Raw genomic sequence first — 114437 nt, 5'->3', positions numbered from 1 at the left:
ACGACGACGGCGACGAGCAGGGCCACCATGGGGGCGCCCACCACGTCGGCGATGCGCTGCGCCGCGTTGTGCGGGTCGTCCACGCCGATGTCGACGAGGGCCTTGGCGAGCATCAGCACGACCGGCAGCAGCACGGTCACGATCGTCGCGACGAAGCCGGGGCGGCGCTCCAGCTGCTCCGAGGGGCGCTCGGGAACCATGTGCTCGGGGGCGCGCACGTCCACCCAGCGGGCGGCGACCCGGCTGAACAGCGGGCCGGCGATGATCGCGGTGGGCACAGCGACGAGGACGCCGAGCGCCAGGGTGACGCCGAGGTTCGCGTGGATGGCGGAGATCGCGGCGAGCGGGCCGGGGTGCGGCGGCACGAAGCCGTGCATGGCCGAGAGGCCGGCCAGCGCCGGGATGCCGACGCGGACCAGCGAGAAGTTGCCGCGCTTGGCGACCAGCAGCACCACCGGGATCAGCAGGACGATGCCGACCTCGAAGAAGAGCGGCAGACCCACGAGTCCGGCGATGAGCACCATCGCCCACGGCATGGCCCGCCTGCTGGACTTGGCGAGGATGGTGTCGACGATCTGGTCGGCGCCGCCGGAGTCCGCGAGCAGCTTGCCGAGGACGGCTCCCAGCGCGATCAGCACGCCGGTGCTGGCGACGGTGTCGCCGATGCCCGAGGTGTAGCTGGTGATGACCTTGTCCAGCGGGGCGCCCGCGACGGCGCCCAGGACCAGGGACCCGATGGTCAGGGCCAGGAAGGCGTGCAGCTTGAACCTGGTGATGAGCAGGACGATGACGGCTATGCCGGCGAGCGCTGCTATGCCGAGCTGGGCGTGGCCGGCCGAGGTGATCGACGCGGCGGCGTCCGCTGCCGACATCTCGACGTTGAGATGGGTCACGGCGCTTCCCCTTGCGTGGTGGTGGGTTGACGGGGGGCGGGGGCCGGCGCGAGGGACCTCGGCCGGAGTGCGGGTACGACGGGCTCAGCCCTGCTGCTGCGGGGCGGGCCGTGCCGTCGGGGGTCTGCTACCTGTCGCGGAGCGCTTCGACGGCGCGCGCGGCGATCTCCTGCGGGGTGCCGGCGACGTCCACCTCGACGCCCGCCTCGTGGGGGCCGAGCGGTTCGAGGGTGGCGAACTGCGAGTCGAGGAGCGCGGTGGGCATGAAGTGGCCCTTGCGCTCGGCCATCCGGCCCTCGATGAGCTCACGGCTGCCGGTCAGGTGGAGGAAGAGGATGCCGGGGGCGGCCTTGCGCAGCCGGTCCCGGTAGTCGCGCTTGAGCGCCGAGCAGCTCACGACGCCGCCGTGGCCGGCACGCTCGTGGGCCCAGGCGCCGATGGCGTCCAGCCAGGGGGCGCGGTCGGCGTCGTCCAGCGGGGTGCCGGCGGACATCTTGGCGACGTTGGCGGGCGGGTGGAAGTCGTCACCCTCGGCGTAGGGCACGCCCAGCGCTTCCGCCACGAGGGGGCCGATCGTCGTCTTGCCGGTACCGGCGACACCCATCACGGCGATGACGTGGGCGTTACTCATCCCTGAGACCTCGCTGTCTCTCTACACGATCTCTGTTCCGGTCCACGCCGGCCCGGATTTCGCGTGGTCAGCGAGGTGCGAGTCCCACGGACAGTCGTTGGACTCTGCAACCCACTAGAGCCCATGGATACGACGTATTCAAGTCCGTGTGACATAAACGTCATACTTAATTGGGCCTCTGGGGACTGTTCGCGTACGGAACGTAGGCTTCTGTCATGCACGAGGACGTGGACGGACCAGCCGGCGCGACGACCGGGGAGCAGCCCGTGGGCTCCGCCGTCCGCGACGGGCACGACGGCCCGGGCACCGGCTCCGGCCCGGAACCGGCCGCCGGCGTCCCCCACCGGCCGGCCGCCTCACCCCTCGCCTTCGAGCAGGGCACCGGCGGCCACCACGCCCGGGTCCTGGAGGCACTGGGCACCGCCATCGCCGCCGGCGACCACCGGCCGGGCAGCGTGCTGCGCACCGACGAGCTGGAGGAGCGCTTCCAGGTCTCCCGCACGGTCATCCGCGAGGCCATAAGGGTGCTGGAGTCCATGCGGCTGGTGGTCTCGCGCCGCCGCGTGGGCGTCACGGTCTGCCCCACGCAGGAGTGGAACGTCTACGACCCCCGCGTCATCCGCTGGCGGCTGGCGGGGCGTGACCGGCCCCGGCAGCTCAGGTCGTTGACCGTGCTGCGATCCGCCGTGGAGCCCGTCGCCGCCCGGCTGGCCGCCCACCACGCCACCCCTGCCCAGTGCGCCGAACTGACCGAGCACGCCATGGGCATGGTGGCCACCTCCCGCGGCCAGCAGCTGGACGCCTACCTGGTCCACGACATGGCCTTCCACCGGGTGGTGCTGGCCGCCTCCGGCAACGAGATGTTCGCGCCGCTGGGCGACGTGGTGGCTGCCGTCCTCACCGGCCGCACCCACCACCACGTGATGTTCACCGACCCCGACCCGGCCGCCGTCACCCTCCACGTGCAGGTGGCCGAGGCGGTCCGCACCGGTGACGCCGACCGCGCCGAGAGCCTGACCCGGGAGATCACCCACGGGGCGATGGCGGAACTGGACGTGCTGGCGCCGTAGTCGGAGCCGGGCGGGGCCTCAGAACAGCGGCTGCTGCCCGGGGAACGGCGGCGCGTCCGGGTCGAACAGCGGCTCGGCGGGGGCGGTCACCGGCGCGATCTTGCGCGACCCCGGGCAGGAGACCAGCTCCAGCCGCATCCGCCGCCCGGGCGGGTCGTGCCGGGCGTACCGGCCGCCGACGACGGCGATCTCTCTCAGGCAGACGGGGCAGGCGCGGCGCAGTGAGGACATGAACCCAGTGTGACCCACCGGCAACCGAACATTCCCGGCACCGGCCACCCGCGCCCCGCGCCCCGCGCCCCGCGCCCCGGCGGACAGTGCCCGTTCGCCCCGCGCTCCCGGCGGACGGTGCCCGCCCGCTCCGGGGCCTAGAACGCGTCCGTCGGCACGTACGCGCCCCACACCTCGCGCAGCACGTTGCAGACCTCGCCGACGGTGGCCTTCGCGCGCAGCGCCTCGCGCATCGGGTACAGCACGTTGTCGGTGCCCTCCGCGGCCTTCTTCATCTCGGCGAGGGCCGCGTCGACGGCCGTCTGGTCGCGGTCCCGCCGCAGCGCCGCCAACCGCTGGGCCTGCTGCGCCTCGATGGCGGGGTCGACGCGGAGCGGCTCGTAGGGCTCCTCCTCGTCGAGCTGGTAGCGGTTGACGCCGACGACGACCCGTTCCCCGGAGTCGGTCTCCTGGGCGATCGTGTAGGCGTTCCGCTCGATCTCCTCCTTCTGGAAGCCCGCTTCGATGGCGGCGACCGCACCGCCGCGGTCCTCCACGCGCGCCATGAGGTCCCGGGCCGCCCGCTCCAGGTCGTCGGTCATGGACTCCACGACGTAGGAGCCGGCGAAGGGGTCGACGGTGGCGGTGACGTCCGTCTCGTAGGCGAGGACCTGCTGGGTGCGCAGCGCCAGCCGCGCCGACTTGTCGGTGGGCAGCGCGATGGCCTCGTCGAAGGAGTTGGTGTGCAGCGACTGGGTGCCGCCCAGCACCGCGGCCAGGCCCTGCACCGCGACCCGCACCAGGTTCACCTCGGGCTGCTGGGCGGTGAGCTGGACCCCGGCGGTCTGCGTGTGGAAGCGCAGCATCAGCGACTTGGGGTTGCGCGCCCCGAACTCCTCACGCATCACCCGGGCCCAGATGCGGCGGGCGGCACGGAACTTGGCGACCTCCTCCAGCAGGGTGGTGCGGGAGACGAAGAAGAAGGAGAGCCGGGGTGCGAAGTCGTCGACGTCCATGCCGGCGGCGATCGCGGTGCGCACGTACTCGATGCCGTCCGCCAGGGTGAAGGCGATCTCCTGCGCGGGCGAGGCTCCGGCCTCGGCCATGTGGTACCCGGAGATGGAGATGGTGTTCCACTTCGGGATCTCGGCACGGCAGTAGCGGAAGATGTCGGCGATCAGCCGCAGCGAGGGCTTGGGCGGGAAGATGTACGTGCCGCGGGCGATGTACTCCTTCAGGACGTCGTTCTGGATCGTGCCGGTCAGCTTCTCCGGGGCGACGCCCTGTTCCTCGGCGACGAGTTGGTAGAGCAGCAGCAGTATCGCGGCGGGCGCGTTGATCGTCATCGACGTCGAGACCTGGTCCAGCGGGATGCCGTCGAACAGGACGCGCATGTCGTCGATGGAGTCGATGGCCACGCCCACCTTGCCGACCTCGCCCGAGGCCAGGGGCGCGTCGGAGTCGTGGCCCATCTGGGTGGGCAGGTCGAAGGCGACGGACAGCCCGGCGGTGCCGTGCGCGATGAGCTGCCGGTAGCGGGCGTTGGACTCGGTGGCGGTGCCGAACCCGGCGTACTGGCGCATCGTCCAGGGCCGGCCGGTGTACATCGTCGGGTAGACGCCGCGGGTGTAGGGGAAGGCCCCGGGCTCCCCCAGCTGCTGGGAGGCGTCCCACTCCGCCAGGTCGGCCGGCCCGTACACCGGCTCGATGGGCAACCCTGACTCTGACTCTCTTGCCATGCGTCCACGCCTCCGCTGCGTCCACCGTCCGGGCCTGCGACGGGACGCCGTCTTGGCGATCGGGGCGTCTCGTCGCTCGCCACGGACTGTAGCCCCTGACGTGCCGACAGCGAACGGACCCGAGCTGGGAGGTTACTCACAACCGCCCGCACGCGAGGGACGGGAGGCGGGACGGCGGGCCGGGCGGGCCTCGGCCGGGGGAGGATGGGCGCGGGCGGAGCCGGGGGAACATGCCCCGCCCGCGCCGGACGCGCGGAGCCGCAGGTACGGGGGGAACCCCGGCTCACGCGCAGCCGATGACCAGTCGGCTTCACTCACTACTGCGCCGACGGCGCCCGATCCGTCACACCGCAGCTGGCAGAAGTGGCGTGACCCCCGTCACGTCCGGCGGCCGAACCGGCCTGAGCTGCGGGTTCGGGTGGCCGCGCGGGCGCCGTCCGACGGGCCCGCCGTCACTTCGCCCCGGCTGTGCGGCCCGCGCGCTCCCCCCGCAGCCAGCAGGCCGTCAGCGCGGCGGCCACGACGAGGATGCCGGCGCCCCACCCGAACGCGGCGGCGTAGCCCGCACTCAGCGCGGCGGGGTCGCTCGCCCCCGCGGACCGGGAGGCCGCCACGGTGGAGAGCACCGCCAGGCCCAGCGCACCGCCCAGGGTCCGGGAGGTGTTGACCAGACCGGAGACCAGGCCCGCGTCACCCGGGTCGGCCCCGGAGGTGGCCAGGGAGGCCAGCGGGGTGCCGCTGAGCCCGGCGCCGAGCATCATCAGGATGCCGGGCAGCATGATGGAGGTGACGTAGGCGCCGTGCGGCCCCATCGTCGACTGCCAGGCGAACCCGGCGGCGGCCACGAGGGTGCCGAGGACGGCGACGCTCTTGGCGCCGGCCCACCGCATCAGCCGGGGGGCCGTCTTCGCGCCGACCAGCACGCTCACCGAACTGGGTATCAGCGCCAGACCCGCACCCAACGGGGTGTACCCCAGGACGTTCTGGGCGTAGAGGGTCATGAAGTACCACATGGAGACCATGCCCGCCCCGCACACGAACATCGCCGCGTTGGCCGCGGCCACCGAGCGCACCGCGAGCACCCGCAGCGGCATCAGCGGCTCCTTCGAGCGGTGCTGGGCCAGCAGGAACAGGGCCAGCAGCAGGAGGCCGGCGGCGAGCGGCACCAGGGTGGCAGCCGAGGTCCAGCCGGTGGCCTCGGTCTGCACGATGCCGTAGGCGAGTACGGCCGCGGCAGCGGTCACGAGCACCGCACCCGGGACGTCCAGGCGGCGGTCGCGGGTGACGGCGGTCTCCCGGATCCAGCGGACCGCCGCCGCCGCGACCACCGCGCCCACCGGGACGTTGATCAGCAGCACCCACCGCCACGAGAGGCCGTCGGTGAGGACGCCGCCGACCAGCCCGCCGGCGGCACCCCCGCCGGCGCCGACCGCCGTCCAGGTCGCCACCGCCCGGGCCCGCGCCGCGCCCTCGGGCACCGCCGAGGTCAGCAGGGTGAGGGTGGAGGGCGCGAGGACCGCCGCCCCCAGCCCCTGCACCAGTCGGGCCACCAGCAACTGCCAGCCCTCCTGGGCGAGTCCGCCGCCCAGGGAGGCCAGGGTGAACAGCAGGACGCCGGTCACGAAGACCCGCTTCCGGCCGAAGACGTCCCCGGCCCGCCCTCCCAGCAGCATGAACCCGGCGAAGGCGATCGAGTAGGCGTTGACCACCCACTGCAGCCCGGAGGCGCTCAGCCCGAGGTCGGTGCGCATGGACGGCAGGGCCACGTTGACGACCGAGACGTCGAGGACGACCAGGAACTGGCCGGCGCAGGCCACCGCGACCACCAGCCACATCGGGGGTGCCGCCCGTCCGGTGGGGCTGCCCGGGTGGGTCGCGGTGGTACCGGAGTCGGAAGTGTCGGGAGCGTCCAGCATGAGCCGATGCTCTCAGCCGGCACCCCGGCGGCACATCGGGATTTCGGTCGGGTTCGGGCTCCGCCGGGGGTCCTACGCCGCATGATCGGGGGCCGTGGGGCGGCCGGCCGAGGGCAAACCCGTGGCGGTACTCCGGCTCAGCCGCTACCTTCCCTCCGCATGAGGGTGCTCTCGGTGAACGTGGGCAGGCCGCGGCCCAACCCGTGGAAGCAGCTCGCCACGACCGGAATCGACAAGGTCCCGGTGGCCGGGCCGGTCGCGGTGACGGCCCCCGGTCCCAAGGGCACCGGCGCGGTCGGTCTCGCCGGCGACCGGGCGTACGACGTCGCACACCACGGCGGCGCGGACCAGGCCGTGTACGCCTACGCCCGGGAGGACCTCGACCACTGGGAGACGGTACTGGGGCGCCCGCTGCCCGCCGGCCTCTTCGGGGAGAACCTCACGACGACCGGTGCCGACGTCAACGCGGCGCTGATCGGGGAGCGGTGGCGGATCGGGGCGACCCTGACCCTGGAGGTGTCCTGCCCCCGCATCCCCTGCCTCACCTTCCAGGGCCGACTGGAGCGGCCGGGCTGGATCAGGGAGTTCACCCGCGCGGTCCGGCCCGGACCGTACCTGCGGGTGGTCGAGCCGGGCGCGGTGCGGGCCGGCGACCGGATCGAGGTGGTCCACCGGCCCGACCACGAGGTGACGGTGGCCCTTGTGTTCCGGGCCCTCACCCTCCGTCCCGAGCTGCTGCCGCAGCTGCTGCCGGCCCAGGCGCTCCCCGAGGAGCTGAAGGAGACCCTGCTTCGGCGCACCGCCCCGGCCGAAGACGCGCGAGAGACCGCGCGGCGGGACACCGACCCAGGCCGGGAGGTCTGACGGACGGCGGGGCGGCAGAACGGCGGGCGACGGGACAAGGGCTCGAACGGCAGTTGCCGCCCGCCCGGGTGTGCCGACGGGCGGAGGAGGACCGGTCCCGGTGGGGGCGGCCGTGGCTCTCACCGCCCTCACGTCCGGCTGACCGGGTGAGGGGCCCGGCCGGGGCAGCTCACCGGCCGCCGGTGTCCCCACCCGCCGTACCGCCCGCACCGCGGCGACCCGTGCCGACCTGGCTCTTTCCGCTGCGGCTCGTCGTGGCGGTCGTCCCGGTCTGCCGCGGGTGCGCCCTCGCGTCGGTGCCGTGGCCGGGCCGGGCGACGGGGAAGGTCCGGCGGTCCGACCGGTCGGAGCGACCGCCGTCGGACGCACCGCTCCCGGCCGCGAGGTCGTCGCTGGCCCGGGCGTCGCCACCCGAGGTGCCCGGCGAGCCGTAGCCGTGGGTGTCGTCCGGCGCGTCGTGGTCCGGGCCGGCGGGGGACTTCGCGTCCTCGTCGTGGGTGCTGCCGCCGTCCTGGCGCCCCATGAGGCCCCCGCCGGACTGGTCCTGGCTCCGGCCCGCCAGGTACAGGCGGCAGAAGGTGCCGGCCTGCCGGGCGCCGCCCGCCCGCCGCTCCAGCGCCTTTTCGGCCTCGCCACGCTTCCCGGCCTGGTACGCACGGCACAGCGCGGTGAGGTGGGACAGGATGCCGGCCGAGGCGTGGCCGTCCCCGTCCTGGGCGCCGGGGGCCGGGGGGTGACTGCTCGTCCTCGGCCGCGTACTGGCCCGGGGCCCGTCACCGCCGTCGGACGGAGTCCGCTTCCCGGTGGTGGTGGGGTCCGGGTCGGCGGGCGAGCCGGTGCCGCCGGCGACGTTGGGGCCGCCACCGCTCTCGTCGGGCCCGGGTGAGGTGGCCGAGACGGCGGGCTGCGGGGCGTGCGGGTGCCCACCGGCGGGGAACGGCGTCGGCAGCGCTCCGACGGCCACGGCCACCGCGACCCCCGTCAGCGCGCACCCCGCCACCGCCACGGCCATACCGCGGCGCACGGCCCCCGGGAGAGCACCACCGCGGGCACGCACGCGACCGGCGGGGCGCTTCGTGCCACGCGTGCGCCCGGGCCGGCGCCCGGCCGCTCCGGCCGGGCCGAGTCCCACCACGCCGTGCGGCGCCTCGGGTTCCGCGGGGGCCGGCGCGGCATCGGCGTCGGGCGCCGGCTCGGTGACGCCCGACCCGCCCGCCGCGCCACCGGCGCCGGCACCGTCCGTGGTGCGTGCGGCACGGAAGGCGGCGACGGCGGCGTCCTCGCCGGGCAGCACCCGGTCGAGGGGCGCGTCGGCGGCCTCCCGGGCGACGGTGAGCAGCCGGACGAGAGGCGCCGGCACCTCCGGGGCCTCCCCCGAACCCGCCGGCACTCCGGCCTCCGCGGCCGGGCCACTCCCCGCAGCCGGGTCGGTGGCGGGAGCGGCCGGGGCGGCGGGGTCCTGGCCGGGGCCGCCCTGCGCGGGATCGACCTGCGCGGAGGCGCCGAACGCCGGGGTGGCCTCCCCTGTCTCCGTCCGGTCCGCCGGACTGTGCGCCGGGTCGCCGACCGGACGGGAGCGGCGGAACGCCTCCCCGAGCACCACGTCGAACCAGTCGTTCCGGTCGTCGGCCATCACATGCCCTTCTGCGTTCGTGCGGCCGTATCCGTCACACCTGGTACGCATGATCCTGCCGTGCCGGCCGGCCCACGACGCCGTTGCGCCGGGACCGTTCCCCTGTGCTCCGCCCCCTGCGCGGGGTCCGTCGTGGTCCTCGGCACAGACGCACCCTCCGCCCCGACCGTTGCGTCCTTCCCCGGCGCGGACGCGGTTCCTCCAGCCGTGGACGGGGTCCCTCCGGCCGCGGGCCCGGCCCCGCGAGACGTGGGCGCGGTGGCCGGGCCCACGGTTGCGGTCCCCGGGCCCGTGAAGGTGCTGCCCGGGTCGGTTGCTGCGGGTGTCTCGCCGTCCCCCACCCCGGCGCCCTGGTTTCCCGCACCGCTCCGGCCGCCCCCGTCCTCCCCGTCGCTTCTGCCACCCTCGGCGTCGTCCCCGCCGGCGTCGAGCATCCGGGCCAGGCGGCGCAGGCCCCGGTGGGCGGAGGTGCGGACCGCGCCGGGGCGTTTGCCCAGGACCTCGGCCGCACCCCTGGCGTCGAGCCCCACGATCACCCGCAGGGTCACCGCCTCCGCCTGGTCGGCCGGGAGACGGGCTATCAGGCGCATGGCCTCCCGGGTGCCCAGCGCCTCCATGGCCGCTCCGGCGGTGTCCGAGGGGGAGGGGCGGTCGGCCAGTTCGCTGTCGTCGCCGCCGACGGCGGGCCGGCGTCCCCGGGTCCGGATGTGGTCCAGCGACCGGTTCCGGGCTATGCGGGCGGCCCAGCCGCGGAAACGGTCCGCGTCGCCGGTGAAGCGGTCGAGGTCGCGGGCTATCTGGAGCCAGGCCTCGGAGGCCACGTCCTCGGCGTCCGCCTCACCGACCAACGTACGGACGTAGGCCAGGAGCCGGGGCTGCACCATCCGGTAGACGATCCGGAAGGCAGCCTCGTCGCCGTCCTGCGCAGCCTGCACGGCGGCGGTCAGCCGACTGTCGTCGGGCCGGGTGTCGTCCCCTCGCACGGGTCCATCCTGTCGCACGCGGAAGGCGGTCCGTCGCGTCCGCCCGGTACTTGGCTGTCTCTCTGCCTGGTCCGTGGCCAGTGGCGTCGTCGGGTCGGGGGTCGGAATGCTACGTGCCGTCAGCCTCCCGCACCGTTCGGTGCGGGAGTCACGGGCCTGGCCCACGGGTGCGACCGTCCGTGACTTCGCCGACCGTAACCCGCCCCGTGGACGGAGGCGCACCCGGGCGTCGGGGAGGGCGGCGGCGGTGCAGCCCGCGCAACGCTCCCTCACCCTCTGCGTCGCCCCGTGCCTGACGGTGACGTTTTCGCGGAGTCCGGCGCTGTAGGGGTTAGGAGACCTTCCCCCTCAGGCCGTCAGGCGGTCCGCGCGGGGCCGGCGACGGGTACCGCGAGGGACCGGGCCGCCGGCCGGCACCCGGGCCCGGTTGGGGAGCGCCGCGGTCCGGTTCCCCGCCGGCCGGTGCGCGGGAGGTCTCCCCGGGCCCGTGCGCGGGCCCCCGTGTACGACGGTCGGGGCCTCTCCTGTGGGGGGTGGCGGCCCCGGCCGTCTCTCCCCCTGCCCCGGCCCCTCCCTCGGACTGCCGACGGAGGTCTCACCAGTGCAGCGAGCCGCACGCCCGACACGGCAGGCGACACGACCGGATGCCGCGCCACGTCAGACAGGCAGGTCGTCGGGCAGCAACCGGAACGCCTTGTGCCGGCCCAAGGGGCGCACGGCCCGGAAATCGCGACGGTCGAGCGTGAGTACGGCATCGGTGTCGTACTCGGCGGCGAGGGCCACGTTCACCGCATCCGCGAGGTCCAGGTCCAGGTCGCGATATCGGGCCCGCAGCGACTGAGCGGCACCCAGATGGACTTCCGTGATCTCGGGCAGCGCGACACGGCCCCGACGCATCCAGTGACGGATGTCGTCGACCGCGCTGATCGCCGCCTCACGCCCGAGCTCACGCGTGGCGACGTGGTCGATCTCCGCGAGCAGCAGCGGGGACATCACCAGAAGCCCAGCGGCCATGATCGCCTCATTCGACGCCTGGTGCTCGGGATGAGCGGAGTCAAGCGCCGCAAGGAGCCCGGAGGTGTCCGCGATGACGATGATCACGCAGCGCTTCCGGACTCGCTCTCGCGGTGCACGGCGTCGGCGACGGTGTTCCGCACCTCGCTCCTGCCAGAAGTACGGCCTGTCCCCTTGAATGTACGAGAGAAGAGAGGTTCCTCCCAGACCCGGTTGGCCATGGCCGCCAGGTGGATGCCCTGGCGGATGATCTCAGCCTCGCTGATGCCGCGCCGCTGCGCAGCCTCCTTGATGATCGCGAGGTCCTCCGGATCGGCGTAGACGTTGGTGCGCTTCATGGACATGTACCAAAACTAGCGTATGTACCACATTGATGTATGCCCGGCCGTCTCCCCCTTCACCGCGAACGCGATCCCTCTCAGCACTCACCGCTCACCACCTGGCCGGCCGCCACGCCCGACCCGCTACGCGCTCCCGAGCCCCGCCTTGTCCACGACCTTCTGGAACTCGGTCCAGCTCAGCGACGGCTTGTGGGGGTTCCACAGTTTCTGCGCGGTGGCGGCGAGCGGTGTGCGGATGCCGTCGGCCACCTGCTGCGGGGTCTGGGCGTCAGGCTGGTCACCCCACACCCCGAAGCGCCCGCCGACCACCTTGGTCGGGCCGGTGTCGGCCCCCTTGACGGGCTTGGTGCCGCGGATGATGCCCGGGTACCAGCTCTCGTAGATGCGCTTGCCGGTGGGGTACTTGAACTTGTTGGGTTCCCCCAGCACGTAGTACAGGTACTCGTCGTTGGCGTTGACGACCTTCCGGCCTTCCTTCAGGTAGTCGGCGGGGTCACGTTCGCCGGGCTCCTTGCCCGTCCAGTAGACGACGCCGCGGTCCGCGTCCGCCTTCACCTGCCCGTCGGCGAAGAACCCGTCGTTCCACGCCGCCACGTCCGTCTTGCCCGCGGCGCGGACGGTCTTCTCCCGGGCGTTGAGCCAGGCGGCCACCAGGTCCTGGATGCTGCCCTTGTCGCCGTAGCGCTGCACCGCCTTCTTCTTCAGGTCGGCGTAGGTGGTGTCCGGCGTCTTGTTGCGCAGCGGCAGGAACTCGTCGCCGCCGAGGTGGAAGGACTTCCCCGGGAAGAGCTGCGCGTACTCCCGCAGCAACTGGTCCACCAGCTTCGCGGCGGCCGGGTCGGTGGGGTCCACCGTGCCCTCGGGCTTGCCGCCGCTGGAGCTGAGGAGCTGGAGCTCCGGGTGCTTGGCGATGACGGCGTTGAGGTGGCCGGGCGAGTCGATCTCCGGGACGACGTTGATGTGCCGGCTCGCGGCCAGCCGCAGCAGGGTGCGCACCTGCGCCTTGCTGAGGTGGTCCCTGGAGACGATCTCGGGGTGGGAGTCGCTCTCGATGCGCCAGCCCTGGTCGTCGCCGAAGTGCAGCTGGAGCTCGTTGAGCTTGAGGTCGCCCATCTCGCGGATGCGGTCGGCGATCCAGTCCGCGCTGTAGGGCTTGCGCGCGATGTCCAGGATGAGCCCGCGGCGGGCCCGGTCGGGACGGTCGTGGACGGTGCCCTCGGGCAGGCCGCCGCCGGTGCGCTCGGCCTGCACCAGGGTGCGGGTGCCGTAGAAGACGCCGGCCGGGGTGGCGGCGGTGATGGTGACCGCGGCGTCGGCGGTGCGCAGCGTGTACGCCTCGTCGGCCGTGGCGTGGGAGGGGTCACCGGTCGGGTCCGGCTCGTGACCGTCCCCGGTCAGCCGCAGCACCACGTCCCCGGTGCGGACCTTCTGCCCCTCCCCCCACACGACGTCGAGGCCGCCGAGGTCCTGGGCGAGCAGGCGGGCCTCGCCGGCCAGCGGCCCCTTCGCGCCCGAGGGGACCACGACCCGCGCCTTCGCGGTGCGGCGCCAGCCCTTCCCCTTCGCCGCGTCGAAGCTGCGGACGGCGGGGACGGTCCGTGGCGACCCGCTGACGGTCGCCCACGTGGGGTCGGGCGAGGGGCCCGCGCGCCCGGACCCGCCGTCGCCCCCGCACCCCGCCGTCACCAGTGCGGCAGCCACCACCGCTGCGCACGCCGTCGACTTCCTCATGTGCCCGACCTCCTGTTTCCGCCGAAGCTACGCCCCGCCGCCGCCGCTTCCGTCCACCCCGCGCGCCGCCCTCTCCCGTACGGGTGAAATTCGCGCATCCGTCGGACGCTCCCCGGAGGGTGTCGTTAGCGTGACGGAGCGACCTCCGCCGGGCGCGTAGTGGCCTCTCCTCCGCCGGCCGGCACGCAACCATCGGGGCCTCTTCCGCGTCCCGTTTACCGACCCCCTTCACGCCCCCTTCACGTCCCGTCACCTAAGCTCGCCTCAGGCAACCACTTCTTCTTCACGCGCTCCCCATCCCGCCGACACACCCGGGGCCCGGCCACCACCGACGCGCCCCGCCCCTCCCACCTCCACGAAGGCCCCGTGCCCCTCTCCTCCGCCCCGTCCCGCCCCGCCGCCCCCGAGGAGGCTCCGCTGTCCCGCAAGAACTCGGTCAGCCGACCGGCCTCCCTGTGCTCGGCGGGCCCGGTCATACCTGCACAGGCACGCGCCGGCGACTCCCGTCCGCCGACGCCGGCACCTCCCGCCCCGGCCACGGCCCTGGCCCACCGCGACCGGGCGCTGACCGCCTTCAACGGCGCCGAGCCGGCGGCCGCGGAGGCCTCCCTGCTGGCGTGCTGCGGCAGCCGGCGCTGGGCGAAGCGGCTGGCCGACCACCGGCCCTACCCGGACGTGCCGTCCCTGCTGGCCGCTGCGGACGAGGCCCTGTACGACCTCTCCCCGGCGGACGTCACGGAGGCCCTCACCCGCGAGACCTTCTCGCCCGACCTGCTGGTCCCGGTGGGGAGCCCCTCGGCGCGCGCGGCGCACACGGCCCTGCGGGCCGCCCACGACGCCTACGAGATCCGCTTCGAGCACGCCTTCGTGCTCTGCCTGGACGACTTCCACGCCGACGAGGTCCTGGACCAGACCCTTGCCGCCATCCGCCGCCGGCTGGGCCACGAGCGGGACGAGGAACGCGCCGTCTCGGCCGACGAGCTGCGGCGGCTCGCCCGGGGCCGGCTGCGGCGCCTGGTGACCACACCGCCCGCGGCCCGCTGACCGGCGGCGGGGCCGCGACGGGGCCCGTCGGGCGGTTCGGGTGTGCGGCGGCTGAATGCCTGTTTGATCACACCTAAGGGCCCCGTCGGCAGCGCACGGCAAGTCGTCGCTACGATGGCCGGGGCCGGTGGACCGTACCCGGCCGGGCCCGACCGACAGTGAAGCCGGCAGGCCCCAATCCCCGCTCCCGGAGGGTTTTTTCCGTGCCGGCTGGAACGCTGTACCGCGGCCGGGAAGGCATGTGGTCGTGGGTGGCTCATCGAGTCACCGGTGTCCTCATCTTCTTCTTCCTGTTCGTGCACGTCCTAGACACCGCACTCGTCCGCGTCTCCCCCGAGGCCTACGACGACGTCGTCTCGACGTACAAGACGCCCATCGTCAACGTCATGGAGTACGGCCTGGTGGCCGCCATCCTCTTCCACGCGCTCAACGGGTTGCGTGTCGTCGCCGTGGACTTCTGGTCCAAGGGCGCGCGCTACCAGAAGCAGATGCTGTGGACCGTGATGGCCATCTGGTTCGTCCTGATGGTCGGTGCCTTCTACCCCGTGTTGCAGCACACCCTGCGCACGCTGTTCGGGAGCTGATGAGCGATGTCGGCTGAGACCACCACCGCCACCTCCGACACCGGCGCCACGGCGTCGCTGTACGGCGTGGACAACCCCGCCCCCGTCATCGAGCCGCCGCGCGCCCGCAGCGCGAAGACGCCGCGCCCGACCCGGACCAACTTCGAGCTGTACGGCTGGCTGTTCATGCGGCTGTCCGGCATCGTCCTGGTCGTCCTGGTCCTGGGCCACCTGCTGATCCAGCTCGTGCTGGACGGCGGCGTCTCCAAGGTCGGCTTCGCCTTCGTCGCCGGCCGCTGGGCCAACCCGTTCTGGCAGATCTGGGACCTCGGCATGCTGTGGCTCGCGATGCTGCACGGCGCCAACGGTCTGCGCACGGTCATCAACGACTACGCGCAACGGGACAACACCCGCTTCTGGCTGAAGATGCTGCTGTACACGGCGACGGTCTTCACCGTCCTCCTGGGCACGCTGGTGATCTTCACCTTCGACCCGAACTTCCGCTAGGCACGGGGCTGAGGTAATCCACCCATGAAGATCCACAAGTACGACACCGTCATCGTCGGCGCCGGCGGAGCCGGTATGCGCGCCGCCATCGAGGCCACCAAGCGCAGCCGCACCGCGGTGCTCACCAAGCTCTACCCCACCCGCTCCCACACCGGCGCGGCCCAGGGCGGCATGGCCGCGGCCCTCGCCAACGTCGAGGAGGACAACTGGGAGTGGCACACCTTCGACACGATCAAGGGCGGCGACTACCTGGTCGACCAGGACGCCGCCGAGATCCTGGCGAAGGAGGCCATCGACTCGGTCCTCGACCTGGAGAAGATGGGCCTGCCCTTCAACCGCACGCCCGAGGGCAGGATCGACCAGCGCCGGTTCGGCGGCCACTCCCGCAACCACGGTGAGGCCCCCGTCCGCCGGTCCTGCTACGCCGCGGACCGCACCGGCCACATGATCCTCCAGACGCTGTACCAGAACTGCGTCAAGGAGGGCGTGGAGTTCTTCAACGAGTTCTACGTCCTGGACCAGATCGTGGTCGAGGAGGGCGGGGTCAAGAAGTCCGCCGGCGTCGTCGCCTACGAGCTGGCCACCGGCGAGATCCACATCTTCCACGCCAAGTCCGTGGTGTACGCCTCGGGCGGCAACGGCAAGTTCTTCAAGGTCACCTCCAACGCGCACACCCTCACCGGTGACGGCCAGGCGGCCTGCTTCCGGCGCGGCCTGCCGCTGGAGGACATGGAGTTCTTCCAGTTCCACCCGACCGGCATCTGGCGCATGGGCATCCTGCTCACCGAGGGCGCCCGCGGTGAGGGCGGCATCCTGCGCAACAAGGACGGCGAGCGCTTCATGGAGAAGTACGCGCCCGTCATGAAGGACCTCGCCTCCCGCGACGTGGTCTCGCGCTCGATCTACACCGAGATCCGCGAGGGCCGCGGCTGCGGCCCCGACGGTGACCACGTCTACCTAGACCTCACCCACCTGCCGCCGGAGCAGCTCGACGCCAAGCTGCCCGACATCACCGAGTTCGCCCGCACCTACCTGGGCATCGAGCCGTACACCGACCCGATCCCGATCCAGCCCACCGCGCACTACGCGATGGGCGGCATCCCCACCAACGTGCAGGGCGAGGTGCTGGCGGACAACACCACCGTCGTGCCGGGTCTGTACGCGGCCGGCGAGGTCGCCTGCGTCTCGGTGCACGGCGCCAACCGCCTGGGCACCAACTCGCTGCTGGACATCAACGTCTTCGGCCGCCGCTCCGGCATCGCCGCCGCCGAGTACGCGGACACCGCGGACTTCGTGGAGCTGCCCGAGGCCCCGGAGAAGTTCGTCGTCGAGCGCATCCAGATGCTGCGCGACGCGACCGGCAACGAGCGCGTGGCGGACATCCGCAACGAGCTGCAGGAGTGCATGGACGCCAACGTGATGGTGTTCCGCACCGAGCAGACGATCAAGACGGCGATCGAGAAGATCGGCGAGCTGCGCGAGCGGTACCAGAACATCTCCGTGCAGGACAAGGGCCGCCGCTTCAACACCGACCTGCTGGAGGCCATCGAGCTGGGCAACCTGCTGGAGCTGGCCGAGGTCATGGCGGTCTCCGCGCTGGCCCGCAAGGAGTCGCGCGGCGGCCACTACCGCGAGGACTACCCCAACCGCGACGACGTCAACTTCATGCGGCACACCATGGCGTACCGCGAGACGGGTGAGGACGGCCGCGAGTCGATCCGCCTCGACTACAAGCCGGTCGTGCAGACCCGCTACCAGCCGATGGAGCGTAAGTACTGATGAGCACCCCGACCATGGAGAAGCACTCCGCGCAGCTCGACGCCGCGGAGAACAGCGCTTCGCACACGATCACGGTCACCTTCCGCATCCGCCGGTTCAACCCCGAGGTCTCCGAGGAGGCCTCGTGGCAGGACTTCCAGATGGAGATCGACCCCAAGGAGCGGGTGCTCGACGGCCTCCACAAGATCAAGTGGGAGCTCGACGGCACGCTGACCTTCCGGCGGTCCTGCGCCCACGGTGTCTGCGGCTCGGACGCGATGCGCATCAACGGCCGCAACCGGCTGGCGTGCAAGACGCTGATCAAGGACATCAACCCGGCCAAGCCGATCACGATCGAGCCCATCAAGGGCATGGCGGTCCTCAAGGACCTCGTCGTGGACATGGAGCCGTTCTTCCAGGCCTACCGCGACGTGATGCCCTTCCTCATCACCAGCGGCAACGAGCCGACGCGCGAGCGCTACCAGTCCGCCGAGGACCGCGAGCGCTTCGACGACACCACCAAGTGCATCCTGTGCGCCGCGTGCACCTCCTCGTGCCCGGTGTTCTGGAACGACGGCCAGTACTTCGGCCCGGCGGCGATCGTCAACGCGCACCGCTTCATCTTCGACTCGCGTGACGAGGGCGGCGAGCAGCGCCTGGAGGTCCTGAACTCCAAGGACGGCGTGTGGCGCTGCCGCACGACCTTCAACTGCACCGACGCCTGCCCCCGCGGCATCGAGGTCACCAAGGCGATCCAGGAGGTCAAGCGGGCGCTGATCACCCGGCGCTTCTGACCTTCGGCGGCCCTCACCCGGCCGCGCCTCACAGGCCCCGTCCCTCCGGTACGTCCGGGGAGGCGGGGCCTCGGTGCGTCCGGGGGCCGCGGCGTGGCAGTCGCCCACCCGGACCCGCGTGGTGCCGTTGGTGTGCGCGGCGGAGTCCGGCGAGCTGGTGCCGCGCCGGACGGTGACGCCCGCAGGTCTGCCCGGCCGGCGGGGGCGGCCCTGCAGGCACGGCGGCTCACCGACCGGTCGCGGCGCGGGCGCGGCGCCAGGCGCCGTCGGCCAGCAGGCGCAGGCCGTTGAGGCCGACGATGACGGTGGAGCCTTCGTGGCCCGCGACCCCGAGCGGCAGGGGGAGGTGGCCGGCCAGGTCCCAGACGACCAGCCCGGCGACGAACACCGCGGCGACGACGAGGTTCTGCACGACCAAGCGGTGTGCTCGGCGGGAGAGGCGGACGACTGCGGGAACGGTGGCCAGTTCGTCGCGGACCACGACCGCGTCGGCAGTCTCCAGGGCAAGGTCGGACCCGGCGCGGCCCATGGCGATGCCGGTGTGGGCGGCGGCCAGCGCGGGGGCGTCGTTGACGCCGTCTCCGATCACGAGCACCTTCCGTCCGGCCTGCTCCATCTGCCGCACCGCGCTGACCTTGTCCTGCGGCAGCAGGCCGGCACGGACGTCGGTGATGCCGACCTCGGCGGCGAGTCGGGCCGCCGCGCGCGGGTTGTCACCGGTGACCAGGACCGGGGCGCTGCCCGTCAGCCCGCCCAGGGCCGTGACGGTGGCGGCAGCCTCCTCGCGCAGCCGGTCGGCGATGCCCAGCACCCCCACCGGGACGCCGTGCAGCGTCACCAGCACGGCGGTGCGGCCCTCTCCCTCCAGGCCCGCGGCAGCCGCGGCGGCCGGGTGGCCGGCGAGGTCGTCCAGGAGGCGGGCGGGGCTGCCGACCGCCACGGTGCGGCCCTCGACCCTGGCGCTCACCCCGGTTCCCGGCGTCGAGGCGAAGTCCTCGGCCGGCGGGATGTCGAGGTTGCGGGCCTTGGCCGCCTCCACGATCGCGTGGGCCAGTGGGTGCTCGCTGGGGTGCTCGGCGGCGGCCGCCAGTCCCAGCAGCTCGTCCTCGCTCAGGCCGGCGGCGGTCAGCGGGCGGATGTCGGTCACGCGCGGGGTGCCCTCGGTCAGGGTGCCGGTCTTGTCCATCGCCACCGCGTCGACCTGCCCCAGTCGCTCCGTCACCACGGCGGACTTCACCAGCACACCGTGCCGTCCGGCGTTGGCGATGGCGGACAGCAGCGGCGGCATGGTGGCCAGCACCACCGCGCACGGCGAGGCGACGATCATGAAGGTCATGGCGCGCAGCAGCGTGGGGTGCAGCGCGGCGCCGAACAGCAGCGGCAGCGCGAACAGAGCGATCGTCGCGGCGACCATGCCGATCGAGTACCGCTGTTCGATCTTCTCGACGAACAGCTGGGTGGGCGCCTTGGTCTCCGAGGCTTCCTCCACCATGGCCACGATTCGGGCGAGCACCGAGTCCGACGGGTCACGTTCCACCTTCACCCGCAGGGCGCCCCTGCCGTTCAGGGTGCCGGCGAAGACCTCGTCGCCCACCTGCCTGGCCACGGGGAGGGGCTCTCCGGTGATGGTCGCCTGGTCGACGTCGCTGGCGCCGTCCAGGACACGGCCGTCGGCGCCGATCCGTTCGCCGGGACGCACCAGGAGGGTGTCGCCCACGCCGAGCTGCTCGGTCGGCACCGCCTCCTCGCTGCCGTCGTCGGCGAGGCGGGTCGCGGTCGTGGGGGCGAGGTCGAGCAGGCCGCGCACCGAGTCGGCGGTGCGAGCGGTGGCGATCGCCTCCAGGGCGCCGGAGGTGGCGAAGATGACGATCAGCAGCGCGCCGTCCAGCGCCTGTCCGATCGCCGCCGCCCCCAGCGCCGCCACCACCATCAGGAGGTCGACGTCCAGGGTCTTCTCCCGCAGTGCCCGAAGTCCGGCCCAGCCGGGCTCCCAGCCGCCGGTGGCGTAGGTGAGGGCGAACAGCGTCCCCCACACCCAGGACGGCGCCCCGGCCAGGTACGGCGGCAGCGCGATCAGGAACAGCACCAGCGCGGCGGCGGCCCAGCGGGCCTCGGGCAGCGCGAGGATGCGGGTACGGCGCCGGGGCGTCGCCGCTTCGCGGGCGGCGGCATCGCCCGCCGGGGCCGAACGGGTGAGAGTGGAAGACATCGCAGGGGTCCTCGGGGCAAGGAAACGACGACGGACAGCGTCCAACCCGGCCACCGTAACAGGAACAAATGAACATCGATTCATGTATTCATGGTGCGGCGTACCATGAATTGCATGGGTCACGGAGCCGCACCACCCGACGACAGCGTCCCGCCCACGCGTCTGGACGCGACCAACGCCGCCAGGGTGGCCACGACCCTCCAGGCCCTGGCCACCCCCTCCCGCCTGCTCATCCTCGCCCGTCTGCGCGAAGGCCCGCTGCCGGCGACGGAGCTCGCGAGCGAGGTCGGCATGGAGCAGTCCGCCTGTTCCCACCAGCTTCGGTTGCTGCGCAACCTCGGCCTGGTCACCGGCACCCGCAAGGGCCGCTCCGTGGTGTACGCCCTCTACGACAACCACGTCTCCGAGCTCCTCGACCAGGCGCTCTACCACGTCGAGCACCTGCGCCTGGGGCTGCACGACGCCCCCGGTGCCACGGTCGTCCCGACTGCCGCCGGGCACTGACCGGGCACCGGGAAGCTCGCCGCCTCGGCACTTCTCCTCTGGCCTCGCCCCCTGCCCGCCCGGGAACGTGCTTGCCTCCGGCCCCTTCCCGGCACGCCGGCGTGGGAGGCCCGAAGCGTGACGCTCAGCGGTGCCGGCGGTGGGGTTCCTCGGTGTGGTGTCCGTGCTCTGCCGGGCCGCCGTGGTCCTGGTCGGTGACGGGTGAGCCGCCCATCATGCGGAGCATGGGCACTCCCCCGGTACGCACGAAGCGCACCAGCAGGGCCGCAGCCAGGAGGAGGAAGGCGATGTTGAGCCAGGTCGTGTAGTTCCAGGACACGCCCTCCCTCGGGATCCTGGCGGCTCCACGGTCGGGAACCAGGCCGAGGCCGCCGAAGGTGAATTCGACGACGTATCCGGCGACGACCGTGGCGGCGTAGAAGGTGCCCAGCAGGAAGGCGGTCGCCTTCGCCCCGTAGTACCTCCGGTAGATGTTGAGGATCGGCAGGATCAGCAGGTCGGCGAAGAGGAACGCCACGACGCCGCCGAAGCTGATGCCGCCCTTCCACAGCACCACGGCCAGCGGCACGTTGCCGATCGAGCACACGACCGAGGCCATCGCCACCAGCGGGCCGATGACCGGGCCCCACAGCCTGGCAGCCAGGGGATGGCCGTCGAAGAAGAAGGCGCGCCAGAAGGAGTCAGGCACCCAGGCGGCGATGGCGCCTGCGATGAGCAGGCCGATCACCAGGTCGCGCAGGATCGCCGCCCACTCCATGACGAAGACGTGGCTCGTGGAGGTGAAGCCCTCGCCTGACATCAGCCGCCGGGCGAAGGAACCCTCCCGCCGCACGGACATGTCCATCGCGGCGTGGCCCTCCATCGACCCGGCCACGGCACGCTCCGCCTGTCCGCGTGCCCGGCGCAGCAGCCCGTCGCGCAGGAACAGCCGGAACAGCACGGCCAGCAACACGATCATGACGGGGCCGCCGACGAACTCAGCGAGCGTGAACTGCCAGCCCATGAGGAGGGCCAGGATCACGCCGAGTTCGACGACGAGGTTGGTGGAGGCGATCTCGAAGGCCATCGCGGCGGTGAAGTTCGCGCCCTTGCGGAACAGGGAGCGGGCCAGTGCCACCGCGGCATAGGAGCACGAGGAGGACGCCATGCCCAGGCCGGTGGCGAGGGCGAGGGTGCGAGGGCGGTCGTCACCGAGGAGGGAGACGACGGTGGACCGCCGGACCACGGCCTGGACGACCGCGGACAGGGCGAAGCCCAGGATCAGGGCCCAGGTGATCTCCCAGGTCATGGATGCGGTGATGGACAGGGCGTGCAGGACGGCGTGCATCGGTGAAGCCTGACTCCTTCGACGAGGACCGTGCTGGTGGACACGCGGACCCGAGGGGACGCGGGACCCGCGTACCCCGGCACGGCGCCCGGTCACCGCGCGGGGCGCCCAGGCACGGGCTCACCGATGCCGGCGGTGCCGGTGTTCTCCGATGCTGGTGAGGCCCGTCGTCCCTCCGCACCCCGCGGCGGTCCGGCAGTCGCGGCACAGGCCCGGTTCCGGCGCGCGGAAGGCGCGGTCGCAGCCGTCGCAGTTGTGGAGCGGGGGCGGGGCTCCCTGGTGTGCTGCGGACGGCAGGGGTGACGGCAGGTGGGCGCTGAGGCGGTGGGCGAGGAGGGCGGCGGGGCGGCGGGGCCCGTCGGGTGGCAGGCCGGTGGTGAGGACGCGCACCACGGCCGACGCTGGGACCTCGCGTTCCAGCCACGCGGCGATGCCCGGGGCCAGGTGCGCGGTGTCGCAGCCCGAGAGCGTCAGCCGGGCGTCGTGGCGGCGCAGCCCGGCGAGGAGGTCGGCGGCGGTCTGCAGGAGTCCCGGGGTGGTGTGAACGGGCTGCGGCACAGCGGGGAGAGGCAGAGCCTTCCGCCGCGTGGGACGGCTGCCGCCGGCCACTGCGTCGTGGGGCGCGGCGGCGCGTGGCGGCGGGGTCGCATGCCTGCCGAGGGGTGGCCGCTCGGGGGTGCGCCGGGCGGCGCCTGGCTGGTTGCAGGAGACGGTGCGGGTGACGACGCGCCCGGCCGGGGTCCGTTCGCGGGTGCGGCGCAGGTAGCCGTGGGCCTCCAGTTCGCGCAGGGCGGCGGCGATGCGGGTGGCGCCCTCGGGGAAGCGGTGGGCGAGCGTCTTGATGTCGACGCGGGCGCCCGGTGGCAGCGACTGGATGTGGACGGCGAGCCCGATCGCCAGCAGCGAGAGTTCGGCGTGCTGGGCGAGATGGTTGCCGACGACCGTGAAGCGGCGGGTGTGCCGGGTGTTCTCGTGGATCACGCCGCCGAGGCCGGGGGCGGTGGGGCGAACGCGGGGGCGTGCCGTCGCCCGCAAGGGGGGCGGATCGCCGTGGTCGCCTGACTGCGGGCGCGCGAGGGCGCTAGGGTTCTCACTACCCATGGGGAAGGTCCGTTCTTCCTCGTTGGTCAGGCCCTCGCTCCGGGATTGCCGTCCCGGCGGGGGCCGTTTTCTGTCTGCGGTTGTGGGCGGGCACGTGCTGCCTGCGTGGGCTGAGCGTAAGGCAGTTGCGGGGTGCGGAATCCAGTTTGTTCGGGAGGATTCACCCCTGCGGGTGGAGGTGGCGGGCATGGTGGACGGGAGGGTCGGGGTGGGGTCGGGTGAGGTTCTTTCTCCCCACGGTTTTCTGGGAGGAAGCCTGAGCCACCGGAGCGCGTGAGTACGGGTTCCGGTGGCCGCAGCGCCGACCCCGCAGGGCGGCCGCACCCGCCGTTCAGCCCGCGGTTCCCCGCGGCAGCCTCAGCTCGGCCCAGACGACCTTGCGGGGGTGCGCCTCCACCCGGACGCCCCACCGGTCGGCGAACGCCTCGACGAGCAGCAGGCCACGGCCCGACGCGGCTTCCGGCCCAGGGGCCCGCACCTGCGGCACACGCTCGCCCCGCGCGTCCGTCACCTCGATCCGCAGCACACCGGGAGCCAGTCGGAGCCCCAGCCGGAAGTCACGCCCCGGCACGCGGGTGGCCTGCTGGCGGCGATGAAGGAGGACGTGCGACGGGTCCGGTATCCCAAGAAGGTGCGGGATCTGGCGCGGATGGAGGCCACAGCGGTGGAGATCGGAGTTTTCGAGAGCAGCAGCATCTGCGGCCTGTTGCAGACGCCCGACCATGCGCGCGCGCTCTTTCAGGCGGCGCAGCCGCCCTACTCCCTCGACGACATCGATCGCATGGTCGCCGGGCGCATGGCTCGGCGTGCCGTCTTCGAGAGGGCCCCGGCCCCTTCGATGAGTTTCGTCCTCGAAGAGGCACCGCTGCAGCGCGAGGTCGGCGGCAAAGAGGTCTGGCGCCGACAACTGGAGCATCTGATCGCCGTCGCCCAGATGTACAACGTCACCCTCCAGGTGATGCCTACAAAGAGCGAAGCCCACCCCGGCCTGGACGGCCGGATCGAGCTGCTGAAGTTCGCCGACGGCAGCGGCGTCGGGCGCTCCGCCGGGGCCTTCTACGGCCGACCGACCTCTGACCCGAAAGACCTCCGCGTTCTGGAGCTCCGGTATGGCACCATCCGTGCTCAGGCACTCTCACCCAGGGAGTCTCACGCCTTCATCTCGCGCCTGCTGGGAGCAGCATGACCCACGTACCCACCGCCGAACCCAGCCATGAGCCGGTCTGGTTCAAGAGCAGTTACAGCAGTGGAACTGACGGCAACTCCTGCATCGAGGTGGCGACCACCCCCGCAGCCGTCCACGTCCGGGACTCCAAGAACGCCGAGGGCCCCCACCTCACCCTCTCCCCCACCGCCTGGGCCGTCCTCATCACCTACGCCGCCAAGGGCTGAGCGGGGCGGGCTGCTCCCGCACGGGTGGCGGGGCAGCCCGTCAGCCCTCAGGCGTCAGGCGCCAGTCGTCAGCCGCCCACAGTCTGATCGCTCGCCCCGTAGGCGTACCGTGCCGCGGCGGAAGCCAGGGCCAGGACGTTCGGCCCCGAGTCGTCACCGTCGAGGTGGCGGTACTCGGTGGCGGCGAGGATCACCACGCGTTCCGGCAGGCCCAGTTCCGCGCCGAGGCCGGAGGCCAGCACGGCCTTCGCGGCCTCCAGGGAGTCGAGTCCGGCCCGGTGGTGGGCGTGCAGGCGCTCCCGCAGGTCCTGCACGTAGCCGACGTACTCCCGCAGGCCCTCGGGGCCGATGACCGGGCCGTGGCCGGGCACGATGGTCTGCGCGCCGGAGGCCAGCACCGCCTCGCAGACCTCGACGACGCGGCCCAGCGGCCCCGCCCAGTGCACCGGGTGGTCGCCGACGAAGACCACGTCGCCAGTGCAGACCACGCCCTGCTGCGGCAGGTGCACGATGAGGTCGCCGGCGGTGTGGGCGGGGCCGACCTCGGTCAGCTCCACCTCGGTCGCGCCGACCGTGAACCGGTGGGTGCCGCTGAAGGTGAGCGTGGGCGCCACCACCTCGGAGGTGGTGTAGTCGAAACGGCCGAAGTGGCGGCGCATGTAGGCGCCGACCGGGTCCTCGGGGTCGCTCTGCCCGACCAGCACCTGCATCTCCCGCGGGCCGGGCTCGCCGCACAGGTGCTCGGCGAAGGCGGCGGTGGAGACGAACTCGGCGCCCTCGAACGCGGAGTTGCCGAAGGTGTGGTCGCCGTTGGGGTGGGTGTTGACCACCGTGCTCACCTGCACCCCCGCGGGCAGGACGGCGGCGGCGGCCTTCTGGAGGGCCCGCGTCATCGTCAGGTCGTACGGGGTGTCGACGAGCGCGGCCTCGTCACCGTCCGCGATGAGGACGCAGTTGGCGAGGCCCCACGTCGGTTCGCCCGAGGGCGTCGGGGACCACAGGTGTATGCCGTCGGCGAGCTGGGTGAGGGACTGGGGTAGGCGCATGCCCGTCATTCTGACGGGTCCGCCTTCGGTGACCGCGGGGGGTGCCCCCGGCCACCCGCGGGCACCCGTCGGAAACCGGCCACGAGGTGGCGGACCGCGCCGCGGGACGTACGGTCACCGAGGGCCGCTCCTCCCGCCGTCAGCGGTTCTCCGGGCCGGGGCAGCGGGTGACGTGGCCGTTGCCGCTGAACGGGCCGGTGTGGCGGTCCGCCGGGTCGAAGAGGAGGACCATGGACCGCGCCCCCGGGGAGCTGAACGGCTGGGAGGCGACCATCGTCAGCCAGCCCCGGCCCAGCCTGCGGTGGTGGACGGGGCGGCGGTCGCCGTCGGGGTGGAGGTAGGCGCGGTCACCGCGCTCGTACAGGGGGCGCACCCGTGGGTCCCGCAGCACGTCGCGGTGGATCGCCTGGAGCACGGGGTCGTGGGGCAGCCGGGCGAAGGCGACGCGGAACTGCGGGACCAGCAACGGCCCCCACTCGGTGTCCCAGTCGACCAGGAGCTCGTCGCGCGCCTCGTCGGAGAGGAGGAACCAACGGGCCAGGTTCTCCGGCGGCCGGCCCGCGGCGAACCACTCGGCGAACGCCGCGTTGTAGTACCGCACGTTCCAGCACCGGTCGTTGACGTAGGCCATCTCGCGCTGGCCGTCCACCGCACGCTTCCAGGCGTCGGGTATCCCCAGGCCCGCACCGGGGTCGAGGCTCTGGCCGGGCTCGGTGCCGAAGAGGTCCAGGTGGGCCTGGACGTACTCGGACTCGGTCAGCCGCAGGGTACGGGCCAGTTGGAGCAGGTAGTCGGGCGAGGGCCGCAGCGATCCGGACTCGACCTTCTGGTACGTGCCCATGCCCCGGCCCATGGCGATGTCGACGTCCACCTGCGAGAGGCCCACCACCCGCGGCCCGGGCCGCGACGGCCTCGGCGGCAGTCCCAGTTCCCTCGGCTCGATCGCCCGCCGCCGAGCTCTGAGCAGCTCCTGCAGTGCCTGGCCTCGGCGTTTCATAGCCCCGTGCCTCCTGCCCCCACCACCGGGCGGGGGCGCCTTCCGTCCATCATCCGCAGTACCAATCCTGGTAATCAGCCGCCCTTGATTGTTCTCCGACGGGCCTCAAGGATGGGTGTTCACGCGTCGGACCAGTGGGTCCACCGGGTCGGGGGCCGCCGCCACCGGCCGCGCGCCGGAGCGCACCGGGAGCGCCGCGTCCACGACGCCGCCGCGTCCCTGCGTCCGGTCCTCCAGTCGGGTCCGCATCACTGCGCGACCGTGAGCGCGCGGGAGGCTCCACGGGGGTGGGCCTCCTGCACGCTCTTCACCTTTGTCGGGCGCGTGCCGCCCCCGGGCGGGAACCTGGGCGGAGCCGGGCGTGCGGCGGCCGGGCCTCTCGCCGCGGGCACCGCCGGGACGTGGCCGACACACTACCTCGGGTGCCGGCCGCGGCACAGGGAAGCGCAGACGGGCGGAGCCCCTTCCGGGACGGGCCGCGTGCCGCCTCCCGGGCCGCCGTCCGCTCCCTCCGGCGCAGCCGTGCCCGGCCCGCCCCCCTGCATCCCCCGGGGCGGACGGTGGTGTGCGTCACGGTTCAGGCCGCGGTGCCCGCCCGGTCCCGGGCGGTGGTGTGCCTCACAGGTCAGACGGTGGTGTGCGTGGTGTCCGTCACGTCCGCAGTCTCCGCCGGGCGCTCGGCGGGGCCGGACGCCGCCTCGCGCCGCAGCGCCCGCAGTCCGCGGAACCCGACGACACCGATCACCGTCCCCAGGAGGAAGGAGACCACCGCGAGCGCCAGGTGGATCCAGAAGTAGGCCGTGGGGTGGCCCGCGTCGAAGGCGAGACCGCTGCCGTCCTTGATGAGGTTCTTCACGAAGGTGGTCCAGACGCACCAGCTCCACACGCCGAAGGCGAGCAGGAACCAGGACAGCGGACGGGAGAGCTTCATGGTGTCCAGTATGGGCAACGCCGGGACGATCACGGGCCGGGGGGCGTCGGGCCCGGGGCTGCTTTCGGTCTGCCGCCCCCGTCCCGGTAGGTTCACGCACGTGCCGACTCTCCCTGGTCTCCCTGACGTTCCCCGCCCCGCGGCCCGCCCCGCGGACGACGGCGCCTTTCCCGACCCGGTCCGGGTGAGCCCGGCCACACCTCCCGGGACGCGCGGCTCTGCCGCCCGCCGGGCACCTCGTCCCGCCGTCGCCGCCGCGGTGGCGGCCGGCGCCCTGCTTCTCGCCCCGCTCGCCGCGGCCACGCCCGCGGCGGCCGAGGGCGACTCCGCGACGGCGAAGCCGCCCGCCCGGATGTCGACGCTCGGCGGCGCCCAGCTCGGGAAGCAGGGGACGCAGGTCAGGCTCGGCAAGGACGCACCGGCCCTCCCGAAGGACCTCTCGGCGCTGTCCTGGATCGTCTCCGACGAGAAGTCCGGGGAGGTCCTGGCCGCGCACAACGCCCACTGGCAGCTGCCGCCCGCCAGCACGTTGAAGATGCTGTTCGCCGACACCCTCGTCCCCAAGTTCGAGGCGGACCGGAGCTACACCGTCAAGCCGCAGGACCTGGCGGGCATGGGCGAGGGCAGCAGCCTGGTCGGCATCAAGGAGAACCTCAGCTACACGGTGCGGGACCTGTGGCTCGGAGTGTTCCTGCGGTCCGGCAACGACGCCGTGCACACCCTGGCCGCGATGAACCACGGCGTCGATGCGACCGTCGCCGAGATGCGGCAGAAGGCCAAGCAGCTCAACGCCCTGGACACGCACGTCGTCACACCCGACGGCTACGACGCCAAGGGCCAGGTCTCCAGCGCCTACGACCTGAGCCTGTTCGCGCGCCAGGGGCTGAAGAACGCCGACTTCCGCGCCTACTGCGCCACGGCCTCCGCCCAGTTCCCCGGCGACAAGGGCAAGCACGGCAAGCGGGAGACCTTCGGCATCCAGAACACCGACCGGCTGCTGACCGGTGACTACGACCTGGCGCCGTACAAGGGCATCGAGGGCGTGAAGAACGGCTACACCACCAACGCCGGCAACACCTACACCGGCGCGGCCCGGCGCGGTGACCGGACGCTGCTCGTCACCGTCATGAACCCGCAGCGCAGGGTCCACAACGAGGTCTACCGGGAGGCGGCGAAGCTGCTGGACTGGGGCTTCTCCGCGGCACCCCGGGTCTCTCCGGTCGGGCAGCTGGTGGACCCGGGCGACCAGGCCGCGAAGGCCTCGGACGGGAAGAACACCGCGAAGACCTCGGCGGACGACTCCGGCCACACCACGGCGGCTGCGGCGAGCGGTGGCGGCGGCTGGACGGCGGCGGGCATCGCGGCCGGTGCCGTGGTGGTGGTCGGCGCGGCCGGCTACGCCTTCCGCCGGAGCAGGTCCCGCGCCAGGGGCTGAGCGCGTGGCGGCGCCCCCGGGCAAGGGATCACGCCGTGCGGGTTCGCGCGCCCCTCTCGGTGACCATTGCGCGGTGGTCGGCACTGCTCCCCAGCCTCCGCCCCGGTCGCCGCTCCTTCTGCGGTAGGACAGGACCGGTCGGGATGGGCGGCGGGCCTCAACTCCTGGAGTGCGCTTGAGGGGTGGAAGCCGGCCACGCCGCGGCGGCGGGGTCCGCCGCCGTCTTGTCGTTGCCCGCCGTGTGCAGCAATGCCCGGGCCTGGGTGTCCACGAGTCCCGTGAAGATCTGCTGCGCGTACCCGAAGACGATGGCCCAAGCAATGATCTGCGCCGAATTATCCAGATTGCTCAGCCCCGGCACGAACTGTCCACGCATCAAAAGGATGCCCAGGACGGCCGTCAACGCGCCGGTGGGCAGTTTCAGCAGGGCGAGGGTCATCGGAACGGCGAACGGCGTCGCGTTCCCCCGCATACGCCGCAGGGTCACGGTCGCGGCGATGGAGGCGGCCGCGAGTCCCACCAGTTCGACCACCAGATAGTCCGCGGGGGTGCTGACCTGCCCGGCTGTGGGGCCGGCCGCGACGGGGACGACGGAGCTCCTCGCCCTGTTCTCCTTGAGCGGGCACACGACCGCCCCGTGCGGCGTGAAGCAGAGCGGGACCTTTCCCGGGTCCAGGCTCCCCAGCAGGGCGGCGAGAGCAGCCAGGACCGTCAACCCGATCATGGCCCACCAGACGGCGTAGACGAAGCTGCGCAACCGCATCTTCTCGGCGATGTTCGTCTGGCGGGCCATGCCCATGGCGTCCAGCAGCGCTTCCCGCGCCTTCTCGTCGAGGTGCGCTCCTTCGGAGACCGTGTGGGAGATCTTCTCCACCCGCAGGCGCCGCGGGTCGTCGGGGCGCAGGTTCTCGCGTACGAAGGCGAGGACACCCGGCAGCATGGGGACCACGTCGCTCAGTTGCGAAAGGCGCAGGAGAATGTTGTGGGCGGCATCGAGATGGATCTGCCCGACGATGACGTGCGAGGCGTTCTTGTACCTGAAGAAGTGACGGTGGGAGACGCTTTCGATAGCTTTTTCCAGTTCGACCCTGGCGTCCGCGAACAACTTTCCTTTCTTGGATCTTTCGAGCCCCCACTTGGCCCTTTCCCGGTCATCCAGGATCGCCTGCAACTCGCTGGCACGCGCTCTAATGCCTTCTCGGAGCTCCCACGAGCCGGATTCCTCTCTTCGGCACTCCCACCGCGACCTCATGTCGCGATTGTGTAGGCCCGGTTCCACCCGCACCGCCGCGACACGCTACAGCCGGCCCGGCCCCGAAGAGACGAAACGATCCGTTGCGCCGTGGGACCGGCATGCCTGCCGGTCAGGCCGGAAAGTCGTCGTGAGGACTGTGGAGGCAGGGGGGCAGGGCGCCTGTGCCTGGTGTCCAGCGCACAGCGGGAAGGCAGTTGCCCGGCCCCGGTCACGGCGGCGCGGCCTCGCCTCAGCAGGACGGGGCCGGCGGCCTGCTGTGCTCCGCCTGGCGGGGGAGGTCGAGGCCCGGGGTGCCGAAGGTGTACTCCTGCTCCAGGCGCCACACCTCGTCGGCCCCCTGCTCGTAGAGGGCGAAGCCGGTGGTGGTCCAGGAGGCCTCGAAGCCGGCGAGCTCCTGCTGGGCGCGGTCCATCGCGGTCTCACTGATGCCGTGGGCCACGGTGACGTGCGGATGGTACGGAAACGCCAGGTCACGGGCGCACGGGCCGGTGCGCACCCGCTCCTGGAGGGACGCGCAGCCGCCCTCCCCTTCGACGAGGCGCACGAAGACCACCGGTGAGAGCGGCCGGAAGGTGTCGGTGCCGCTCAGGCGCAGGGTGAAGGGGCGGCCGGCCGCCGCGACCTCGGCGAGGTGGCGCTCGACCTCGGGGACGGTGTCCTCGTCCACCACGGTGGGCGGAAGCAGGGTGATGTGGCTGGGGATGTTGTGGGCCGCCGGGTCGCCGAAGTCCGCGCGCCGCTCCTGGAGGAAGCTGCCGTAGGGCTCCGGGACCGCGAGTGAAACGCCCAGCGTGACGGTCCCCACTGCCTTCTCCCTCCTGGAACTGTTCTCACCGGCGGGACGCACGGGGAGTGCGCCCGCCCGGGGCGGTTCCCCCGCTCCACCCCTCAGCCCGGCCCCTGCCCGGGGCCCGGACGGTCCGTGGGCCCGGGGCGGTGGCCCGGGCCCACGGGTGTCTCAGTGCTTGGCCGGTACGAAGCCGACCTTCTCGTAGGCGTCGGCCAGGGTCTCGGCGGCGACGGCCCGCGCCTTCTCCGCCCCCTTGGCCAGTACCGCGTCCAGCGTCTCGGGGTCGTCGAGGTAGCTCTGGGTGCGGTCGCGGAAGGGGGTGACGAACTCCGTCATGACCTCGGCGAGATCGGTCTTGAGCGCGCCGTACATCTTGCCCTCGTAGTCCTGCTCCAGCTGCTCGATGCTCCGGCCGGTGAGGGTCGAGTAGATGGTCAGCAGGTTGGCGACACCGGGCTTGGCGACCGGGTCGTACCGGATCACGGTGTCGGTGTCGGTGACGGCGCTCTTGACCTTCTTGGCCGTGGCCTTCGGCTCGTCGAGCAGGTTGACCAGGCCCTTGGGCGAGGAGGCCGACTTGCTCATCTTGACCGACGGGTCCTGGAGGTCGTAGATCTTCGCCGTCTCCTTCAGGATGTAGGCCGCGGGGACGGTGAAGGTGTCGCCGAAGCGCCCGTTGAAGCGCTCGGCGAGGTCGCGGGTCAGCTCGATGTGCTGGCGCTGGTCCTCACCCACCGGAACCTGGTCGGCCTGGTAGAGCAGGATGTCGGCCACCTGGAGGATCGGGTAGGTGAAGAGCCCGACGGAGGTGGACTCGGCGCCCTGCTTGGCGGACTTGTCCTTGAACTGCGTCATGCGGCCGGCCTCGCCGAAGCCGGTCAGGCAGTTCATCACCCAGGCGAGCTGCGCGTGCTCCGGCACGTGGCTCTGCACGAAGAGCGTGCACCGCTCGGGGTCGAGTCCGGCGGCCAGCAGCTGGGCCGCCGCGAGGCGGGTGTTGCGGCGCAGTTCCGCGGGGTCCTGCGGAACGGTGATGGCATGGAGGTCCACGACCATGTAGAAGGCGTCGTGCGACTCCTGGAGCGCCACCCACTGCCGAACCGCTCCGAGGTAGTTCCCGAGGTGGAAGGAGCCGGCGGTGGGCTGGATTCCGGAGAGCACACGCGGACGATTGGGAGCCATGGCCTCATTGTCTCAGGTCCCGGCACCACCTCTGCGGTCCGGTGTGAACAGCGTGTGAGGAAGCCGGCGCGTGCGCACCGGCCCGTCCCGGACGCCCTGCCGCACCTGCGACAACGCTTCGCAAACCGGACGGATGGCGGTAGAAAGGAAGTCCGGCGCCCGTCCGGACCAGGCGGTCCGGCCCGCTCCACCGCCCGCCGAGGAACGGAGCCCCAGGTGACCTCCCCTTCCGACCGCGCGATCGCCGCCGCCGAGGCGCACAGCGCCCACAACTACCACCCGCTCCCCGTCGTCGTGGCCGCCGCCGAGGGCGCCTGGATGACGGACGTGGACGGGCGGCGGTACCTCGACATGCTCGCCGGCTACTCGGCCCTGAACTTCGGCCACGGCAACCCGCGACTGGTGCGGGCCGCCGAGGAGCAGCTCAGGCGGCTCACGCTGACCTCCCGCGCCTTCCACCACGACCGGTTCGGCGACTTCTGCGAGCAGCTGGCCGCGCTGTGCGGCATGGAGGCCGTGCTGCCGATGAACACCGGGTCCGAGGCCGTGGAGACCGCGGTGAAGACCGCCCGCAAGTGGGGCTACCAGGTGAAGGGGGTGCCCGCGGGTGAGGCACGGATCGTGGTGGCCGAGGGCAACTTCCACGGCCGGACGACGACGATCGTGTCCTTCTCCACCGACCCCGAGGCCCGCGCCGGCTTCGACCCCTTCACCCCGGGGTTCGTGACCGTTCCCTACGGTGACCTCGCCGCGATGGAGGCGGCCGTGGACGACCGGACCGTCGCCGTCCTGCTGGAGCCGATCCAGGGCGAGGCCGGGGTGCTGGTGCCGCCGCCCGGCTACCTCGCCGGGGTCCGGGAGCTGACGCGGCGGCGGAACGTGCTGTTCGTGGCGGACGAGATCCAGTCGGGCCTGGGCCGCACCGGCGCCACCTTCGCCTGCGAGCAGGAGGACGTCGTCCCGGACGTGTACCTGCTCGGCAAGGCGCTGGGCGGCGGCATCGTGCCGGTCTCCGCGGTGGTCTCCTCGCGCGAGGTGCTGGGCGTCTTCCGGCCCGGCGAGCACGGTTCGACCTTCGGCGGCAACCCGCTGGCCTGCGCGGTCGGGCTGGAGGTCGTGGCGCTGCTGCGCACCGGCGAGTACCAGGAGCGGGCGCGGGTGCTGGGCGAGCGGATGCACGCCGCCCTGGCACGGCTGACGTCGGCCGGCGCGGTCACGGCGGTGCGCGGCCGCGGGCTGTGGGCCGGCGTGGACGTCGCTCCGGCGGCGGTGGGGGCGGCACCCGGCACGGCCGGCCGGCGGCTGTGCGAACTGCTGGTGGAGCGCGGCGTGCTGGCCAAGGACACCCACGGCGACACGGTCCGGCTCGCTCCACCGCTCGTCGTCGAGGAGGCCGACCTGGACTTCGGGCTGGCGCGGATCGCGGAGGCGCTGGGGGCTGCGGCACCTGGCGGGAGGGGCCCCGGCGACGGGCCCGGCCCCGCGCAGCAGCCGCCGGCGGGCTGAGCCCGGCGGGCAGAAGCGGCCGGCACCCCACCGGGCGGGGTGCCGGCGGCCCGGGCCCGGCTTCTCCGTGGCCCGGCGGGGCCGCTGGTTCAGTCGTGGAGGGCCGTGCGGAGGGCGTCGACGGCCAGGTGACGTGCGACGTCGGCGGCGCGGGTGTCGCGCAGGGAGTCCAGCAGCAGGAAGTCGTGGACCATGCCCTCCACGCGTACCGCCGTGACGTCCACGCCCGCCTCGCGCAGCCGCGCGGCGTAGGCCTCGCCCTCGTCCCGCAGGACGTCCGCCTCGTCGGTGATCAGGAGGGTCCTGGGGAGGGCGGCGAGCTGCTCGGTGGACGCCTGGAGGGGTGAGGCGTACGGCTCGCCGCGCTGCGCGGGGTCGCTGTACTGGTCCCAGAACCAGATCATGCCGTCGCGGGTGAGGTAGTAGCCCTCGGCGAACTCCCGGTAGGAGGGGGTGTCGAAGTCCGCGTTGGTCACCGGGTACAGCAGCACCTGTGTCCGCAGGTCGACGCCGCCGCGCTCCGCGGCCATCAGCGCGAAGACGGTGGACATGCAGCCGCCCACGGACTCACCGCACACGGCCATGCGGGAGGCGTCGATGCCGTGCTCGGCGCCGTGCTCGACGATCCACCTGCCGACGGCCCAGTTCTGCTCGACCTGGGTGGGGTACTTCGCCTCGGGCGCCCGGTCGTACACCGGGAACACCAGGGCGGCCCCGGCTCCGACGGCGATCTCGCGTACGAGCCGGTCGTGGGTCTTCTCGTCGCCGAACACCCACCCGGCACCGTGGATGTACAGGATGGCCGGCAGGTCACCCGCCGCGCCCCGGGGCCGGATGATGCGGGTGCGCACCTGTCCCCACTGGCCGGCGTCGACGGTGACCCACTCCTCGTCGACCTCCGGCCGCGCCACTCCCTCGCCGCTCTGCAGGCCGGCGAGGATGTCGCGGCCCTGGTCGGGCGGGACCTCGTAGATGCGGGGGTGCGGGTCGGTCGCCTCGGTCAGTTCCTGCGCGGCCTCCTCCAGGAGCGGAACGAGGACCTCGGTCTTGTGCGGCATGCCGGATCTCCTTCTGCGGAAGGGAAGCAGTCGACTACGGGGGGACGTCGGGCGGCGGCCTCACCGGCGGCCCACCGACCCGTACGCGGTGGGGCCGCGGGCCCCGGCGTGCTGCGCGCAGCCGCCCCGGCCGGCGCATGCCACCACCCGAACGGCCGACACCGGCTCCCTTCCAGTGTGGGAGGCCCCCGGGCCCCCGCAACTCCTGGCGGAAGCAGCCGGTCGAAGGCGGATCGCCGCAGGTGAGGACGGTCGCCGAGCGGGGCGTGGAGGCCACCGCTCCCGCGCGCCGAGGTGGGCTCAGGCCGGCGGCAGGGCGCGCAGCAGGGCGTCGAGCACCTGCGGGAAGGCGTGCTCGGGCGGACGGCCGTAGGGGACGACCAGCGCGTCGCGGTCGGCCACCGTGCCCGGGGCGGTGAAGTCCGCGAGGCCGGTGACGGTCAGTCCGTGCCAGCGGGCCCCGCGCACCACGGACCGCTCGGTGCCGGGTTCCAGTTCGAGCAGCGCATGGAGGCCGGCGGCGATGCCGGTGACCCGCAGGTGCGGGGCGTGCTCACGGACGGCGGCCACGAAGCGGTCGCGGCGCCTGCGGTAGTGCAGGCGCATGCCGCGCACATGGCGGTCGTAGGCGCCGGAGGTGAGGAACTCGGCGAGGGTGAGCTGGTCGAAGGTGCCCGCCTGGCCCTCGCCGAGCCCGGAGAGGAGGTCGCTGCCGGGGAGGGGCAGTTCGTGCGGCGTGCCCATCGCGGCCAGCACCGGGTCCAGGAGGCGCTCGGGCACCACGAGCCAGGCCAGCCGCAGCCCCGGTGCGAGGCTCTTGCTCGCGGTGCCCAGGTAGACGACGCGGTCGGGGGCCAGGCCCTGGAGGGCGCCGACGGGTTGCCGGTCGTAGCGGAACTCGCCGTCGTAGTCGTCCTCCAGCACCATGCCGTCGGCCTCCCGCGCCCAGGCCACGACCTCGGCGCGGCGTTCGGGGTGGAGCGCCACGCCGGTGGGGAACTGGTGGGCCGGGGTGAGCAGCACCGTCCGCAGGTGCCGCAGGCCGGTCAGTTCCGCGGTGACGGCGCCCTTCTGGTCGACGGCCAGCGGTGCGGTGCGCAGACCGGTGCGCAGGAGGGTCTGGCGGTGGAAGGGCAGGCCGTAGGCCTCGGTGCCCGCCGCGCGCACCCCGGCGGCGCGCAGCACCCGGGCGACGGCGCGCAGCCCCTGCATGAACCCGGCGCACACCACGACCCGTTCGGGGGTGGTGCGCACGCCGCGGGCCCGGGCGAGGTAGTCGGCGAGGGCCTCGCGCAGCGCCGGGTGGCCGCCGGGCGGGCAGTAGCCGAGGGCTTCGTTGGGGGCCGCGGTCAGGGCGCGGCGGGCGGCGGCCAGCCAGGCGCTGCGGGGGAAGGCGGAGAGGTCGGGGGTGCCGGGGGTGAGGTCGTGGCGGGGCGGGGTGGGCCGGGTGCGGCGGCTGGGCGTCGCACCGATGCTGGAGGTGGTCCGGGTGGGGGCGGGCGCCTCGGCGACCCGGGTGCCGGAGCCCTGGCGGGCGGTGAGCCAGCCTTCGGCGACGAGGTCGGCGTAGGCCTCGGCGACGGTGTTGCGGGCGATGCCCAGGTCGGGGGCGAGGCTGCGGGAGGAGGGCAGCCGGGTGCCGGGGGCCAGGCGGCCGTCGCGGACGGCGTCGCGCAGGGCGGCGGTCAGGGCCGTGCGCAGGCCGCGCGGGCGGGCCCCGGGGGCGGGCCGCAGGGCCAGCTCCAGGTGCAGGTCGCGGCCGAAAGTGGCCCAGTCTCTTTCCACGGAAATGGACCATACCGGGGTGCCATTCCGGGCGTAGCGTCGTAGCCATGACGACCACCGAGAACTCCGTACCGAAGGCGGCGGGGGCGGGGCACGCGGGCCCGCGCCTGGACTTCGCCGCGCTGGCGCCCGAGGTGTACCGGGCCATGGTGAAGCTGGACGCGGCCTCCCGCCGCGACGTCGACCCGGCGCTGGCCGAGCTGGTGCGGGTACGTGCCTCGCAGCTCAACGGCTGTGCCTTCTGCGTCGACATGCACACCCGGGACGCCCGGCAGGCGGGTGAGTCCGAGCAGCGCCTGCACCTGGTGGCGGCCTGGGAGGAGGCCGGCGAGGTCTTCACCGACCGGGAGCGGGCAGCCCTCGCCCTCACCGAGGCCGTCACCGTGCTGACCGACGGCTTCGTGCCCGACGCGGTCTACCAGCGGGCCGCGGCCCACTTCTCCGAGGAGGAGCTGGCCGCTCTGATCACCCTCGCCACCACCATCAACGCGTGGAACCGCATCGGCGTGTCCACCCGCATGACGCCCGGGAGGGCCTGATGACCGACACCGCCGCACACCCCCGGCTGCCCTTCTGGAAGCTCGCGCCCGAGACGTACCGGGCGAACCTGGCGCTCAACACCGCCGCGGCCCGGGGGCTGGGCGACCCCGGCCTGGCCCACCTGGTGGTGCTGCGGGCCTCGCAGATCAACCGGTGCGCGTTCTGCGTCGACATGCACGCCAAGGAGGCCCGGGAGGCCGGCGAACGGCCCGAGCGGCTGGACCTGCTGGTGGCCTGGGAGGAGGCCGGCGACCTCTACACCGACCGGGAGCGGGCGGCCCTCGCCCTCACCGAGGCCGTCACCGTGCTCACCGAGGGTTTCGTGCCCGACGAGGTCTACGAGCGGGCCGCGGCCCACTTCTCCGAGACCGAACTGGCCCACCTGATCGCGGTGATCATCGCGATCAACAACTGGAACCGCTTCAACGTCACCGCGCGCGTCCCGCCGGGCGGCATGTCGTGAGTGCGGACGGGGCGGCGGCCTTCCGGGCCCTGCACCACGGGCGGGCGGCCGGCGACCCGCTGGTGCTGCCGGGGCCCTGGGACGCCGGAAGTGCGGTGGCGTTCGCGGAGGCGGGGTTCGGCGCGCTGGCCACGCCGAGCGCCGGGGTGGCGGCCTCGCTGGGGTACGAGGACGGCGCGACGCCGGCCGAGGAGATGTTCGCGGCCGTCGGGCGCGTGGTGCGGGCGGTGGCCGGGCGCGGGGTGCTGGTCTCGGCGGACGTGGAGGACGGGTACGGCCTGGCGCCCGCGGAGCTGGCGGAGCGGCTGGCCGAGGCCGGGGCGGTGGGCTGCAACGTGGAGGACAGCGACCACGCGGCGGGCGGGCTGCGGGACGCCGCGGCGCACGCCCGGTGGCTGGCCGGGCTGCGGGCGGCCGTGGGGGACGGCCTGGTGGTCAACGCCCGTATCGACACCTACCGTCCGGGCGGCGAGTGGGACGAGGCGGCCCAGTGGGAGGAGACGCTCTCCCGGGCGCGGCAGTACGCGGCGGCCGGCGCCGACTGCCTGTACCCGATCTTCGCGCCGCCGCAGGTCCTGGCCCGGCTGGCGGCCGAGGTGGACCTGCCGCTCAACGCCCTGGCACGGCCCGGCGGCCCCTCGCCGCGGGAGCTGGGGGAACTGGGCGCGCGGCGCGTCACCTTCGGGCCCGGTCTGCAGCGGCGGGCGATGGCGGCGGTGGCCGAGATCGGCCGGGAGCTGGCCGGGGGCTGAGGTGCGCGGGTCGCGCGGCCGGGCACAGGAGTCCTCTCCGGCGTGCCCGGCACGCGCGGCCGGTCCGGGAGCGCGTCGACTAATGTGGCAACGGACGTACGGTCTGTGTTCGCCGGCCGGGTCGGGGCCCGGCTCGTCGTCCCAGCTCTCTGGAGGAAGCCGTGACCGCCGAACTTCCCGACTGGATGATCCCCCCCAGGCCCAGTGGCTGGGAGGCTGACGACCTCGACCATCTCCCCCAGGCACCGCGGCACACGGAACTCATCGACGGGGCTCTGATCTTCATGATGTCACCGCAGCGGTCCTGGCACTCGCGCCTCGTGGAGAACCTGACCTTCGTACTGCGGCAGGCCGCGCCGGAGGGTTTCGAGGCGGAGCGGGAGATGACCGTACGGCTGGACCGCAAGAGCCGTCCCGAGCCCGACGTCCTGGTGGCCACCGCTCCCTTCGAACCGGAGCGGACCTGGTACGCGCCCGAGGACGTCGCTCTGGTGGTCGAGGTGGTCTCGGAGGAGTCGGCGCACCGCGACCGCTCCCTGAAACCGTTCAAGTACGCCCAGGCCCGCATCCCGCACTTCTGGCGCGTCGAGGACGAGAGCGGCGCCCCGGTCGTGCACACCTACGAGCTGGACGCGATGACCTGCTCCTACGTGCCCACCGGCATCCACCGGGGCCGGCTGGTGACCGCTGTGCCGTTCCCCCTGGACGTCGCTCTCGCCTCTCTCGTGCCAGGGAGGCACCAGCGGAGCTGAGACGCGAGCGTGCGGCCGGGCGGGACCCTTCTCCCGCCCGGCCGCACAGCGGTGCCAAGCAACTCCCGTGACGGCAAGCCGACTTGCTAAGGCAGCCACTTCTTCCAGACCTCGGGGTGGGCGTGGACCCACTTCTCGGCGGCCTCGTCGGGGGTGAGGCCCTTGGAGGCGATCAGCTCCGAGACCTCGTTCTGGTCGTCGTTGGACCAGCGGAACTTCTTCAGGAACTTCGCCGCGTCGCTGTTGCCCTTGGCGAACTGCGCGTTGAAGTACTTCTTCACCGGCGTCTTCGGGTACGCGCAGTCGATGGACTGCGGGTCCTTCTCGCCCTTCTTCGCGCAGGCGTCGGTGTACTTCGGCAGCTTCACCTCCGTCATCGGCACCTGCTTGAAGAGCCACTGCGGCTCGTACCAGTACGTCAGGAACGGCTTCTTCTGCTTGGCGTACTGCTGGATCTGGGTGATCTGCGCGGCCTCGGAGCCGGCGAAGACCACGTGGTAGTCCAGGTGCAGGTTCTTCACCAGCGCCTTGTCGTTGGTGACGTAGGCCGGCGAGCCGTCCAGGAGCTGGCCCTTGCCACCGCTCTCGGAGGTCTTCAGCTCTCCCGCGTACTTGTCGAGGTTGTGCCAGTCCAGCACGTCGGGGTGCGCCTTGGCCCAGTAGGTGGGGACGAACCAGCCGATGTGCCCGGTGACGCCGTTGGTGCCGCCGTCGGTGACGGTCTTCTTCTCGTCGATGTACTGCTTCTCCTGCTCGGGGTGGCCCCAGTCCTCCAGGATGGCGTCGATGCGCCCCTGGCTGAGGGCGTCCCAGGCGGGGATCTCGTCGACCTGTGTGGTGTCGACGTGGTAGCCGAGCTCGTGCTCCAGCAGGTACTTGGCGACGCCGACGTTGGCGTTGGCGCCGACCCAGCTGCCGAAGGACAGGGTGACCGAGCGGCTCCCGCCGGCCGCAGCGAACGGCGAGGTCTGCTTGGTCATGTCGGCCTTGCCGCAGGAGGACAGCGAGAGCGTCAGCGCCGAGGCGAGGGAGACGGCGGCCACCACCGTGCGGGTGCGGGGCGAGGTCAGGGCAGTTCGGACACGCGCCATGATCAGGCTCCCTTCCGCGTGCGGCGTTCGGTGGGTTGGGTCATCCGGTCCAGCAGGACGCCGAGGCAGACGATGGCGACGCCCGCGACCAGGCCCAGCGCCAGGTCGCCGGTGGCCAGGCCCGTGACGACGTCGTAGCCGAGCGCGCCGCCGCCGACGAGGCCGCCGATGATGACGACGGCGAGGACGAGGACCACGCCCTGGTTGACGGCGAGCAGCAGCGCGGGGCGGGCCAGCGGGAGCTGGACCTGCCGCAGCGTCTGCCAGCGGGTGGCGCCGAGCGAGCGGGCGGACTCCATGGCGGCCGGGTCGACCTGCCGCAGCCCCTGGGTGGTGATGCGGATGACGGCGGGCAGCGCGTAGACCACCGCCGCGGCGACCGCCGGGGCACGCCCCACGCCGAACAGGGCGACGACGGGGATGAGGTAGACGAACTGCGGCATGGTCTGGCACACGTCCAGCACCGGGCGCAGGATCCGCTCCAGCCGCTCGCTGCCCGCGGTGAGCACGCCGACGGCGAAGCCGAGGACGAGGGTGAGGGCGACGGCGGAGAGGACCTGGGCGAGGGTGTCCATGGAGGACGTCCACACGCCCAGCACGCCGATGGCGGCGAGGGCGAGGGTCGCGGTGAGCGCGGTGCGCCAGGTCCCGACGAGCCACACCACGGCCGCGACCAGGAGCAGCAGGCCCCACCAGGGCACCGAGGTCAGGCCGGAGCGCAGCGGGTTGAGCACCCAGTCGGTGAAGTGGCGCGCCCAGTCCGCGGTGCCGCCGACGACGGGGACGCCGGAGTAGAGGTGGTCGACCATCCACTTCTTGACGTCGTTGACGGGCGAGGCGATGTCGAGGGCCCAGGCCTGCGGCCACACCGTGGAGCCCGCGGTGTTCCCCGCGACGGCGGCGACGGCGGTGACCACGGCGGCCAGGACCCAGCCGAGCGGGCCGCGGCTGAACCGGGACGGCTTCTCGGGCGCGGTGCCCAGGCGGGCGCCGGCGGCGCCGGTGGTGCGGTCCATGACGATGGCGAGCAGCACCAGCGGGATGGCGGCGGCGAGCGCGGAGCCGACGTCGACCGAGGAGAGCGCCTGGAAGACGCGGTCGCCCAGGCCGGCGGCGCCGATGACGGAGGCGATGACGGCCATGGACAGCGCCATCATGATCGTCTGGTTGACGCCCAGCAGCAGTTCGGCGCGGGCCAGCGGCAGCCGGGCGGTCAGCAGCCGCTGCCGGCCGGTGGCGCCCAGCGAGGTGACGGCCTCCAGCACGCCGGCGTCGGCGCCGCGCAGCCCGAGCGCGGTCAGGCGCGCCATGGGCGGTGCGGCGTAGACGACGGTGGCCAGCAGCGCGGCGGGCACGCCGATGCCGAAGACGAGTACGACGGGCAGCAGGTAGGCGAAGGCCGGCAGCACCTGCATGGTGTCCAGGACGGGCCGCAGCAGCCGGAAGAACCGCTCCGAGAGACCGCCGAGCAGGCCGAGGACCGCGCCGACGACCACCGAGGCGAGGACCGCGACCACCATCAGGGCGAGCGTCTGCATGGTGGCGACCCACATCCCCAGGACCCCGCTGACCAGCAGGGACACCAGGGAGGTCGCGGCGATCCGCCAGCCGGCGACGCGCCAGGCCACCAGGGTGACGAGCGCGGTCACGCCCGTCCAGCCCAGGACGAGGAGGACCAGGTACACGCCGCGCACCGCGAGGTTGACCACGTTGCTGAGGTGGCCCAGGCCGTAGGTGAACACCGGCGCGGTGTCGCGGTTGTCGATGATCCAGTTGCTGACGTGCTTCAGCGGCGAGGAGAGGTGGACGGTCAGCGCCCGCGGCCAGGTGCCGCTGCCGAAGTGTCCGGCCAGCAGGGGCACGAGGACGGCGGCGAGCACGGCGAGGAGGAGGAGCTTGCCCAGGGCGCGGCCCCGGGGGTGGGCCGCCAGGCGGCGCAGCGGCGACGGGCCATGCGGCTCGCGGGCGGCGGGCGGCTGGGCGGCGGTGCCGGTGGTGGCGGGCCCCTCGACGGGGGCGCCGCTCTCGGCGGCGGGGTCGGAGGTGGGGGGAGGGCTGGTCGTGGAACTCATCCGCGCCCCCGCTTCACGGTGGGGTTCGGGGAGTTCGTCGCGGCTGCCCGCAGGGCACCGCGCCAGGCGTGCCGGACCAGGTCGCGCAGCCGGACGGCGGGGACGGCCGGGGGGACGGGCTGGTGGGTCACTGGTCAGGCTCCCTTCCGGTCGCCGGTCACGGCTGCGGGGGTGGCGGCCTTCTCCTGCCCGGGGCGCTCGGCCTCCGCGGCGGCGGGGCGACCGTCGACGCGGGCGACGACGCCCAGCAGGGCGGCGTGGTCCACGACGCCCAGGCAGCGCTCACCGTCCATGACGCGGGCCGGGGCGCCGGTGCGGGCGACGACGTCGATGGCGTCGGCGACCCGGGTCTGCGGGGACAGGCCGGTCCCCGCCTCGGCCTCGCCGTCGCGGGCGGGCCGCATGGCGCGCCGCACGGTGAGGACCTGTTCGCGGGGGACGTCGGCGACGAAGTCGCGGACGTAGTCGTCGGCGGGGGAGGCGACGATCTCCTCGGGCGTGCCGAGTTGGACGATCTGCCCGTCGCGCATGAGGGCGATGCGGTCGCCCAGACGCAGCGCCTCGGACAGGTCGTGGGTGATGAAGACCATCGTGCGGCCCTCCTCCTTGTGGAGGCGGACCACCTCGTCCTGCATGTCGCGCCGGATGAGGGGGTCCAGGGCGCTGAACGGCTCGTCGAAGAGGAGGACCTCGGGGTCGACGGCGAGGGCGCGGGCCAGGCCGACGCGCTGCTGCTGGCCGCCGGAGAGCTGCCCGGGGCGGCGCTTCTCCAGCCCGTCGAGGCCGACCTTGTCGACCATCTCCTGGGCGCGGGCGCGGCGTTCGGTCTTGCCGACGCCCTGGATCTCCAGGCCGTAGGCGACGTTGTCCAGGACGGTGCGGTGCGGCAGCAGCCCGAAGTGCTGGAAGACCATGGCGGCGCGGTGGCGGCGCAGTTCGCGCAGGGTGGCGCGGTCCATGCCGCGGACGTCCTCGCCGTCGAGTTCCAGGGTGCCGCTGGTGGGTTCGATGAGGCGGGTGAGGCAGCGCACCAGGGTGGACTTGCCGGAGCCGGAGAGGCCCATGACGACGAAGACCTCGCCGGGGTGGACGTCGAAGCTGACGTCCCGCACGGCCGGGGTGCAGCCGGTGCGTTCGCGCACCTCAGCGGCGGTGAGGCCGGTCAGGGAGTCGTCGCCGGGTATCCGCTCGGCCTTGGGGCCGAAGACCTTCCACAGGTCGCGGACGCGGAAGACGGGCGCGGTACCGGAGACCTCGGAGGTGTTCCCGGGCGGGTTGGGGAGGGTCGTGGTGCTCATGCCTGGCTCCTCTCCGCCGGGGACTGGGCGAGCAGTTCGGCGCACTTCTCCCCCACCATGAGCACGCCGATCATCGGGTTGACGGCCGGCATGGTCGGGAAGACCGAGGCGTCGGCGATGCGGATGCCGTTCAGGCCGCGGATGCGCAACTGCGGGTCGACCACGGCCAGTTCGTCGTCGGCTGCGCCCATGCGGCAGGTTCCGGCGGGGTGGTAGACGGTGTGGGCGACGCGGCGGGCGTACTCGCTTATGTCCTCGTCGCTGACGACCTCGGGCCCGGGAGCCACCTCGCGCTTGAGCCAGCCGGCCAGCGGCTCGGTCTTGGCGATCTCGCGGGCGAGGCGGATGCCGTCGACCAGGGTGCGGCCGTCGTAGTCCTCCTCGTCGGTGAAGTAGCGGAAGTCCAGGGCGGGCTTGACCTCGGGGTCGGCGCTGGTCAGGTAGAGCCGGCCGCGGCTGCGGGGCTTGGGGATGTTGGGGGTCATCGACACGCCGTGCTCGGGGCGGGTGTAGCCCAGGCGCTCGGGGTTGTCGGTGAAGGGGATCTGGTAGAAGTGGAACATCAGGTCCGGTCCGCGCGAGGTGGGGTCGCGGCGGACGAACAGGCCCGCGTCGGAGTCCATCGCCGAGTTGTCGGGGATGGGCCCGTCGGTCTCCCAGACGATGACCGACTCGGGGTGGTCGAGCAGGTTCTCGCCGACGCCCGGCAGGTCGTGGCGGACGTCGATGCCCAGCGCCTCCAGGTCCTTCCTCGGGCCGATCCCGGAGTGCATCAGCAGGCGCGGGGTGTCGACGGCGCCGGCGCACACCAGCACCTCGCGCCCGGCCTCGACGAGGATCTCCTCGCCGTCCTTGGTGCGCACCTGGACGCCGGTGGCGCGGTCGCCGTCGAACTCCAGGCGGTGCGCCCAGGTCTCCAGCATCAGGTGCAGGTTCGGGCGGTCACCGGCCTCCATGTGGGGGTGGAGGTAGGCCACCGAGGCGGAGGAGCGCTTGTTGTTCTCGGGGTGGTAGGCGAGGTCGAAGAAGCCGACACCCTCGTGGAAGGGCTGCTTGTTGAAGCCCTCGACGCGCGGCACCCCGGCGGCCTGCTGCGCGGCCTCGACGAAGTCGCGGGCGATGGCGTTGCGGTCCTTCTCGTCCACCGCGACGATGTTGTTGCGCAGCCGGTGGAAGTAGGGGTCCATGGACTGCGCGTCCCAGCCGGTCGCGCCGGCCTCGGCCCACTCGTCCCAGTCGCCGGGCAGCGGCTTGAAGGAGATGAGCGTGTTGTGGGAGGAGCAGCCGCCGAGCACCTTGGCGCGGCTGTGCAGGATGTGGGAGTTGCCGCGTGGCTGCTCGGTGGTGGGGTACGCGTAGTCGAGGTCGCCGCCGAGGAGACCCAGCCAGCGACGCAGCGTCAGGACGTCGTCGCGGTCCATGTCGGACGGGCCGCCTTCGATGACGGCGACGGTGACGTCCGGGTCCTCGGTGAGCCGGGAGGCGATCACCGAGCCCGCGGTGCCACCGCCGACGACGACGTAGTCGAATGTGGGCATGGGGGGTTCTCCTTCTGAGCTGTCGCCGGTTTCGGCGGGCCGCGGGGGTGGTGCGGCGCGTCAGGGTGTGACGAGGTGGCGGGGCGGCGCGGGGGCCGCCTCGCTCACGTGGCGCTGTTCTTCAGGTGGGGGTGGGGTGGTACCTCAGCCGGCGAACCAGCGGACCGGTTGCGGCCGCAGGTTCTCGTAGACGTGCTTGGTCTCGCGGTACTCCTCGAGCCCGGCGGAGCCCAGTTCGCGGCCGATGCCGGACTTGCCGAAGCCGCCCCACTCCGCCTGCGGCAGGTAGGGGTGGAAGTCGTTGATCCACACGGTGCCGTGGCGGAGCCGGGCCGCGACGCGGCGGGCCCGGGCGGTGTCGGCCGACCACACGGCGCCGGCGAGGCCGTACTCGGTGTCGTTGGCCAGGGCCACGGCCTCGTCCTCGCCGGTGAAGGTCTCGACGGTGAGGATGGGCCCGAAGGTCTCCTCGCGGATGACGCGCATGCCGCGGTGGCAGTCGTCGAGGATGGTGGGGAGGTAGAAGTAGCCGGTGGCGGGGCGGACCTCGCTGGGCGCGGGGCGTTCGCCGCCGCAGACCAGCCTGGCGCCCTCGGCCAGCGCGGAGGCGACGTAGCCCTCGGTCTTCTCCAGCTGGGCCTGGGAGACCAGCGGGCCGCACTCGACGTCCTTCTCGGTGCCGCGGCCGAGCCTGATCCGCGCGGCGCGGGAGGCGAGTTCGGCGACGAAACGGTCCTTGACGGACTCCTCGACGATGAGGCGGGCACCGGCCGAGCAGACCTGGCCGCTGTGGATGAAGGCGGCGTTCAGGGCCTGGTCGACGGCGGTGTCGAAGCCCTCCTCGGTGGCGCAGGCGTCGGCGAAGACCACGTTGGGGTTCTTGCCGCCGAGTTCGAGGGCGATCTTCTTGACGCCGGCGACGGCGGCCTGCGCGGCCTTGGTGCCGCTGACCAGCCCGCCGGTGAAGGAGAACAGGTCGACCTGGGGGTGTTCGGCCAGCCGGGCGCCGACGGGGTCGCCGGGGCCGGTGACGATGTTGGCGACGCCCGCCGGGAGCCCGGCCTCCACCAGCAGCTTCACCAGGTGGACGGTGGACAGCGGGGTGACCTCGCTGGGCTTGACGACGAAGGTGTTGCCGGCGGCGAGCGCGGGCGCGATCTTCCAGCTGGCCTGGAGCAGCGGGTAGTTCCAGGGGGTGATCAGAGCGCAGACGCCGACCGGCTCGTGCACGACCACGCTGTGGACGTCGGCGGAGCCGGCGTCGACGACCCGGCCGGTCTCGGCCACGACGGCGTCGGCGAAGTACCGGAAGGCGGCGGTGACGTCGTCGACGTCGACGCGGCCCTCCTCCAGGGTCTTGCCGGTGTCGCGGCTCTCCAGCAGGGCGATGTCCTCGCGGTCGCGCTGGAGGAGGTCGGCGACGCGGCGCAGCAGGGCGGCGCGTTCGGCGACGGGCGTGGTGGGCCAGGCGCCGGCGCCGCCGTCGAAGGCGCGGTAGGCGGCGTCGACAGCCGCGTCGGTGTCCTCCCGGCCGCCCTCCGCCACGGTGGTGAGCACGGTGGCGTCGGCGGGGTCGAGGACCTCCCGCGTGCGGCCGGACGCGGCAGTACGCCACGCCCCGTCTACGTGAATGGTCTCGGGTCCGGGTACCGACACGTCCGTTTCGCCTTCCGTCGGGGGAATCGCTGCATGGCCGACCGGGGTCAGCAGCGGCAACCCCTCCCCCGATCCGGGGAAACCATGCGCACGGCACCCCCGAACGTGACCTTGTTCACGGCCGGGGAGTGGAACCGGGGGCTGCGTACCGCGGTGACGTGGCCGGTCCCTACCCGCCGTGCTCGCGCGTATGCGCCGCCCGGCGAGGACACGGGCAACGGCGCGGGCACGGCGGGTGACCGGTACCCGGCAGCCGCTCCCCCGCCGGACCGTCCCGCGGGGCATCAGCCGCCGGTGGTGGCCTCCGCTGCCGTGGGACCGGCGGTCAGGGCGGCGGCGAGGGCGTGCAGCAGCTCGGGGGTGACCGCGGGGCTGACGGCGGCGAGCTGGAGCGGCGAGAGGGCCCCCGTCATCGCCAGCATCCCGGGGTGCAGGACGTGCGGCAGGTGGCGGGCGAGGGCCTCGCGTCCGCCGGGGACCGCGAGGAGGTCGCGCAGCGGGGTCGCCACCGACACCCCGGCCGGTGAGGCGGTGGCGGGCGGGAAGTCCCCGGCGAGGGGCAGCGGCCGGTCCGCGCCCTGGACCTGCGGCAGCTGGGAGCGCGTCAGCAGGTGCTCGGCGGTGACCGGGCCGCTCGCCGGCAGCCCGAGGCGGGCGAACTGGTCGGCCGGTGCGTCCAGCGCCCGCATCTGCTCGACCAGCAGCGTCGCCATGCGCAGCTCCAGCTCCTCGTCCAGGAGCGGGTGTTCCTGGTCGGGGTCGGTCGCCAGGTCGTACAGGCGGGTGCCGAGGTGGTACGGGTTGCCGACGGCGAAGCCCGGCACCCGCAGCAGCGGCACGCCCTTGGTGAAGTCGAAGGGTTCGCTCAGGGTTGCCTCCCGCAGTTCCTCGGGGGTGAACCGCGAGGCCATGTGGGTGGGCATGAGCGTGTGCTCGTACAACGGCCGGTTCTCGGGGCCGGCGCAGGCCCGCATGTAGACGTGGCGGCCGTCGGTGATGTTGACGTGGGCGCCGAAGGAGCCGAAGAGGCCGGCCTCGCGCACCGGGCGGTCGGTGGCGACGGTGTCGGTGAGGGGGACGCCGAGCATGTCGGGGGTGCGGTCCAGGCCGAAGAAGTCGAGCAGGGTGGGGCCGATGTCGATGGTCTGGACGAGGGAGGCGCGGCGGCCGGTGGCCCGGCTGCGCGGGTCCCAGACGAACAGCGGGGTGTGGATGTTCTCGTCGAACCAGGGCTGGACGTTCTTGCCCCACCAGCCGTGCTCGCCCAGCAGGAAGCCGTGGTCGGTGCAGACCACCAGCAGGGTGTCCTCCCACAGCCCGTGCGCGTCGAAGGCGTCCAGGACCCGGCCCAGGGAGGCGTCGCACATGGTCAGCAGGGCGGCGTACTCGCGTCGGGCGTGGTCGACGGCGGCCTCGTCCTCGGTGACGCGCTTGTAGTCGGGCCAGTCGAAGTGCGGGCCCTGCCAGTCGTGGGCGTAGTGCTTCTTGTGGTCGGCGTAGGAGAAGAACGGCTCGTGCGGGTCGAAGCACTCGATCTGGAGGAACCAGCGGTCCTCGGTGTGGTTGGTGGCGAGGAACTCCAGGCCGGCGTCGAAGGTGCGGGTCTGGGGGTGGTCGGCGGGGTCGGTGAGGTGGCTGCGGTTGATCCAGTCCTGCCGCCACAGCCGGCCGCCGCGCCAGCCCAGCGACTCGGGGATCTCGGGGTCGGCGACCTGCCCCTTCCACTTGTCGCCCTCCTGTCCGCGGAAGAACTCGAAGGAGTCGTAGCGCTGGTGGTAGGTGGCGCCGCCGTCCTCCCAGTAGTGCTGGTGGTCGGTGACGAGGTGGGTGTGGACGCCGTTCTCGCCGAGGATCTGCGGCACGGAGTCGTCGTAGGGCTCCAGCGGCCCCCAGGAGCGGTGGAGGAAGTTGGGGCGGGCGGTGTGCATCTCCCGGCGCGCCGGCATGCACGGCATGCTGCCGCCGTAGCAGTTGTCGAAGACGGCGGAGCGGGCCGCCAGCCGCTCGAAGTTCGGGGCGTGCACCCAGTCGCAGCCGTAGGGCGGCAGCAGCCGGCGGTTGAGGCTGTCGAACATCACCATCACGGCTCTCACCGGTCGGCCTCCTGGAGGTGGTGGTCTGCTGGGGCGGGTGTGCGCCGGGGCGGTGCACCGCGTGAGGGTGCGGTTCCGGCCGGGCCGGGCGGTGCTCAGCCGGCCGGGTCGGCGGGGGCCGCGCCCGCGGTGCGGTGGTCGAGCAGCAGGCGGCGGGTGTGCTCCAGCCAGTCGATCCACGCGTCGATCTCACCGGCCCCCCTCAGGTGGAGGAGTTCGCTGAGCAGCCGGGCGCGGCCGGGATCGACCTCGGGCACCGGCTCGGCGAAGCCCATCGCCCGGTCCCGTCCCCGTGAGCGGGCCACCTGGGCGCGGCGGTGGGCGAGTTCGACGTCGATGAGGGCGATCGGCAGGTCGGGGTCGAGCATCCCGGCGAACAGGAAGCGGACCGCGAAGTCGGGGTCCTGGAGGCGGCTGGGCGGCTGGTAGGGGCTGTGTGCCCAGGCCAGCAGCGCCTCCCGGCCGGCGGGGGTGAGGTGGTGGACCTTGGCGTCGGGCCGGCCGTCGCGGGGGTCGGTCTCCCAGCGGACCCAGCCGCGCTCGGTGAGGCGGGCGAGCAGGCGGTAGATCTGGCTCTGGTGGACGCCCGAGCGCAGGAACCGGCCCTCCTGTTCCAGCCATCGCCGCAGGTCGTAGCCGCTGCGCGGTTCCATCGCGAGCAGCCCGAGCAGCACGTACTCGAAGGTCAACGCGTCCCCTTCCGCCGTGGCGGCCTTGACTGGGCCCCCGCGCTCGTACACCGTCACCTATGTGCAAAGTGCTATATCAGGAGTGGGTGGGGCGTCAACGGCCGCGACGGGCGGCGGCTCTCCGTGCTGCGCGGTCCCCCGGGCGGGTGGCGAGGCGACGGCGACCGCCCCGGACGTCGCCCGCTCCCGCACGCCCGTGCAGCACGAGGAGGTGGCGCTGGCCGGGGGCGCGTACCGGATGGGCGACGCCTTCGGCGAGGGCTACGCCGCGGACGGCGAACTCCCCGTCCACCCGGTGGTGCTCTCCCCGTTCCGCATCGACGCCACCGCCGTCACCAACGCCGCCTTCGCCCGCTTCGCCGCCGCGACCGGTTACGTCACCGACGCCGAACGGGCCGGCTCCTCGGCGGTCTTCCACCTCTTCGCGGTGGCCTCCCCCGGTGACGTCCTGGGCCGGCACCCGGCCGCGCCCTGGTGGCTGGACGTGCGGGGCGCCGACTGGCGCCACCCCTACGGCCCGTTGACGGACGTCGCCGACCTCGCCGACCACCCGGTGGTCCACGTCTCCTTCCGCGACGCGCAGGCGTACTGCGCCTGGGCGGGGCGGCGACTGCCGACGGAGGCCGAGTGGGAGTACGCGGCCCGCGGGGGCCTGGCCGGGCGCCGCTTCCCCTGGGGCGACGAGCCGCGGCCGGGCGGCCAGGCGCGCTGTCACGTCTGGCGGGGCGACTTCCCCGACCGCCCCACCGGCGAGGACGGCTGGCTGGCGACCGCCCCGGTGCGCTCCTTCCCGCCGGGCGGCTTCGGGCTGTACGAGATGTCCGGCAACGTCTGGGAGTGGTGCGCGGACGGTTTCGACCCGACCTGGTACACCCGTTCCCCGGTCCGCGACCCGTGGTGCCCGCCGGGTGGGCGGCTCGGCCGCCGGGTGCTGCGCGGCGGCTCGTACCTGTGCCACCCCTCCTACTGCCACCGCTACCGGGTCGCGGCCCGCACCGGCAACACCCCGGACTCCACCAGCGGGAACTGCGGCTTCCGCACGGCGGCCTGAGCGGCGGCGGGCGCGGGGCGCGGAAAACCGCAGGACACAGGGGCCCGCCCCCGGCTACCGTCCGCCGCATGGACCCGATGACCGACCAAGAGATCCGCGCCTCGTTCGTGAACTGCTCGAAGGGCGAGGCGAGCCGGCTCTCGCTCCCCGCGGGGCTGGCCGGACTGCCCTGGGCGGATCTGGACTTCCTCGGCTGGCGGGACCCGGGCGCGCCGGACCGCGGTTACCTCGTGGCGCCCCGGGAGCAGGGCCCGGTGGGCGTGACCCTGCGCGCCCCGCAGAACGTGCGCCGCAGCTTCACCAAGACCACCGTCTGCTCGCTCTGCCTCACCGGCCACCCGGGCTCCGGCGTCGCCCTGCTCGCCGCGCGCCGGGCGGGCGCCGCGGGCCGGCAGGGCAACACCGTGGGCGTCCACGTCTGTGCCGACCTGGCCTGCCCCCTGTACCTGCGGGGCCGCAAGCAGTCCGCGCTGACCTCGCGGTACGAGGAGTCGCTCAGCGTCGAGGAGAAGCTGGCCCGGCTGGACGGCAACCTCCAGGCCTTCCTGGACCGGGTGCTGCAGAGCCGGCCGAGCGCCGTCCGGTAGCCCCCGCGTCCCGGCCGGACGGGTGGCGGGGCCTCAGTCCTGCCGGTAGCCGCTCAGGAACCGTCCGATGCGGCTGATGGCGGTGTCGAGTTCCTCGACGCGCGGCAGGGTGAGGATGCGGAAGTGGTCGGGCCGTGCCCAGTTGAAGCCGGTGCCCTGCACCACCTGGATCTTCTCCCGCAGCAGCAGGTCCAGGACGAACTGCTCGTCGTCGTGGATGCGGTGGACCGCCGGGTCGATCCGGGGGAAGGCGTAGAGCGCGCCGCGGGGTTTGACGCAGGAGACGCCGGGGATCTCGTTGAGCCGCTGCCAGGCCACGTCCCGCTGTTCGCGCAGACGTCCACCGGGCAGCACCAGGCTCTCGATGGACTGCCGGCCGCCGAGCGCGGCCTGCACGGCGTACTGGGCGGGGGCGTTGGGGCACAGCCGCATCGAGGCCAGGGTGTCCAGGCCCTCCAGGTAGTTGCTCGCGTGCTCCCGGGGGCCGGAGACCACGAGCCAGCCGGAGCGGAAGCCGGCGACCCGGTAGGCCTTGGAGAGGCCGCTGAAGGTGAGGGTCACCAGGTCGGGGGCGACCACCGCGGGGCTGTGGTGGACGGCGTCGTCGTAGAGGATCTTGTCGTAGATCTCGTCGGAGAGGACCATCAGGCCGTGGCGGCGGGCGAGGTCGCAGATGCCCTCGACGATCTCCCGCGGATAGACCGCCCCGGTGGGGTTGTTGGGGTTGATGACCACGACGGCCCTGGTCCGGTCGGTGATCTTCGCCGCCATGTCGTCCAGGTCCGGCAGCCAGTCGGCGGACTCGTCGCAGACGTAGTGGACGGCCTTGCCGCCCGCCAGCGTCGTCACCGCGGTCCACAGCGGGTAGTCGGGCGCGGGGATGAGGATCTCGTCCCCGTCCTCGACGAGCGCCTGCACCGCCATGGAGATCAGCTCGGAGACGCCGTTGCCCAGGTAGACGTCGTCCACGTCCGCATCCGGCAGCCCCCGCTGCTGGTAGTGCTGGGCGACGGCCCGCCGGGCGGGGAGGATGCCGCGGGAGTCGGTGTAGCCGTGGGCCCGGGGAAGGCTGCGGATGATGTCCTGGAGGATCTCCTCCGGCGCCTCGAACCCGAACAGCGCCGGGTTGCCGGTGTTCAGCCGCAGGACGCTGTGGCCCGCCTCCTCCAGGGCGTTGGCATGGGCGATCACCGGTCCGCGGATCTCGTAGCAGACCTCGCTGAGCTTCCCCGACTGCCGGAACTCCATGTGCTGGCCCCTCTCTTGCCGGCTGGCGCCGCCGGGAGACCGCCCGGCCCCGCGGATGGCCTCCTGCCGACCGTCCGGGCGCTACTTGGTTTTACCAAGCCTGCACTTGGAAAGTCCAACCTTGTGTCTAGACTGCGGACATGCCACGCCGACGCTACGACCAGTTCTGCGCCGTCGCCCGGGCCCTGGACCGGGTCGGTGACCGCTGGACCCTGCTGATCGTCCGGGAGCTGAGTGCCGGGCCCCGCCGCTACACCGACCTCCACGCCGACCTCCCCGGGATCAGCACCGACGTCCTCGCCTCGCGCCTGAAGGACATGGAGGCCGACGAGCTGGCCACCCGCCGGCGGCTGCCCGCACCGGCCTCGGCCACCGTCTACTCGCTCACGCCGCGCGGTCGCGGACTGCTGCCCGTCCTGACCGCGCTCGCCGAGTGGGGCGCCCCGGACCTCGCCGAACGCCGGCCCACCGACGCGGTGCGCCCCCACTGGTTCGCCATCCCCCTCGCCCGGCGGCTGCGCGAGGCCGCCGCCACCGCGGCCGGGGCCGTCACCGTGACCACCGACGAGGGCGGCTTCCGCGTCACCTGGGAGGCGGACACCGACCCGGTGGCCACCGGCGCCGCAGCGTACGGGACCGAGGCGGCCGGTACGGCCCCGCACCCGGCGGCCGAGGGCGAACCCGAGGTCGTCCTGACCGCCGCCACCTGCGTGGCCCTCACCGGCGCCGGCCTCGACTGGGAGGTCGGCGTGAAGGAGGGCCGCATCGAGGTGCGCGGCGAGGGCCCGCTGGCCGACGCCCTGCGCGGCGGCGCACCGCACGCCTGAGCGTTCCGGGCCCGCCGGGCCCGCGGTCGGCCGGCGGACGTTCGCGAATCGTTCGCGTCACGGGCCCGGCGGGCGGGCCGCGTGCACCTACCGTGACGGCATGACGAGTACCGAGAAGGTGCCCGGGAGCGGGCCCGCCCGCACTGCGGACGCCGGCGCACGGACGCCTGCCCGCGGGGTCCGCCGGGACGTGGTGGCGGCCCTCGCAGGCGTGGCGCTGTTCGCCGCCGCCGCGGTGGCCGGCGCGGCGCTCAACCGCACCACCTACCACGGCAGCGGCATCCTCCGGCTCAGCTCCCCGCCGCTGTACGGGCCGTGGCTGCCGCACGTCGGCCCCGGCACCCTCGCCGCGCCCGTGGTGGCGGCCCTCGTGGTGGCCTACGGTCCCCCGCTGGCGCGCCGCCTGAGCTGGCGCCGGCTGCTGCCCGCCGCCTGGGCGGCGACTGCGGTCTGGACGTTCGCCCTGGCGATGGTGGACGGCTGGGGCCGCGGCTACGCGCAGCGCCTGACGACCCGCATGGAGTACCTGCGCTCGGTGCCCGCCGTCCACGACATCCCGGCCACGCTCGCGGACTTCACCCACCACATCCTGGTGGGCTCCCCCCACATCTGGCCGGCGCACGTCTCCGGTCACCCGCCGGGCGCGCTGCTGACCTTCGTCCTGCTGGACCGCGTCGGCCTGGGCGGCGGGGCGTGGGCCGCGACCTGGTGCCTGCTGACCGGCACCTCGGCCGTGGCCGCCGTCCTGGTGGCGGTGCGGGCGCTGTGCGGCGAGGTGTGGGCGCGCCGCGCCGCCCCCTTCCTGGTGCTGATCCCGGCGGCGGTCTGGATCGGGGTGAGCGCCGACGGCTACTTCGCGGGGGTGGCCGCCTGGACGGTGGCGCTGCTCGCGCTGTCCGCGACGCGCACCGCACGGTGGCCGCGCCTGGCCGCGCTCGCCGCCGGCCTGCTGGCGGGCCTGGCCGGCTACCTCTCCTACGGGCTGACGGTGCTGGTGGTGATGGTGGCCGCGGTGCTGGTCATGACCCGCACTGTCCGGCCGCTGCCCTACCTGGTGCTCGGCGCGCTGCCGTGGGTCCTCGCCTTCACCGCCGCCGGGTTCTGGTGGCCGGAGGGCTACACGACGCTGCACACCCGCTACTACCAGGGCGCCGCGAAGGTCCGCCCCTACGGCTACTTCGTGTGGGCCGACCTGGCTGCGCAGGTCCCCTCGGTGGGCCTGGCCGCGCTCGCGGGGCTGCGCCGGGCGGCGGGGCCGCTGCGGGAAGGAGTGCGCCGGTGCGCGGCGGCGTGGCCGTGGCGGCGGGACGCGGCGACGGCGGCACGGCCGGTGACGGGCCGCGCTGCCCTGGCCGGGCTGGTCGCCGCCGCGGTGTGCATGATGCTCGCCGCGGACCTGTCGGGCATGAGCAAGGCGGAGACCGAGCGCATCTGGCTGCCGTTCGCGGTGTGGCTCCCGGTGGCCTGCGCCCTGCTGCCCCGGGCCTCGCACCGGTGGTGGCTGGCGGTCCAGGCGACGGTCGCCCTCCTCGTCAACTCACTCCTGTTCACCGGGTGGTGAGGATCCGGGCCCGGGGGCGGGCGGCCCGGCTGCCGTCGGCCGTCAGCCCGGCCGGCGCAGTGTCAGGAAGTGTCGTCCGCCGACGCTCCACTGGTCCGTCGGTGTCCAGCCGGTGACCCGGGCCATCCGGCGCAGCGCCGCTGCGCCCACCCGGGCCCAGGGGAAGGGCCGGCCGGTGCGGCCGCAGCCGTCGTCGAAGCGGACCGCCATCCGCTCGTCGACCTCGCAGGGGTCCGCCTCCACGAACAGCAGGCCACCGCTGGGGGCGACGAGGCCGGCCAGTCGTTCCAGCAGCGCCACCGGGTCGCCGCCGATGCCGATGTTCCCGTCCAGGAGCAGCGCGCAGTCCCAGGTCCGCTCCCCCGGCAGGGCGTCGAAGACCGACCGGCACAGCGCCGCCCCGCCCGCCTCCTGCGTCCTGGCCACCGCGGCGCGGCTGACGTCGATGCCGAGCACCGGGTGCCCCGCCTCCCGCAGCGCCGCCACCAGCCTGCCCGGCCCGCAACCGACGTCCAGGACCGCCCCCACGCACCGCCGCAGCACAGTCATGTCGGCCTCGTCCGCCGCCGCGCACCACCGGTCGACCTCCGAGGCCAGCCACCCGCCGTCGCACCGGCGCAGGAAGAGCGGGCCGCTGGCCGGGCTGAGCGCCTGGCCGTAGGGATCCTCGTGGGGCTCCAGTGGAGTGTCGGCCTGCGGCCCGGTCAGGGCGGCGGGGGCCTGCTCGGGCCCGGCGTGCGGTGTGCCGTGCCCGGGCGGGGGCTCGTGGGTGGTCACCGGCTGGTCCTCCGTCCCTGGACGTCCTGCCTCGCCGCCGGCCGGAGCGCCCGCTCACCCGGAGCGCCCCGCGACCAGGGCACGGGCGGCGGTCCCGGCCGGCCCGCGGCGGCGCGACGGCGTTGCCGCCAGGATGACCGAGGGACGCCCAGGTGGCGCGCCGGCTCCTCCGGACGGACCAGTGGCCGGTGCCGGCTCACCCGGCCGGGCGGTCACCACGTGCGGCCAGCAGCGCCCGCCACTCACCGAGGTCGTGGTGGCAGCGGGCCAGCGCCTGGGCGTGCCGCATGGCCGACACCAGCCCGGGACCCGGGTCGGCGGCGAGTCGGGCTGCGGCCTCGGTGACGCACCGCAGCACTCTGCGCCGCACCGGGTCCTCCGGCGGCAGCGCCGCCGCCAGCCGTTCGGTCTCCGGCAGCAGGAGGCGCAGGCGGGAGCAGACGAGCCGGGTCGCCTCCGCCAGGTCCTCGTGGCGCGGCAGCGGCTGCCCCTCCGCGAGCACCACGGCGGCGCCGGCCGGGAGTGTCCCGGCGTCGGCGGTCCGGGTGGCGGTCCCCGGAGCGTCCCCCGCACGCGCTCCTTCCCCAACCCCGCCCACCGGCGGCGGGGTTGGTTCGGCCGGTGTCTGGTGGTCCATGGTGGACACCATGCGGTGCCCGGGGCCCGGCGCGTCGCCGACGCGCCGGGCGGTGCCGTTGTGCGAGTCCGCACCCGAACTGCGGGGGAGGCCGCCGGATCTGGGCGCGCCCGCCGGGCGGCGGGGCACCCGGCGGGCCGACCGGCGGCTCCCCCGCGATCCGGTCAGTCCCCCTCCACCTCGTCCTCGCCCGACCGGTCGCCTTCGACGTGGTCGTTGCCCGCCTCCCCGCCGGCCCCGTTCTGGACGTTGCCGGTGCGGTCGACCTCCAGCCAGGAGTCGGCGTGGGAGTTGTCGATCTCGACGACCGCCAGGCGGGAGGGGAGCGTCACCGCGGCGCCCAGGAGCGGAGCCACCGGGGCGGCGGCGGCAGGTCCGCCCTGCGGTGCGACGAGGAGGGCCCCGGTCGCCGCCAGCAGGCCGCCGCCCCACGCCGCCCGGCGGGTGGGCCGCTTCATCGGGTGAGCAGGGACGCGGTGTCGTGGTGGCGGCTGATGTTGCGCTCCAGCAGCGCCGTCGACTCCGGGACGCCGACCCGGCCGGGGCCCGCCTCCGGCAGCCGCCCGTCCTCGGCCTTCAGCCGCCGCAGGGCCGTGTCCACCGCCTCGTGCGCGGCGAAGAGGCAGGGCGTGGAGTAGATGGCCACGTCCACGCCCAGCGCGTCCAGTTCGGGGAGCGAGAGCCGCGGCGACTTTCCGCCGGCGATCTGGTTGAACAGCAGCGGCTTGTCGCCGATCACCTCGCGGATGCGCCGGATCCACTCGACGCTGCGGACGCCGTCCACCAGCACCACGTCGGCGTCGGTCTTGGCCAGCGCCGCGGCCCGGTGCAGGATGTCGTCCTCCTCGGTGGCGTCGGTGCGCGCCACCACGACCAGGTCGCCCCGGCTGTCCAGCACCATGTGGAGCTTGTCGAGGTACTCCTGGAACGGCAGGACCTGCTTGCCGTCGGCGTGGCCGCAGCGGCGGGGGCGCTTCTGGTCCTCCAGGATGACGCCGGACGCGCCCGCCCGGTCCAGGCGCTGCACGACGTGGCAGGCGACCTCCGGGTCGACGTAGCCGTCGTCGATGTCGACCAGCAGGTGGCGGCCGGGGAAGGCCAGCCGCAGGCGTTCCACGAAGTCGACCATGTCGGGCCAGGCGATGAAGCCGATGTCCGGCAGCCCGTAGTGCGAGGCGGCGAAGCCGAACCCGGAGACGAAGAAGCCGTCGTAGTGCTGGGCGGCGACGGACGCCGAGTACATGTCGTAGATGCCGATGAGCGGTGTGGTGCCCGGCGCTGAGATCTCCTCGCGCAGAGCGGTGCCGTAACGCATCGAACCTCCAGAACGGATGCGGGACGAGGACACGGTTGCCTCTCCCTTGACGTCCGTTTTACGGAGATTTGACGGATCGCTCAACGATCCCGGTGACGCCGTTGGGCCGAACGGCCGCACGCCCACCACGGCGCCCGACCGTGCAAAAACGATTTCAGCTCTTGGGGAACCGGTCCGGACACGACCTGTGCCATCACCCCGGCCGGGGTGGTCCCCCGTGTCGCGCCCCCCGGCCGGGCCGGGCCCTTCGGAAATCCCGCCCGAACCAAAGACCCGTCGGCCGCACCGGGCGCAGACTGCCTTCATGAGCGAGAACATCTCCACGTCACCTGTCAACGTCCACGAAGCGCTGGCGAGTTTCGACGCCGTCTACAGCCCCCGCATCGTCACGCGCGTCAACGACTACGACGTCCGGATCGCCCACACCCTGGGGGACCACGTCTGGCACACCCACGAGGACACCGACGAGTTCTTCCTCGTCCTGGACGGCCACTTCGAGGTGGCGCTGCGGGCCCCGGACGGCTCGGAGCGGACGGTGACGCTGCGCCGGGGCGACACCTTCGTCGTCCCCCGCGGCACCGAGCACCGGCCCTCGTCCACCGGCGGCGCGATCCTCATGTTCGAGCCCACGGGCACCTCGTCGACGGGCGACCGCCACCAGGGCGCGCTCCCGGACCACGTCGACAGCACCACCGGGCACGCGCTGGGCTGACGACCGCCCCGGCGGGCGGGGCGAGCCGGTTCGGGGCGCCCCGCCCGCTACACGTCGTCCGCCGCCACGTCCTGCACCGACAGCCCCGCCAGCCACAGTGGCATCAGCCAGTGGAAGGCGACGAGGGACGCCAGGCCGGGCGCCACCGCCGCCTGCGGGACGTCCACCACCGCAGCTCCCCCGCAGGCGAGGAGGAGCAGGTACAGGGTGAGGCGATGGGCGCGGGCCTGGACTCGGGCGCGCTCGGCCAGCTGCCGTTCGTCCAGGACGCGGGCGCGCAGCTCCAGCAGGCCCCGGGTGGCGGAGTTGAGGAAGCCGGTCGCGTAACACCACGGGACCAGCAGGACGAGCAGCGCGAGCGCCGTCCACCGCAGGACGGTCTCGCCGTCGGCCACGGCCAGGACCCAGGTGGTTCCCAACCCGGCCACGGTCAGGGCCACATGCAGGGCGACGGCCGCTCGCCGCCGCGCGGCGGTGGCGATCCAGGGGTGATCGGAGTGGCGGTTCATCAGTGCCGTCATGCGCCTGTCGTAGGCCGCACCGAGACCCGTCCTGGTCGCACTCATACCTGTTTCCTCCCGTAGACCTCGTCGGTGAGCGGCCGGAACGGCTGCAGGGAGAAGAGGCCCTCCACCGGCAGCCCGAAGAACGCGGCGATCCGGAGGGCCAGGTCCAGGCTGGGGTTGTACTGCCCCCGCTCGATGTACCCGATGGTCTGGTAGTGGACCCCCACCGCCTCGGCCAGCGCCTGCCGCGACACCTTCCGGTCGGCCCGGACCGCCGCCAGCCTGTTGTGCACCTGCTCGCTCATGTATAAGAAGTACTACATTGCAGAGCAGATGCACAACAAGGTTCGGTGAGCAGCCGCCTCCTCAACGCCGGTGTGCGCAGCGCGAGTCGGGGCGGGGCCCCCTCAGCGACTGGCGGTCCGTCGGCGCCGGCTGCGGGCCGCCACTGCCGCCCACAGCCCGGACAGCGCGAACAGGCCGGCCGTCAGCAGCGCCCACCGCTCCGCGAAGCCGTGCGGGCTCAGGCGGGTGTGCGCCTCGAAGTCCGGCACCCGCTCCAGGACCAGCGGCCACCAGACCAGGAGCAGCAGCAGGGACAGGAAGGCGGGTACCCGCAGGTGGTTGAGGCGGGCGCGGTGCGGCGCAGCCGCGGGCCCGGACGCGTGCCGGCCCTCCGCACCGCTCCCGCCACGGACGTCACCGCCCCCGGACGACACCGCAGGCACGGCCCGCCGCTCCCCGGGCCGGCCGCCTCCCCCCGCGAACCGGTTACGGGTGACGCGACGCAGCACCGCGTCGCCCGCCGAGTAGAGCGGCAGCAGGACGAGGTCGTGCGCGAACGCCGCCCCCACGAACCACACCGCCACCGCGAGCCACCTGTGCCGCAGGAGCCGTTCCCCGGCGTAGTACGCGAGAACGAACGAGGCCAGGATCAGCAGGAGATGGAGCACTGGCGCCCCGTAGCGCCTTTGCACCGACCGGCCGGGGTGACGGGGCGGGCGGGCGACGGGGGAGGCGCCGCGCGAGGAAGCGCCACCGGAGCCCTGGGCGCCGGAGCCCGGGCCGTCGGGCGCGCGGCCGGTCACGGCGCTCCGAAGGTCACGCGGGTGACCCACTTGGTGTTGTGCACCCCGGGGCAGGCCGGGACGATGACGCGGGCCGGGTAGCCGTGGTCCGGCGAGAGGTCCGCCCCGTTGACCCGCAGGGCCAGCAGGGACCGCGGGTCGCGGACCTGGTTGTCCCGGAGCGAGGCCGTGCGGAAGGGCCCCGCGGGCTGCGCCGACTCCACGAAGGCCGAGGAGCCGGCGGGGTCGGCCCCGACGAGCGCGGCGAGGTGCGCCAGGCGGACCCCGCTCCAGAGCTGGTCCTCGGTGGACCAGCCCTCCACGCAGGCGATCGGGAGCGAGGCCGTGTGCTGGGGCAGGTCCCCCACCTGACTCCGGTTCAGGGACACCTCGCGCCCGGGCCCGCGCAGCACCAGCCGCCACGCCGGGCCGAGGTCGCGGGCCCTGACGCCCACGTCGGCGGCCGTCTTGTTCACCTGGAAACCCAGGGGCCCGCCGCCGGGCTCACGGCCGTGCGGGGCGAGCAGGGCGGTGGCGCGGAGCGGGCCCCCGATGCTCTGCCCCGCGGTCACCCCGAGGAGGAGCAGCGACCCCGAGCCCACCATGGCGACGGCGCCCCGGCGGGACATCGTCGCCGGCGCCGGGTCGGGTGTCACCAGCCCGGTGGCGTCGGGTGGTTCGGCACGGGTGCGTACCGCGGGCGTGCGCCACACCCCGGGCGGTCGTCCGTCCCCCCACAGCGCCCGGACCATGAGGCGCAGCCGGAAGGCGACGTGCACGACGAAGGCACCCGCCATGATCCAGGCGCCGTAGAAGTGCAGCACGTAGAAGGAGCCGGGGAAGACGTAGTGGAGTTGGACGTCGAGCAGTCCGGTGGCGAACTCGAACAGGGCACCGCCCACGAGCAGCAGCAGCGAGAGGCGTTCCAGCGCCTGTGCCGGCGACCGCAGGGGCGGCCAGGCGAAGAGGCGGGGGATCACCGACCACAGCTTGGCGAGGAGGACGGGGACGAGCACGACTCCGGCGGTGACGTGCACGCCCTGCGTCAGCCGGTACAGCCAGTGCGGGTCGGTGGGCCAGGCGAAGAGGTAGAAGCCGAGCACGCCCCGGTCGGGGGTGGTGTCGTTGCCCGGCAGGTCGGGGTTGTACGCGGCGTAGGACAGCAGTCCGGTGACCAGGAGCAGGACCACGCCGACCAGCAGGACCAGCCCGAACACGGAGGTCAGCCAGGGGCCGCGCAGGGGGCTGCGCCAGAACCCGGGGCGACCGGGTCCGGGAGGCGGTCGCCCGGGACCGTCGGCACGGCCAGGAGGCGGCGTGGGGCCCTTCACCGGCGATGAGTCGCCGCTCGGCGGCGGCGGGGGCGGCGGGCCGGTCCGTCCGCGTGGCGCCGTCCCGTCGCCTTCTCCCGCCGCGTGCGCTCCGGTGTCCACTCCGCCTCAGCTCCCTCCTGGGCGCCACGGCCCACGGCCCTCGCCGACGCCCTCCGCCCGCAGGCCGGGGCCGTCGTCCTCGTGCCGAAACGGTAAGCGGCGGAACAGAGGAAAAGCCGCATTCCGGGCGGAAGCTGTCACGTCGGCCCGCATCATCGGCGCGGGCTGACGGCCCGCGTCATCAGCACGGGGCGGAACAGCGCAGGGCCCGTCCGGGGGCCACCGCGTCCTCGCGCGGCGGCCCGGACGGGCCCTGCTGCCGTCAGGCGTGGGCGGCTCCGGTCTCACCGGGTGCCGCGGGGCGGAGGCTCAGACCAGGCCGAGACCGCGGACCGCGTCGCGCTCCTCGGTGAGCTCCTTGACCGAGGCGTCGATGCGGGTCCGGGAGAACTCGTTGATCTCCAGGCCCTGGACGATCTCGTAGACGCCGTCCTTCGTGGTGACGGGGAAGGAGGAGATGATGCCCTCGGGCACGCCGTAGGAGCCGTCGGAGGGGATGCCCATCGAGGTCCAGTCGCCCGCGGCGGTGCCGTTGACCCAGGTGTGCACGTGGTCGATGGCGGCGTTCGCGGCCGAGGCGGCGGAGGAGGCGCCACGGGCCTCGATGATGGCGGCGCCGCGCTTGGCGACGGTCGGGATGAAGGTGTCGGCCAGCCACGCCTCGTCGTTCACGACCTCGGCGGCGTTCTTGCCGGCGACCTCGGCGTGGAAGATGTCGGGGTACTGGGTGGCGGAGTGGTTGCCCCAGATCGTCAGCTTCTTGATGTCGGCGACGGAGACGCCGGTCTTCTGCGCGAGCTGGGTCAGCGCACGGTTGTGGTCCAGGCGCGTCATGGCGGTGAACCGCTCGGCGGGGACGTCCGGCGCGGCCGACTGCGCGATGAGGGCGTTGGTGTTGGCCGGGTTGCCGACGACGAGGACCTTGATGTCGTCCGCGGCGTGGTCGTTGATGGCCTTGCCCTGCGGCTTGAAGATGCCGCCGTTGGCCTCCAGCAGGTCGCCGCGCTCCATGCCCTTGGTGCGGGGGCGGGCGCCGACGAGGAGGGCGACGTTCGCACCGTCGAAGGCCACGTTCGGGTCGTCGGTGATCTCGATGCCCTGGAGCAGCGGGAAGGCGCAGTCGTCGAGCTCCATGGCGGTGCCCTCGGCGGCCTTCAGCCCCTGGGGAATCTCCAGCAGGCGCAGCTTCACCGGTACGTCCGCGCCGAGGAGCTGGCCGGAGGCGATGCGGAAGAGGAGGGCGTAACCGATCTGGCCGGCGGCGCCGGTGACGGTGACGTTGACGGGAGTGCGGGTCATGGCGATCTCCTGCGCGGTGTTCTCTGGGGCAAGCCCCAGAGCCCCATGGGTGGGTGGCGGTGGGTGTCCCTGCCCGTGTACCGAGTTCTCTCTGTGTGCCCGGGGAAGTTTCTTGGTGTCAAGAGACCGAACACGGCCGTCAGGCTATCGGACCCGTGCGCGGCTGCGGGGACGGCCGGGTGTGGTTCCCCTCACCGGCGGGAGAGCGGCGCCCAGAAGCGGCACCGACCGGCGTACGGCAGCCGACGGCACGGCTTCCGCAGCGGGGGCTCGGGCAAAGGTGACGGCCGCCCGCTCAAGGAGGGGGGAGAGCGCGGGCGGCCGTCGAGGGGGGTGCCGGACCCGTGGGGGGAGGGTCATCAACCCATCTGCCCGGGCTCCGGTGACCCATGCGCCTCACGCGTAAGGGATTTGGGGATGTGTGAGGGGCGCACGTGAAGATCTCGTTCCGTACGGGCCTTCTTCGGCCACTCCGGGACGGGGAGGTGGCGCGGGGCCCGGCGGCGAGGAGCGTACCGGGGGGGCGTTCGGGCCCGGCACGGTCTCAGGCCCGCCACTGGCCGCCCGGCGCCCGGCGGTGGGCGTCAGGCGGCGGGTGGCGGGCCTGAGACGTCAGGCAGGACACCGCCGGCAGGGACCGGTCACCTGACGCTGAAGTGCACGAGGTCGTTGAGGAACGGGATCTCCAGGAGGGGCCTGGGCTGGGCCATGAGCGCGAGCAGGATGATGACCACGCCCAGCCCGCCGTAGATGAGCATGTCGGTGAAGCGTGACCGGACGGCCAGCATCCCGACCACCGGCAGCACGCGCCGCAGCACCGCCCCCGCCACCAGCGTCAGGCCCACCACCAGCGCGCCCACCCGGAACACGTCGACCGCGACCAGCAGCAGGCCGAGCGCCACCCCGGCGATGACGGTCAGCATCGGCCACTGCCGGGCGGGCGCCGGGGCGTCCCCGGAGGCCGTGCGACCGCCGCCCTCGGGCCGGGCGGTGTCCCGGGTGAGCGTGGGGAAGCGGCGGGAGCCGCGCGGCCCGTGCGCCCCGTCCCCGTCGTCCTGCCGGTCCTCGCTGCCCGCGTGCGACCGCTCCCCGGCGGCCTCGGTGTGCTCCCGGCCGGGCGGCGTCTGTTCGCCGTCGGCCTGCCCGTGCTCCCCGCCGCCGGGGCGCGCCGGGTCCTCTCCCCCTCGTCCGGCGGGGGCCTGGGCGCCCGCTGCCGGCTCCGGTGGGTCGCCGCACCCCTGCGACCGGGGGCGGCGTCCGGCGTCCTCCCCGTCCTGCGAGGCGTGGTGCGCGTGGCCGCGCGCTTCGGCACCCATGGTCAGCAGCCCCTCTCCCTCGCTCGTCGGCCCTCGGCTCAGACCCCGGGGACCGCGGACTGCCGCTCGGCGGCCTCCACCACGTTGACCAGCAGCTGCGCCCGGGTCATCGGGCCGACGCCACCGGGGTTGGGCGAGAGCCAGCCGGCGACCTCCGCCACGCCCGGGTGGACGTCGCCGACGATCTTGCCGTTCTCGTCCCGGCTCACGCCGACGTCCAGGACGGCCGCACCGGGCTTGACGTCCTCCGGCTTGACCAGGTGCGGCACGCCGGCGGCGGCGACGATGATGTCGGCGCGGCGCAGGTGGGCGGCGAGGTCACGGGTGCCGGTGTGGCACTGGGTGACCGTGGCGTTCTCCGAGCGGCGGGTGAGCAGCAGCGGCATGGGCCGGCCGATCGTGACGCCCCGGCCGACCACGACGACCTCGGCCCCGTTGATCTCCACACCGTGCTGACGCAGCAGGCGGACGATGCCGTAAGGGGTGCAGGGCAGCGGCGCCGGCTCGCCCAGGACGAGCCGGCCGAGGTTGGTGGGGTGCAGTCCGTCGGCGTCCTTGGCCGGGTCCATCAGCTCCAGCACGCGGTTCTCGTCGATGCCCTTGGGAAGCGGCAGCTGGACGATGTAGCCGGTGCAGGTGGCGTCGTCGTTCAGTTCGCGGACGACCGCCTCGATCTCGTCCTGGGTGGCCGTCGCGGGCAGTTCGCGCTGGATGGAGGCGATGCCCACCTGGGCGCAGTCGCGGTGCTTGCCCGCGACGTACTTCTGGCTTCCGGGGTCCTCGCCGACCAGGAGGGTCCCGAGGCCGGGCTGCACGCCCCGGGCCTTCAGCGCCTCCACGCGCGTGACGAGGTCGGACTTGATCGCTGCGGCGGTGGCCTTGCCATCGAGAATCTGGGCGGTCATGGCCCCATACTCCCGGATGGGGGCCGCCCGGTTCCAATCCGGGCCGTGCGCAGCGGGCGAGCCGCGCCCCAAGACCACCGGACCACCCGCCGTCGACCGGGGCGTCGGCTCGCGGGGCGCAGGGGGAAACAAGGCCCTGGCTCCGGCACGGGCCGTGCCCCGTGGGGCCGGAACGGGTCCCCCGCGCACCCGTGCGGCCACGGAGGGAGTGCCGTAATCCGCGCACACCCCCCACAAAGTGACGGATCGGTGTGCAAGGGGCCTGGTGATCATTGCCGTTGCCTAACAGCCATACCGTGCGACTGGACAACCAGGACACCGACGAAGAAGGATTGTCAGCCTGTGCCGCAGGTGTCGTCGGGGGGCCACTGCGCGTCGACTCCTCCGATCCGACCGTGCGTCCCTGCCAGCGACATCGGAGGAAAACCCGCTCATGAGTTTCGGCGACCCGCAGAACCCCTACGGCCAGCCTCCCGGCGGACAGCCGAACCCCTACGGCCAACCCGCCCAGGGCCAGCCCGGTTACGGCTACCCCCAGCAGGCTCCCGCAGCCCCGCAGTACGGCTACCCGCAGCAGGCCCCGCCCGCCCCGCAGTACGGCTACCCGCAGCAGGGCCAGCCCTACGGCGGCGTGCCCGCGCAGGGCGGTTACCCCGGTGGCGCCCCGATGGGCATGCCGACCGGCTACGCGAGCTGGGGCGCGCGGTTCGTCGCGACCCTCATCGACGGCCTCATCGTCGGGCTGCTGCCGGGCATCCTCTACGTCATCGGCTTCGTGATGTTCGTCAGCTCGATCGACACCACCTACGACTCCTCGGGTTACCCGCACACCGAGGGTCCGTCCCCGGCCGGCCTGATCTTCATCGTGCTGGGCGGTCTGCTGGCGCTCGTCCTCGGCATCGTGATGCTCGTCAAGGAGGGCCAGGGCGCGACCTGGGGCAAGAAGGCGATGAACATCCGCCTGGTGCGCGAGGACACCGGCCAGCCCCTCGGCTTCGGCATGGCCCTCGTGCGGCGCATCTGCCACGTCGTGGACTCGTTCTGCCTGTGCCTGGGCTACCTGTGGCCGCTGTGGGACGACAAGGCGCAGACCTTCGCGGACAAGATCGTCGGGTCCGTCGTCGTCCGCACCCAGTGACCCGCACGAGGTGACCGGAGCCGGTCGCCGACCGTCCCCTCGGCACCGTCTCCGCCACCCCCTTCACGCGTGAGGACCACGTCCGTGAGTTACCCCAACCCGCAGAACCCCTACGGCCAGCAGCCCCAGCAGGGCTACGGATTCCCCCAGCAGCCGCCCCAGCCCCACCCGGGGTACGGCTACCCGCAGCAGGCGGCCGGGCCCTACGGCGGCTACCCGCAAGGGCCCATGGGCGGTCCGCCCGTGCCCCACATGCTGCCCTCGCCGCTGAAGGCGGCCCGGGTCATCCTCTTCGTCATGGCGGGGCTCGACCTGCTGGTGACGATCGGCTTCGTCGTCGGGCTCGGGTACGTCAGCAAGGCCTCCAAGAGCGCCTCCGGCCTGGACAGCGACACCCTGACCTCGTTCGCCGTGGGCAAGGGCTTCCTGATCGCCGGCATCGTCCTGACCCTCGTGTGGGCGGCCATCGCGGTCGCCCTCGGGCTGGTGATCGCCAAGGGCGGACCGGGCGTGCGCGTGGGGATGATCGTCTACAGCGCGATCACCTGCTTCGGCAGCATGGCCCTCTTCCCCTGGGGCCTGCTCTTCCTGGTCCTGGCCATCCTGGTCATCACCTTCGCCAGCAAGCAGGAGAGCTCGGCCTGGTTCAACCGGCCGGCGCTCTGACGCACCGACGCCGCACAGGGCACGCGAAGGCGCCCCCACCCGCGAGGTGGGGGCGCCTTCGGCGTTCCCGGGTCGGGGGCGCACCGCCGTGCGGCACGCCCCGACCGGTGTCAGTGGAAGAAGTGGCGCGCGCCCGTCAGGTACATCGTGACGCCCGCGGCCTTCGCCGCCTCGACCACCTGCTCGTCGCGGACCGAGCCGCCGGGCTGGACCACGGCCCGCACCCCGGCCTCGGCCAGCACCTCGAAGCCGTCGGGGAAGGGGAAGAAGGCGTCGGAGGCCGCGTAGGAGCCCCGCGCCCGCTCCTCCCCGGCCCGCTGCACCGCGAGCTTCGCCGAGTCGACGCGGTTGACCTGGCCCATCCCGACGCCGACGGTGGCGCCGTCCTTGGCCAGCAGGATGGCGTTGGACTTGACGGCCCGGCAGGCGCGCCAGGCGAAGGCCAGCTCGGCCAGCTCCTGCTCGGGCAGCGCCTCGCCGGTGGCCAGCGTCCAGTTCGCCGGGTCGTCGCCGCCGGCGTCCAGGCGGTCCTTGGCCTGGAGCAGCGCGCCGCCCTCGATCGGCTTGACCTCGACGGTCTCGGTGGGCGCGCCCGGGCAGCGCAGCACGCGGATGTTCTTCTTGCGGGAGAGCACCTCCACGGCGCCGTCCTCGTAGTCCGGGGCCACGATGACCTCGGTGAAGATCTCCGCGACCTGCTCGGCCATGGCGAGCGAGACGGGCCGGTTGACGGCGATGACGCCGCCGTAGGCGGACAGGGAGTCGCAGGCGTGGGCCTTGCGGTGCGCCTCGGCCACGTCGGAACCGACGGCCACGCCGCAGGGGTTGGCGTGCTTGATGATCGCCACGCAGGGCTCGGTGTGGTCGTAGGCGGCGCGGCGGGCGGCCTCGGTGTCGGTGTAGTTGTTGTACGACATCGCCTTGCCGTGCAGCTGCTCCGCGGCGGGCAGCCCGGCGCCGCTGCCGTCGGTGTAGACGGCGGCGGACTGGTGCGGGTTCTCGCCGTAGCGCAGCGCCTCGCGGCGCTCCAGGGCGGTGCCGGTGAAGGCGGGGAAGCCTTCGGCGGCCGGGTCGGTGGCGGCGAACCAGCTCGCCACGGCGACGTCGTAGGAGGCGGTGTGGGCGAACGCCTCGGCGGCCAGTGCGCGGCGCGCGGCCAGGTCGAAGCCGCCGTCCGAGACGGCCTTGAGCACGTCGCCGTAGCGGTCGGGGTTGACGACGACGGCGACCGACGGGTGGTTCTTGGCGGCGGCACGCACCATGGAGGGCCCGCCGATGTCGATCTGCTCGACGCACTCGTCCTCGGAGGCGCCGGAGGCCACGGTCTCCCGGAACGGGTAGAGGTTGACCACGACCAGCTCGAACGGCTCCACGCCGAGCTCGGCGAGCTGGGAGCGGTGGGTCTCCAGCCGCTGGTCGGCCAGGACCCCGGCGTGGACCTTGGGGTGGAGGGTCTTGACGCGGCCGTCCAGGCACTCGGGGAAGCCGGTCAGCTCCTCCACCCTGGTGACGGCGACGCCCGCCGCGGCGATCCGCGCGGCCGTCGAGCCGGTCGAGACGAGCTGCACGCCCGCCGCGTCCAGGCCCTTCGCCAGCTCCTCCAGGCCCGTCTTGTCGTAGACGCTGACCAGCGCGCGGCGGATGGGCCGCTTCGTACCTTCTTCGACGGTCACGGAACCAGTACCTTTCGTCCCTCAATGCGGTAGCCGTCGCGGCACAGGCGCCCGACGACCTCGACGAGCAGTCGACGCTCGACTTCCTTGATGCGCTCGTGCAGCGCGGCGGCGCCTTCCTCGGTGTCCTCCTCGACGATCTCGACCACGCCCTGCGCGATGATCGGACCGGTGTCGACGCCGTCGTCGACGAAGTGGACGGTGCAACCGGTGACCTTCGCGCCGTAGGCGAGGGCGTCGCGCACACCGTGCGCACCGGGGAAGCTCGGCAGCAGCGCCGGGTGGGTGTTGACGAAGGCGCCGCCGAAGCGGGCCAGGAACTCCCTCCCGACGATCTTCATGAACCCGGCGGAGACCACCAGGTCGGGCTGGTGGGCGGCGACCGCCTCGGCCAGCGCCCGGTCCCATTCCTCGCGGCTGCCGTGGTCGCGGACCCGGCACACGAAGGTGGGCAGCCCCGCGCGCTCGGCCCGTTCCAGTCCGACGATGCCCTCGCGGTCGGCGCCGACGGCCACGATCCGGGCGCCGTACGCCTCCTCCCCCGCTTCCGCGATGGCGTCGAGGAGGGCCTGGAGGTTGGTGCCGGACCCGGAGACGAGCACGACGATGCGGGAGGGGGAACCGGAGGGCGCCACGGCGGGGGCTCTTTCTCACGATCGGGCGGTCGGTCTGGTCGGCCCGTTGCCTCGTCCTGCCCGGGCGGACCCGGGGCCGTCCGGCGGGCCCGGCACCGGCGCGTCCGGCGCCTGCTGCACCGCCGCCGGGAGCCCGCAGCGGCCGCGGCCACCTGCCGGTGCCTGCGTCCGGATGCCCGCCGTACCTGCCGTGTCACGGCTGGACGTGCGGGTTCGCGACGACGGGAAACCGCACTTGTACGTTCGTACGAGGAGACGCCACGTGGAATTCCGGGGAACTCTACGAAGCGGCCGACCGTCAGCAACGATACCGGCACACCGGGCGGCCCCCACGGGACGGGGGCGGGCACGAGAGGTAGCGTCGGCATACGCAGGCACGCCGCAGACATCGTTCGTGGTATCCGGTCACCGGGCCCGCCCGCCCTCACGGGGGCCGGACGACCCGTGGGCGCGGACTAGACAAGGGGAAGACTCACTCCACATGCCGGACCGACGCCGCCGCGCGGCCCTCCTCCTCCCGCAGCCCGTGACGGCCCCCGGCGCGGTGACGCCCTGGGGCGGACCAGCGGCGGCGACGGCAGGCATGCCACCCGCCCCGTTCCGCGGAGCCCGGGGGCCCGCGGTGGTGCTGATGGCCACCGGATCCGGCCGCGACGGCGGGTCCGAGGGCCCCGCCGGCGAGGGGACCGGGTCCGTGCGCCCGGAGGACCGGAACCGGCGACCGGACGGCCAGGACGCAGGGGCCTCGGACGGCAGCCGCCGAGCCGGGGAGGACGCAGGGGCCGGTGCCGGGGGCGGCAGCGACCGTCCGGCCGACGACAACCCCTTCGCGCCCCCGCCCGAGGGAACCCCGGACCAGGAGTGGCGCCCACGGGGGCGCACCCACGCCCACACCCACCCCCAGGACCATGAGGGCTCCTCCCCGGACGGCGAGGGCGGCGAGGGTGACGACCGGGGCGGGCCGCCGCCGCCCTGGGGCAGTCAGTGGAGCCCCCGCCAGCCCGGCAGCCGCCCCCAGGGCCTGGGCGACCGGCCCGGCGGCGACCCGCAGGGCGGACCCGGCGGCCTGCGCTGGGACCCGACGGACCCCTCCCAGCGCCGGGCGCGGTATGCCCTGCTCGCCGGCATGTGGGCCTTCTTCTTCGTGCTGTTCAGCCTGCCGGAGGTGGGGCTTCTGCTGGGCGCCCTGGCGGTGTACTGGGGGGTCAGCTCGCTGCGTGCCAAGCCCAAGGAGGCGACCGGCAAGGCCACCGCCACGGCCGCGGACCTCTCCGGCGGCGTCCCGCGGCAGGAGGACACCCCCGCGGCGCCCCCGGCCCCCGCACCGGGAGCTCCCCGGCCCCAGGCGACGGCGGCCATCGGCGGCCTGGTCACGGCGGGCATCGCCCTTCTGCTGGTGGCCGGCAGCTTCACCGTCCGGATCGTCTACCAGGACTACTACGCCTGCGTCAGCGACGCCCTCACCCACGCCTCCCGGCAGTCCTGCGAGAACCTGCTCCCGACCGAACTGCGACCGCTGCTCAGCGCACAGGACTAGGTCGTGTCTTCAAAGTAGCGTCGTTCGCCCGAAGGGCGGGCCCGGCGGTGTCTGGTGCGTGCGATCGCAAGGCGGAGGGAGGAGAGCGCAGCGGGCTGCGCTGACGACCGACAACGCGGCGAGCGTGCGTGCCAGACACCGCCGGGCAGGCGGGACTTTGAAGACACGGCCGAGGGCCGGATCTCAGCGGGTCCGGTGACGAGGGCCTGGTTCCGCGGGCGGGGCCCTGAGGGCCCGTTTTCCGGGGGGCGGGCGTCACCGTCGGCTCCGGGAGGCGGTCACTGCGGGCTTCGGGGCGGTGGGGGCTCGCCCGGCTCGAAGTCCGCCATGAGACCACCACCGGCGTCCCGCAGCGCCGCCCACCGCGCCCTGCGCGCTTCCGCGTCGTGCCAGTGGTCGCCGTCCGGGTCCGTGCCCGGGCCCCGTCCCTCCGGTTCGGCCGGCGCACGCGCGCCGTCCTGAGCCTGGGCCGTCCCGTCCTCCGGCGCCGTCCCGTCCTCCGGCGCCGTCCCGTCCTCCGGCGCCGGGCCTGCATCCGCCACCGGGGCGGCGAAGGCGTTGGGAGCCGGCTCAGGGGCCGAGACGAAGGCGGGGGTCTCAGCAGGAGTGGGCACCTCGCCGGAGGTGGGCGGTAGGTCGGAGGCGGGCGGTAGGCCGGAGACGGGCGGCAGGTCGGAGGCGGGCGGTAGGCCGGAGACGGGCGGCAGGTCGGAGGCGGGCGGTAGGTCGGGGTGACCGTCGCGGCGGGCTTCCGGGGGGACGGGTGGGGCCGACGGGGCGGACGGGGCGTCACCGTCCGCGGAGGCCGGGAGCGGACGGGCCGGAAGAGGCTGGGGCGCGAGCGGCTGGGTGGGGAGGGGCCGGCTCGGGAGGGGCTGGGGCGGGACCGGGGAAGCCTGGGCCGGGCCGCCGGCAAGGCTCGGCGCTCCGCCCGCCAGGGGCTCCTCCGCGGCCTGCGTTCCCATGTCCGCGGCCTGCGTTCCCATGTCGGCCTCCGTCTCCGCGCCCGCGGCCCTCGTCGCCAGGTTCGCGGACCTCGTCGCCAGGTTCGCAGTCTCCGTCTCCGTGTCCGTCTCCGTGTTCGCAGCCCCCGTCCCCGTGTCCGCAGTCTCCGTGTCCGCAGTCTCTGACCCCGCGTCCGCTGTTCCCGCGTCCGCTGTCCCCGCATCCGCTGTTCCCGCGCCAGCGAGGTGTCCGAGGTGTCCGAGGTGCGTCGGGGTGGAGGGGGGTGCGAGGGGGGCCTGCACGGGGCCCGGTCGGCCGGCCGCTGCCAGGGCACGGGGACGGGCACCACGCCGGACGGCCCGTCGCACGGTGTCCTCCGGGGGGCGGCGCCGGTGAGGCAGTGGTGCTGCCCCGGCCCACAGCGCGGTCCGCGCTCGTCCGCGACGGCCGCGGGCCAGGCCGGCCAACAGCACCACGGGCACCGCGACCAACGCGCTCCAACCGGCGACGGCGACACCGGTGGGCCAGGGCTGCGGGCCGAACCTGGCGAGCGCCCTGACCCCCAGGGCCCCACCGGCCAGAGCCGCGAGCCCCCCGGCGACGAGCCCGGTCCCCGCAGCCGCCAGCGCCGCAGCCACCACACCGCCGCGCCAACTCCAGGCGACCCGAGGACGCAGCCGGGGACGGGACGGGCGTCGGCCGGGCCACCAGCCGGCGCTGCGGAGCACCGACCGGGCCACCACCGCGCCGACACCCAACGGGACGAGGAGCGGCAACCACGTCACGGGCGCTGCGGGCCCTGTCGGCAGCGCCCCCAGCAGCGGGAGGTGGGGCACGGCGGGGTGCCCCGACACGCCGTCCGCCGTGACCGTGCCCGCGCCCAGGGCAAGACCGGGACCGGCCCCGTACGCCGCGCCCCACACCGCGGCGTTGGGCAACAGGGTGACCGTCAGCAGCGCCACCGCGATCCGGGCCGGCCAGTCGTGTGCGAGGTGCACGAACTCGTGGTGCACCGAGCCGAGGTGGACGCCGGTTGCGAGCAGCGCCAACGCAGCGCCGCCGACCAGCAGGGCCACCGAGCCCCAGCCCGCACCCCGCAGCGCAGCCGGTAGCCGGCCCGCGCCCAGCACCAGACGTACCTGCCGCGGCACCTTCGCCCACCCCTGCCGCAGCACCGACCGTGCGGTACGCGGCCGGTGCAGCAGCACGGTCCGCCAGCAGGCCGCCGCGACCACGAGCAGCGAGAGGCCGAGGACGTGCGGCAGGGCGCTGCTCCAGGAAGGCCGCAGCGAACCGCCGGCGGCGAAGAGGGCCGCGGCACCGGCCACCGTCAGGTACCCGGCGACGAACGCCACCGGCGTCGCCCACGGGACCGCCCCGGGTGCCTCCTGCGTCGCGGCCGACGTCCGGCCGGTTTCGCCGGACACCGGGGGGTGGGCGCCCGGTTCCGCAGGACGGGCGCCCGGTCCAGCAGGGTGCGGTCTCCCGCATGCTCCGGCGTCCTCCTGCTGCGACGCCCCGTCACCGCCGCCGGCCTGCTCCTCGTCCAGCCGCATGTCCACGGTGACGTGGGTGGCGGCCGGCCCTTCCACCGCGGCGAGGGTTCTGGCGGCACCTGAGCCCGTGGTGGTCATGGGGGTATCGGGGGGCTCGCCGGCGGTGCTGTCGGGCCGTGAGGTGTTGGTGGGTGCGCAGGGGTTGCTGGGTGCGCAGGAGCTGACGTTCTCAGGCGGGCCCGCGTTCTCAGAGGTGTCGGCGGGTTCAAGGGGGCCGGCGTGTTCAGGAGGGCCGGCGGTTTCCGTGTCGAGCGTGGTTCCGGAGCGGTGGGCGGGCCTGTTCTGTGTGGGCTCGGGGCTTTGAGCGGGCTCGGAGCTCTGGACGGCCTCGGAGTCACGGGCGCCTTGGCCGCGCGCGGCGGCATCAGAGCTGATGGCGGCTTCGGAGGGGGCCGTCGCTTCGGGGACTTCCGTGGCTGAGGTGGCTTCGGTGGCTTCGGTGGCTTCGGTGGCTTCCGTGACCGCGGTGGCTTGCGTCGCCGTGGTCACTGCGGGCGCGGACATGGCAGGAGTCGTGCCGGCGATCGCGGCAGTGGACGCCGCACCGGTGGCGGTGGCAGTGGCGCCGGGAAATGCCTTTCCGGCTTCCGCCACCGGGTCCGGCAGGGCATGGGCGGGGGGAACGGCGGGTGATCCGCCGGCCGACTCACCGTGGTGCACGTCCTGGCCGGGCAGCGGCGAGGGGAGGGGGGCCGGAGGGCGCGGACGGCGGGTCGTGACAGCTGGTCTCGGCGTGAGGACATGGCGGGCCGCCCGGTAGAGGAGCCAGAGCGGCAGCAGGCTCAACAGCAGCGGCGTGACCCCCACCGGCGCCGGGACACCGGAACCGGTGGCGAACCGGACCAGCTCGCTGCCGTGCGCGAGGAACCAGAGGTTCGCGGCGAGGCGTAGCGCTGCCGTGGAGGTCGCATCGGGGTAGGGCGAGACCACCCACAGGACGAGCACCACGACGGCGAGCAGACCCAGTCCGAGCCCCGCCGCCACCGCCCCACCCATGAAGGCGGCGCCGGTTGGCGTCGGGCCGGGTGCAGCGGGGAGGCGGGTGGCCGGACCGTGCGGAGCGGGGCGCGGGGACGGCCCTGACACACCCGCGCCGCCACCCGCCCCGGACGACCGTGCCAACCGAGTCGGGCGGGTCGGGGCCGGTGGCGGGGTGGGGGCCTGCGGCGGGGTCGGGGGCGAGGGCGCGGCGGCACCCGGCGGGGCGGCGGACGCGACGCGCTCGGCGGGCTCTGCATGCGAGGAGGCTGCCTGTGTCTCGGTCCGTTCGGTCACCCGGCCATGCTGCCAAGAAGGGATGAATTGCTCTGGTAGGAGCTAAATGCCGGTCGTGTCGCTTTTTATGGAGTTATGTGGAGTTTCGGCCGGGAGTTGGACGCCGCGCCCCGGCCTTGACGGTGCCCCGCGCGGAAGGTGAGCATGACGCAGCCCCAGCAGCCTGAGACCCCGGCCCCGGCCGCCACGTCCCAGCACGCCCCGGCCGACCCCTCACCGAACGGTCCCCCGGCGAGTCCCCCTCACCCCGACCATTCCCCCGCTCCGGGCGCGGACCCTGCCCCGGGCTCTGCCCCCGCTCCGGGCGCGGACCCTGCCCCCGGCTCTGCCCCCGCCCCGGACTCTGCCCCCGCCCCGGGCTCTGCCCCCGTCGAAAGCCTGGCCACCGGGTGGTCCACCCCCGAGAGGTACGCGCCCGAGGCAGCGCTGCCCGAGGTTGCTGTCCTCGACGAGGCTGTCGCCGAGGGGGCCCTTCCCGGAACGGCCGTCATCGAGAGGGCTGCTGTCGAGGGGACCGCTGCCGAAGAGGTCGTCGACGAACGGTTCGTTGCCCAGGAGGACGTTGCCGAGGAAGCCGTCAGCGAAAGGGCCGCTGCCGAGGAGGACGTCGCCGAGGGGTCGGCTCCCGGTGAACCGTCGGCCGCCAGCACCTCACGCAACGACTGGACGGCGGGCACGCCGGAGACACCCAGGGCCGCCCGCAGCGCCCCCCGGACCCCGGCCGGTAAGCCGTCCGCGGCACCACCCCGGAGCGTCCCTCGCCTCACCCGCACGCGCGCTGGTGCACCACGGCCCGACAGTGGCCCGGGGCGCTTCCCGCATGCGGGGCGCCACACCTCCCGAGGCCCAGGAGGCCAGGGCGCCCGGGAGTACGCAGAGCCCCAAGGGGCCCGGAAGGACTCGGAGGCCCTTGCGGTGCAGCGGGCCGAAGACTGGAGTGCCGCTGCGGCCTTCGACGCCCTGTACTCGCGTCACGCCGCCGCGCTCACCCGCCAGGCCATGGCTCTCAGCGGGCACCGTCGGCCAGCCGAACGGGCGGTGCGGCGCGCGTTCCGCCGGGCCTGGCAGCACTGGCCCGAGGTGGCCGTGGACAGTGACCCGGTGGGGTGGGTCCGGGCCGCGGTGCACGAGGCGGCCCTCTCCCCCTGGCAACGCCGGCACCAGCTCGCGCACGACTCACTGTGGGAACCCCGCAGCACACCGTTCGCACGGCCGCGTCGCCGGTCGGCGAGGGCGGGCGGCGCCCCTGCCGACCCCGTCCAACGCGCCCTCCTCGACGCCCTGCTGAGCCTGCCGGTCCCGTACCGCCGGGCACTGCTGCTCCATGACGGTCTCGGGCTGGAGCTGCCGACGACGGCTGCCGAGAGCGAGGCCAGTCCGGCTGCGACGGCCGGCCGGGTGGCCCGGGCCCGGCAACTGGTGGCCTGCGAACTGCCTTCGCTGGGGCTGGCCCGGCGCTCGTCCGAGGAACGCGGCCGGATGCTGCGGGACGGGCTGGCCGAGGCGTTGGCCGCCCTGCCGGTGACCCTGCCTCAGGCCCGGAAGGTCCGGCGCGGAGGGGAGCACCGGGCCCGGTTGCTGGTACCCGGAGTGCTGACGGTGTCCGCGCTGTTCACCGCCACCGCCGCGTGGACGGGGACCACCACCCTCGAGCACCTCGTTTCACCGGCGCGGCCCGCCGCTGCTCCAGGCCCTGCGGACGCGCCCGGCGGCCCGGCGGGAGTTGCGGGGCCCGGCCCCGGCGAGGCCGGCCTGACAGGGCCCCAGCACCCCGGCCTGACCCAGGTGGGGGCGAGCCCGACGCTCGCCACGGCCTCTGCGGCCGACCCGTCGCCCGGTTCCGGAGCCACCGCCTCCGGCTCCGGCTCCCCGGGGGACGCCTCCGCAGCCTCCGCGACTGCGGCCGGCACGGGCGGGCCCGCGGTCGGTGGTACACCGGACACCGGCCTTCTCACGGCAACGTCCGGCCACGCTCCGGCGACCAGGCACCGGGGCACCCTGAGCCCGCGCCACAGTCACTCGACGGCATCCCTGGACAGGCCCGGCGCGACCGCTTCGGCCGGGACCGCCGGCCCTGCCGCGCACCGTTCCCACCCGGCCGCCACCGCCGGGAACGCGGGCTCGTGGGAGGAACCGCCCGGACCTGCCGCCGTGCAGGGTGACGGGGCCGGTGCGGAACCGTTCAGCCACCGGCACGGCAGGTGGTCCACCCCGTTCGGAAGTGCGGCGTCCGCCTCGGCACCGCACCGCTCACGGCAGACGCCGGCTCCGGGCTCGGCAGGCAGCCACCACGTGCGGCGTCCGCAGCCCTACGCCTCGGGAGGGCGTCCCTCGTCGCACCACCGGTCCCGGCTCGGCGGGCGACCCACGGCCACCGGCGGGGTCTCGACCACCGGCTCCCCCGGCTCGGCCGCCCACCCCCCTGCCACGACGGGCCCGACCGGCGGCTCCAGCCACTCCGGCACACCGGCCGGAGGCCTGCGGGAGGCCACCGACCCCGGCACGACGGTCAGCGAGGACGACGACACCCCGACGTCCTGAGGCGAACGAAGTCCGAGGGAACGTCGGGTGTCCGAAGGTCCGACAGGCCCGGGACGAGGCGGAGGACGAGGATGAGGATGAGGATGAGGGTGGGGTCGGGGGGAGGCGGGGTCAGCTCTCCCGCTCGGCGAGTGCGGCCAGTTCGCGGTCGACCGCTGCCTGGTGGCGCTGCGCGTCCTCCCGTGCCCGGCGGGGACTCCACCGCCCGGACATGGCGAAGACGAGGGGCAGGAACACCACCTGGCCTCCCACGGCGACCAGCCACCAGGCCCGCCACTGTCCAGGTCCCTCCTCGGCCGCCTTCGCCACCTGCGGCCCGTACCGCTGGAGCACCGACAGCTCGTGCTGGGACCGCCTGACGAGACGGAGGTCGGCCGGACCGACCTCCCGGGCGGCGCGGGCCGTGAGGGAGGCGGGCGGGCGGTCGCCGTACTTCTCCAGCTGGGCGAAGAGGTCACGGTGGGCGGTCACGACCGCCAGGGCCGGGCCCGCCTTGCGTTGCGCCGCCGACACCTGGTCCCCGTGTTCGACCAGCGGCGTGACGGAGGTGACGACCAGGGGCACGCAGGCAGCCGAGACAGCCACGACGATCCGCACCACCCAGCCCCACACGGCGAGCCCCACGGCGGTGGCCGCCGGATTGCGGCGCTCGACGGTCTCGGTGAAGCCCGCCATCCACGGTGCGTAGGCGACGCCGCTGAAGACCCCGATGGCGACGAAGGTCCAGGCGAAAGCGGTGTAGGACGTCTCCGGGTGGGTGGCCCGGGTGGCGAACCAGAGGCTCGCCGCTGCCGCGCCGATCCCACCGGCCATCATGAAGGGCTTGCGCACCCGCAGCCGGTCCGACAGCAGGCCGGTCGCCACCAGCGACAGCGCGTTGGCTGCCCAGTACCAGGTGGCCAGGGAGTTGGTGTGCTGCTCGTCGTAACCGAAGGTGGTGGCGAAGTAGACCACGAAGTTGCCGACCGCGGAGTAGTAGAGCAACAGGAAGACGGCGACGGCGAACACCGGGCCCAGCACCCCGGGGCTGAGGACCTGTCGCCACTCCCCACGCCGTGACTGCGCCGGGTCGACGCCCTTCGCCCTGGCCTCCACCAGGGCCCGGTCGTGCAGCGAGACCATGATCTGGTCGCGCAGCCGGGGCGCGAGTTCCCGCAGGGCCGGGAACGCCATTAGGAAGACGACGAGGCCCGCGTATCCGCTGTAGCGCAGCTCCTGGCGCCAGTCGGAGGTGGTGAGCGTGGCGCTGGTGACGACGGTGACGACCAGGCTTCCCACCACGGGGCCCATCGTCCAGTACCCCATGGCCGTGGCCCGTCCCAGTTGGGGCGAGAAGTCACGGATGAGCGCCGGGGTGGCCACCAGCACAAGCCCCTCGACGAAGCTGACCAGCGCGAAGACCACCAGGTAGGTGGCTTTCCCGCCGGCCCCCGTCAGCCCGAACAGCACGAGCAGGGAGGCCGTCAGCAGGCCGTAGACGACGAGGTTGGCCCGGCCCCAGCGGTCCGCCAGCCCGGCCACCAGGGAGGCGAACGCACCCACCGCGTTGCCGACCACGGAGACCCAGGTGAAGTACCTGTACGTCATGCCGAAGTCGGTCATGATCGACGTGGCGACCGCGTACTGGATGTACAGCATGTAGTACAGGACGACGGTGGTGACGACCACGATGGCCAGGTAGGCCAGGCGCCGCCGAGTGGGCGGGTATTCGGCCAGTTCCCGCCGGTACAGGCGGGAGAGGGGCCCGCGCGACCGGTTCGAGGGGGCGTCGGACGCCCCGCCTCCGGCGTCCAACGGCGTCGAGGTGGCGGACATGCGGCTCCTCCTGCGTATCCGGGCGACCCATCTCCCCCACCGCACCGCGGAACGGAGGGCGGGAACGCGGTACGGACGGGACGCGAGACCGGTGGCTGGATCGAAACTGCCCCGGAGAGTAGTACCGACCAGTCGGTACGCATAGGTCTCGGACACAACCCGTTCCGATCCGCAGGACATGACCGTGCGTCAGGCCGCGGAACGCGGAGGTCACGGGGCACGGTCCCGGGGGCGGGGACCGCAGGCCGCGGAACGCGGAGGTCACAGGGCACGGTCCGGGGACGGGGACCGCAGGCTGCGGGACGCGGCGTGGACGCGGGACGCGGCGCTGGACGCGGGGCGCGGCGCTGGACGCGGGGCGCCGGCCTGGCGCTGGACGGGGCGCTGGACGCGGGACGCTGGGCCCGGCGCTGGACCTGGCGCGGGGTGTGCTGGGCCTGACGCTGGCGCGGGGCGCTGGGCTGGGCGCGAGGCGCAGGGCCTGGGCGCGGGACGCAGGGCCTGGGCGCGAGGCGCAGGGCCTGGGCGCGGGACGCAGGGCCTGGGCGCGGGGCGCAGGGCGCAGGGCCAGGGGGGAAGGGCCCGCCGCCCCGGTGGTCCGGGGCGGCGGGCCCTTGTCCCTGCGTCACCTCACCGACTGCGCGGTGCGGCGGACGGCTTGGCGGCGGTGTCAGCCGGCCAGGATCTCGCGCGCCAGGCGGGCGGTCTCCGACGGGGTCTTGCCGACCTTGACGCCGGCGGCCTCGAGGGCCTCCTTCTTCGCCTGGGCGGTGCCGGAGGAGCCGGAGACGATCGCGCCGGCGTGGCCCATCGTCTTGCCCTCGGGGGCGGTGAAGCCCGCGACGTAACCGACGACCGGCTTGGTGACGTTGGCCTTGATGAAGTCGGCCGCCCGCTCCTCGGCGTCGCCGCCGATCTCGCCGATCATGACGATCAGGTCGGTGTCGGGGTCGTCCTGGAACGCCTTCAGCGCGTCGATGTGCGTGGTCCCGATGATCGGGTCGCCACCGATGCCGACGCAGGAGGAGAAGCCCAGGTCACGCAGCTCGTACATCATCTGGTACGTCAGCGTGCCGGACTTGGAGACCAGGCCGATGCGGCCGGCGTTGGTGATGTCGGCCGGGATGATGCCGGCGTTCGACTGGCCGGGGGTGATCAGGCCGGGGCAGTTCGGACCGATGATGCGGGTCTTGTTGCCCTTCTTGCCGGCGTGCGCCCAGAAGGCGGCGGTGTCGTGCACCGCGATGCCCTCGGTGATGACGACGGCAAGCGGGATCTCGGCGTCGATCGCCTCGATGACCGCGTCCTTGGTGAACTTCTCCGGGACGAAGATGACGCTGACGTCAGCGCCGGTCTTCTCGATGGCCTCCTGGACGGAGCCGAAGACGGGTACCTCGGTGCCGTCGAAGTCGACGCTCTGGCCGGCCTTGCGCGGGTTCACGCCGCCGACGATGTTGGTGCCGGAAGCAAGCATCCGCCGGGTGTGCTTCTGACCCTCGGAGCCGGTCATCCCCTGGACGATGACCTTGCTTTCCTTGGTGAGGAAAATAGCCATGGTGTTCGGTGTCCTCGTTCGGTCTTCGTCCAGCGGTTACTTGGCGGCCAGCTCGGCGGCGCGGTCGGCCGCACCGTCCATGGTGTCCACCTGCTGAACCAGCGGGTGGTTCGCGTCGGTGAGGATCTTGCGACCCAGCTCGGCGTTGTTGCCGTCCAGACGCACGACCAGCGGCTTGTTGACGTCCTCGCCCTTGGACTTGAGCAGCTCCAGGGCCTGGACGATGCCGTTGGCGACGGCGTCGCAGGCGGTGATGCCACCGAAGACGTTGACGAAGACGGACTTGACGTCCGGGTCGCCGAGGATGATCTCCAGGCCGTTCGCCATCACCTCGGCGGAGGCACCGCCACCGATGTCGAGGAAGTTGGCGGGCTTGACGTTGTTGTGCTTCTCGCCGGCGTAGGCGACGACGTCGAGGGTCGACATGACCAGACCCGCGCCGTTGCCGATGATGCCGACCTGACCGTCGAGCTTGACGTAGTTGAGGCCCTTGGCCTTCGCCGCCGCCTCCAGCGGGTTCGCGGCGGCCTTGTCCTCGAGCGCGGCGTGGTCGGCCTGGCGGAACTCGGCGTTGGCGTCCAGGGTCACCTTGCCGTCAAGCGCGATGATCTTGCCGTCGCCGGTCTTGACCAGCGGGTTGACCTCGACGAGCAGGGCGTCCTCGTTGATGAAGACGGTCCACAGCTTCTGCAGGGCCTCGGCAACGCCCTCGGCCACATCGGCCGGGAACTTGGCGGCCTCGACGATCTCGCGCGCCTTCTCCGGGCCCACGCCGTCCAGGGCGTCGACCGGGATCTTGGCGAGCGCCTCGGGCTTGGTCGCCGCGACCTCCTCGATCTCCATGCCGCCCTCGACGGAGGCCATGGCGAGGAAGGTGCGGTTGGTGCGGTCCAGGAGGAACGAGACGTAGTACTCGTCCTGAATGTCCGCAGTCTCGGCGAGCATCACCTTGTGGACCGTGTGGCCCTTGATGTCCATGCCGAGGATCTGGTCAGCCTTCTCGACGGCGTCAGTCGGGTCGGAGGCGAGCTTGACGCCACCGGCCTTGCCCCGGCCTCCGACCTTGACCTGGGCCTTGACGACCGCCCGGCCGCCGAGACGCTCGGTCACCTCGCGCGCCGCCTCAGGCGTGTCGATGACTTCACCGGCCAGCACCGGTACACCGTGCTTGGCGAAGAGGTCCCTCGCCTGGTACTCGAACAGGTCCACGCGCGTCCGTCCCTTTGCTTCTCAAGTGCCCACGAGTCGTGGTGATCGCGGTTCGTTGTCTGCGCGGGCGTGCCGCGAAGGGCAAAGTGACGACGCCGTCACGATCAAGGCGTACGGGTCAGCACAGCAGCCGGTTGTACGCGGCATGTCCGCTTGGCAGGTTATCGCCGCCGGACCTGCGGCCCTAAATCACAGATCACACTGTGGCGGTGATTACCATCACAACCCCCCGCGCGCCGGGCGACGCCGCCCCCGCCCCGGCACCGCACCCCGCCCCCGGCTCCTCCGGAGTCCCTCCTCCTGCGTCCCTCCTCCTCACTCACGTATCTCCCGCACCGTCCAACACCCCGGGGCGAGCCGGTCAGCCCCTCCGACCGAAGGAACGCCCCTCCGACCCGGCCCAGTCGTGCCCGCACTGCGCTGTCCCCCCAGTCGTTCGCCCATCCGGCCGCCCAGCCGTCCGCCGCCCCTTCGGTCGTCCGGTCGTCCGCTCCTCCGCCCCGTCGGTCATCCGGCCGTCCGGTCGTCCGCCGCCCCTCCGCCCCGCCGGTCATCCGGCCGTCCGGTCGTCCGCCGCCCCTCCGCCCCGCCGGTCATCCGCTTCGAGCCGCACGCACCGGGCTGCCCGGGCCGCGCTGCCCGGTCCGCACCGTCCGATCCGCGCCGCCCGATCCGGGACCGCTCGTGCCGAGGCCGTCCGGGCCGGGCCGGGCCGGTCAGCCACGGACAGATCACCCCCGGACCCGGCACTCCCGGGCCGGATGCCCTCTGGCCGGCCCCGCAGCAGCTCAGCCGACGTCGGTCAGGCGGCTTCGGGTATCGGGAGGGGGCGTCCCTCCAGGGCTGCGGCCATCACCTCCGGAAAGAGGTCGGGGGTGCAGGCGAACGCCGGTGATCCCAGGGTGGCCAGCGCCGCCGCGGTCTCCCGGTCATAGGCGGGTGCGCCTTCGTCGGAGAGTGCCAGCAACGTCACGAACTGGACACCGGAGTCACGCATCGCCGCGACCCGACGCAGCATGTCCTCGCGTATCCCCCCTTCGTGCAGGTCGCTGATGAGCACGACCACCGTCTCGGTGGGGCGGTTGATCCGTGACCGGCAGTAGGCCAGCGCCCGGTTGATGTCCGTTCCACCGCCGAGCCGGGTGCCGAGGACCACGTCCACCGGGTCGTCGAGCTGGTCGGTGAGGTCGACGACCTCGGTGTCGAAGACCACCAGGCGGGTGGCGAGGGAACGCGTCGAGGCCAGTACCGCGGCGAAGACCGAGGCGTAGACCACCGAGGTGGCCATCGACGCCGACTGGTCCACACAGAGGACGACCTCCTTCCTGACGGCCCGGGCCGTCCGCCCGTGGCCGACGAGCCTGACCGGTACGACGGTCCGGTGGCCGGGCAGGTAGTGGCGGAGGTTGGCCCGGATGGTGCGGTTCCAGTCGATGTCGCGGGGGCGGGGGCGCACCGCCCGGGTCGAGCGCTGCAGAGCGCCGCGCACGGCCGAGCGGGTGCGGGCGGCAAGGCGTCGCTCCAGCTCTTCCACGATCCTGCGCACCACTTCCCGGGCCCCCCGCCTGGCCGTCTCGGGGAGGGTCCGCTGCAACGACAGCAACGTCCCGACCAGGTGGACGTCCGGTTCCACGGTCCGCCACAGCTCCGGCTCCGCCAGGAGCGCGGCCAGCCCCATCCGGTCGACGGCGTCGCGTTGCATCACCTGCACCACGTCGGTGGGGAAGTAGGTGCGGACATCCCCGAGCCAGCGGGCGACGGAAGGGGCTGACGGTCCCAACCCTCCCCGGCCCCGGCCGCCGCCGGCTGCCGTCCGCCGCACCTTGCCGACCTCGGCAACTCCCCCGGCGGCCCCCGCAGCCGCGCTGCCTCCGGACCCCCCAGGGGCCCTGGCTCCCGCGGGGCGTCCGGAGTCCGGGCCGTAGAGGGCCGCGAGGGTGGCGTCGACGGCGGCGTCGCGTCCGTGCAGCCGGACCCCTGTGCCGTCGGCTGTCTCCCCGCCCAGCACCAGCCGCCAGCGTCGCAGCCGTTCCTCCCCGCCGTGACGGCTTCCTCCATCCGGCTCGTCGGGCTCGTCAGGGCGGACGGGGTCGCCGAAGGCGGCGGGGCCGACGGGGTCGACGGGGCGGTGCCGAGCGTCCCGGTCCGCCACCGTCCGCGGGTCGGTGCCGGCTGGTGAGTCGTCGGCGCCGGGGAACGGACGGGTGACTGCCGGGGAGGGCGGACCGGCGACCGGGGCGGCCGGGGCGGCCGGCGAGGTGGGCGGAGCAGCCGGACCGGTCGGTGCGGTGAACGGGGCGACCGGTCGGAACGGCGACGGGGTTCCCGGTGCGCATCGTGGTACCGGCCGGCGGGGTACGGCTGCGTCTCCCAGCAGCAGACGGAGGGTGGGGGTGGTGGCGGCGGCGCGGTCGCGGTCCATGCCGGGGCCGAACCCCGGCGTCATGCTCATGCCGCCTGTCGGGTCGGTGGGCTGTGGACCGCCGAGGGCCAAGGCTCGCAGCCTCTCTCCGAGCGTCCTGCGCACCGCCGGGTCGAAGGCGGAGAAGGTGCGGCGCAGCAGCGGTAGCGCGTCGGTGAAGGCCGCGTCGGTGACGCCGCTCAGCCAGTGATCCAGGAGGCTGGTGAGCCGTTCGTCGTGGATCAGCAGGACTCCGCCGTCCGCCGCGCTCACGAACCCGTCGATCCAGGCCGCCGCTTCCCGGGCGGGCGTGGCCCGGGAGAGAGCGAGCCCCGCCAGCCGGCGTGCCTCGTCGCCCGTCACCTCTTCCTGATCGAGCAGGAGGCGCAGCGCACGGCCCCTGACCTGGCCGACGACCGTCTCCCGCGCGGCGAGAGTGCCCAGCACCGCGGTCCAGCGGTCGCGGAGAGCCGACGAGGGCGAAGGACCCGCCACGGGTGGACGGACTGCCTCACCGTCCCGGCCCATGTCCTCGCCACGGCCCATGGCGTCGCCACGCCCCGCGTCGTCACCACGCCCCGCGTCGTCACCACGCCCCGCGTCGTCGCCACGCCCCGCGTCGTCGCCGCGGCCCGTGTCGTCACGAGGGCCCGCTCTGTGGCTCCGGTTCGCTGCACGGCTCAGGTCCGCCGTGTCGCCTCGGGTCGGCCCGCCCTCCCGGGCTGCTTCGTCGCCTCGGCGCGGCCCGTTGCTCCGGCTCGCGCCGGTGCCCGTGCCCACGGCTCGCTCCTGGTCGAGCAGGGCCACCGCCTCATGGGTGGTGTCGAGGTGACGACGGACTTCGGCGGCGCCTCCCTCGTCCAGGCCGGTACACGCCGACGGCAGTCCCAGGAAGACGCGTTCCGCCAGGCCCGTGGCCACCTCACGCAGAGCGCCGGCGTCGGTGCCGCGCACGTCGCCGTAACGGAGTGAGCGGACCAGGGCGGGCAGCGCACCGGCGAGGTGGCCGATGTCCGTGTCGAGAGCCGCCCGGTCACGCAGGGAGCGCAGCACCTCGCCGAGCGCGTCCATGAGCCCTGCCAGCAGGCAGCGTTCGGCCAGGGCAGTGACCTCCGCGAGGTCGGCGGCGGCTCTCGCGTCCGCCCGGGCACGGGCGGTGGCCGCCGCCTCGACCGTCGTCCCCCAGACACCGGCCTCGGCCACCCGCACGGAGAGCTCCGGCTGCCAACTCAGCCGCCAGGTCTCCCGGAAGGTGCCGGTGGATACCCGCGAGCGGACCGGCACACCCCACGGGATTCCCAGCACCGTCAGCCGGTGCAGCAGACGGCTGCGCGCCAGGTCCGTCGCACCGCGGAGGTCCAGCTCCATCTCGCGCTCGGCGGTCCCGGCCCGCAGCCGCAGAGCGCGTTGGGCACGGGTGAGGTCGCGTTGGAGGGGGACCGACGGGGCCTGCGCCGGTACCGACCCGAGTCGGTCACCGACCACGAGCCGCTCGTGGACCAGTGCGGAGGCGGCGTCGTGGCCTTCCCCCATCACCGCGCGGACCGCGTCCGTCACCTCTGTGAGTCCCGCCAGCGGCCGCCCCCGGAGGGCCGCCAGCCCCTCGGCCAGCCGAGCCGCCTCGATGACGTGAGCCGGCGAGACGGGGTGGTCCGCCTCGCGCAGGACCGCGGCGACCCTGGTCATCCAGCGTTCCACCGGCCGGTCGGGGGAGGCGAAGAGGTGGGCGTACCAACCCGGTGCGTCGATGCCGGCGCCGTAGCCGGAGCCGCGCGCCAGGCGGCGGTCGGTCCAGGGGACCCAGGTGGCCGTGGTGCGTACCCTCGGCAGCTTCCGCAGCAGGCGCCGGTCGGCAGCCTGGGTGGTCGGGAGGGTGAGTGCCGGAACGTGCCAGGCGCCGCAGACCACCGCGACCGCGTTCCCGTACTCGCGCCGCGCCTCTCGGAGGCGCATCCTCATGTGCGCCTCCCGCAGCAGGTCGACGGCGTCCTCCCCACCGGGGGCCGGGTGCCGGTGAGCGCCCGGGACCTGCGACTGCGGGCGGGTACCCAGGGCCTTCGGGTCCGGAGCCCCGCCCCCGGCCCCGGCGTCCCCTCCGTACCTGGAAGCGTCGTCGCGGCCGCCTCGGAGCGCCGCCATGGCTTCGGCCAGTGCGGCGAACGGTGCGAGAGGGTCCGCCGCAAGGCGGTCGGCGACGCGGTGTTCGACGGCGTCCTCCCACCAGCGTTCGGCGTCGTCGTAGCCGGCCGCCTCGGCGAGGGCTGCGACGGGGTCGCCCCGCAACGTGCTCTCCGCACCCCACGCGCCGGCGGGAGCGGCGTCCGGCTCCGCCTCGTCCGCACCGACTGCGGTCCGGCCGGGTTCCGCCGCGGCGAGGGCGAGGGTGGTGGCGGCGGGCAGGTCGACGAAGCGGACGGGGACGCCGCGGGTGACGGCCCAGCGCAGGGCCACCCACTCCGGGGAGAACTCGGCCAGTGGCCAGAAGGCGGCCCGTCCCGGGTCGTCGGTGACGTGCGCCAGCAGGGCCACGGGCGGTCGCATGTCCGCGTGGCCGACGAGGGGAATCAGGGCGTCCGCCTCGGGAGGGCCCTCGACCAGCACGGCGGCCGGTGCACAGTGGTCTAGGGCGGCGCGCACGGCGCGGGCGGAGCCGGGGCCGTGGTGGCGCACACCCAGCAGCAGCGGCCAGGTCACGGTGGTCACGGGGCCACCTCCCGGCAGGCTCGGTAGAGGTCCTGCCAGCCGTCCCGCTCGCGTACGACCGTCTCCAGGTACTCCTGCCAGACGTCACGGTCGGACGGCTGGTCCCGGACCACCGCGCCGTGGAGGCCCGCTGCCACGTCCCCGGGACCGAGGCGGCCGTCCCCGAAGTGCGCGGCGAGCGCCAGGCCACCGGTGACCACCGAGATCGCCTCGGCTGTGGAGAGCGTTCCGGAGGGGGACTTGACGCGGGTGCGGCCGTCCGCCGTCACGCCCTCGCGCAGCTCGCGGAAGACGGTGACCACCCTCCGGATCTCGGCGAAGCCCTCCGGCGCCGGGGGCAGGTCCAGGGACCGGCCGATCTGGTCGACCCTGCGGGTGACGATGTCGACCTCCTCCTCCACTGTGGCGGGGAGCGGCAGGACGACGGTGTTGAACCGGCGCCGCAGGGCGCTGGAGAGCTCGTTCACCCCGCGGTCGCGGTCGTTGGCGGTGGCGATGAGGTTGAACCCGCGGACCGCCTGGATCTCCTGGCCCAGTTCGGGCACCGGCAGCGTCTTCTCGGAGAGGAGCGTGACGAGGGTGTCCTGGACATCGGCCGGGATGCGGGTCAGCTCCTCCACGCGGGCCGTCAGGCCTTCCGCCATGGCGCGCATGACCGGGCCCGGCACCAGCGCCTCGCGGCTGGGGCCCTGCGAGAGCAGCCGGGCGTAGTCCCAGCCGTAGCGCATCGCCTCCTCGGGGGTCCCGGCGGTGCCCTGGACCAGCAGGGTGGAGTCGCCGCTGACCGCGGCGGCCAGGTGCTCGGAGAGCCAGGTCTTGGCCGTGCCGGGGACGCCCAGCAGCAGCAGTGCCCGGTCGGTGGCGAGCGTCGTGACGGCGACCTCCACGATGCGCCGCGGGCCGATGTACTTGGGGGTGACGACTGTGCCGTCGGCGAGAGTGCCCCCCAGCAGGTAGGTGGCGACTGCCCATGGCGAGAGCCGCCAACGCGGCGGTCGCGGACGGTCGTCGGCGGCGGCCAACGCGGCCAGCTCGCCGGCGAACGCCTGCTCCGCGTGCGGTCGGAGCACCTCGTGGGTCGCCCCGTCCCGCGCTGTGGCGCGAGTCGTCGAGGTACCGGATGGCGCAGGCATGACTCCCCCAATCACCGCATGGCGCCGATGCCGTGACCACGGCACCGTGTGACTCCCTCACTGTGCACGGCCCCACTGACAACGACCCGGTTACCTGCGATGACCTGTGGCTTTTCCTCTACGTCTGCCGCGAACGACCACGGCCCGCCGCTCTTCGGTCACCGGTCCCGACGCCGTGCCTCCCCGCGCCACGCCCTCGCCCGGGCCCGGCCGGATGAGCTTCCCCGGCGACCGCCCCGTCCCGCCCACACCCGTCTCCCTCCCCACCCTTGCCCACGTCCACGTCCCGTCCCGTCCCCTCTCCGTCCCGTCCCGCCCCGTGCCCTCTCCGCCCCGTTCCGTCTGCCCCGCGCATCCTCCGACGCCGCCTCAGCTCGACATCCCGCAGGTCAGTTGCCCTTCACGGGGCGTTGTCAGTGGCGGGTCGTAGCTTCGTGGACATGGATGCACAGGGGGAAGCACGGACGGTGGCACGGGGGCTCGAAACGGAACCCGGCGCGGCGTCCTGTCGTGCGCAGGACGAGCCGGCCGTGCGGGGACGGGCGGGGGCCGGGCCGTTCCCGCACGGCACGGAGGCGGGGGCGGTTCCCGTGGCACCGGCGGCGGCTGGGGGGAGCAGGCGGGCCGCACGCCGGTGGGAGCGGGTGACGAGCGGCGCGACGGAGTTGGAGCGGCACCTGGCCGACCTGCTGGAGTCGGGTCTGGCGACCGCCGACCGCCCGGGGTACGGGGCGTGGGAGGAGACGGCAGCCCGCATGGTCGACGCCCAGGCACCCGGGCTGGCCGAGCGGGTCCGGGGTTTGGCGGCGATCCCGGGGTCGGACCCCCACTGGCCTTCCCGGTTGCTGGAGGAGTGTGCCCTGACCCACCTCCTGGACGAGGGGATCCGGGCGGTGGCGACGCTGCCGCGCCCGCTGGCGGAGACCGTGCGCACCCGGGCGGGCCTCACCACGGACTCGGCCGAGGTGCTCCACGGCCCGGACGCCTCGACACTCCGGGACCGCTGGCTCGTCCTGGGCAGGCGCGAGGCTCGTGAGGGCCGGGTGGCCTCCCGGAGGATCTGGTTACGCGGTGAGCGGTCCCGGCGCATGGCGCTGCACCTGGCGTTCAGCGCCCCTGGTCGGCCGTTCGAGCTCCGGCTCGAACCGGGGACCGCGGTCGACGCGGAGTTGGGCTACTACCCGGCAGCCGCCCCGCTCCGGGTGGCCCTGGGGCCCGACCACGGCGAGCCGGCCCCGGGACGGGTCCCCGACGGCGTCGGGGTCCATGCCGCGCTGGCCGCCTACGGAGACGCTCTCCGCGACGATCCCTGGCAGGAGGCGTGGCCGGTGGTACTCGCGGACGTCGTACCGCTACCGGCCGGGGAGGACGCCCAGGGCTGGCAGATAGCCGACGCGGAGGGCGAGTCGGCCCTGCCGTTGGACCCACGCTTCCTGCGTCGTGCGGGTCCCTGGCGGCTGGCGGCGCTGTCGGGCGGTTCCCCGCTGACGGTCTTCGGCGAATGTGGTCACCACGGCTTCCTTCCGCTGACCGCTTGGGCGCCCGACCCGGTGATGCTCTGACCGGCCCGACCTGCCCGACGGCTCTGCGCCCCCGACCGCGATACGACGTAGCGCCACCTCGCCCCTTCCACCCCCACAACCACAACCGCAGCCGCAACCGCAACCGCAACCGCAACCGCAACCGCAACCGCAACCGCAACCACTTTCACACCTGCGTCCGCACCCGCGCCCACGCCCGCGTCCACATCCGCATCCGCATCCGCATCCGCCCGAAGGAGGTACCCGTGCACTCGCCAACATGTTGGCCGGATCTGCTGTCCGCGGCGCTGCTCGGCACGCGTCGGCGTCGAGCGTCGTCTGCGGAGCCCGAGGGGCGCAGCTCCACCCTGGCGCTTCTCGACGCCGCTGCCGTGAGCACCGTGTGGCGCAGGGCCTCGCTCCGGCCTGCGATCGCCGCGGAACGGTTGCCACTCGCACCTCACGATCCGCGGCCGGCGCTGCCTCCGGCCGCCCGCCGAAGGCTGGCGAGTCTGCTGGCGGGACGCGAGACCACGGCGTCCGGGACGCACGGGGGCACCGATCCCGACCTCGCGGAGCTCCTGCCCGGATGGCTGGGGGCAGCGCGGGAACACGGCTACCGAGCTCCTGAGGAGCTGCTTCCGGCCCTGCTGGACGCCGCCCGAGGTCGCACCGACCTCCGTCCTGCAGTACTGGCGTTCGGCGGCCCGCGGGCGCTGTGGCTGGCCCGGATCAATCCGGAGTGGCGCTTCGCGCTGCGGGCCGCGGCCGACGGTGGGAGCGGAGCGGCGGACATCGGTGCGGCCCACCGGACGTGGCAAGAGGGCCTGTTCGCCGAACGCGTCGCCCTTCTCTCGGCGGTCCGGGAGGCCGACCCGGCGGTGGGGCGGGAGCTGCTGTCCCGGACCTGGTCCGGGGAATCGGCGGAGGACCGCCTGATGTTCCTGGACGCCCTGCGGCCGTCGTTGGTCGAGGCGGACGAGGTCTTCCTGGAACAGGCCATGGCCGACCGCAGCACCTCGGTGCGCGCGCTCGCCGCCGAACTCCTCTCGACGCTGCCGGGTTCCGCCCTGGCGGCCCGCATGGCCGTCCGCGCCCGGGCCTGTGTGCACCTGGTCGCCGAGGGCGGTACCTGGCGCATCCTCGTCGAGGCTCCCTACGAGTGCGACGCCGGGATGCGGCGGGACGGCGTCACGGCCCGGCCCCCCGCGGGGCGCGGCACCCGTTCCTGGTGGCTGACACAGCTCGTTGCCGCCGCACCGCTGGAGACGTGGCGCAGTCACCTCGGGGGTCTGACACCGGCCCGGTTGGTCTCTCTCCCGGTGGCCGACGGGTGGCGGGCCGAGTTGCACGACGCGTGGTGCCAGGCGGCAGTCCGACAGGGAAACGCAGACTGGGCCAGGGCCTTGGCAGGCGTTCCGGTGTCCGCTGCGGAGACGACGGCGGCCGTCCCGGTCTTCGACGTACCGGCACCGGGCGGCTCCTCGCGGGACGTGGCGCGGCTGCTGGCGGTGCTGCCTCCGGTGGAACGCGCGGACCGGGTGGCCCGGTTCATCGCCTCGCACGGTCTGTCGCACGCTTTCCAGCTGCTCGCGGTGTGTGAGGTGCCGTGGTCGGAACCGCTCGGGCGCGCTGTGGTGGACGCACTGGACATCGCTCGCGACGCGGGCGGCTACCCCTGGAGTTTCAGCGGCGTGATGGGGCTGGCCGAACGCTGTCTGGCCCCGGAGGCCGCCGACCACCTCCGGTCCCTCACCGCGATACCAGAGCCCGCGCCGGACACCGTGCCGGGGGCGGGCGGTTACTGGTCGGAAGCGTTCCAGCGGCTGGTGTCCACGCTGGAACTCCGTGCCCTGATGGCGGCCGAACTCGACGGTGCTGCGGACGGCGGGCCTTGGCTACCTCCCCGCCCCGCCGCCTGACGGAGAGGTTCGGACGCCTGGGAGGGAGCGTCGAACGCCCGTGGAAGTGGACGCCCGTGCAGGGAGCATCGGACGCCCGTGCGGGGAGCGTCGGACGTCCATGGGGGGACCGTCGGACGTCCGTGGGGGCGAGCCGCGGCCACCCCGTGGGGAGCCGGAGTGCCGGCCACCCGCAGTGGTCGAACCGCGGTCACCCGGTGGTGGGCAAAGCCCCGGCCACCCGGCGGCGGGCGGAGCGAGGTCGACCGGCCGGTGTGCCACCGCGGTGGGCGTGGGGTGCCCACACCGGGGCCGCCCCGCAACCTGGTCACAGCCACCTGACCGGCGCGGCCCGTGCCGTGCGATGCGCACGGCACGGCGCAGACAGCGGGGTCTGCTCGGCTGAACGCAACCGGCCGGACGCAGGAGCTGCCACGCCGACGGTGCCGCGCAGGAGACGCCGCGCGACGGTGCCGCGCAGGAAACGCCGCGCGACGGTGCCACGCCGACGATGCCGCGCAGGCGGTGGCCGGTGTCAGACCCCGCTGCGGCGCACGTGGGCGTTGACCCAGTCCACGATCGACGCGGTCGTGGCGCCGGGCGTGAAGATCTCGGCTACGCCACGGGACTTGAGGGCTGCGATGTCCTCCTCGGGGATGATGCCGCCGCCGAAGACCGTGATGTCCTCGGCGTCCCGCTCCTTGAGGAGGTCGACGACCTTGGCGAACAGGGTGTTGTGCGCACCCGAGAGGACGGACAGACCGATGGCGTCGGCGTCCTCCTGGATGGCGGTGTCGACGATGTGCTCGGGAGTCTGGTGAAGGCCGGTGTAGATGACCTCCATACCCGCGTCCCGCAACGCGCGGGCGATGACCTTCGCCCCTCGGTCGTGCCCGTCGAGCCCCGGCTTGGCCACGACCACGCGCAACGGCCCTCCGAGGCCGTCCGCGCCGACCGGGACCTGCTCCGCCGAGGTCCCGCTGTGCTGACCCGCCACACTCATCACTGCCTCCAAGCCAGGTGGACGCCGCCCGCGTCAATCGGACGGTGCCGAACCGACAACTCCTGAGGCCGTGCAGCCGTGACGGCCGCCGGCGTGGGGAACGTTATCGCCAGCAAGGGCTGCCGGTCCGCGCTGCGACATGCAGCGAGTGCGAAATCACACGTGTCCGCCTCGCACAGCCCGATTCGTCCATGCCCACCCGCCACCCGCCCGAAGCACGCAGTTCAACCTGCGTCCGCACCGCCCGCACCCGCACCTGCACCCGCACTTGCACCGAGGACACGGCACACCGGCACACCGGCACAGGCGAGGAACCCGCTGGACGTGCCAGGCCACCTGGGAACGCCCCGGGCCGACCACGGAACACCCCGGGTCGACCACGGAACACCCGCGTCGCCACGGAACACCCCGGGCTGGTCCACTGATCCCAATACCGCGCCCCTACCCCAACACCCGTGCACAGCGGACCAGTTACCGCACCGCCCCGACACCCCACCTCCCGACACCCACCCACCCCGGAAACCCCGATGTCCTACGCCCCGCACTTCCCCCCCGGCCAGGCATGCGTCATCACATGCCGCACCCATGCCGCACCGCATGCGCCGGCCCCATCGCGAGTCCGTTCGCCGCACGCCGCGCCTCCCCACCTGTGCTGCGCGGACCCATAGGGCGGGGCGTGTCCGTGGGTGGGGCGTCCGAGGGAGGGGCGCGGCGTGCGGCGTACACGGGGAGGAACGGGAACAGGGCCCCGGCAGGGGAACGACAGGCCGACGTGGTGTGACCGGGCCGTGTCGAACAGCAGAACTGCGGCCGGGCGGGCGCCGCAGAATCGGCACGCCGGGGCCACTGCGGGGTGGCGGACGGCCCGCCGGAAGATTGTCCGGCCGCTTACCGACAGGTACAGTCGCCGCTAATTCTCCTGCTGCCGAGGCGAAAGAGAAGTTGGTTGGTGGTGAACGCCCGTAATCCGTCGGAAGCTCCGCTCCCGGCCGGCCCCTCCGCGCACCACCCGGCGTACGCGCCCTACCCGCAGCCGTCCCGGGCCGACGGCTACGGCACACCGGCTCCTCACCCCTACAGCCCCGGCCCCGGAGCCGCCGAGGACCCGCTGTTTGGTGAACTTCCCGGCTCCTACAGCGATACCCACTCGGCCCCCACCTATGCGGGCGAACACGCGTGGCAGAGCTACGACTACGACTCCGCGACGCAGGGTGGCGGCGGGTACGGAGTCACCCCCTTCGACGGCCGGACGCCCGCCCCCTCGCCCTACGACCCGGGCACCTACCAGGACGCCACCTACGCCCACCCCGCCGGCGGACACGGCACCGGTCTCCACGACGGCGTCCTCGCCGAGCAGATCGGGCACCCCAGGCCCCCCGGCGACGACAACGACTCCTGGACGGGCGGGAATCACAGCGGCGGGAATCACAGCGGCGGGAATCACAGCTCCGCCTCCACGGACGGCGGCTGGTCGCCGGAAAGCGGCCGGCCATCGCAGGCCGGCTGGCCGGCGGACGGCGGTGTCCACCCGGCTGGAACCGCCGGCACCGTGGCGGGCTGGGAGACCGATCACCACTTCGGCGCCTTCCAGGACGTCGCCCCCTACGGCACCGGCCACTTCACGCCGGAGGTGCACGCGGCGGGCGCCCCCGTCGGCCTCCGCACCGAAGGCGGGCACCTCGACACGGTGTTGGTCCCTAACGTCACCGACACCTTCGGCGCTGTCCCGTACGCCACGCCCACCCTCGCCGACCTCAGCGTCCCGGCCGACGCGCCCTGGAGTGGTCACGGCTGGTCCGCAGCCCCGGCCGACGGCCCCCACCGCGACCGACCCGATGCCGTCACGACCGGGTCGGCGACCGCCTGGGGCCACCCCACCGAAGGGATGCACGCCGGCATCCCCGCGCAGGGCGGGCCCCCGCGGCAGCCGGCCGGACCGGGCGACGGCCTCGATGCGCACCAGGACCAGTGGGCCACAGTCGCCTGGGGCGACATGCACCTCCTCGACCCGACGTACGCCGGCCACCCGACGAACCCGGGTGAGGCCACCGCCCCGGGCGAGGCGACCGTCCTTTCCCAGGGCGTCCCCGGGCCGCCCCAGGGCGTACCCGCACCGCCCGCCGAAGCAGTCTTCGCTCACGCCGCCGCCGAAACCCTCACCGCCACATTCCCGTGGAACGCCGTCGGCACCCCCGAAGCCGCCCAGGTGACGGGCGTACCGGACCATGTGGACAGCGACCCGTCGGCAGCCCTGCACGGCGACACCCTCGGTGACGGCGACATGCCGGGCCATGCCGAGGAGGACGGCGCAGCCACCGGCACCTCCCGGGCCTCGTCGCGGTCGGCGGCGAGCGGTCGGACCGGTGCGGGGCGGGGCCGTCGCCGCAGCCCCCGCCCCAAGCGTTCGGCGCTGCTCACGGTGGCGGTGCCGTCCGTCGCGGCCATGGGCGTCTGCGCGGCCGCCGCCGCCTCGGTGACCGGCATGGTGGGAGGCAGCGCCGACGCGGAGGACTCGACCACACAGGCGGCGCCCGACGGGGCGACGGTCACCTCGGCGGCGGCCAACAGCCGGCTCGACACGCAGCTCGCCGGCGTCAGCGCGGGAGCCGACGACTTCGCTGACCGGGCCAGCCGGACCCAGGAGCGCATCGACCTCAAGCAGCGGCAGGAGGCGGAGAAGAAGCGCAAGGCGGAGGAAGCCGCCCGGCGCGAGGCGCTGCGTCCCAAGTTCGCGATGCCGGTGGAGCAGCACGGGTTGAGCGCCTACTTCGGCCAGGCGGGCGTCAACTGGATGTCGGTCCACACCGGCATCGACTTCCCCGTCTCGTACGGGACGAAGGTCATGGCCGCCACGGACGGCACGGTCCGCACCCAGTACAACTCCGCCTACGGCAACATGGCGATCGTCACCGCCCCCGACGGCACGGAGACCTGGTACTGCCACCTCAGCAGCACCCGGGTCCGTTCCGGCTCGGTGAAGGCGGGCGACACCATCGCCTACTCGGGCAACTCCGGCAACACCACGGGCCCGCACATGCACTTCGAGGTGCGGCCCGGCGGCGGGTCACCCATCGACCCGCTGCCCTGGCTGCTCAAGCACGGCATCGACCCCCGCTGACGGACGTCCGGACCGCCAGGTCGCCGACCCGCCAGGTCGCCGACCCGCCGGGTCGCCGGGTCGCCGGGTCGCCGAACCACCGGATCGCTCCTGCGTCCCGGCCGGATGGGCGATCCCTCCCGACCTCGCAGCCCGCTCCCCCGGCCGCCGGCGGGAACGGGTCACCGGCGAAGGCGGCCGGGTGGCCGGGGACGGCCGGGGACGACCGGGGCCCCGGCGGTCGCCTCCTGGCCACGCCCGGGCCGTCCCGGCCCTGCCTGGTCCCCGGCGAGCCGGGCCCCTTCCCGGCTCAGAGCTTCTCGACGGGGGCGTAGCGGAGCAGCAAGCGCTTGGGCTTCTCGCCGCCGAAGTCGATGGTGGCCTCGGCGTTGTCGCCGCTGCCCTTCACCCCTACGACGGTGCCGAGGCCGAAGCTGTCGTGCGTGACGCGGTCACCGATCTCCAGGGCGACGACCTGCCGCTCCCCGGCCCGGCGCGTGGCGAAGCCGCTCGGCCCCCTGGACCTGCTGGAGGACAGGCCCGAGCCGATGCCGCCGCCCTTGCCGGAGACCGACCCCATCGAGGCGGAGGGGGTGGACGGGCCCCGGCGGCGCCAGTCGACGTAGGCCTCGGGGATCTCCTCCAGGAAGCGCGAGGGCGGGTTGTAGGAGGGCTGTCCCCAGGCACTGCGCATCGTGGCGCGGGTGACGTACAGCCGCTCGCGGGCACGCGTGATGCCCACGTACGCGAGGCGGCGCTCCTCCTCCAGCTCCTTGGTCTGGCCCAGCGCCCGCATGTGGGGGAAGACGCCGTCCTCCATGCCGGTGAGGAAGACCGCCGGGAACTCCAGGCCCTTGGCGGTGTGCAGCGTCATGAGGGTGACGACGCCGGCGCCCTCCTCGTCGTCGTCGGGGATCTGGTCGGAGTCGGCGACCAGCGCGACCTGCTCCAGGAACTCGGCGAGGGTCGCCCCGGGAGCGGCCGTCTCCGGTCCGGCGGCCGCCGCGTCCGTGTCGGCGGCGTCCGTGTCGGCGGCGTCCGTGTCGGCGGCGTCCGTGTCGGCGGCGTCCGTGTCGGCGGCGTCGGCGTCCGGCTGCGCGCCGCCTGCCGCCGCACTCACACCCTCGGCGCTTCCCGCGGCTGCGGCGTCGGCCCCTTGTCCGGCGGGGGCGGCTGCGCCCACCGTCGCACGGTCCTGCTCGAACTCCAGGGCCACGGAGGCGAGTTCCTGGAGGTTCTCCACCCTGGTCTCGTCCTGCGGGTCGGTGGAGGACTGCAGCTCGGCGAGGTAGCCGGTGCGCTCCAGCACCGCCTCCAGCACTGTGGCGGGGCCGGCGCCGGACTCGGCTACGGTGCGCAGTTCCTCCATCAGGACGTTGAAGCGCCGGACGGCGTTGGCGGAGCGGGCGGCCATGCCGTACGCCTCGTCGACGCGGCGCAGCGCCTGCGGGAAGGTGATCTTCTCGCGCTGCGCCAGCGCGTCGATCATCGCCTCGGCACGGTCGCCGATGCCGCGCTTGGGAACGTTGAGGATGCGGCGCAGCGGCACGCTGTCCTCGGGGTTGGCGAGCACCCGCAGGTACGCGAGGATGTCGCGGACCTCCTTGCGCTCGTAGAACCGCACGCCGCCGACGACCTTGTAGGGCAGGCCGACGCGGATGAAGACCTCTTCGAAGACACGCGACTGGGCGTTGGTGCGGTAGAAGACGGCGACGTCCCCGGCGCGCGCGTCGCCCGCGTCGGTGAGCCGGTCGATCTCGTCGGCGACGAACTGCGCCTCGTCGTGCTCGGTGTCGGCGACGTAGCCGGTGATGGTGGCGCCGGCGCCGGCGTCCGTCCACAGGTTCTTCGGGCGGCGGTTCTCGTTCCGCTCGATGACGGCGTTGGCGGCGTTGAGGATGGTCTGCGAGGAGCGGTAGTTCTGCTCCAGCAGGATCGTCCTGGCGTCCGGGTAGTCCTCCTCGAACTGGAGGATGTTGCGGATGGTGGCGCCGCGGAAGGCGTAGATGGACTGGTCTGCGTCGCCCACCACGCAGAGCTCGGCGGCGGTCTCGGCCGGGCCGACCAGCTCGCGCACCAGGGTGTACTGCGCGTGGTTGGTGTCCTGGTACTCGTCGACCAGGACGTGGCGGAAGCGGCGGCGGTAGTGGTCGGCGACGTCGGGGAAGGCCTGGAGCAGGTTGACCGTCGTCATGATGATGTCGTCGAAGTCGAGGGCGTTGGCCTCGCGCAGCCGTGCCTGGTACATCCGGTACGCCTCGGCCAGCGACTTCTCGAAGCCGTCCTGGGCCTGGTCGGCGAAGGTCTCCTCGTCGACCAGTTCGTTCTTCAGGCTGGAGACCTTGGCGCTGAAGGACTTCGGCGGGAAGCGCTTGGGGTCGAGGTCCAGGTCGCGGCAGACCAGCGCCATGAGCCGCTTGGAGTCGGCCGCGTCGTAGATCGAGAACGACGAGGTGAACCCGAGCCGCTTGGACTCGCGCCGCAGGATGCGCACGCACGCGCTGTGGAAGGTGGAGACCCACATGGCGTTCGCGCGGGCGCCCACGAGGTCGGCGACGCGCTCCTTCATCTCGGCCGCGGCCTTGTTGGTGAAGGTGATGGCCAGGATCTCGCCGGGGTGCACCCGGCGCTCGCCCAGCAGGTAGGCGATGCGGTGGGTGAGGACACGGGTCTTGCCGGAACCGGCGCCCGCGACGATGAGCAGCGGAGAGCCGTGGTGGGCGACGGCGGCGCGCTGCTGCTCGTTGAGGCCCTCCAGCAGCTTCGCGGGGTCGACGGCGGGGCGGGGGGCGCCGTTGCGGTAGTAGGCGTCCGAGGAGGCCGGAGCGCTCTCGTAGGCGCCGCCGTACTTGCCGGCGTAGCCGCCCTCGAAGAGGTCGGCCGGGATCTCCTCCTGAGGGTGTTCCTCCTCGGGAGGGGGCGGCGGGCCCTCGTCCTTCGGGTCGAGGTCCGCCAGGAAGCTGTCGTCAAAGAGGCTGCTCATCGCCCACCGAGTCTAGGCCGCCGCAGCGACAGGTGGGGGCGCCTGTGGACAACCGCTGCGGTCCGCCGCAGGGCGTGCGCGTTCGGTCACCGCGGACGTCGGCCCGCGCGCCGGCCCCGCCGAAGCCGGGCCTCCGGGAGAGCGGGCCCGCGGCCTCCGGGCGGGCGAGCGGGGCGGACGCCGGTGCCTCCGGCCCGCTCGCCGGTCCGTTCAGGCGCGCTGGTTGGCCTCGATCTCCAGGGTGATCCTGATGACGTCGCCGAGCGCCGCAGCGGGCACGCCGGGGGCGACGCCGAACTCCGAGCGGCGGATCTCGGTGGTGGCGGTGAAACCGGCGGCGGGCTTGCCGTCCATGCCGGTGCCGAAGCCGTTGACCTCCAGGGCCAGGGTGACCGGACGCGTGACGTCGCGGACGGTCAGCTCGCCGTCGACGAGCAGGTCCCCGTCCGCGGCGCGGACGCCGGTGGAGGTGAAGGTCATCGCCGGGAAGGCCTCGCTGTGCAGGAAGTCCTCGGCACGGATGTGGGTGTCCCGGTCGGCGTTGCCGCTGGAGACGGAGGCCGTGCGGATGGTGGCGGTGACCGCCGACTTCTCCGGGTCCTCGGCGGTGGTGAGCTCTCCCTCGAACTCGTCGAAGCGGCCCTTGACCTTGGCGATGCCGAGGTGCTTGACGGAGAAGGACACCTCCGAGTGGACCGGGTCGATGGCCCAGGTGCCGACGGTGTAGCCGGGGATTTCGGTGCTGGCGACGGACATGTGACTCACCTCTGCGTCAGGGATGGGGAAGGGCGGACGAGAGGCGGTCCGCGCCGAACTCGTCGACCGTTCAACAACCTTGGCGGGGGCGGTGTTCCGGCGCCGCCGGTCACCCGGTGTGCGGCGGCCCGTCACCCGGTGGCGTCGGCGAGGGGAGGTCCGCTGGTCACGCGGTGCGTGGGGGGGGTTGCCGAAGTCCGGTCGGCGCAGGGTGTGTTCTTGGTCACGTCCACAGTACGGCGATGAAGATGTTGGCCATGGTGAGCCCGCCGACGGTGGCGAACAGCGGCTTGGCCACGCGCTCCTCGTCCCGCTTCACGTAGACCAGGCCCAGGATGACGATCAGGAAGAGCAGCTTGATGCCGAACTTGATGTTGTCGAGCGGGTAGCCCGCGCCCTGGTTGAGGCCGACCAGCGCGACGCCGGTGACCAGCATGGTGAGGGCCCCGTGCAGCATCGCGGGGGTGAACCGGGCCGTGCCGGCGCTCATGGCCTTCATCTGGGTGAGGAACCCGCCGAGGAGCGCCCCGATGCCGATGATGTGCAGGCCGACGAAAACGTTGATGGCTACGTCCATGGTCGGCGATCGTATCCGCCGGCCCCGGAGCGGCCGTCGGCAGGAGGGGGTCCGCCCGTCCCCGCCGGGCCCGCCGGCGTCCGCACGTCCACCGGGAGGCGCGCCTGTCCCGGGGCGGGCGGGACGACTTACCTCCGGGCGGGAGATGTGATGGACGGACCAGTTGATTCGGTCGTGAGAGGGGTCACTTCGTCCGGTTCGACCGAGCGTGACGAAGCCTTCCGATCGCGCGACGACCAGGTTCGGGCAATGCCGAGCAAGACGGTTCGGAGGGCAGGGGACGCCGCCTAGCGTCCTCGTCCAGGTGACCGATCCCGTCCGCCGGTCTTCCGTCCCGGCGGACGGCGGTCACCCCGCCGCGGTCCGGCGGCGCCCGTTCCCCCGTTGCGGGACGCCGCCGGACCGGGCGGCCCGGCTCGTCCCCCGCCCGAGAAGGAAGTGAGCGCCCCCGTGGCGTCCCACCGCAAGCCCAGGCACCGCCCCCTGGCCGGCCCCACCGCACGCACCGCCCTGACGCTGGCCCTGGCGGGCGCGGCGAGCACCACGGCACTGGAGGGCACCGGCCACGCGGCCCCCTCGCCGGTCGCCCACGACACCGGACGCACCGCCCGGCCCGGCACCGCCGAGGTCCGGGCCCGGGTGGCGGAGCTCTACCGGCAGGCCGAGGTCGCCACCGAGCGGTACGACGGCGCCCGGAGCGAGGCCGAGCAGTCCCGGCGCCGGCTGACCGGCCTCCAGGACGAGGCGGCGCACCGCACCGCGGCGCTCAACTCCGCCCGGACCGCCCTGGGCGCGGTGGCCTCCTCGCAGTACCGCGGTCAGGGCGTCGACCCCACGGTGCAGCTGGCCCTCTCCTCCGACCCGCGCCACTACCTGGAGGGCGCGGCCCTGCTGGACCGGGTAGGCGACCGCCAGGCCACCGCCGTGCGCGCCTACGCCCGGGCTCTGGACTCCGTGCGGGAGGTCGGCACGCGGGCGCGGCGGGAGGACGCCGCGCTGCGCCGCACCCGGCGGGAGATGCAACAGCGCAAGGAGACAGTGCAGGCCAGGCTCCGCAGCGCCCGGGCGCTGCTCTCCCACCTGACCGCGGCCGAGCGCCGGGAGGTCGCCGCGGCCGACACGGCGGCCGCCCCCGCCCGCGCCTCCCGCGACGCGGGGCCCCGCACCCTGTCGGGCGCCCCCTCCCCGCGTGCCGCCCGGGCCGTCGCCTACGCCTACGCCGCGCTGGGGAAGCCGTACGTGTGGGGGGCCACGGGGCCCTCGGCCTTCGACTGCTCCGGACTGACGCAGGCCGCGTGGCGGGCCGCCGGGGTCTCGCTGCCCCGCACCACCTACACCCAGATCAACGTCGGGAGGCGCGTCGGCCGTGCCGAGCTGTCCCCCGGCGACCTGGTGTTCTTCTACTCCGGGGTGAGCCACGTCGGGATCTACGTGGGCGGCGGGCAGATGATCCACGCGCCTCACCCCGGCGCCCCGGTGCGGCTCGCGCCCCTGGACCAGATGCCGTTCGCGGGCGCCTCCCGCCCGGTGTGAGGACAAACCGGCCGCGCGCGCCGCACCGGCTGCCCGTGTCTGCCGGTGCGGCGGTCCGGCCAGTACAGGTCCGGCCGGTGCGGCGGCCCGGTCCTCAGATGAGGCGGCGGGCGGTCGCCCAGCGGGTCAGCTCGTGCCGGTTGGAGAGCTGGAGCTTGCGCAGCACCGCCGAGACGTGGGACTCGACCGTCTTGACGGAGATGAAGAGCTGCTTGGCGATCTCCTTGTAGGCGTACCCGCGGGCGATCAACCGCAGGACCTCGCGCTCGCGCTGGGTGAGCCGGTCCAGGTCCTCGTCGACGGGGGCCGCGTCGGTGGAGGCGAAGGCGTCCAGCACGAACCCGGCCAGCCGCGGCGAGAAGACGGCGTCGCCGTCGGCCACCCGGAAGACGGCGTTCACCAGGTCGGTGCCGGTGATGGTCTTGGTGACGTAGCCCCGGGCGCCGCCGCGGATGACGCCGATGACGTCCTCGGCGGCGTCGGAGACCGAGAGCGCCAGGAAGCGCACCGGGCGGTCCTGACCGGTCATCAGGGAGGCGCTGCGCCGCAGTACCTCGACACCGCCGCCGCCCGGCAGGTGCACGTCGAGCAGGACGACGTCGGGACGGGCCGCGGCGATCACCGTGACCGCCTGGTCGACGTCGGCCGCCTCGCCCACCACCTCCACACCGGTCCGTCCGGTCTCGCCGATCTCGGCCTGCACCCCGGTGCGGAACATGCGGTGGTCGTCGACGAGCACCACCCGGACCCGGCGGCCGGCCGCCGGGCCGCCCCCTCCGGCCTCGGCGCCGGGCTCGTCACCGGCGGCTGCCGGTCCCTGTGGAGAAGGAGTCATGTCGGCTTCCGTTCCGTCCTGTTCTCGCCCCGGCGGCCGTGCGGGCCGGGTGTGGTCGTGGGCGCCCGCGACGCCGCGCGGGCGGATGCGGAGGGGGTGGCGCCGGTCCGGTCGTCCCGGCGCCGGCCCGGTGCCCGCCTCAGGCGGCCCGTTCGGTCTCCAGCTCCACCATGGTGCCCCCGTCCGGGGCGGGCCGGATACGGGCGGTGCCGCCGTGGCGGCGCATCCGCCCGATGATGGACTCGCGCACCCCCATGCGGTCCTCCGGCAGGTTCTCGGGGTCGAACCCCGGCCCCCGGTCGCGTACGGAGACGAACACGGTACGCCCCTCCACCTCGGCGAAGACCTGGACCGCACCGCCTTCGCCACCGTACTTGGCGGCGTTGACCATCGCCTCCCGCGCGGCCTTGATCAGCGCCTCCAGCCGCTCGTCGAGGTCGCAGTCGCCCACCACGACGACCTCCATCGGCACGCCGTGCTTGTCCTCGACCTCCGCCGCGGCCCGGCGCACCGCCTCGGCCAGCCGCGTCGGCTCCCGCTCCGCCTCCTCGGCCGCGGCGGTGGCGTCGCGCGGCTCGTACAGCCAGTTGCGCAGCTCGCGCTCCTGGGCCCGGGCGAGCCGGGCGACCTCGCGCGGGTTGTCGGCGTTGCGCTGGATGAGGGTGAGGGTGTGCAGGACGGAGTCGTGGACGTGGGCGGCGACCTCGGCGCGCTCCTGGGCCCGGATGCGCATCAGGCGTTCCTCGGAGAGGTCCTGGGCCATCCGCACCAGGTAGGGGCCGGCGAGCAGCGCGATGCCGACGACGACGGCGACGGCGGCCTGGAGCACCGCGCCCAGGTCGTGGAGGGTGCCGCGGAGCACGACGAAGGCCGAGACGCCCATGGCCACCAGCAGCACCCCGGCGGCGACCCGCAGCAGCGGCAGCGCGCCCTTGCCGCGTCCCATCTCCAGCCACTGGGCGCGGCGCGCGTTGTCGGCCTGCCGCCACACCAGGGCCACCCCGACGCCGATGAGCAGCAGCGGCCAGAGGTAGGGGCCGCCGCGGGCGCTGGGGAAGCGGGCGGCGAGCACGCCGGCGCCGATGAGGAGCATCACCAGGGCCAGGACCCGCCCCTTGTCCGGCCGGCGCCCGACGAGGCCCCGGTGCCGGCCGGCGGCTCCGCCCGGGTGGGCTGCGTCCTGCGTCCCGGGGCGTGCCCCGCCCACGCCCAGCGGCACCACGAACCAGAACGCGGCGTACAGCAGCGCCCCGAGGCCCTGCGCCAGGAAGAGGGCGAGGAAGACGATGCGGACCCAGGAGACGGGCAGCCCCAGGTGGCCCGCGAGGCCGCGGGCCACGCCGCCCAGCCACCGGCCGTCCGCACTCCGGTAGAGGCGGCGCGGGGCCGGCTCGTTCCGGTTGTCGGGTCCTGAGGAGTACCCGGTTTCCGTCCCGGGCGCGGCGGTGGTCACCCTCAGATCGTCACACGGCGTCGGTGGCACGGGCATCAGGGGCGACCCTGAGACGGCCCGGAGAACCGGGCCCGGCCCCACCGGGGCCCGGTCGGTGCGGGGGACTCGGTCCTCGCCTCAGTCGTCCGCGGTCACGCGCCGGAACCCGGCCTGCGCCTGGCTGAAGATCCCCTGGTTGGCGTCCCACTTCCCGTCGGGTGAGGAGAGGTAGAGGGCGTACTCCTTGCCGTCCGCGCCGAAGCCGAGGTCGATGGCGTGGGTCGAACCTATGCGGAACTCCCAGATCGCCGCCTCCTGCCCCTGGTACTGCGTGCCCTCCAGCCGCATCCGCTGGTAGCCCGGCTCCTGGGCGCGCAGGTCCTCCTCCACGTCCTTGAAGTGGCCGACCTGGTCGGCGCTGGGCAGCGGCAGTATGTCCACCTTGAGGTAGGCGGGCCCGTTCGGGGAGTGGTAGGTCACGCCTCTGCCCTGCCGCACCTGGCGGCTCCAGCCGTCGGGGACGGGTATCGCGTAGCCGAACTCCGGCTCGGCCACCCGGTGGAAGCCCGCGGGCAGCGCCGGCGGGGGCGGCAGGTCGGGTGAGGCGGACGCGGACGGGGAGTGCGTGGGACGGGCGTCGCCGGTCGGGTTCTCCGAGACGTGGGCGTCGGCGGTCCGCGTGCCGTCGTCGCGCATCAGCCACAGGGCGACGCCGCCGGTGAGTGCGGCGACGACCAGGAAGCCGACCACCGCCCACACGGCCGCGCGCCGGGCGCCGCCCGCCGTCTCGCTCCGGCCCGCGGTGTACGGGCTGAGCGTCGGGCTCTGGGAGAAGTACAGCTGGCCCGGGAGGCCGGGTTGCGGAGTGTGGGCCCCGGGTTGTGGAGTGTGGGCCCCGGGTTGCGGAGTGTGGGCCCCGGGTTGCGGGGTGTGGGCCCCGGGTTGCGGGGTCTGCGTCGCGGCGCCCGGGGCGGTGCTCGCCTCGTGCTGGGGGGCGGGGCCGTAGCCGCTGGGGCCGGTGTCCTCGTGGGTGTGGCGGCCGGGTGTGGCCGCGCCGCGGTGCCAGTCGCCGCTGAGGGTGTAGTGGGCCGTCTCGGGTTCGGCGGCGGGCGCGCGCAGTGCCTGCTCCACGGCGGCGGCACCCGGCCGGAGCTCCGGCTCCTGGGCGAGGAGCGCCTCGACGAGTGCCTTGAGCGGTCCGGCGTTCCGCGGCGGCGTCAACTCCCCGGTGGCGATGGCGTACGCCGTCTCCACGGCGGTGTCCCGCCGGAACGGCGGGCGCCCCTCCAGCGCCTGGTAGAGCGTCGCGCCCAGGGCCCACAGGTCGGAGGCGGCGGTGGGGGTGCCGCCCTTGACGATCTCCGGGGCGAGGTAGTCGATGGAGCCGATGAGTTCACCGGTCTTGGTGAGGGTGGTCGTGCCGCTGGCGACGGCGATCCCGAAGTCGGTGAGCACCACCCGGCCGTCCTCGCCGAGGAGGACGTTGCCCGGTTTCACGTCGCGGTGCAGGACGCCCGCGTGGTGCGCCGCCCGCAGCGCGGCGACCATGCCGCGGCCGATGCGCGCCGCCTCGGCGGGATCCAGCGGCCCGGTGCCCTCCGCGCGCGTGGCGGCGTTCTCCTTGATGGCGTCGCCGAGCGTCCGGGAGGGCACGTACTCCATGACGATGCAGGGCAGGCCCTCGTCCTCGACCACGTCGTGGACGCTGACCACGTTGGGGTGGTTGATGCGTGCGGCGGCCTGGGCCTCCCGCCGGGTGCGTTCGTTGCGGGTGGCCAGCTCGTCGGCGGCCAGTTCCGGCGACACGTGCAGCCGTTTGACCGCGACCTGACGCGCCAGCAGCTCGTCGTGCGCCCGCCAGACCGTGCCCATGCCACCGCGGCCGATCTGTTCGAGCATGCGGTACCGTCCGGCGACCAGCCGCCCGTCGTTCCCCGGCATCTCCACCGCGCTCCTCGTCTCCCCCGTACGTGTCGGATCCCCCGGCAGCACCGCATCGCCCGTGTGTCCGGTCTCGTACGTATGGACAAGAACGATAGTCGTCCGGTTTCCACGACTCGCAGGGCACTGTGACCGAGGGCCGCACCCCGCGGTGGGCGGAGGCGGCCCGGGCGGTGCCGCCCGGGCCCCGGACACGCCCGCGACCTGCGATCTCAGGGACCTTCCAGGGTTTCCACCGATGCCGCCCCGCACCCGGTCTTGACACCATGGCCACATGACCGACGCAGCCTCCCCCTCCCCCGAGCCCACCGGACCGTCAGCTTCCGGTGCCGCCCACGGCGGTGACGCCGCCGCAGGTGCCGGAGCGGACGGGGCGGGTGGCGGCGGTGCCACCGCGGCGGGCGGGGGCCGCACCGACGGTCCGCGGCGGCTGGTCCGCAGCCGGCAGCGGGTCGTGGCCGGGGTCTGCGGCGGCCTGGGCCGGCACTGGGGGCTGGACCCGGTCGTCTTCCGCGTCGTGCTCACCGTACTGGCCGTGACCAGCGGACTCGGGCTGATCCTCTACGGCTTCGCCTGGCTGCTGGTGCCGCTGGAGGGCGAGGAGGAGAGCGAGGGGCGGCGGCTGCTGTCCGGTCGCGTCGACGGGCAGATCCTGACCGCGCTGGTCTTCGCACTGGTCGGCTGCGGCCTGTTCCCCTCGCTGGTGAGCGGGGGCGGGGTGCTGCCGTTCACGGTGATGCTGTCGCTGGCGGTGGCCGGGTCGGCGTACTGGACGCGGCAGCGGGGGCGGGCCTCGGCGCCGGACGGCGAGCGGGTGGGCGCGGCGACGGCACAGGCCGTGGCCGACGCGCCGCCGGAGGCCACCGCCCCGCCCGCGCCCGGCACCCCGTCCTGGTGGCGGCACCCCGCAGGCCCCGCCGAGCCCGCGTACCTGTGGGGCCCGGCGGACGTGCCGTTGCCGGAGCACACGCCGGGCCCGAAGGCCGCCGAAGGCCGCGCCGGGCGGACGGGAGGCCGGGGCGGCGGCACGGCGGCCCGTCGTCCGGCACGCTCCCCCGCCCCCCGCCGGCCCTTCCCGATCGGCGGCCTGACGTTCCTGCTCGCCGTGGCGGCGGGGGTGGGCGGCGCCCGGGCCCTGTGGATCGGCCATCCGCTCGGCACCAGTCTCCAGTTCGGCCTCGCCTGTGCCCTGGCGGTGCTGGGGCTGGGGCTCGCCGTCAGCACCCGCTGGGGCAGGACCGGCGGCAGGACGGTGTTCTGGGCGTTGCTCACCGCGGTGCTGCTGGCAGGCTCGACGCTGCTGCCGCCGGACATCTCCTCGCAGGTGGGGAACCGGCGCTGGTCGCCGACGCGCGCCGCCGACGTCGCCCCCCAGTACGAGCTCGGCGCGGGCGACCTCCGGCTCGACCTCAGCCGGCTGCGGCCGGCTGAGCGGTCGACCGTCGCCACCCGGGTGGAGATCGGCGCCGGCCAGGTCCGGGTGAACGTGCCCGAGGGCGTGACCACCCGCTTGCACCTGGACGTCGGCTCCGGCGGGTTCCAGCTGCCCGACGGACAGGAGCAGGCCGGCCTCTCCGGATACCACCGCTCCCTGACGCTGCCCGCCCACGGCCTGGCCGCCGGCGAGAAGCCGCGCGGCCTCCTCGACCTGGACGTGCACGTCGGAGTGGGAATGGCGCGGGTGGAGCGCGCCACGCCCCTCCCGCCGTCCGGGTCCGCCCCGACCCCCACCTCCCCTCCCGCCCCCACCCCCACGTCCGCCCCGACCGGTCGCTGACCGCCCGGCCCGGCGAAGGAGTCCCCCGTGCGCCACCGCTTCGAACCCCACCGCCTGATCCTCGGGCTGTGCGCCCTGGTCGTCGGGGTGCTCTACGCCCTCGACGCGCTGGGCAGGGTCCGCCTGCCCGGTGCCTGGCTGGTCCTGCTGGTGCCCGCCGGCCTCTGCCTGGCGGGGGTGACGGCGGCGGTGACGAGCGTGGTGCGAGCCCGCCGCGGCTGAACGGGGACGGCCGGACGCCCGGCGCCGGACCGGGAAAGCCGAACGCCGCCCGCCACAGCTGCTGTGGTGGACGGCGTCCGGGGGGCCTCAGGGGCCGAGGGGGAGGGTCACTCCCACTCGATGGTGCCCGGCGGCTTGCTGGTCACGTCGAGCACGACGCGGTTGACCTCGGCGACCTCGTTGGTGATGCGGGTCGAGATGCGGGCCAGGACGTCGTAGGGCAGCCGCGACCAGTCCGCGGTCATGGCGTCCTCGGAGGAGACCGGGCGCAGCACGATCGGGTGGCCGTAGGTGCGGCCGTCGCCCTGCACGCCGACGCTGCGGACGTCCGCCAGCAGCACCACGGGGCACTGCCAGATGTCGCGGTCCAGACCGGCGGCGGTCAGTTCCTCGCGGGCGATGGCGTCGGCCTCGCGCAGCAGGTCCAGGCGCTCCTTGGTGACGTCGCCGACGATGCGGATGCCCAGGCCCGGGCCGGGGAAGGGCTGCCGCTGGACGATCTCCTCGGGCAGGCCCAGCTCGGCGCCGACGCGGCGGACCTCGTCCTTGAAGAGCTGGCGCAGCGGCTCGATGAGCTCGAACTCCAGGTCCTCGGGGAGGCCGCCGACGTTGTGGTGGGACTTGATGTTGGCGGTGCCGGTGCCGCCGCCGGACTCGACGATGTCCGGGTAGAGGGTGCCCTGGACCAGGAACTGGACGGGCTCGCCCTGGGCGCCGGCCTCGGCGACGATCTCGGCCTGCGCCTGCTCGAAGACGCGGATGAACTCGCGGCCGATGATCTTCCGCTTCTGCTCGGGGTCGGACACCCCGGCCAGCGCGTCGAGGAACCGCTGCTCGGCGTCGACGACCTTCAGCTGCACGCCGGTCGCCGCCACGAAGTCCTTCTCGACCTGCTCCGACTCGCCCTTGCGCATCAGGCCGTGGTCGACGTAGACGCAGGTGAGCTGGTCGCCGATGGCGCGCTGGACGAGGGCCGCGGCGACCGCGGAGTCCACGCCGCCGGACAGACCGCAGATGGCCTGCTTGGAGCCGACCTGCGCGCGGATGGCGGCGACCTGCTCGTCGATGACGTTGCCGGTGGTCCAGCTCGGGGTGAGCCCCGCGCCGCGGTAGAGGAAGTGCTCCAGGACCTGCTGGCCGTGCGTGGAGTGCATCACCTCGGGGTGGTACTGCACGCCGTACAGCCGCTTGGCGTCGTTCTCGAAGGCGGCGACGGGCACCACGTCGGTGGAGGCCGTCACGGTGAAGCCCTCGGGCGCGGCGGAGCAGGCGTCGCCGTGCGACATCCACACCGGCTGCTCCTCGGGCGTGCCCTCGAACAGCGTGGAGTCGGACTTGGTGACCTTCAGGCCGGTGCGGCCGTACTCCCGGGCGCCGCTGTTGTCGACGGTTCCGCCGAGCGTCGTCGCCATGATCTGGAAGCCGTAGCACATGCCGAAGACGGGGACGCCCGCCTCGAACAGCGCGCGGTCGATGCTGGGGGCGCCCTCCTCGTAGACCGAGGACGGCCCGCCCGAGAGGATGATCGCGCTCGGCTTCTTCGCGAGCATTTCCGCGACCGGCATGGTCGAGGGGACGATCTCGCTGTAGACCCGCGCCTCCCGGACTCGGCGGGCGATGAGCTGGGCGTACTGCGCGCCGAAGTCGACGACGAGCACCACGTCCGGGGTGTTGCTGTCGGGGGCGGCGGGGGGTGCTGAGGGCACGGCGGCGGCCTTCCGGCTTGCGGGGAACATCTGCTGCACCTGCTGCGACGAGTACCGGGAGTGGCCCGGCCGCGTCGGACTGCTACGGCGACACGGTGTCGGCAGGGTGACCAGAGGGTGTGTGGGGTCAATTCTAACGGGGTGGCGCGGGGACCCTCGTCCCACGGTGCGGAACCCGGCTGGCACCGGGCGCCGCGGCGGGGCATACTGCCTTCCATGCGTCAGCACACGATCTTCGTCTTTACCTATGGCATCCGGCCCACCGGCTGCCATGGTCGTGCTGCTTGAACCACTGACGAGCGACACCACAGGCGCCCCGGGCCACACGGCCCGGGGCGTCTCGTCTCTCCCGGGCCGTGCGGCCCCGGGCCCCGCCCCGACCAGGAGAGAGACCATGACCACCACCCCCACCGCCCCGCACACCGCCGCCCGCACCGACGCCGCCGCCGGGTCCGCCCCGCGACCGGAGCGCGCCGCCCACACCGGTGCGCACGACGAGGCCGCGGCCACCGTCATCACCGGCGCCCGGGAACGGATCGACGACCTCGACGCGCGGATCATCGGCCTGATCGAGGAACGGATGGCCGTCTCGGCGGAGATCCAGCGGGCCCGCATCGGCTCCGGCGGCCGGCGCGTGAACCTGGCCCGCGAGATGGAGATCATCGGCCACTACGCCGGCCGTCTGGGCCGTCACGGCACCGCGCTGGCCATGACGCTCCTGGAGCTGAGCCGGGGGACGACCGAAGCGGCATGAGGGCCGGGGACGGCCGACGCGGCGGGGGCCGGTGGGAACGGTGCACCGCGGCTCGGCCGACGCGGCGGAGGCCGGCGCCCGTGCCCCCCCGCGCGCAGGGGCGCGGGGCCCCGTCCCGGAGCCGCCGGACGTCCGGGGCGGGCGTCGATACACCCGTACGGCGCGTGACCGCCCGGCGCCGCGCCTCGTTGTGCCGGGTGCCACGTCAGCCAGGCGCGGTCAGCAGGACTACGCGTAGACACCGCCTCGACGAGGGTGGACCGCCGGAGCGATGAGACGCCGACCGCCGTGCGCGGCCGCGTGTGGGACCTCGCTCCGGTGCCGTGGCCGGTCAGCAGGGGACAGCAGTCCGGCCACACCGGATGGTGGTCGGTTCCGGGGACGCCTGGAACCGACCACTCCGCATCACCCGCACCGCACCCCCGCATCCCCCGCGCTCCGCACGGCCGGCCACCCGCGGCCCGTCACCACCGCCACGGGCCCGCCGGCCGCTCGCCGGCCCCGGCAGCCCCCGTCGGACGCCGCCGGCCTCGTTCGCCCGCCGCCCGCCCGGCAGCCGTCCGCCCGGCAGTGCCCTCCCGGCCCCCGTCCCTCAGTCGCCGTCCGCGTCCGGTGCCGCCGGTCCCGCTGCGGGGACGGTGGCCTGCGCCTCGGGCTCCTTGCGGGGCGGCACCGCGGGGACGGGCAGCAGCGGCAGCCGGAGGGCGGCGAAGGCCTCCTCGGGGACGACGGGGTGGCGCGGGGCGACCGGCGTCACCCTGCGGTAGCCGGCCCCGCTCGCCGGGCGGGGGTCCGCCTCGCCCTTGTTGGGCCACAGCGACATGGCGCGCTCGGCCTGGGCGGTGATGGTCAGGGACGGGTTCACGCCGAGGTTGGCGGAGACCGCCGAGCCGTCCACCACGGAGATGCCGGGGTGTCCGTAGAGCCGGTGGTAGGGGTCGATGACGCCGTGGTCGGCGTCCTCACCGATGGGGCAGCCGCCCAGGAAGTGGGCGGTCAGCGGGGTGCCCATGAGTTCGCCGACGTTGGAGCCGGCGAAGCCGTTGATCTCCTCGGCGATGAGGGAGGCGGCGCGGGTCGCCTCCGGGATCTGGTTGGGGTTGGGCTTGCCGTGGCCCTGGCGGGCGGTGAGCAGGCCCTTGCCGAGGCCGCTCTTCTTGCGGTAGGTCGTCAGGGAGTTGTCCAGGGACTGCATGACCAGGCCGATGATGGTGCGCTCGGACCACTTGCGGTTGGAGAGCGAGCGGAGCGTCAGCAGCGGGTGGCGGGCGCAGTTGGCGGCCCAGGCCACGGCGCGGGGGGCCTTGTCGGTGAACGGCACCTGCAGGACGGTGAGCCCGCCCATGGCGTTGGAGCCCTTGCCGTAACGGACCGGCTCGATGTGGGTGTTGGCGTCGGGGTGCACCGAGGAGGTGATGGCCACGCCGCGGGTGAAGTCCGGTGTGGCGCCGTGCGCACGCCGGTAGCGGCGGTCGTCGGTCTGGGCGCCCACCAGCGCCTCGGAGTTGGTGCGGGTGAGTTCGCCGAGGCGGGCGGAGAGGCGGGGCAGCAGGCCGCTGTCGCGCATCGAGTGCAGCAGGGTCTGGGTGCCGTAGGTGCCGGCGGCCACCACCACGTACCGGGCGCGGAAGGTGCGGCCCCGGCCCTTGCGGCGGTTGTCGGTGGGGACGGTGGCGACGGCGTAGCCGCCGCGGGAGTCCTCGGTGACGGTGACCACCGTCGTCATGGGGTGGACGGCGGCGCCGGCCTTCTCCGCGAGGTACAGGTAGTTCTCGGTGAGGGTGTTCTTCGAGCCGTGGCGGCAGCCGGTCATGCACTCGCCGCACTCGTTGCAGGCGCGGCGGCTGGGCCCGGCGCCGCCGAAGTAGGGGTCGGGGACCTCGGTGCCGGGGGCGACCTTCGCCGGGGCCTCGCCGTCCTGTCCGACCGCGTCCTGCCCGTCCCCGAAGAAGACGCCGACCGGCGCCATGTGGAAGGTGTCGCCGACGCCCATCTTCTCGGCGGCGGCCTTCAGGTGCACGTCGGCCGGGGTCATGGTGGGGTTCAGGCGCACCCCGAGCATCCGCTGGGCCTGGTCGTAGTAGGGCTTCAACTCCGCTTGCCAGTCGGTGATGTGGCCCCACTGCGGGTCGTCGAAGAACGCCTTGGGCGGCACGTAGAGGGTGTTGGCGTAGTTGAGGGAGCCGCCGCCCACCCCGGCGCCCGCCAGCACCATCACGTTGCCCAGGAGGTGGATGCGCTGGATGCCGAAGCAGCCGAGGGCGGGCGCCCACAGGAAGTTGCGCAGGTCCCAGGAGTTCTTCGGCAGGGTCTCGCGGGTGAAGCGGCGGCCGGCCTCCAGGACGCCGACGCGGTAGCCCTTCTCGGTCAGGCGCAGCGCGGAGACGGAGCCGCCGAAACCGGAGCCGATGACCAGGACGTCGTAGTCCAGGCCGGCCTCGTCCCCCGTCGTGGGTTCCCCGGCGGGGAGTCCGGAGCTCTCGGCAGCGGCGGCCGGGGGCTTCTCGTCCACGTTTTCCTGGGCTGCGTGCTGAGACGACACGTGGTCTCCCTGGAGGTCTCGAAGGTGGCTCGCCCGGCGCGTGGCAGGGCCGCGCGGCCGGGGCGGGGGCGTCCTCACGGCTCGGGGCGCGGGCGGCTCCCTCGGTGGGCGGGCCGCCCGCGCGGCAGGCGCTACTTCAGGCGCAGCGCTTTCATCGCCCGGAGGCTGCGGGTCATGAACGCGGCGTACTTCTCGTCACTCATGCCGAAGGACGGGGCGAGCGGCATCAGGCGCTGCACGGCGACGGTCTGCGGTTCGGTGTACTTCCAGATGCCCTCGGAACCGTGGCGTCGGCCGAGCCCGGAGTCGCCCATGCCGCCCATGGGGGCCCGCACGCTGCCGTAGGCCGCGGCGTAGGACTCGTTGACGTTGACGGTGCCGGTGCGCAGGCGCGCGGCGACGGCCCGGCCGCGGCGGGCGTCCTTGGTCCAGACGCTGGCGTTGAGGCCGTAGGGGGTGTCGTTGGCGAGCGCGACGGCCTCCTCCTCGTCGCCGAAGCGGTAGATCGAAACGACGGGGCCGAAGGTCTCCTCGGTGCACACCGTCATGGGTGCCCGGACGCCGTCGAGGATGGTCGGCTCGTAGAAGAGCGGGCCGATGTCGGGGCGGGCCCGGCCGCCGGTGACGACCTTCGCGCCCTGGGCGACGGCGTCGTCCACGTGGGCCGAGACGGTCTGAAGCTGCCGTGCGCCGACGAGGGAGCCCATGTCGGCGCCGTAGGCGAGGGCCGAGCCCAGGCGCATGGCGCGGGTGCGGGCGGCGAAGCGCTCGACGAAGTCCTCGGCGACCGACTCGTGGACCAGGAGCCGCTCGATGGAGATGCAGAGCTGGCCGCCGGAGGCGAAGCAGCCGCGCACCGCGCCCTGGGCGGCCCGGTCGAGGTCGGCGTCGGCCAGGACCAGCATGGCGTTCTTCCCGCCCAGCTCCAGGGAGCAGCCGACCAGGCGGGCCGCGGCGCTCTGTGCGACCTCGCGTCCGGTGCGGGTGGAGCCGGTGAAGGAGACGTAGTCGGCGTGGGCGACGACGGCCGGGCCGACGACGGGGCCCTCCCCGAGGACGACCTGCCACACCTCGCGGGGAAGTCCGGCCTCGATCAGCAGGTCGCGGGCCCACAGGGCGGTCAGCGCGGTCTCGGTGTCCGGCTTCATCACCACGGCGTTTCCTGCGACGAAGGCGGGCAGGGCGTCGCCGACGGAGAGTTCCAGCGGGTAGTTCCAGGGCACGATCTGGCCCACCACCCCGCGGGGGTGGCGCAGTTCGGTCACCTTGGTGAGGGTGGGGACGACCCCGGTGTGGCCCTTGCGGCGCAGGTAGGAGGGGGCCTTGCGGCCGTAGTGGCGGGCGGCGAGGACGACGGCCTGCACCTCCTCGTGGGCGTGCAGGCGGGCCTTGCCGGTCTCCAGCTGGATCAGGTCCAGGACCTCCTGCTGCCGGGCCAGGACCAGGTCGTGGAAGCGCAACAGCACCGCGGCGCGCTCCCGCACCGGTCGGCGGGCCCAGCGGCGCTGGGCCTCGCGGGCCCGGACGAACGCCTCGGCGACGTCCTCCGGGCTGGCCTCGGGCAGGTCGGCCAGCTTCTCGCCGGTGAAGGGCGTGTGGCCCGCGGTGGTGGAGCTGCCGGTGAGGCCGCGGGTGAGGCGGGTGACCAGCTCGGGCGTGACGACGTCCGCGGCCGTGCGGGCGTCCGCGACGGCGGGCGCCACCGGGTTACCGTCGGCGGGGGCGCTGTTCGCGGGGGCGGGGGCGGTCTCCTGGTCCGTCATGGCGGGAGCGTAAGCCCTTCCGGCGGGACGGGGGTACCCGCCGGTAACGGGTTTTCACCGGCCCGTCACAACTACGCCAGTGTTCACTGGCTGAAATCGTGGCGGTGGTGCGGGGTGGTGCAGGGGCGCTCGGCCGTGCTGCCGGCGCGCCCCCGGCCCGGTGCTCCGTCCGCAGCCCCCGGCAGCCCTGGGCGGCCCGGTCAGGAACCGTCCCCGAGGCCGTCGATCCGGAGGTACTCCAGCACCTTCGCGTACAGCGCGTCACCGCCGGGCCGGGCGTCGCCCTCCGCGGGCATGGTGACGGTCAGCGTCCAGCGCTGTCTGCCCTCGTGGACGTAGAGGTGCTGCTTCTTGACGTAGTGGACGACGTCGTCGTCGTCCGAGCTGCTTTCGGTGTAGTCGGTCGTGACGTCGTAGGCCTTCTGGCCCTGCTGCTGCGAGGAGGTCAGCGTGGACTTGGCGTGATACATGCCCGAACCGCGGTCCTCACCCGACTCGTTCTCGTGGGCCAGCTCGGCCGCTTCCGCCCGTGCGCTGCCGATCTCGACCGGGAAGGTGTCCCGGGGGTCGTGGACGGTGAGGTTGAGCTCGATGCTGTAGACGCCGCTGCGGTCGCTGAACGTCTCGGTGTTCCCGTCCGGTTCGACGGTGTGCAGGTAGTTGGCGGGGGCCGCGACCGACGCCTGCGTCACCTTGTCCGAGGGCCACTGCTGCCAGCCCTCGGGCAGACCGTTGCCGGTGAACGGGTCGGCCAGCAGCAGCACCAGCGCCGCGGCCACCACCAGGACGCCGGCGCCCAGAGTGGCCTGCGCCCTGCGGTTGCGGTGCAGCACCGGCGGCACCCAGCGGTTGGCCGGCGCCGGACCCACGGCCGGTTGGGAGGCCGGGCGGGGCGGTACCGCGGGGGCGGGGAACGCGG

At 73.9% G+C, this 114437-nt stretch carries 93 protein-coding genes and 2 pseudogenes (2 of these 95 running past the window's edge); 33 read left to right on the top strand and 62 right to left on the bottom strand.

Translation table 11 applies throughout. The annotated features are described in order from the left end of the window. Positions 1-893, bottom strand: the 5' portion of a protein-coding gene (locus ACFV3R_RS08135; protein ID WP_385577368.1) for a gluconate:H+ symporter. The gene continues 505 nt to the left of window position 1, outside the view; 893 of the gene's 1398 nt are visible here — the first part of the coding sequence; its start codon is at positions 891-893; its stop codon lies off the left edge, out of view. 127 nt (positions 894-1020) lie between these two features. Then, positions 1021-1524: a gluconokinase gene (locus ACFV3R_RS08130; RefSeq protein ID WP_385577365.1), complete on the bottom strand. Its 504-nt coding sequence runs from the start codon at positions 1522-1524 to the stop codon at positions 1021-1023. A 215-nt stretch (positions 1525-1739) separates the two neighbouring features. Between ACFV3R_RS08130 and ACFV3R_RS08125 the strand changes: the two genes are divergently transcribed. Continuing rightward, positions 1740-2594: a FadR/GntR family transcriptional regulator gene (locus tag ACFV3R_RS08125; protein ID WP_385577362.1), complete on the top strand. Its 855-nt coding sequence runs from the start codon at positions 1740-1742 to the stop codon at positions 2592-2594. An 18-nt stretch (positions 2595-2612) separates the two neighbouring features. Here the strand turns inward: ACFV3R_RS08125 and ACFV3R_RS08120 are convergent, their stop codons facing one another. From ACFV3R_RS08120 to ACFV3R_RS08110, 3 genes are all read right to left on the bottom strand, one after another. Next, on the bottom strand, positions 2613-2825 hold the full coding sequence (locus ACFV3R_RS08120) for a hypothetical protein (RefSeq protein WP_385577359.1): 213 nt from the start codon (positions 2823-2825) through the stop codon (positions 2613-2615). Positions 2826-2962: 137 nt separating this feature from the next. After that, on the bottom strand, positions 2963-4543 hold the full coding sequence (locus ACFV3R_RS08115) for a methylmalonyl-CoA mutase (RefSeq protein WP_385577356.1): 1581 nt from the start codon (positions 4541-4543) through the stop codon (positions 2963-2965). 452 nt (positions 4544-4995) lie between these two features. Further along, positions 4996-6459, bottom strand: coding sequence for an MFS transporter (locus ACFV3R_RS08110; protein ID WP_385577353.1), 1464 nt, complete (start codon positions 6457-6459; stop codon positions 4996-4998). Positions 6460-6618: 159 nt separating this feature from the next. Between ACFV3R_RS08110 and ACFV3R_RS08105 the strand changes: the two genes are divergently transcribed. Continuing rightward, positions 6619-7323: an MOSC domain-containing protein gene (locus ACFV3R_RS08105; RefSeq protein ID WP_385577350.1), complete on the top strand. Its 705-nt coding sequence runs from the start codon at positions 6619-6621 to the stop codon at positions 7321-7323. 169 nt (positions 7324-7492) lie between these two features. Here the strand turns inward: ACFV3R_RS08105 and ACFV3R_RS08100 are convergent, their stop codons facing one another. The 5 genes from ACFV3R_RS08100 to ACFV3R_RS08080 all read right to left on the bottom strand — a co-directional run bounded on the left by ACFV3R_RS08100 (position 7493) and on the right by ACFV3R_RS08080 (position 13025). After that, positions 7493-8956: a hypothetical protein gene (locus ACFV3R_RS08100; RefSeq protein WP_385577347.1), complete on the bottom strand. Its 1464-nt coding sequence runs from the start codon at positions 8954-8956 to the stop codon at positions 7493-7495. Next, positions 8956-9939 carry a sigma-70 family RNA polymerase sigma factor gene (locus tag ACFV3R_RS08095; RefSeq protein ID WP_385577344.1) on the bottom strand — a complete coding sequence of 328 codons (984 nt, stop codon included), beginning with the start codon at positions 9937-9939 and terminating at the stop codon, positions 8956-8958. Before ACFV3R_RS08095 ends, ACFV3R_RS08100 begins: the two co-directional genes overlap by 1 nt. 657 nt (positions 9940-10596) lie before the next feature. Then, positions 10597-11040, bottom strand: coding sequence for a PIN domain-containing protein (locus ACFV3R_RS08090; RefSeq protein WP_385577341.1), 444 nt, complete (start codon positions 11038-11040; stop codon positions 10597-10599). After that, on the bottom strand, positions 11037-11297 hold the full coding sequence (locus ACFV3R_RS08085; protein WP_385577338.1) for a CopG family transcriptional regulator: 261 nt from the start codon (positions 11295-11297) through the stop codon (positions 11037-11039). Before ACFV3R_RS08085 ends, ACFV3R_RS08090 begins: the two co-directional genes overlap by 4 nt. 120 nt (positions 11298-11417) lie before the next feature. Then, positions 11418-13025: a glycoside hydrolase family 20 protein gene (locus ACFV3R_RS08080; protein ID WP_385577335.1), complete on the bottom strand. Its 1608-nt coding sequence runs from the start codon at positions 13023-13025 to the stop codon at positions 11418-11420. Between the two features lie 366 nt (positions 13026-13391). Here ACFV3R_RS08080 and ACFV3R_RS08075 point away from each other — a divergent pair, with 366 nt between their 5' ends. The 5 genes from ACFV3R_RS08075 to ACFV3R_RS08055 all read left to right on the top strand — a co-directional run bounded on the left by ACFV3R_RS08075 (position 13392) and on the right by ACFV3R_RS08055 (position 17691). Beyond that, the gene (locus tag ACFV3R_RS08075; RefSeq protein WP_385577332.1) at positions 13392-14069 is read left to right on the top strand and encodes a 2-oxo-4-hydroxy-4-carboxy-5-ureidoimidazoline decarboxylase; all 678 of its coding nucleotides are present in this window, start codon (positions 13392-13394) and stop codon (positions 14067-14069) included. Between the two features lie 203 nt (positions 14070-14272). Continuing rightward, entirely contained in the window at positions 14273-14653 is a 381-nt protein-coding gene (gene sdhC, locus ACFV3R_RS08070; protein WP_385577329.1) for a succinate dehydrogenase, cytochrome b556 subunit, read from the top strand. A 6-nt stretch (positions 14654-14659) separates the two neighbouring features. Next, on the top strand, positions 14660-15139 hold the full coding sequence (locus ACFV3R_RS08065) for a succinate dehydrogenase hydrophobic membrane anchor subunit (RefSeq protein ID WP_385577326.1): 480 nt from the start codon (positions 14660-14662) through the stop codon (positions 15137-15139). Between the two features lie 24 nt (positions 15140-15163). Then, entirely contained in the window at positions 15164-16918 is a 1755-nt protein-coding gene (sdhA, locus tag ACFV3R_RS08060) for a succinate dehydrogenase flavoprotein subunit (protein ID WP_385577323.1), read from the top strand. Then, complete coding sequence (locus ACFV3R_RS08055) at positions 16918-17691, top strand: succinate dehydrogenase iron-sulfur subunit (protein ID WP_385577320.1); 774 nt, start codon at positions 16918-16920, stop codon at positions 17689-17691. The genes sdhA and ACFV3R_RS08055 overlap by 1 nt, the downstream gene beginning before the upstream one ends. Positions 17692-17917: 226 nt before the next feature. Here the strand turns inward: ACFV3R_RS08055 and ACFV3R_RS08050 are convergent, their stop codons facing one another. Then, positions 17918-19900, bottom strand: a complete 1983-nt coding sequence (locus tag ACFV3R_RS08050; RefSeq protein ID WP_385577316.1) for a heavy metal translocating P-type ATPase — start codon at positions 19898-19900, stop codon at positions 17918-17920. A gap of 114 nt (positions 19901-20014) precedes the next feature. Here ACFV3R_RS08050 and ACFV3R_RS08045 point away from each other — a divergent pair, with 114 nt between their 5' ends. Continuing rightward, positions 20015-20404, top strand: a complete 390-nt coding sequence (locus ACFV3R_RS08045) for an ArsR/SmtB family transcription factor (protein WP_385577313.1) — start codon at positions 20015-20017, stop codon at positions 20402-20404. 124 nt (positions 20405-20528) lie between these two features. Here the strand turns inward: ACFV3R_RS08045 and ACFV3R_RS08040 are convergent, their stop codons facing one another. From ACFV3R_RS08040 to ACFV3R_RS08030, 3 genes are all read right to left on the bottom strand, one after another. Next, entirely contained in the window at positions 20529-21731 is a 1203-nt protein-coding gene (locus ACFV3R_RS08040) for a permease (RefSeq protein ID WP_385577310.1), read from the bottom strand. 120 nt (positions 21732-21851) lie between these two features. Continuing rightward, positions 21852-22832: a helix-turn-helix domain-containing protein gene (locus ACFV3R_RS08035; protein WP_385577307.1), complete on the bottom strand. Its 981-nt coding sequence runs from the start codon at positions 22830-22832 to the stop codon at positions 21852-21854. Positions 22833-23163: 331 nt separating this feature from the next. After that, a complete protein-coding gene (locus ACFV3R_RS08030) occupies positions 23164-23403 on the bottom strand; it encodes an ATP-binding protein (protein ID WP_385577546.1) in 240 nt (79 codons plus the stop codon). Between ACFV3R_RS08030 and ACFV3R_RS08025 the strand changes: the two are divergent. Both ACFV3R_RS08025 and ACFV3R_RS08020 read left to right on the top strand, forming a co-directional pair. Continuing rightward, a pseudogene (locus ACFV3R_RS08025) lies at positions 23404-24018 on the top strand (DUF5753 domain-containing protein); the annotation flags it as partial. It lies immediately after the preceding gene. After that, a complete protein-coding gene (locus ACFV3R_RS08020) occupies positions 24015-24224 on the top strand; it encodes a DUF397 domain-containing protein (protein WP_385577304.1) in 210 nt (69 codons plus the stop codon). The pseudogene ACFV3R_RS08025 and the gene ACFV3R_RS08020, both read left to right, overlap by 4 nt. 68 nt (positions 24225-24292) lie before the next feature. On the opposite strand, the gene ACFV3R_RS08015 is transcribed toward ACFV3R_RS08020, so the two are convergent. The 3 genes from ACFV3R_RS08015 to ACFV3R_RS08005 all read right to left on the bottom strand — a co-directional run bounded on the left by ACFV3R_RS08015 (position 24293) and on the right by ACFV3R_RS08005 (position 27198). Continuing rightward, on the bottom strand, positions 24293-25270 hold the full coding sequence (locus tag ACFV3R_RS08015) for an MBL fold metallo-hydrolase (RefSeq protein ID WP_385577301.1): 978 nt from the start codon (positions 25268-25270) through the stop codon (positions 24293-24295). Positions 25271-25409: 139 nt separating this feature from the next. Beyond that, entirely contained in the window at positions 25410-26267 is an 858-nt protein-coding gene (locus ACFV3R_RS08010; RefSeq protein WP_385577298.1) for a helix-turn-helix domain-containing protein, read from the bottom strand. A 625-nt stretch (positions 26268-26892) separates the two neighbouring features. Continuing rightward, the gene (locus ACFV3R_RS08005; protein WP_385577296.1) at positions 26893-27198 is read right to left on the bottom strand and encodes an SCO4848 family membrane protein; all 306 of its coding nucleotides are present in this window, start codon (positions 27196-27198) and stop codon (positions 26893-26895) included. 100 nt (positions 27199-27298) lie between these two features. Between ACFV3R_RS08005 and ACFV3R_RS08000 the strand changes: the two genes are divergently transcribed. Further along, on the top strand, positions 27299-28633 hold the full coding sequence (locus ACFV3R_RS08000) for a D-alanyl-D-alanine carboxypeptidase family protein (RefSeq protein WP_385577293.1): 1335 nt from the start codon (positions 27299-27301) through the stop codon (positions 28631-28633). A 157-nt stretch (positions 28634-28790) separates the two neighbouring features. Here the strand turns inward: ACFV3R_RS08000 and ACFV3R_RS07995 are convergent, their stop codons facing one another. The 3 genes from ACFV3R_RS07995 to trpS all read right to left on the bottom strand — a co-directional run bounded on the left by ACFV3R_RS07995 (position 28791) and on the right by trpS (position 31860). Further along, positions 28791-29738 carry a hypothetical protein gene (locus tag ACFV3R_RS07995; protein WP_385577290.1) on the bottom strand — a complete coding sequence of 316 codons (948 nt, stop codon included), beginning with the start codon at positions 29736-29738 and terminating at the stop codon, positions 28791-28793. 379 nt (positions 29739-30117) lie between these two features. Continuing rightward, complete coding sequence (locus ACFV3R_RS07990) at positions 30118-30693, bottom strand: 2'-5' RNA ligase family protein (RefSeq protein WP_385577287.1); 576 nt, start codon at positions 30691-30693, stop codon at positions 30118-30120. A 153-nt stretch (positions 30694-30846) separates the two neighbouring features. Beyond that, complete coding sequence (gene trpS / locus ACFV3R_RS07985; RefSeq protein WP_385577284.1) at positions 30847-31860, bottom strand: tryptophan--tRNA ligase; 1014 nt, start codon at positions 31858-31860, stop codon at positions 30847-30849. 216 nt (positions 31861-32076) lie between these two features. Here trpS and rocD point away from each other — a divergent pair, with 216 nt between their 5' ends. Beyond that, positions 32077-33366, top strand: coding sequence for an ornithine--oxo-acid transaminase (gene rocD / locus ACFV3R_RS07980; protein WP_385577282.1), 1290 nt, complete (start codon positions 32077-32079; stop codon positions 33364-33366). A gap of 89 nt (positions 33367-33455) precedes the next feature. Here the strand turns inward: rocD and ACFV3R_RS07975 are convergent, their stop codons facing one another. Both ACFV3R_RS07975 and ACFV3R_RS07970 read right to left on the bottom strand, forming a co-directional pair. Next, positions 33456-34424: an alpha/beta hydrolase gene (locus ACFV3R_RS07975; protein ID WP_385577279.1), complete on the bottom strand. Its 969-nt coding sequence runs from the start codon at positions 34422-34424 to the stop codon at positions 33456-33458. Between the two features lie 300 nt (positions 34425-34724). Continuing rightward, entirely contained in the window at positions 34725-36209 is a 1485-nt protein-coding gene (locus ACFV3R_RS07970) for a PLP-dependent aminotransferase family protein (protein WP_385577276.1), read from the bottom strand. 47 nt (positions 36210-36256) lie between these two features. Here ACFV3R_RS07970 and ACFV3R_RS07965 point away from each other — a divergent pair, with 47 nt between their 5' ends. The 4 genes from ACFV3R_RS07965 (at position 36257) to ACFV3R_RS07950 (ending at position 38716) form a co-directional block, all read left to right on the top strand. Further along, positions 36257-36748 carry a carboxymuconolactone decarboxylase family protein gene (locus ACFV3R_RS07965; RefSeq protein WP_385577273.1) on the top strand — a complete coding sequence of 164 codons (492 nt, stop codon included), beginning with the start codon at positions 36257-36259 and terminating at the stop codon, positions 36746-36748. Further along, entirely contained in the window at positions 36748-37212 is a 465-nt protein-coding gene (locus ACFV3R_RS07960; RefSeq protein WP_385577271.1) for a carboxymuconolactone decarboxylase family protein, read from the top strand. The genes ACFV3R_RS07965 and ACFV3R_RS07960 overlap by 1 nt, the downstream gene beginning before the upstream one ends. Beyond that, positions 37209-37964 carry an isocitrate lyase/phosphoenolpyruvate mutase family protein gene (locus tag ACFV3R_RS07955; RefSeq protein ID WP_385577269.1) on the top strand — a complete coding sequence of 252 codons (756 nt, stop codon included), beginning with the start codon at positions 37209-37211 and terminating at the stop codon, positions 37962-37964. The genes ACFV3R_RS07960 and ACFV3R_RS07955 overlap by 4 nt, the downstream gene beginning before the upstream one ends. A 185-nt stretch (positions 37965-38149) precedes the next feature. Beyond that, entirely contained in the window at positions 38150-38716 is a 567-nt protein-coding gene (locus tag ACFV3R_RS07950) for a Uma2 family endonuclease (RefSeq protein WP_385577514.1), read from the top strand. Positions 38717-38802: 86 nt separating this feature from the next. Here the strand turns inward: ACFV3R_RS07950 and ACFV3R_RS07945 are convergent, their stop codons facing one another. The 8 genes from ACFV3R_RS07945 to ACFV3R_RS07910 form a co-directional block, all read right to left on the bottom strand. Then, positions 38803-39807, bottom strand: coding sequence for an ABC transporter substrate-binding protein (locus ACFV3R_RS07945; protein WP_385577266.1), 1005 nt, complete (start codon positions 39805-39807; stop codon positions 38803-38805). A gap of 2 nt (positions 39808-39809) precedes the next feature. Then, complete coding sequence (locus ACFV3R_RS07940) at positions 39810-41879, bottom strand: ABC transporter permease (RefSeq protein WP_385577264.1); 2070 nt, start codon at positions 41877-41879, stop codon at positions 39810-39812. Next, positions 41876-42010, bottom strand: coding sequence for a hypothetical protein (locus ACFV3R_RS07935; RefSeq protein WP_385577261.1), 135 nt, complete (start codon positions 42008-42010; stop codon positions 41876-41878). Before ACFV3R_RS07935 ends, ACFV3R_RS07940 begins: the two co-directional genes overlap by 4 nt. A gap of 3 nt (positions 42011-42013) precedes the next feature. Continuing rightward, positions 42014-43177, bottom strand: a complete 1164-nt coding sequence (locus ACFV3R_RS07930; RefSeq protein WP_385577258.1) for a glycine betaine/L-proline ABC transporter ATP-binding protein — start codon at positions 43175-43177, stop codon at positions 42014-42016. Next, positions 43174-44715, bottom strand: coding sequence for a GMC family oxidoreductase (locus tag ACFV3R_RS07925; protein WP_385577255.1), 1542 nt, complete (start codon positions 44713-44715; stop codon positions 43174-43176). The genes ACFV3R_RS07930 and ACFV3R_RS07925 overlap by 4 nt, the downstream gene beginning before the upstream one ends. Before the next feature lie 144 nt (positions 44716-44859). Next, positions 44860-46371, bottom strand: a complete 1512-nt coding sequence (locus ACFV3R_RS07920; protein ID WP_385577252.1) for an aldehyde dehydrogenase family protein — start codon at positions 46369-46371, stop codon at positions 44860-44862. Positions 46372-46655: 284 nt separating this feature from the next. Beyond that, positions 46656-48464: a sulfatase gene (locus ACFV3R_RS07915; protein ID WP_385577249.1), complete on the bottom strand. Its 1809-nt coding sequence runs from the start codon at positions 48462-48464 to the stop codon at positions 46656-46658. A 95-nt stretch (positions 48465-48559) separates the two neighbouring features. Then, complete coding sequence (locus tag ACFV3R_RS07910) at positions 48560-49153, bottom strand: PadR family transcriptional regulator (RefSeq protein ID WP_385577246.1); 594 nt, start codon at positions 49151-49153, stop codon at positions 48560-48562. 196 nt (positions 49154-49349) lie between these two features. Between ACFV3R_RS07910 and ACFV3R_RS07905 the strand changes: the two genes are divergently transcribed. Together ACFV3R_RS07905 and ACFV3R_RS07900 are read left to right on the top strand one after the other, a co-directional pair. Further along, positions 49350-50204, top strand: coding sequence for a formylglycine-generating enzyme family protein (locus ACFV3R_RS07905; protein WP_385577243.1), 855 nt, complete (start codon positions 49350-49352; stop codon positions 50202-50204). A 68-nt stretch (positions 50205-50272) separates the two neighbouring features. Then, on the top strand, positions 50273-50791 hold the full coding sequence (locus ACFV3R_RS07900; protein ID WP_385577240.1) for an FBP domain-containing protein: 519 nt from the start codon (positions 50273-50275) through the stop codon (positions 50789-50791). Between the two features lie 33 nt (positions 50792-50824). Here ACFV3R_RS07900 and ACFV3R_RS07895 read toward each other — a convergent pair whose 3' ends face one another. Then, a complete protein-coding gene (locus tag ACFV3R_RS07895; protein WP_385577237.1) occupies positions 50825-52039 on the bottom strand; it encodes a pyridoxal phosphate-dependent aminotransferase in 1215 nt (404 codons plus the stop codon). A 140-nt stretch (positions 52040-52179) separates the two neighbouring features. Here ACFV3R_RS07895 and ACFV3R_RS07890 point away from each other — a divergent pair, with 140 nt between their 5' ends. After that, complete coding sequence (locus ACFV3R_RS07890) at positions 52180-52866, top strand: winged helix-turn-helix transcriptional regulator (protein WP_385577234.1); 687 nt, start codon at positions 52180-52182, stop codon at positions 52864-52866. 100 nt (positions 52867-52966) lie between these two features. Beyond that, positions 52967-54427, top strand: coding sequence for a hypothetical protein (locus tag ACFV3R_RS07885; protein ID WP_385577231.1), 1461 nt, complete (start codon positions 52967-52969; stop codon positions 54425-54427). A gap of 42 nt (positions 54428-54469) precedes the next feature. Here the strand turns inward: ACFV3R_RS07885 and ACFV3R_RS07880 are convergent, their stop codons facing one another. From ACFV3R_RS07880 to ACFV3R_RS07865, 4 genes are all read right to left on the bottom strand, one after another. Then, the gene (locus ACFV3R_RS07880) at positions 54470-55204 is read right to left on the bottom strand and encodes a class I SAM-dependent methyltransferase (protein ID WP_385577228.1); all 735 of its coding nucleotides are present in this window, start codon (positions 55202-55204) and stop codon (positions 54470-54472) included. A 196-nt stretch (positions 55205-55400) separates the two neighbouring features. Then, positions 55401-55841, bottom strand: a complete 441-nt coding sequence (locus tag ACFV3R_RS07875) for a DUF6415 family natural product biosynthesis protein (protein WP_385577224.1) — start codon at positions 55839-55841, stop codon at positions 55401-55403. Between the two features lie 164 nt (positions 55842-56005). Then, a complete protein-coding gene (locus tag ACFV3R_RS07870; RefSeq protein WP_385577221.1) occupies positions 56006-56299 on the bottom strand; it encodes a hypothetical protein in 294 nt (97 codons plus the stop codon). Continuing rightward, positions 56296-57156 (bottom strand): oxaloacetate decarboxylase, encoded by an 861-nt coding sequence (locus ACFV3R_RS07865; protein WP_385577218.1) that lies wholly within the window; start codon positions 57154-57156, stop codon positions 56296-56298. The genes ACFV3R_RS07870 and ACFV3R_RS07865 overlap by 4 nt, the downstream gene beginning before the upstream one ends. A 304-nt stretch (positions 57157-57460) precedes the next feature. Here ACFV3R_RS07865 and ACFV3R_RS07860 point away from each other — a divergent pair, with 304 nt between their 5' ends. Beyond that, on the top strand, positions 57461-57868 hold the full coding sequence (locus ACFV3R_RS07860; RefSeq protein ID WP_385577215.1) for a cupin domain-containing protein: 408 nt from the start codon (positions 57461-57463) through the stop codon (positions 57866-57868). Between the two features lie 47 nt (positions 57869-57915). Here ACFV3R_RS07860 and ACFV3R_RS07855 read toward each other — a convergent pair whose 3' ends face one another. The 7 genes from ACFV3R_RS07855 to ACFV3R_RS07825 all read right to left on the bottom strand — a co-directional run bounded on the left by ACFV3R_RS07855 (position 57916) and on the right by ACFV3R_RS07825 (position 64394). Further along, on the bottom strand, positions 57916-58434 hold the full coding sequence (locus tag ACFV3R_RS07855; RefSeq protein WP_385577213.1) for a hypothetical protein: 519 nt from the start codon (positions 58432-58434) through the stop codon (positions 57916-57918). Further along, complete coding sequence (locus tag ACFV3R_RS07850) at positions 58431-58679, bottom strand: helix-turn-helix transcriptional regulator (protein WP_385577210.1); 249 nt, start codon at positions 58677-58679, stop codon at positions 58431-58433. Before ACFV3R_RS07850 ends, ACFV3R_RS07855 begins: the two co-directional genes overlap by 4 nt. Positions 58680-58781: 102 nt before the next feature. After that, the gene (locus ACFV3R_RS07845; RefSeq protein ID WP_385577207.1) at positions 58782-59327 is read right to left on the bottom strand and encodes a hypothetical protein; all 546 of its coding nucleotides are present in this window, start codon (positions 59325-59327) and stop codon (positions 58782-58784) included. Between the two features lie 131 nt (positions 59328-59458). Continuing rightward, entirely contained in the window at positions 59459-60772 is a 1314-nt protein-coding gene (locus ACFV3R_RS07840) for a molybdopterin-dependent oxidoreductase (protein WP_385577204.1), read from the bottom strand. Between the two features lie 411 nt (positions 60773-61183). Next, positions 61184-62173 carry a malate dehydrogenase gene (locus ACFV3R_RS07835; RefSeq protein ID WP_385577201.1) on the bottom strand — a complete coding sequence of 330 codons (990 nt, stop codon included), beginning with the start codon at positions 62171-62173 and terminating at the stop codon, positions 61184-61186. A 641-nt stretch (positions 62174-62814) separates the two neighbouring features. Beyond that, positions 62815-63489: a DUF3017 domain-containing protein gene (locus tag ACFV3R_RS07830; protein ID WP_385577198.1), complete on the bottom strand. Its 675-nt coding sequence runs from the start codon at positions 63487-63489 to the stop codon at positions 62815-62817. 38 nt (positions 63490-63527) lie between these two features. Next, complete coding sequence (locus ACFV3R_RS07825; RefSeq protein WP_385577195.1) at positions 63528-64394, bottom strand: bifunctional methylenetetrahydrofolate dehydrogenase/methenyltetrahydrofolate cyclohydrolase; 867 nt, start codon at positions 64392-64394, stop codon at positions 63528-63530. 433 nt (positions 64395-64827) lie between these two features. Between ACFV3R_RS07825 and ACFV3R_RS07820 the strand changes: the two genes are divergently transcribed. Both ACFV3R_RS07820 and ACFV3R_RS07815 read left to right on the top strand, forming a co-directional pair. After that, positions 64828-65532 carry an RDD family protein gene (locus tag ACFV3R_RS07820; RefSeq protein ID WP_385577192.1) on the top strand — a complete coding sequence of 235 codons (705 nt, stop codon included), beginning with the start codon at positions 64828-64830 and terminating at the stop codon, positions 65530-65532. A gap of 84 nt (positions 65533-65616) precedes the next feature. Continuing rightward, the gene (locus ACFV3R_RS07815; protein ID WP_385577189.1) at positions 65617-66198 is read left to right on the top strand and encodes a hypothetical protein; all 582 of its coding nucleotides are present in this window, start codon (positions 65617-65619) and stop codon (positions 66196-66198) included. A gap of 110 nt (positions 66199-66308) precedes the next feature. Here the strand turns inward: ACFV3R_RS07815 and purH are convergent, their stop codons facing one another. Next, entirely contained in the window at positions 66309-67871 is a 1563-nt protein-coding gene (gene purH / locus ACFV3R_RS07810; protein WP_385577185.1) for a bifunctional phosphoribosylaminoimidazolecarboxamide formyltransferase/IMP cyclohydrolase, read from the bottom strand. Then, positions 67868-68506 carry a phosphoribosylglycinamide formyltransferase gene (gene purN, locus ACFV3R_RS07805; protein ID WP_385577182.1) on the bottom strand — a complete coding sequence of 213 codons (639 nt, stop codon included), beginning with the start codon at positions 68504-68506 and terminating at the stop codon, positions 67868-67870. The genes purH and purN overlap by 4 nt, the downstream gene beginning before the upstream one ends. A 631-nt stretch (positions 68507-69137) precedes the next feature. Between purN and ACFV3R_RS07800 the strand changes: the two genes are divergently transcribed. After that, positions 69138-70043 (top strand): hypothetical protein, encoded by a 906-nt coding sequence (locus tag ACFV3R_RS07800; protein WP_385577179.1) that lies wholly within the window; start codon positions 69138-69140, stop codon positions 70041-70043. 278 nt (positions 70044-70321) lie between these two features. Here the strand turns inward: ACFV3R_RS07800 and ACFV3R_RS07795 are convergent, their stop codons facing one another. Further along, positions 70322-73528, bottom strand: coding sequence for a DUF6350 family protein (locus tag ACFV3R_RS07795; protein ID WP_385577175.1), 3207 nt, complete (start codon positions 73526-73528; stop codon positions 70322-70324). Between the two features lie 1206 nt (positions 73529-74734). Here ACFV3R_RS07795 and ACFV3R_RS07790 point away from each other — a divergent pair. Further along, the gene (locus ACFV3R_RS07790; protein ID WP_385577172.1) at positions 74735-76360 is read left to right on the top strand and encodes a hypothetical protein; all 1626 of its coding nucleotides are present in this window, start codon (positions 74735-74737) and stop codon (positions 76358-76360) included. Positions 76361-76471: 111 nt separating this feature from the next. Here ACFV3R_RS07790 and ACFV3R_RS07785 read toward each other — a convergent pair whose 3' ends face one another. Then, positions 76472-78175: an MFS transporter gene (locus ACFV3R_RS07785; protein WP_385577169.1), complete on the bottom strand. Its 1704-nt coding sequence runs from the start codon at positions 78173-78175 to the stop codon at positions 76472-76474. Between the two features lie 309 nt (positions 78176-78484). On the opposite strand from ACFV3R_RS07785, the gene ACFV3R_RS07780 reads away from it, so the two are divergent. After that, positions 78485-78616 (top strand): hypothetical protein, encoded by a 132-nt coding sequence (locus tag ACFV3R_RS07780; protein ID WP_385577166.1) that lies wholly within the window; start codon positions 78485-78487, stop codon positions 78614-78616. A gap of 229 nt (positions 78617-78845) precedes the next feature. On the opposite strand, the gene sucD is transcribed toward ACFV3R_RS07780, so the two are convergent. From sucD to ACFV3R_RS07755, 5 genes and pseudogenes are all read right to left on the bottom strand, one after another. After that, positions 78846-79730, bottom strand: a complete 885-nt coding sequence (sucD, locus tag ACFV3R_RS07775; RefSeq protein WP_385577163.1) for a succinate--CoA ligase subunit alpha — start codon at positions 79728-79730, stop codon at positions 78846-78848. 36 nt (positions 79731-79766) lie between these two features. Next, the gene (gene sucC, locus ACFV3R_RS07770; RefSeq protein ID WP_385577160.1) at positions 79767-80939 is read right to left on the bottom strand and encodes an ADP-forming succinate--CoA ligase subunit beta; all 1173 of its coding nucleotides are present in this window, start codon (positions 80937-80939) and stop codon (positions 79767-79769) included. Positions 80940-81741: 802 nt separating this feature from the next. Further along, complete coding sequence (locus tag ACFV3R_RS07765; RefSeq protein ID WP_385577511.1) at positions 81742-82617, bottom strand: VWA domain-containing protein; 876 nt, start codon at positions 82615-82617, stop codon at positions 81742-81744. A gap of 753 nt (positions 82618-83370) precedes the next feature. Further along, positions 83371-86043 (bottom strand): annotated as a pseudogene (locus ACFV3R_RS07760) (DUF5682 family protein); the annotation flags it as partial. Then, a complete protein-coding gene (locus ACFV3R_RS07755) occupies positions 86040-87176 on the bottom strand; it encodes an AAA family ATPase (RefSeq protein WP_385577157.1) in 1137 nt (378 codons plus the stop codon). The pseudogene ACFV3R_RS07760 and the gene ACFV3R_RS07755, both read right to left, overlap by 4 nt. 644 nt (positions 87177-87820) lie before the next feature. Between ACFV3R_RS07755 and ACFV3R_RS07750 the strand changes: the two genes are divergently transcribed. Further along, on the top strand, positions 87821-88738 hold the full coding sequence (locus ACFV3R_RS07750; RefSeq protein WP_385577154.1) for a hypothetical protein: 918 nt from the start codon (positions 87821-87823) through the stop codon (positions 88736-88738). Between the two features lie 203 nt (positions 88739-88941). After that, positions 88942-90618, top strand: a complete 1677-nt coding sequence (locus tag ACFV3R_RS07745; RefSeq protein ID WP_385577508.1) for a DUF5691 domain-containing protein — start codon at positions 88942-88944, stop codon at positions 90616-90618. 514 nt (positions 90619-91132) lie between these two features. Here the strand turns inward: ACFV3R_RS07745 and ACFV3R_RS07740 are convergent. Continuing rightward, on the bottom strand, positions 91133-91600 hold the full coding sequence (locus tag ACFV3R_RS07740) for a cobalamin B12-binding domain-containing protein (RefSeq protein ID WP_385577151.1): 468 nt from the start codon (positions 91598-91600) through the stop codon (positions 91133-91135). Positions 91601-92549: 949 nt separating this feature from the next. On the opposite strand from ACFV3R_RS07740, the gene ACFV3R_RS07735 reads away from it, so the two are divergent. After that, entirely contained in the window at positions 92550-94718 is a 2169-nt protein-coding gene (locus ACFV3R_RS07735) for a peptidoglycan DD-metalloendopeptidase family protein (RefSeq protein ID WP_385577148.1), read from the top strand. A gap of 289 nt (positions 94719-95007) precedes the next feature. On the opposite strand, the gene ACFV3R_RS07730 is transcribed toward ACFV3R_RS07735, so the two are convergent. From ACFV3R_RS07730 to ACFV3R_RS07720, 3 genes are all read right to left on the bottom strand, one after another. Next, the gene (locus ACFV3R_RS07730; protein ID WP_385577146.1) at positions 95008-97680 is read right to left on the bottom strand and encodes an ATP-dependent DNA helicase; all 2673 of its coding nucleotides are present in this window, start codon (positions 97678-97680) and stop codon (positions 95008-95010) included. Between the two features lie 210 nt (positions 97681-97890). Continuing rightward, the gene (locus ACFV3R_RS07725) at positions 97891-98436 is read right to left on the bottom strand and encodes a YceI family protein (RefSeq protein WP_385577142.1); all 546 of its coding nucleotides are present in this window, start codon (positions 98434-98436) and stop codon (positions 97891-97893) included. A gap of 223 nt (positions 98437-98659) precedes the next feature. After that, positions 98660-99013 (bottom strand): hypothetical protein, encoded by a 354-nt coding sequence (locus tag ACFV3R_RS07720; RefSeq protein ID WP_385577139.1) that lies wholly within the window; start codon positions 99011-99013, stop codon positions 98660-98662. Positions 99014-99451: 438 nt separating this feature from the next. Here ACFV3R_RS07720 and ACFV3R_RS07715 point away from each other — a divergent pair, with 438 nt between their 5' ends. Further along, the gene (locus ACFV3R_RS07715) at positions 99452-100546 is read left to right on the top strand and encodes an NlpC/P60 family protein (RefSeq protein ID WP_385577136.1); all 1095 of its coding nucleotides are present in this window, start codon (positions 99452-99454) and stop codon (positions 100544-100546) included. Between the two features lie 94 nt (positions 100547-100640). Here ACFV3R_RS07715 and ACFV3R_RS07710 read toward each other — a convergent pair whose 3' ends face one another. The 3 genes from ACFV3R_RS07710 to ACFV3R_RS07700 all read right to left on the bottom strand — a co-directional run bounded on the left by ACFV3R_RS07710 (position 100641) and on the right by ACFV3R_RS07700 (position 104754). Beyond that, positions 100641-101381, bottom strand: a complete 741-nt coding sequence (locus ACFV3R_RS07710; protein ID WP_385577133.1) for a LuxR C-terminal-related transcriptional regulator — start codon at positions 101379-101381, stop codon at positions 100641-100643. A gap of 139 nt (positions 101382-101520) precedes the next feature. Further along, the gene (locus ACFV3R_RS07705) at positions 101521-102870 is read right to left on the bottom strand and encodes a PspC domain-containing protein (RefSeq protein WP_385577130.1); all 1350 of its coding nucleotides are present in this window, start codon (positions 102868-102870) and stop codon (positions 101521-101523) included. Positions 102871-102951: 81 nt separating this feature from the next. Further along, on the bottom strand, positions 102952-104754 hold the full coding sequence (locus tag ACFV3R_RS07700) for a protein kinase (protein ID WP_385577127.1): 1803 nt from the start codon (positions 104752-104754) through the stop codon (positions 102952-102954). A 274-nt stretch (positions 104755-105028) separates the two neighbouring features. Here ACFV3R_RS07700 and ACFV3R_RS07695 point away from each other — a divergent pair, with 274 nt between their 5' ends. Together ACFV3R_RS07695 and ACFV3R_RS07690 are read left to right on the top strand one after the other, a co-directional pair. Then, complete coding sequence (locus ACFV3R_RS07695; protein WP_385577124.1) at positions 105029-106531, top strand: PspC domain-containing protein; 1503 nt, start codon at positions 105029-105031, stop codon at positions 106529-106531. 27 nt (positions 106532-106558) lie between these two features. Next, on the top strand, positions 106559-106753 hold the full coding sequence (locus ACFV3R_RS07690) for a hypothetical protein (RefSeq protein WP_385577122.1): 195 nt from the start codon (positions 106559-106561) through the stop codon (positions 106751-106753). A gap of 107 nt (positions 106754-106860) precedes the next feature. Here the strand turns inward: ACFV3R_RS07690 and guaA are convergent, their stop codons facing one another. Beyond that, positions 106861-108459 carry a glutamine-hydrolyzing GMP synthase gene (gene guaA / locus ACFV3R_RS07685; RefSeq protein ID WP_385577505.1) on the bottom strand — a complete coding sequence of 533 codons (1599 nt, stop codon included), beginning with the start codon at positions 108457-108459 and terminating at the stop codon, positions 106861-106863. A 394-nt stretch (positions 108460-108853) separates the two neighbouring features. On the opposite strand from guaA, the gene ACFV3R_RS07680 reads away from it, so the two are divergent. Further along, entirely contained in the window at positions 108854-109213 is a 360-nt protein-coding gene (locus tag ACFV3R_RS07680) for a chorismate mutase (RefSeq protein WP_385577119.1), read from the top strand. Between the two features lie 592 nt (positions 109214-109805). On the opposite strand, the gene ACFV3R_RS07675 is transcribed toward ACFV3R_RS07680, so the two are convergent. The 3 genes from ACFV3R_RS07675 to ACFV3R_RS07665 all read right to left on the bottom strand — a co-directional run. Then, on the bottom strand, positions 109806-111755 hold the full coding sequence (locus ACFV3R_RS07675; protein ID WP_385577117.1) for a GMC oxidoreductase: 1950 nt from the start codon (positions 111753-111755) through the stop codon (positions 109806-109808). Between the two features lie 131 nt (positions 111756-111886). Continuing rightward, positions 111887-113518: a succinic semialdehyde dehydrogenase gene (locus ACFV3R_RS07670; protein ID WP_385577114.1), complete on the bottom strand. Its 1632-nt coding sequence runs from the start codon at positions 113516-113518 to the stop codon at positions 111887-111889. Positions 113519-113718: 200 nt separating this feature from the next. After that, positions 113719-114437 carry the 3' end of a serine/threonine-protein kinase gene (locus ACFV3R_RS07665; protein WP_385577111.1) on the bottom strand. The gene runs 1027 nt beyond the window's last position, so 719 of the gene's 1746 nt are visible here — the last part of the coding sequence; the start codon falls outside the window, past its right edge; the stop codon is at positions 113719-113721.

Source organism: Streptomyces sp. NPDC059740 (genome assembly GCF_042733155.1).
Classification (GTDB): domain Bacteria; phylum Actinomycetota; class Actinomycetes; order Streptomycetales; family Streptomycetaceae; genus Streptomyces.
The sequence above is the reverse complement of the archived record's forward strand: the minus strand, read 5'-3'. Positions and strand labels throughout refer to the sequence as shown.

What these genes read in the sequence shown, in the direction of transcription:
- ACFV3R_RS08130 (WP_385577365.1), bottom strand. Translation starts at nt 1,524, where the DNA reads ATGAGTAACGCCCACGTCATCGCCGTGATGGGTGTCGCCGGTACCGGC.
- ACFV3R_RS08125 (WP_385577362.1), top strand. Translation starts at nt 1,740, where the DNA reads ATGCACGAGGACGTGGACGGACCAGCCGGCGCGACGACCGGGGAGCAG.
- ACFV3R_RS08120 (WP_385577359.1), bottom strand. Translation starts at nt 2,825, where the DNA reads ATGTCCTCACTGCGCCGCGCCTGCCCCGTCTGCCTGAGAGAGATCGCC.
- ACFV3R_RS08115 (WP_385577356.1), bottom strand. Translation starts at nt 4,543, where the DNA reads ATGGCAAGAGAGTCAGAGTCAGGGTTGCCCATCGAGCCGGTGTACGGG.
- ACFV3R_RS08110 (WP_385577353.1), bottom strand. Translation starts at nt 6,459, where the DNA reads ATGCTGGACGCTCCCGACACTTCCGACTCCGGTACCACCGCGACCCAC.
- ACFV3R_RS08105 (WP_385577350.1), top strand. Translation starts at nt 6,619, where the DNA reads ATGAGGGTGCTCTCGGTGAACGTGGGCAGGCCGCGGCCCAACCCGTGG.
- ACFV3R_RS08100 (WP_385577347.1), bottom strand. Translation starts at nt 8,956, where the DNA reads ATGGCCGACGACCGGAACGACTGGTTCGACGTGGTGCTCGGGGAGGCG.
- ACFV3R_RS08085 (WP_385577338.1), bottom strand. Translation starts at nt 11,297, where the DNA reads ATGTCCATGAAGCGCACCAACGTCTACGCCGATCCGGAGGACCTCGCG.
- ACFV3R_RS08080 (WP_385577335.1), bottom strand. Translation starts at nt 13,025, where the DNA reads ATGAGGAAGTCGACGGCGTGCGCAGCGGTGGTGGCTGCCGCACTGGTG.
- ACFV3R_RS08065 (WP_385577326.1), top strand. Translation starts at nt 14,660, where the DNA reads ATGTCGGCTGAGACCACCACCGCCACCTCCGACACCGGCGCCACGGCG.
- sdhA (WP_385577323.1), top strand. Translation starts at nt 15,164, where the DNA reads ATGAAGATCCACAAGTACGACACCGTCATCGTCGGCGCCGGCGGAGCC.
- ACFV3R_RS08055 (WP_385577320.1), top strand. Translation starts at nt 16,918, where the DNA reads ATGAGCACCCCGACCATGGAGAAGCACTCCGCGCAGCTCGACGCCGCG.
- ACFV3R_RS08050 (WP_385577316.1), bottom strand. Translation starts at nt 19,900, where the DNA reads ATGTCTTCCACTCTCACCCGTTCGGCCCCGGCGGGCGATGCCGCCGCC.
- ACFV3R_RS08045 (WP_385577313.1), top strand. Translation starts at nt 20,015, where the DNA reads ATGGGTCACGGAGCCGCACCACCCGACGACAGCGTCCCGCCCACGCGT.
- ACFV3R_RS08040 (WP_385577310.1), bottom strand. Translation starts at nt 21,731, where the DNA reads ATGCACGCCGTCCTGCACGCCCTGTCCATCACCGCATCCATGACCTGG.
- ACFV3R_RS08035 (WP_385577307.1), bottom strand. Translation starts at nt 22,832, where the DNA reads ATGGGTAGTGAGAACCCTAGCGCCCTCGCGCGCCCGCAGTCAGGCGAC.
- ACFV3R_RS08020 (WP_385577304.1), top strand. Translation starts at nt 24,015, where the DNA reads ATGACCCACGTACCCACCGCCGAACCCAGCCATGAGCCGGTCTGGTTC.
- ACFV3R_RS08015 (WP_385577301.1), bottom strand. Translation starts at nt 25,270, where the DNA reads ATGCGCCTACCCCAGTCCCTCACCCAGCTCGCCGACGGCATACACCTG.
- ACFV3R_RS08010 (WP_385577298.1), bottom strand. Translation starts at nt 26,267, where the DNA reads ATGAAACGCCGAGGCCAGGCACTGCAGGAGCTGCTCAGAGCTCGGCGG.
- ACFV3R_RS08005 (WP_385577296.1), bottom strand. Translation starts at nt 27,198, where the DNA reads ATGAAGCTCTCCCGTCCGCTGTCCTGGTTCCTGCTCGCCTTCGGCGTG.
- trpS (WP_385577284.1), bottom strand. Translation starts at nt 31,860, where the DNA reads ATGGCTCCCAATCGTCCGCGTGTGCTCTCCGGAATCCAGCCCACCGCC.
- ACFV3R_RS07975 (WP_385577279.1), bottom strand. Translation starts at nt 34,424, where the DNA reads ATGCCGCACAAGACCGAGGTCCTCGTTCCGCTCCTGGAGGAGGCCGCG.
- ACFV3R_RS07965 (WP_385577273.1), top strand. Translation starts at nt 36,257, where the DNA reads ATGACGACCACCGAGAACTCCGTACCGAAGGCGGCGGGGGCGGGGCAC.
- ACFV3R_RS07960 (WP_385577271.1), top strand. Translation starts at nt 36,748, where the DNA reads ATGACCGACACCGCCGCACACCCCCGGCTGCCCTTCTGGAAGCTCGCG.
- ACFV3R_RS07950 (WP_385577514.1), top strand. Translation starts at nt 38,150, where the DNA reads ATGATCCCCCCCAGGCCCAGTGGCTGGGAGGCTGACGACCTCGACCAT.
- ACFV3R_RS07945 (WP_385577266.1), bottom strand. Translation starts at nt 39,807, where the DNA reads ATGGCGCGTGTCCGAACTGCCCTGACCTCGCCCCGCACCCGCACGGTG.
- ACFV3R_RS07940 (WP_385577264.1), bottom strand. Translation starts at nt 41,879, where the DNA reads ATGAGTTCCACGACCAGCCCTCCCCCCACCTCCGACCCCGCCGCCGAG.
- ACFV3R_RS07930 (WP_385577258.1), bottom strand. Translation starts at nt 43,177, where the DNA reads ATGAGCACCACGACCCTCCCCAACCCGCCCGGGAACACCTCCGAGGTC.
- ACFV3R_RS07925 (WP_385577255.1), bottom strand. Translation starts at nt 44,715, where the DNA reads ATGCCCACATTCGACTACGTCGTCGTCGGCGGTGGCACCGCGGGCTCG.
- ACFV3R_RS07900 (WP_385577240.1), top strand. Translation starts at nt 50,273, where the DNA reads ATGGACCCGATGACCGACCAAGAGATCCGCGCCTCGTTCGTGAACTGC.
- ACFV3R_RS07895 (WP_385577237.1), bottom strand. Translation starts at nt 52,039, where the DNA reads ATGGAGTTCCGGCAGTCGGGGAAGCTCAGCGAGGTCTGCTACGAGATC.
- ACFV3R_RS07890 (WP_385577234.1), top strand. Translation starts at nt 52,180, where the DNA reads ATGCCACGCCGACGCTACGACCAGTTCTGCGCCGTCGCCCGGGCCCTG.
- ACFV3R_RS07885 (WP_385577231.1), top strand. Translation starts at nt 52,967, where the DNA reads ATGACGAGTACCGAGAAGGTGCCCGGGAGCGGGCCCGCCCGCACTGCG.
- ACFV3R_RS07875 (WP_385577224.1), bottom strand. Translation starts at nt 55,841, where the DNA reads ATGGACCACCAGACACCGGCCGAACCAACCCCGCCGCCGGTGGGCGGG.
- ACFV3R_RS07870 (WP_385577221.1), bottom strand. Translation starts at nt 56,299, where the DNA reads ATGAAGCGGCCCACCCGCCGGGCGGCGTGGGGCGGCGGCCTGCTGGCG.
- ACFV3R_RS07865 (WP_385577218.1), bottom strand. Translation starts at nt 57,156, where the DNA reads ATGCGTTACGGCACCGCTCTGCGCGAGGAGATCTCAGCGCCGGGCACC.
- ACFV3R_RS07860 (WP_385577215.1), top strand. Translation starts at nt 57,461, where the DNA reads ATGAGCGAGAACATCTCCACGTCACCTGTCAACGTCCACGAAGCGCTG.
- ACFV3R_RS07855 (WP_385577213.1), bottom strand. Translation starts at nt 58,434, where the DNA reads ATGAGTGCGACCAGGACGGGTCTCGGTGCGGCCTACGACAGGCGCATG.
- ACFV3R_RS07850 (WP_385577210.1), bottom strand. Translation starts at nt 58,679, where the DNA reads ATGAGCGAGCAGGTGCACAACAGGCTGGCGGCGGTCCGGGCCGACCGG.
- ACFV3R_RS07835 (WP_385577201.1), bottom strand. Translation starts at nt 62,173, where the DNA reads ATGACCCGCACTCCCGTCAACGTCACCGTCACCGGCGCCGCCGGCCAG.
- ACFV3R_RS07830 (WP_385577198.1), bottom strand. Translation starts at nt 63,489, where the DNA reads ATGGGTGCCGAAGCGCGCGGCCACGCGCACCACGCCTCGCAGGACGGG.
- ACFV3R_RS07825 (WP_385577195.1), bottom strand. Translation starts at nt 64,394, where the DNA reads ATGACCGCCCAGATTCTCGATGGCAAGGCCACCGCCGCAGCGATCAAG.
- ACFV3R_RS07820 (WP_385577192.1), top strand. Translation starts at nt 64,828, where the DNA reads ATGAGTTTCGGCGACCCGCAGAACCCCTACGGCCAGCCTCCCGGCGGA.
- ACFV3R_RS07800 (WP_385577179.1), top strand. Translation starts at nt 69,138, where the DNA reads ATGGCCACCGGATCCGGCCGCGACGGCGGGTCCGAGGGCCCCGCCGGC.
- ACFV3R_RS07785 (WP_385577169.1), bottom strand. Translation starts at nt 78,175, where the DNA reads ATGTCCGCCACCTCGACGCCGTTGGACGCCGGAGGCGGGGCGTCCGAC.
- sucD (WP_385577163.1), bottom strand. Translation starts at nt 79,730, where the DNA reads ATGGCTATTTTCCTCACCAAGGAAAGCAAGGTCATCGTCCAGGGGATG.
- ACFV3R_RS07765 (WP_385577511.1), bottom strand. Translation starts at nt 82,617, where the DNA reads ATGGGGCTGGCCGCGCTCCTGGCGGAGCCGGAGCTGTGGCGGACCGTG.
- ACFV3R_RS07755 (WP_385577157.1), bottom strand. Translation starts at nt 87,176, where the DNA reads ATGCCTGCGCCATCCGGTACCTCGACGACTCGCGCCACAGCGCGGGAC.
- ACFV3R_RS07740 (WP_385577151.1), bottom strand. Translation starts at nt 91,600, where the DNA reads ATGAGTGTGGCGGGTCAGCACAGCGGGACCTCGGCGGAGCAGGTCCCG.
- ACFV3R_RS07730 (WP_385577146.1), bottom strand. Translation starts at nt 97,680, where the DNA reads ATGAGCAGCCTCTTTGACGACAGCTTCCTGGCGGACCTCGACCCGAAG.
- ACFV3R_RS07725 (WP_385577142.1), bottom strand. Translation starts at nt 98,436, where the DNA reads ATGTCCGTCGCCAGCACCGAAATCCCCGGCTACACCGTCGGCACCTGG.
- ACFV3R_RS07720 (WP_385577139.1), bottom strand. Translation starts at nt 99,013, where the DNA reads ATGGACGTAGCCATCAACGTTTTCGTCGGCCTGCACATCATCGGCATC.
- ACFV3R_RS07710 (WP_385577133.1), bottom strand. Translation starts at nt 101,381, where the DNA reads ATGACTCCTTCTCCACAGGGACCGGCAGCCGCCGGTGACGAGCCCGGC.
- ACFV3R_RS07705 (WP_385577130.1), bottom strand. Translation starts at nt 102,870, where the DNA reads ATGCCCGTGCCACCGACGCCGTGTGACGATCTGAGGGTGACCACCGCC.
- ACFV3R_RS07700 (WP_385577127.1), bottom strand. Translation starts at nt 104,754, where the DNA reads ATGCCGGGGAACGACGGGCGGCTGGTCGCCGGACGGTACCGCATGCTC.
- ACFV3R_RS07695 (WP_385577124.1), top strand. Translation starts at nt 105,029, where the DNA reads ATGACCGACGCAGCCTCCCCCTCCCCCGAGCCCACCGGACCGTCAGCT.
- ACFV3R_RS07680 (WP_385577119.1), top strand. Translation starts at nt 108,854, where the DNA reads ATGACCACCACCCCCACCGCCCCGCACACCGCCGCCCGCACCGACGCC.
- ACFV3R_RS07670 (WP_385577114.1), bottom strand. Translation starts at nt 113,518, where the DNA reads ATGACGGACCAGGAGACCGCCCCCGCCCCCGCGAACAGCGCCCCCGCC.